Source organism: Rhizobium sp. BK098 (assembly GCF_014193155.1).
Classification (GTDB): domain Bacteria; phylum Pseudomonadota; class Alphaproteobacteria; order Rhizobiales; family Rhizobiaceae; genus Rhizobium.
The window spans coordinates 910,679-998,366 of sequence record NZ_JACHYY010000001.1; the positions used below are offsets into that span (position 1 = coordinate 910,679).

93 protein-coding genes, 2 tRNA genes and 2 riboswitches (1 of these 97 only partly in view) are annotated in these 87,688 nt (G+C 59.1%); of the genes, 53 read left to right on the forward strand and 42 right to left on the reverse strand.

Features of this window, described 5'->3' with window-relative positions; all coding sequences use genetic code 11:
• Nucleotides 1–276 carry the beginning of a glycine cleavage system aminomethyltransferase GcvT gene (gene gcvT, locus FHT73_RS04365; protein ID WP_183710032.1) on the reverse strand. The gene continues 861 nt to the left of window position 1, outside the view, so only the first 276 of its 1,137 coding nucleotides appear in the window; its start codon is at nucleotides 274–276; its stop codon lies off the left edge, out of view.
• Between the two features lie 71 nt (nucleotides 277–347).
• A riboswitch (glycine riboswitch) is annotated at nucleotides 348–425 on the reverse strand.
• A 3-nt stretch (nucleotides 426–428) separates the two neighbouring features.
• Nucleotides 429–512: riboswitch (glycine riboswitch) on the reverse strand.
• A 168-nt stretch (nucleotides 513–680) separates the two neighbouring features.
• Here gcvT and FHT73_RS04370 point away from each other — a divergent pair.
• The 8 genes from FHT73_RS04370 (at nucleotide 681) to FHT73_RS04405 (ending at nucleotide 7,047) form a co-directional block, all read left to right on the forward strand.
• A complete protein-coding gene (locus FHT73_RS04370) occupies nucleotides 681–1,214 on the forward strand; it encodes a copper chaperone PCu(A)C (RefSeq protein ID WP_183710034.1) in 534 nt (177 codons plus the stop codon).
• Between the two features lie 184 nt (nucleotides 1,215–1,398).
• Nucleotides 1,399–2,397, forward strand: a complete 999-nt coding sequence (locus FHT73_RS04375; protein WP_112334778.1) for an RluA family pseudouridine synthase — start codon at nucleotides 1,399–1,401, stop codon at nucleotides 2,395–2,397.
• The gene (locus FHT73_RS04380; protein ID WP_112606475.1) at nucleotides 2,394–3,047 is read left to right on the forward strand and encodes an HAD-IA family hydrolase; all 654 of its coding nucleotides are present in this window, start codon (nucleotides 2,394–2,396) and stop codon (nucleotides 3,045–3,047) included. The genes FHT73_RS04375 and FHT73_RS04380 overlap by 4 nt, the downstream gene beginning before the upstream one ends.
• A gap of 9 nt (nucleotides 3,048–3,056) precedes the next feature.
• Nucleotides 3,057–3,842, forward strand: coding sequence for an ATP12 family chaperone protein (locus FHT73_RS04385; protein WP_112606477.1), 786 nt, complete (start codon nucleotides 3,057–3,059; stop codon nucleotides 3,840–3,842).
• Between the two features lie 144 nt (nucleotides 3,843–3,986).
• The gene (locus FHT73_RS04390; protein ID WP_310232425.1) at nucleotides 3,987–4,382 is read left to right on the forward strand and encodes a hypothetical protein; all 396 of its coding nucleotides are present in this window, start codon (nucleotides 3,987–3,989) and stop codon (nucleotides 4,380–4,382) included.
• Nucleotides 4,383–4,445: 63 nt separating this feature from the next.
• The gene (locus FHT73_RS04395) at nucleotides 4,446–5,978 is read left to right on the forward strand and encodes an acyl-CoA carboxylase subunit beta (RefSeq protein ID WP_112334782.1); all 1,533 of its coding nucleotides are present in this window, start codon (nucleotides 4,446–4,448) and stop codon (nucleotides 5,976–5,978) included.
• A gap of 123 nt (nucleotides 5,979–6,101) precedes the next feature.
• The gene (locus FHT73_RS04400) at nucleotides 6,102–6,494 is read left to right on the forward strand and encodes a DoxX family protein (RefSeq protein ID WP_112334783.1); all 393 of its coding nucleotides are present in this window, start codon (nucleotides 6,102–6,104) and stop codon (nucleotides 6,492–6,494) included.
• Nucleotides 6,495–6,636: 142 nt separating this feature from the next.
• Complete coding sequence (locus FHT73_RS04405) at nucleotides 6,637–7,047, forward strand: DoxX family protein (protein WP_112413746.1); 411 nt, start codon at nucleotides 6,637–6,639, stop codon at nucleotides 7,045–7,047.
• On the opposite strand, the gene sugE is transcribed toward FHT73_RS04405, so the two are convergent.
• The 6 genes from sugE to FHT73_RS04435 all read right to left on the reverse strand — a co-directional run bounded on the left by sugE (nucleotide 7,031) and on the right by FHT73_RS04435 (nucleotide 13,184).
• Nucleotides 7,031–7,345: a quaternary ammonium compound efflux SMR transporter SugE gene (sugE, locus tag FHT73_RS04410; protein ID WP_112334785.1), complete on the reverse strand. Its 315-nt coding sequence runs from the start codon at nucleotides 7,343–7,345 to the stop codon at nucleotides 7,031–7,033. The two genes, FHT73_RS04405 and sugE, sit on opposite strands and share 17 nt — an antisense overlap.
• A 153-nt stretch (nucleotides 7,346–7,498) precedes the next feature.
• On the reverse strand, nucleotides 7,499–8,332 hold the full coding sequence (fghA, locus tag FHT73_RS04415; RefSeq protein WP_112420489.1) for an S-formylglutathione hydrolase: 834 nt from the start codon (nucleotides 8,330–8,332) through the stop codon (nucleotides 7,499–7,501).
• Nucleotides 8,329–8,793, reverse strand: coding sequence for a YaiI/YqxD family protein (locus FHT73_RS04420; protein WP_183710036.1), 465 nt, complete (start codon nucleotides 8,791–8,793; stop codon nucleotides 8,329–8,331). The genes fghA and FHT73_RS04420 overlap by 4 nt, the downstream gene beginning before the upstream one ends.
• 74 nt (nucleotides 8,794–8,867) lie before the next feature.
• On the reverse strand, nucleotides 8,868–9,995 hold the full coding sequence (locus FHT73_RS04425; RefSeq protein ID WP_183710038.1) for an S-(hydroxymethyl)glutathione dehydrogenase/class III alcohol dehydrogenase: 1,128 nt from the start codon (nucleotides 9,993–9,995) through the stop codon (nucleotides 8,868–8,870).
• Between the two features lie 162 nt (nucleotides 9,996–10,157).
• On the reverse strand, nucleotides 10,158–12,167 hold the full coding sequence (locus tag FHT73_RS04430; protein ID WP_183710040.1) for an acetyl/propionyl/methylcrotonyl-CoA carboxylase subunit alpha: 2,010 nt from the start codon (nucleotides 12,165–12,167) through the stop codon (nucleotides 10,158–10,160).
• 81 nt (nucleotides 12,168–12,248) lie between these two features.
• Nucleotides 12,249–13,184 carry a DMT family transporter gene (locus FHT73_RS04435; protein ID WP_246712031.1) on the reverse strand — a complete coding sequence of 312 codons (936 nt, stop codon included), beginning with the start codon at nucleotides 13,182–13,184 and terminating at the stop codon, nucleotides 12,249–12,251.
• 218 nt (nucleotides 13,185–13,402) lie between these two features.
• On the opposite strand from FHT73_RS04435, the gene FHT73_RS04440 reads away from it, so the two are divergent.
• Nucleotides 13,403–13,825 carry a helix-turn-helix transcriptional regulator gene (locus FHT73_RS04440; RefSeq protein WP_112339000.1) on the forward strand — a complete coding sequence of 141 codons (423 nt, stop codon included), beginning with the start codon at nucleotides 13,403–13,405 and terminating at the stop codon, nucleotides 13,823–13,825.
• Between the two features lie 38 nt (nucleotides 13,826–13,863).
• Here the strand turns inward: FHT73_RS04440 and FHT73_RS04445 are convergent, their stop codons facing one another.
• From FHT73_RS04445 to FHT73_RS04455, 3 genes are all read right to left on the reverse strand, one after another.
• Nucleotides 13,864–14,058, reverse strand: coding sequence for a hypothetical protein (locus tag FHT73_RS04445; protein WP_112338999.1), 195 nt, complete (start codon nucleotides 14,056–14,058; stop codon nucleotides 13,864–13,866).
• Between the two features lie 80 nt (nucleotides 14,059–14,138).
• Complete coding sequence (locus FHT73_RS04450; protein WP_183710042.1) at nucleotides 14,139–14,354, reverse strand: hypothetical protein; 216 nt, start codon at nucleotides 14,352–14,354, stop codon at nucleotides 14,139–14,141.
• A gap of 292 nt (nucleotides 14,355–14,646) precedes the next feature.
• Nucleotides 14,647–14,731 (reverse strand) — tRNA-Leu (locus FHT73_RS04455).
• Between the two features lie 237 nt (nucleotides 14,732–14,968).
• Between FHT73_RS04455 and lipB the strand changes: the two genes are divergently transcribed.
• Entirely contained in the window at nucleotides 14,969–15,691 is a 723-nt protein-coding gene (gene lipB, locus FHT73_RS04460) for a lipoyl(octanoyl) transferase LipB (RefSeq protein WP_183710044.1), read from the forward strand.
• 96 nt (nucleotides 15,692–15,787) lie between these two features.
• On the opposite strand, the gene FHT73_RS04465 is transcribed toward lipB, so the two are convergent.
• Nucleotides 15,788–15,955 carry a hypothetical protein gene (locus FHT73_RS04465; protein ID WP_162700929.1) on the reverse strand — a complete coding sequence of 56 codons (168 nt, stop codon included), beginning with the start codon at nucleotides 15,953–15,955 and terminating at the stop codon, nucleotides 15,788–15,790.
• Between the two features lie 584 nt (nucleotides 15,956–16,539).
• Here FHT73_RS04465 and FHT73_RS04470 point away from each other — a divergent pair.
• Entirely contained in the window at nucleotides 16,540–17,076 is a 537-nt protein-coding gene (locus FHT73_RS04470; protein WP_183710046.1) for a hypothetical protein, read from the forward strand.
• A 60-nt stretch (nucleotides 17,077–17,136) separates the two neighbouring features.
• On the opposite strand, the gene FHT73_RS04475 is transcribed toward FHT73_RS04470, so the two are convergent.
• Entirely contained in the window at nucleotides 17,137–17,631 is a 495-nt protein-coding gene (locus FHT73_RS04475; protein WP_112338996.1) for a peptide deformylase, read from the reverse strand.
• 305 nt (nucleotides 17,632–17,936) lie between these two features.
• Here FHT73_RS04475 and FHT73_RS04480 point away from each other — a divergent pair, with 305 nt between their 5' ends.
• Nucleotides 17,937–18,326: a MerR family DNA-binding transcriptional regulator gene (locus FHT73_RS04480; protein WP_069612249.1), complete on the forward strand. Its 390-nt coding sequence runs from the start codon at nucleotides 17,937–17,939 to the stop codon at nucleotides 18,324–18,326.
• Nucleotides 18,327–18,349: 23 nt separating this feature from the next.
• Here FHT73_RS04480 and FHT73_RS04485 read toward each other — a convergent pair whose 3' ends face one another.
• From FHT73_RS04485 to FHT73_RS04495, 3 genes are all read right to left on the reverse strand, one after another.
• Nucleotides 18,350–18,823 carry an isoprenylcysteine carboxylmethyltransferase family protein gene (locus FHT73_RS04485; protein WP_183710048.1) on the reverse strand — a complete coding sequence of 158 codons (474 nt, stop codon included), beginning with the start codon at nucleotides 18,821–18,823 and terminating at the stop codon, nucleotides 18,350–18,352.
• Between the two features lie 12 nt (nucleotides 18,824–18,835).
• On the reverse strand, nucleotides 18,836–19,825 hold the full coding sequence (locus FHT73_RS04490; RefSeq protein WP_183710049.1) for a DUF1624 domain-containing protein: 990 nt from the start codon (nucleotides 19,823–19,825) through the stop codon (nucleotides 18,836–18,838).
• Nucleotides 19,826–19,887: 62 nt separating this feature from the next.
• Nucleotides 19,888–20,580: a DUF599 family protein gene (locus tag FHT73_RS04495; protein ID WP_183710050.1), complete on the reverse strand. Its 693-nt coding sequence runs from the start codon at nucleotides 20,578–20,580 to the stop codon at nucleotides 19,888–19,890.
• A gap of 197 nt (nucleotides 20,581–20,777) precedes the next feature.
• On the opposite strand from FHT73_RS04495, the gene FHT73_RS04500 reads away from it, so the two are divergent.
• Nucleotides 20,778–22,187, forward strand: coding sequence for an L-serine ammonia-lyase (locus FHT73_RS04500; protein WP_183710051.1), 1,410 nt, complete (start codon nucleotides 20,778–20,780; stop codon nucleotides 22,185–22,187).
• Between the two features lie 58 nt (nucleotides 22,188–22,245).
• Nucleotides 22,246–22,680 carry a DUF1489 family protein gene (locus FHT73_RS04505; RefSeq protein WP_183710052.1) on the forward strand — a complete coding sequence of 145 codons (435 nt, stop codon included), beginning with the start codon at nucleotides 22,246–22,248 and terminating at the stop codon, nucleotides 22,678–22,680.
• Here FHT73_RS04505 and FHT73_RS04510 read toward each other — a convergent pair.
• The 7 genes from FHT73_RS04510 to FHT73_RS04540 form a co-directional block, all read right to left on the reverse strand.
• Nucleotides 22,677–22,952, reverse strand: a complete 276-nt coding sequence (locus tag FHT73_RS04510; RefSeq protein WP_112338990.1) for a hypothetical protein — start codon at nucleotides 22,950–22,952, stop codon at nucleotides 22,677–22,679. The two genes, FHT73_RS04505 and FHT73_RS04510, sit on opposite strands and share 4 nt — an antisense overlap.
• 125 nt (nucleotides 22,953–23,077) lie before the next feature.
• Nucleotides 23,078–24,583: a D-alanyl-D-alanine carboxypeptidase gene (locus FHT73_RS04515; protein WP_183710053.1), complete on the reverse strand. Its 1,506-nt coding sequence runs from the start codon at nucleotides 24,581–24,583 to the stop codon at nucleotides 23,078–23,080.
• A gap of 117 nt (nucleotides 24,584–24,700) precedes the next feature.
• Complete coding sequence (locus FHT73_RS04520) at nucleotides 24,701–25,468, reverse strand: hypothetical protein (protein WP_246712032.1); 768 nt, start codon at nucleotides 25,466–25,468, stop codon at nucleotides 24,701–24,703.
• A 324-nt stretch (nucleotides 25,469–25,792) separates the two neighbouring features.
• Nucleotides 25,793–26,398 carry a transglutaminase-like cysteine peptidase gene (locus FHT73_RS04525; RefSeq protein WP_112338987.1) on the reverse strand — a complete coding sequence of 202 codons (606 nt, stop codon included), beginning with the start codon at nucleotides 26,396–26,398 and terminating at the stop codon, nucleotides 25,793–25,795.
• 390 nt (nucleotides 26,399–26,788) lie between these two features.
• Nucleotides 26,789–27,751, reverse strand: a complete 963-nt coding sequence (gene pip / locus FHT73_RS04530) for a prolyl aminopeptidase (protein WP_183710054.1) — start codon at nucleotides 27,749–27,751, stop codon at nucleotides 26,789–26,791.
• Nucleotides 27,752–27,823: 72 nt separating this feature from the next.
• Complete coding sequence (locus FHT73_RS04535) at nucleotides 27,824–28,453, reverse strand: PilZ domain-containing protein (RefSeq protein ID WP_112411795.1); 630 nt, start codon at nucleotides 28,451–28,453, stop codon at nucleotides 27,824–27,826.
• A 123-nt stretch (nucleotides 28,454–28,576) separates the two neighbouring features.
• Nucleotides 28,577–29,200 carry a PAS domain-containing protein gene (locus FHT73_RS04540; protein WP_246712033.1) on the reverse strand — a complete coding sequence of 208 codons (624 nt, stop codon included), beginning with the start codon at nucleotides 29,198–29,200 and terminating at the stop codon, nucleotides 28,577–28,579.
• Between the two features lie 317 nt (nucleotides 29,201–29,517).
• Here FHT73_RS04540 and FHT73_RS04545 point away from each other — a divergent pair, with 317 nt between their 5' ends.
• Together FHT73_RS04545 and FHT73_RS04550 are read left to right on the forward strand one after the other, a co-directional pair.
• Nucleotides 29,518–30,288: a rhomboid family intramembrane serine protease gene (locus FHT73_RS04545; RefSeq protein ID WP_112338984.1), complete on the forward strand. Its 771-nt coding sequence runs from the start codon at nucleotides 29,518–29,520 to the stop codon at nucleotides 30,286–30,288.
• A 165-nt stretch (nucleotides 30,289–30,453) separates the two neighbouring features.
• Nucleotides 30,454–30,888, forward strand: a complete 435-nt coding sequence (locus tag FHT73_RS04550; protein WP_112411793.1) for a CBS domain-containing protein — start codon at nucleotides 30,454–30,456, stop codon at nucleotides 30,886–30,888.
• Between the two features lie 111 nt (nucleotides 30,889–30,999).
• On the opposite strand, the gene FHT73_RS04555 is transcribed toward FHT73_RS04550, so the two are convergent.
• From FHT73_RS04555 to folE, 3 genes are all read right to left on the reverse strand, one after another.
• Nucleotides 31,000–31,959, reverse strand: coding sequence for a patatin-like phospholipase family protein (locus FHT73_RS04555; protein ID WP_015339965.1), 960 nt, complete (start codon nucleotides 31,957–31,959; stop codon nucleotides 31,000–31,002).
• Between the two features lie 108 nt (nucleotides 31,960–32,067).
• Nucleotides 32,068–32,517, reverse strand: coding sequence for a phosphoribosyl-AMP cyclohydrolase (gene hisI, locus FHT73_RS04560; RefSeq protein WP_112338982.1), 450 nt, complete (start codon nucleotides 32,515–32,517; stop codon nucleotides 32,068–32,070).
• 25 nt (nucleotides 32,518–32,542) lie between these two features.
• Nucleotides 32,543–33,154 carry a GTP cyclohydrolase I FolE gene (gene folE / locus FHT73_RS04565; RefSeq protein WP_112398297.1) on the reverse strand — a complete coding sequence of 204 codons (612 nt, stop codon included), beginning with the start codon at nucleotides 33,152–33,154 and terminating at the stop codon, nucleotides 32,543–32,545.
• 290 nt (nucleotides 33,155–33,444) lie between these two features.
• Between folE and FHT73_RS04570 the strand changes: the two genes are divergently transcribed.
• The 5 genes from FHT73_RS04570 (at nucleotide 33,445) to FHT73_RS04590 (ending at nucleotide 37,973) form a co-directional block, all read left to right on the forward strand.
• Entirely contained in the window at nucleotides 33,445–33,909 is a 465-nt protein-coding gene (locus FHT73_RS04570) for an iron-sulfur cluster assembly scaffold protein (protein WP_112338980.1), read from the forward strand.
• Nucleotides 33,910–33,920: 11 nt separating this feature from the next.
• On the forward strand, nucleotides 33,921–34,343 hold the full coding sequence (gene yidD, locus FHT73_RS04575; protein ID WP_112420438.1) for a membrane protein insertion efficiency factor YidD: 423 nt from the start codon (nucleotides 33,921–33,923) through the stop codon (nucleotides 34,341–34,343).
• Nucleotides 34,344–34,346: 3 nt separating this feature from the next.
• Nucleotides 34,347–34,874, forward strand: a complete 528-nt coding sequence (locus FHT73_RS04580) for a DUF1697 domain-containing protein (protein WP_183710055.1) — start codon at nucleotides 34,347–34,349, stop codon at nucleotides 34,872–34,874.
• A gap of 128 nt (nucleotides 34,875–35,002) precedes the next feature.
• A complete protein-coding gene (thrS, locus tag FHT73_RS04585; RefSeq protein ID WP_183710056.1) occupies nucleotides 35,003–36,991 on the forward strand; it encodes a threonine--tRNA ligase in 1,989 nt (662 codons plus the stop codon).
• 142 nt (nucleotides 36,992–37,133) lie between these two features.
• Nucleotides 37,134–37,973, forward strand: coding sequence for a lysophospholipid acyltransferase family protein (locus FHT73_RS04590; RefSeq protein ID WP_112338976.1), 840 nt, complete (start codon nucleotides 37,134–37,136; stop codon nucleotides 37,971–37,973).
• A 73-nt stretch (nucleotides 37,974–38,046) separates the two neighbouring features.
• Here the strand turns inward: FHT73_RS04590 and FHT73_RS04595 are convergent, their stop codons facing one another.
• On the reverse strand, nucleotides 38,047–39,117 hold the full coding sequence (locus tag FHT73_RS04595; protein WP_246698830.1) for a hypothetical protein: 1,071 nt from the start codon (nucleotides 39,115–39,117) through the stop codon (nucleotides 38,047–38,049).
• A gap of 153 nt (nucleotides 39,118–39,270) precedes the next feature.
• On the opposite strand from FHT73_RS04595, the gene FHT73_RS04600 reads away from it, so the two are divergent.
• The 4 genes from FHT73_RS04600 to FHT73_RS04615 all read left to right on the forward strand — a co-directional run bounded on the left by FHT73_RS04600 (nucleotide 39,271) and on the right by FHT73_RS04615 (nucleotide 42,328).
• Nucleotides 39,271–39,858 carry a nitroreductase gene (locus FHT73_RS04600; protein ID WP_112602681.1) on the forward strand — a complete coding sequence of 196 codons (588 nt, stop codon included), beginning with the start codon at nucleotides 39,271–39,273 and terminating at the stop codon, nucleotides 39,856–39,858.
• Nucleotides 39,858–40,463 (forward strand): flavin reductase family protein, encoded by a 606-nt coding sequence (locus FHT73_RS04605; RefSeq protein ID WP_112602679.1) that lies wholly within the window; start codon nucleotides 39,858–39,860, stop codon nucleotides 40,461–40,463. The genes FHT73_RS04600 and FHT73_RS04605 overlap by 1 nt, the downstream gene beginning before the upstream one ends.
• A gap of 112 nt (nucleotides 40,464–40,575) precedes the next feature.
• Nucleotides 40,576–41,730 (forward strand): DUF2336 domain-containing protein, encoded by a 1,155-nt coding sequence (locus FHT73_RS04610; protein ID WP_112602677.1) that lies wholly within the window; start codon nucleotides 40,576–40,578, stop codon nucleotides 41,728–41,730.
• Between the two features lie 130 nt (nucleotides 41,731–41,860).
• On the forward strand, nucleotides 41,861–42,328 hold the full coding sequence (locus FHT73_RS04615) for a GNAT family N-acetyltransferase (protein WP_183710057.1): 468 nt from the start codon (nucleotides 41,861–41,863) through the stop codon (nucleotides 42,326–42,328).
• 4 nt (nucleotides 42,329–42,332) lie between these two features.
• On the opposite strand, the gene FHT73_RS04620 is transcribed toward FHT73_RS04615, so the two are convergent.
• Entirely contained in the window at nucleotides 42,333–43,511 is a 1,179-nt protein-coding gene (locus tag FHT73_RS04620; RefSeq protein ID WP_112411785.1) for an AI-2E family transporter, read from the reverse strand.
• 236 nt (nucleotides 43,512–43,747) lie between these two features.
• Nucleotides 43,748–45,808: a DNA topoisomerase IV subunit B gene (gene parE / locus FHT73_RS04625; RefSeq protein ID WP_183710059.1), complete on the reverse strand. Its 2,061-nt coding sequence runs from the start codon at nucleotides 45,806–45,808 to the stop codon at nucleotides 43,748–43,750.
• A gap of 206 nt (nucleotides 45,809–46,014) precedes the next feature.
• Here parE and FHT73_RS04630 point away from each other — a divergent pair, with 206 nt between their 5' ends.
• The 4 genes from FHT73_RS04630 (at nucleotide 46,015) to FHT73_RS04645 (ending at nucleotide 50,224) form a co-directional block, all read left to right on the forward strand.
• Entirely contained in the window at nucleotides 46,015–46,911 is an 897-nt protein-coding gene (locus FHT73_RS04630; protein ID WP_183710061.1) for an alpha/beta fold hydrolase, read from the forward strand.
• A gap of 138 nt (nucleotides 46,912–47,049) precedes the next feature.
• Complete coding sequence (gene tpiA / locus FHT73_RS04635) at nucleotides 47,050–47,820, forward strand: triose-phosphate isomerase (RefSeq protein WP_183710063.1); 771 nt, start codon at nucleotides 47,050–47,052, stop codon at nucleotides 47,818–47,820.
• Between the two features lie 113 nt (nucleotides 47,821–47,933).
• Entirely contained in the window at nucleotides 47,934–48,452 is a 519-nt protein-coding gene (secG, locus tag FHT73_RS04640) for a preprotein translocase subunit SecG (protein WP_015339948.1), read from the forward strand.
• A gap of 134 nt (nucleotides 48,453–48,586) precedes the next feature.
• Nucleotides 48,587–50,224 (forward strand): CTP synthase, encoded by a 1,638-nt coding sequence (locus FHT73_RS04645; protein WP_015339947.1) that lies wholly within the window; start codon nucleotides 48,587–48,589, stop codon nucleotides 50,222–50,224.
• Between the two features lie 33 nt (nucleotides 50,225–50,257).
• Here FHT73_RS04645 and ftrA read toward each other — a convergent pair whose 3' ends face one another.
• Nucleotides 50,258–51,310: a transcriptional regulator FtrA gene (gene ftrA / locus FHT73_RS04650; RefSeq protein ID WP_183710065.1), complete on the reverse strand. Its 1,053-nt coding sequence runs from the start codon at nucleotides 51,308–51,310 to the stop codon at nucleotides 50,258–50,260.
• Between the two features lie 65 nt (nucleotides 51,311–51,375).
• Here ftrA and FHT73_RS04655 point away from each other — a divergent pair, with 65 nt between their 5' ends.
• From FHT73_RS04655 to FHT73_RS04670, 4 genes are all read left to right on the forward strand, one after another.
• Entirely contained in the window at nucleotides 51,376–51,768 is a 393-nt protein-coding gene (locus tag FHT73_RS04655; RefSeq protein WP_112398305.1) for a rhodanese-like domain-containing protein, read from the forward strand.
• A gap of 139 nt (nucleotides 51,769–51,907) precedes the next feature.
• Nucleotides 51,908–52,957, forward strand: coding sequence for a HoxN/HupN/NixA family nickel/cobalt transporter (locus FHT73_RS04660; protein ID WP_183710067.1), 1,050 nt, complete (start codon nucleotides 51,908–51,910; stop codon nucleotides 52,955–52,957).
• Nucleotides 52,958–53,043: 86 nt separating this feature from the next.
• Nucleotides 53,044–53,577, forward strand: a complete 534-nt coding sequence (locus FHT73_RS04665; RefSeq protein WP_183710069.1) for a FecR domain-containing protein — start codon at nucleotides 53,044–53,046, stop codon at nucleotides 53,575–53,577.
• A 12-nt stretch (nucleotides 53,578–53,589) separates the two neighbouring features.
• A complete protein-coding gene (locus FHT73_RS04670) occupies nucleotides 53,590–55,449 on the forward strand; it encodes an adenylate/guanylate cyclase domain-containing protein (protein WP_183710071.1) in 1,860 nt (619 codons plus the stop codon).
• A 26-nt stretch (nucleotides 55,450–55,475) separates the two neighbouring features.
• Here the strand turns inward: FHT73_RS04670 and FHT73_RS04675 are convergent, their stop codons facing one another.
• Nucleotides 55,476–56,075: a LysE family translocator gene (locus tag FHT73_RS04675; RefSeq protein WP_183710073.1), complete on the reverse strand. Its 600-nt coding sequence runs from the start codon at nucleotides 56,073–56,075 to the stop codon at nucleotides 55,476–55,478.
• Nucleotides 56,076–56,172: 97 nt separating this feature from the next.
• On the opposite strand from FHT73_RS04675, the gene FHT73_RS04680 reads away from it, so the two are divergent.
• On the forward strand, nucleotides 56,173–57,048 hold the full coding sequence (locus FHT73_RS04680; protein ID WP_183710075.1) for a LysR family transcriptional regulator: 876 nt from the start codon (nucleotides 56,173–56,175) through the stop codon (nucleotides 57,046–57,048).
• Between the two features lie 23 nt (nucleotides 57,049–57,071).
• Here the strand turns inward: FHT73_RS04680 and FHT73_RS04685 are convergent, their stop codons facing one another.
• Nucleotides 57,072–58,160, reverse strand: coding sequence for a citrate synthase/methylcitrate synthase (locus FHT73_RS04685; protein WP_183710077.1), 1,089 nt, complete (start codon nucleotides 58,158–58,160; stop codon nucleotides 57,072–57,074).
• Between the two features lie 84 nt (nucleotides 58,161–58,244).
• Here FHT73_RS04685 and FHT73_RS04690 point away from each other — a divergent pair, with 84 nt between their 5' ends.
• Nucleotides 58,245–59,378, forward strand: coding sequence for a citrate synthase (locus tag FHT73_RS04690; RefSeq protein WP_183710079.1), 1,134 nt, complete (start codon nucleotides 58,245–58,247; stop codon nucleotides 59,376–59,378).
• Between the two features lie 55 nt (nucleotides 59,379–59,433).
• On the opposite strand, the gene FHT73_RS04695 is transcribed toward FHT73_RS04690, so the two are convergent.
• The 3 genes from FHT73_RS04695 to tehA are packed head-to-tail and all read right to left on the reverse strand — an operon-like array spanning nucleotide 59,434 to nucleotide 61,494.
• Nucleotides 59,434–60,090 carry an alpha/beta hydrolase gene (locus FHT73_RS04695; RefSeq protein ID WP_348648118.1) on the reverse strand — a complete coding sequence of 219 codons (657 nt, stop codon included), beginning with the start codon at nucleotides 60,088–60,090 and terminating at the stop codon, nucleotides 59,434–59,436.
• On the reverse strand, nucleotides 60,091–60,462 hold the full coding sequence (locus FHT73_RS04700) for a VOC family protein (protein WP_112338956.1): 372 nt from the start codon (nucleotides 60,460–60,462) through the stop codon (nucleotides 60,091–60,093). It abuts the gene before it with no gap.
• A gap of 30 nt (nucleotides 60,463–60,492) precedes the next feature.
• Nucleotides 60,493–61,494: a dicarboxylate transporter/tellurite-resistance protein TehA gene (gene tehA, locus FHT73_RS04705; RefSeq protein ID WP_112602653.1), complete on the reverse strand. Its 1,002-nt coding sequence runs from the start codon at nucleotides 61,492–61,494 to the stop codon at nucleotides 60,493–60,495.
• Between the two features lie 304 nt (nucleotides 61,495–61,798).
• On the opposite strand from tehA, the gene gnd reads away from it, so the two are divergent.
• The gene (gnd, locus tag FHT73_RS04710) at nucleotides 61,799–62,824 is read left to right on the forward strand and encodes a phosphogluconate dehydrogenase (NAD(+)-dependent, decarboxylating) (protein ID WP_112338954.1); all 1,026 of its coding nucleotides are present in this window, start codon (nucleotides 61,799–61,801) and stop codon (nucleotides 62,822–62,824) included.
• Between the two features lie 128 nt (nucleotides 62,825–62,952).
• Here the strand turns inward: gnd and glp are convergent, their stop codons facing one another.
• Genes glp through FHT73_RS04735 form a run of 5 tightly spaced genes read right to left on the reverse strand, consistent with a single transcriptional unit; the run spans nucleotide 62,953 to nucleotide 68,441 of the window.
• The gene (gene glp / locus FHT73_RS04715; RefSeq protein ID WP_183710081.1) at nucleotides 62,953–64,179 is read right to left on the reverse strand and encodes a gephyrin-like molybdotransferase Glp; all 1,227 of its coding nucleotides are present in this window, start codon (nucleotides 64,177–64,179) and stop codon (nucleotides 62,953–62,955) included.
• Between the two features lie 3 nt (nucleotides 64,180–64,182).
• The gene (moaC, locus tag FHT73_RS04720; protein ID WP_183710083.1) at nucleotides 64,183–64,677 is read right to left on the reverse strand and encodes a cyclic pyranopterin monophosphate synthase MoaC; all 495 of its coding nucleotides are present in this window, start codon (nucleotides 64,675–64,677) and stop codon (nucleotides 64,183–64,185) included.
• A 1-nt stretch (nucleotide 64,678) separates the two neighbouring features.
• Entirely contained in the window at nucleotides 64,679–65,494 is an 816-nt protein-coding gene (gene trpC / locus FHT73_RS04725) for an indole-3-glycerol phosphate synthase TrpC (protein ID WP_183710085.1), read from the reverse strand.
• A 6-nt stretch (nucleotides 65,495–65,500) separates the two neighbouring features.
• Nucleotides 65,501–66,523 (reverse strand): anthranilate phosphoribosyltransferase, encoded by a 1,023-nt coding sequence (gene trpD, locus FHT73_RS04730; protein ID WP_183710087.1) that lies wholly within the window; start codon nucleotides 66,521–66,523, stop codon nucleotides 65,501–65,503.
• A gap of 25 nt (nucleotides 66,524–66,548) precedes the next feature.
• Nucleotides 66,549–68,441, reverse strand: coding sequence for a peptidylprolyl isomerase (locus FHT73_RS04735; protein WP_112602644.1), 1,893 nt, complete (start codon nucleotides 68,439–68,441; stop codon nucleotides 66,549–66,551).
• 179 nt (nucleotides 68,442–68,620) lie between these two features.
• Here FHT73_RS04735 and FHT73_RS04740 point away from each other — a divergent pair, with 179 nt between their 5' ends.
• The 4 genes from FHT73_RS04740 to FHT73_RS04755 all read left to right on the forward strand — a co-directional run bounded on the left by FHT73_RS04740 (nucleotide 68,621) and on the right by FHT73_RS04755 (nucleotide 72,363).
• Nucleotides 68,621–68,902, forward strand: a complete 282-nt coding sequence (locus FHT73_RS04740; RefSeq protein WP_112339004.1) for a hypothetical protein — start codon at nucleotides 68,621–68,623, stop codon at nucleotides 68,900–68,902.
• A 240-nt stretch (nucleotides 68,903–69,142) separates the two neighbouring features.
• Complete coding sequence (locus FHT73_RS04745) at nucleotides 69,143–69,607, forward strand: MarR family transcriptional regulator (protein ID WP_015339927.1); 465 nt, start codon at nucleotides 69,143–69,145, stop codon at nucleotides 69,605–69,607.
• On the forward strand, nucleotides 69,600–70,826 hold the full coding sequence (locus FHT73_RS04750) for an HlyD family secretion protein (RefSeq protein ID WP_183710089.1): 1,227 nt from the start codon (nucleotides 69,600–69,602) through the stop codon (nucleotides 70,824–70,826). The genes FHT73_RS04745 and FHT73_RS04750 overlap by 8 nt, the downstream gene beginning before the upstream one ends.
• Complete coding sequence (locus FHT73_RS04755; protein ID WP_183710090.1) at nucleotides 70,819–72,363, forward strand: DHA2 family efflux MFS transporter permease subunit; 1,545 nt, start codon at nucleotides 70,819–70,821, stop codon at nucleotides 72,361–72,363. The genes FHT73_RS04750 and FHT73_RS04755 overlap by 8 nt, the downstream gene beginning before the upstream one ends.
• A gap of 174 nt (nucleotides 72,364–72,537) precedes the next feature.
• On the opposite strand, the gene FHT73_RS04760 is transcribed toward FHT73_RS04755, so the two are convergent.
• Nucleotides 72,538–73,134: a DNA-3-methyladenine glycosylase gene (locus FHT73_RS04760; protein WP_183710091.1), complete on the reverse strand. Its 597-nt coding sequence runs from the start codon at nucleotides 73,132–73,134 to the stop codon at nucleotides 72,538–72,540.
• A gap of 415 nt (nucleotides 73,135–73,549) precedes the next feature.
• On the opposite strand from FHT73_RS04760, the gene FHT73_RS04765 reads away from it, so the two are divergent.
• The 8 genes from FHT73_RS04765 to FHT73_RS04800 all read left to right on the forward strand — a co-directional run bounded on the left by FHT73_RS04765 (nucleotide 73,550) and on the right by FHT73_RS04800 (nucleotide 81,120).
• Nucleotides 73,550–73,639: transfer RNA gene (locus FHT73_RS04765), tRNA-Ser, on the forward strand.
• 104 nt (nucleotides 73,640–73,743) lie between these two features.
• A complete protein-coding gene (locus tag FHT73_RS04770) occupies nucleotides 73,744–74,367 on the forward strand; it encodes a flavodoxin family protein (RefSeq protein WP_183710092.1) in 624 nt (207 codons plus the stop codon).
• On the forward strand, nucleotides 74,360–75,256 hold the full coding sequence (locus FHT73_RS04775) for a sigma-70 family RNA polymerase sigma factor (protein WP_183710093.1): 897 nt from the start codon (nucleotides 74,360–74,362) through the stop codon (nucleotides 75,254–75,256). Before FHT73_RS04770 ends, FHT73_RS04775 begins: the two co-directional genes overlap by 8 nt.
• 333 nt (nucleotides 75,257–75,589) lie before the next feature.
• A complete protein-coding gene (locus FHT73_RS04780) occupies nucleotides 75,590–76,783 on the forward strand; it encodes a septal ring lytic transglycosylase RlpA family protein (protein ID WP_183710094.1) in 1,194 nt (397 codons plus the stop codon).
• Nucleotides 76,784–76,853: 70 nt separating this feature from the next.
• A complete protein-coding gene (locus tag FHT73_RS04785; protein WP_183710095.1) occupies nucleotides 76,854–78,065 on the forward strand; it encodes a D-alanyl-D-alanine carboxypeptidase family protein in 1,212 nt (403 codons plus the stop codon).
• A gap of 153 nt (nucleotides 78,066–78,218) precedes the next feature.
• A complete protein-coding gene (gene tmk, locus FHT73_RS04790) occupies nucleotides 78,219–78,896 on the forward strand; it encodes a dTMP kinase (RefSeq protein ID WP_112602628.1) in 678 nt (225 codons plus the stop codon).
• Nucleotides 78,893–79,924, forward strand: coding sequence for a DNA polymerase III subunit delta' (locus FHT73_RS04795; RefSeq protein WP_112602626.1), 1,032 nt, complete (start codon nucleotides 78,893–78,895; stop codon nucleotides 79,922–79,924). Before tmk ends, FHT73_RS04795 begins: the two co-directional genes overlap by 4 nt.
• Nucleotides 79,925–80,166: 242 nt before the next feature.
• A complete protein-coding gene (locus tag FHT73_RS04800; RefSeq protein WP_112602624.1) occupies nucleotides 80,167–81,120 on the forward strand; it encodes an NmrA/HSCARG family protein in 954 nt (317 codons plus the stop codon).
• 17 nt (nucleotides 81,121–81,137) lie between these two features.
• Here the strand turns inward: FHT73_RS04800 and FHT73_RS04805 are convergent, their stop codons facing one another.
• Both FHT73_RS04805 and FHT73_RS04810 read right to left on the reverse strand, forming a co-directional pair.
• Complete coding sequence (locus FHT73_RS04805) at nucleotides 81,138–82,058, reverse strand: LysR family transcriptional regulator (RefSeq protein WP_112602623.1); 921 nt, start codon at nucleotides 82,056–82,058, stop codon at nucleotides 81,138–81,140.
• Nucleotides 82,059–82,181: 123 nt separating this feature from the next.
• On the reverse strand, nucleotides 82,182–82,982 hold the full coding sequence (locus FHT73_RS04810; protein ID WP_112602714.1) for a sulfite exporter TauE/SafE family protein: 801 nt from the start codon (nucleotides 82,980–82,982) through the stop codon (nucleotides 82,182–82,184).
• Nucleotides 82,983–83,229: 247 nt separating this feature from the next.
• Here FHT73_RS04810 and metG point away from each other — a divergent pair, with 247 nt between their 5' ends.
• From metG to FHT73_RS04835, 5 genes are all read left to right on the forward strand, one after another.
• Nucleotides 83,230–84,783, forward strand: coding sequence for a methionine--tRNA ligase (gene metG / locus FHT73_RS04815; protein WP_183710098.1), 1,554 nt, complete (start codon nucleotides 83,230–83,232; stop codon nucleotides 84,781–84,783).
• An 8-nt stretch (nucleotides 84,784–84,791) separates the two neighbouring features.
• Nucleotides 84,792–85,574, forward strand: coding sequence for a TatD family hydrolase (locus FHT73_RS04820; protein ID WP_112602622.1), 783 nt, complete (start codon nucleotides 84,792–84,794; stop codon nucleotides 85,572–85,574).
• A gap of 4 nt (nucleotides 85,575–85,578) precedes the next feature.
• The gene (locus FHT73_RS04825; RefSeq protein ID WP_112413779.1) at nucleotides 85,579–86,406 is read left to right on the forward strand and encodes an MBL fold metallo-hydrolase; all 828 of its coding nucleotides are present in this window, start codon (nucleotides 85,579–85,581) and stop codon (nucleotides 86,404–86,406) included.
• Nucleotides 86,403–86,894, forward strand: a complete 492-nt coding sequence (locus FHT73_RS04830) for a YbaK/EbsC family protein (protein ID WP_112602621.1) — start codon at nucleotides 86,403–86,405, stop codon at nucleotides 86,892–86,894. Before FHT73_RS04825 ends, FHT73_RS04830 begins: the two co-directional genes overlap by 4 nt.
• Before the next feature lie 146 nt (nucleotides 86,895–87,040).
• A complete protein-coding gene (locus FHT73_RS04835) occupies nucleotides 87,041–87,520 on the forward strand; it encodes an SRPBCC family protein (RefSeq protein ID WP_112602620.1) in 480 nt (159 codons plus the stop codon).
• The last annotated feature ends 168 nt before the right edge of the window (nucleotides 87,521–87,688 follow it).

The following is an 87,688-nucleotide window of genomic DNA, read 5'->3' on the forward strand; positions in this document are numbered from 1 at the left end:
GCGATTTTCAGCAAGGCCGACAATATCGACGGGCACCAGGCTCTCCAGTGCCAGCGCGGCATCCTCATATTTGCCGGAGCGGGCGCGGATCGTCACCTGACCCATATGCGACACGTCGAACAGGCCGGCGGAGGATCGAGTCCAAAGGTGTTCCTTCAGAACGCCCGGCGCATATTGAACCGGCATATCGTAGCCCGCGAACGGCACCATGCGGGCGCCGAGGGACACATGCAGGGCATGAAGGGGGGTGGTCTTGAGGGCAGCGGTCTCGTCCAAATGACGCCTCCGGGTTTTGCGCTCGTTTCGAAGCGCAGAGCTCACAATTTCGGCGCGGTTGCGCCTGACGATGAGCCCCCTCTGTCTGTTTGCCTGAGATTGTTATCCCTTCGGCGAACGCTTGCGCGCTTCTCTCCAGAGTTCCGTCTGCCCCTTGCTGGTCCTTTGGCCTGAGAGTTTCCGGGGCGGTTGCTCCTTCGGCACCGGCTTGCGCCGGATTCTCCCAACAAGGTTGACAGCCATTATCCGGTCTCGGCGAAAGATGGCAAGGGGCAAATGTCGTCGCTGAACAAATTTTTGTCGCGCCGATCAATCCTGCGTTTCCTAATGAATACGGGCCTTTGCAACAGAGATGGGAGAGGCTATCCCTTCTGCTCGATTGAGGAGCCGGGCAGGAGACAAAGATGAACCGCAACTACGCAGCCGCATTGCTGATGTCCATTGGCGCATTTTCGCTTTCCGTTGTCGGAGCGATGGCTGAGGACAGTGGCGCGATGAAATCCATGCCCGGCATGCACACGGATACAGGTGCGGCGCCTTCCGGCTCGGCGACTGCCAAGCTTGGCGATCTCGATATCAGCGGTGGCTACGTTCGCGCCATGCTTCCCGGCCAACCGGTGGGCGGCGGCTATATCACCATTCACAACACCGGCAAGACAGACGACAAGCTGACCTCCGTGACCTCCGCAGCCGCCGGCAAGGTGGAATTGCACGAGATGAAGATGGAAGGCGAGATCATGAAGATGCGCGAGGTGAAGGGCGGCATCGCGATTCCCGCCGGCGCGACCGTGACACTCGCGCCGAATACGATGCACATGATGTTCAAGCAGGTGAAGATGCCCTTCAAGCAGGGTGGCACGGTGCCCGTGATGCTGATGTTCGACAAGGCTGGTATGGTCGACATTAATCTTCCCGTCGTCTCGGCCAAGGGAAACTGAGCCAGAAAATCATTCGACGTTACAATTCCGGTTTCCACTTTTCCTCGAAATGCTCTAAAGCCACGTCAAAAGGCTGGGAAATATCCGGCCGCGGGGCCGATGCCCTGTCGTTTGAATTTGCATGATCCGCCGAACGCAGGTTTGGCAACGCTTGGGACATGCCGCGGTATTTGAAAGAAGAAGAATGGCCGGGATTGAGCATATTAAGGTCGAGCCTGACGAGGCCGGCATGCGCCTGGACCGCTGGTTCAAGGTGCATTTTCCGGGTCTCGGCTTTGGGCAATTGCAGAAGCTGATGCGCTCCGGACAGGTACGTGTCGATGGCGGCCGCGTGAAGACGGATGCGCGCGTGCAGCCTGGGCAGATGGTGCGCGTGCCGCCGCTCGATGTCGATGCAAAGGCACTGAAGAGCGGCCCGATCGCGGGCAATGACCTCAAACATTCCGGCGACGCCGAGCTTCTTGCGCGCATGCTGCTGCATGAAGACGACAAGGTCTATGTGCTGAACAAGCCGGCAGGCCTTGCGGTGCAGGGCGGTTCCGGCCTTACGCGCCATATCGACAAGATGCTGGAGGCGTGGACGAGCAAGAAGGGCGAGAAGCCGCGCCTGGTGCACCGTCTCGACCGAGACACGTCCGGCGTGCTCGTCGTTGCCCGCACCCGCGGCGCGGCGCAAAAGTTGACGGCCGCCTTTCGCGAGCGCGACACCAAGAAGACCTATTGGTCGCTGGTCAAGGGCGTGCCGCGCAAGCATGAGGACAAGATTTCCACCTGGCTGGTGAAGGAAGCAACGCCGGATGGCGACCGCATGCGCATCGCCAAGCATGGAGAGGAGGGCGCGGATCACGCCATCTCCTACTACCGCGTGCTCGAAACGGCTGCTCAGAGCCTCGCCTGGCTGGAAATGGAGCCCTATACCGGCCGAACCCACCAGCTGCGCGTCCATGCGCTGCATATGGGCCATCCGATCATCGGCGACCCCAAATATTTCGATGACGATCCGAACTGGGATTTTCCGGGCGGTGTCCAGAAACGCCTGCATCTGCATGCGCGCCATATCGATATCCCGCATCCGAGCGGCGGACGCCTGCGCGTCACCGCGCCTTTGCCGCCGCATATGGTTCAGACTTGGAACCTTCTCGGTTTCGATATGGAATCGGCAGGGGAGCCGGACGACGAATGAAGCTGGTCCTATTCGATTGTGACGGCACGCTGGTCGACAGCGCGCGGCTGATCCATGAGGTTATGGCGCGAACCTTCGTGGCCTTCGGCTATAAGCGTCCCGATGTTTCTGCGACGAAATCGATCATCGGCCTGACGCTCGATATCGCCATTGCCCGCCTGCAGGGCAAGCCGCATGTCGACGACGAAGCGATCGCGATGACGGCGCACTACAAGTCGATTTTTCCGGAGGTGCGAGACGAGGCCGACATGCAGACGCCGCTCTTCGACGGCATCAAGCCGCTGATCGAGACGCTTGCGGCCCGCGATGAACTGCTGATCGGCGCAGTGACGGGTAAATCCCGCCGCGGCTTGACCCATATCCTTGAGGTCAACGACTTCGCGCCCTATTTCATTGTCTCGCGCACCGCCGACGACTGCCCGTCCAAGCCGCATCCGGCGATGGTCACGGAATGCTGCGACGAGACCGGCATGGATCCGCACGACACGATCGTGATCGGCGATGCCATCTATGACATGCAGATGGCAAAAGCGGCCGGTGCGACTGCCATCGGCGTTGCCTGGGGTTATGCTTCGGTCGAGGAGTTGCTGGCAGCAGGCGCCGATGCCATCGCCCACCATCCGAACGATATATTGAGCCATATTCTCTGAGGTGACGCCATGCGCGACCTGTTGAACGATCTTTCCGAAGGTCTCAGCCATCCCGATCCGATCCGCCGCGCGCAGATCCAGATGAAGAAGCCGCTGCCCAAGCGCTTCTACAAGGATGTGACGATTAGCGCTGACGAGGGCAGTCACGCCATCGCTCTGGATGGCAAGGTGGTGAAGACGCCGGCGCGGCACTCCCTGGCCCTGCCGACAGAAGCACTTGCCAGACTGGTGGCCGGAGAATGGGCGCGTCAGGTTGACGTGATCGATCCCGCGACCATGCCGATAACACGCCTCGTCAATACCGCCATCGATGGCGTTGCGACGGAGAGCCAGGCCGTATTCGACGAAATCGTCCGCTTCTCCGGCAGCGATCTGCTTTGCTACCGCGCCGACGGTCCCGAGCGGCTCGTCGAGCGGCAGTCGGAGCGCTGGAATCCGGTGATCGAATGGGCAGCGCGCGACCTAGGCGCCCGCTTCATCCTGGCCGAAGGCGTCATGCACCAGGAACAGCCTAAAGAGGCTATCGCGGCCTTCGCCGCTGCTTTGCGCGAGTTTGACACACCGATGGAGTTCGCGAGCTTGCACACGATCACGACGCTGACTGGTTCGGCGATCCTGGCGCTGGCCTTTGCGAAAGGTTTCCTGCCGCTTGCCGAGGTTTGGTCGCTCGCTCATCTCGACGAGGATTGGACGATTGAGCATTGGGGCAGCGACGAAGAAGCCGAGCAGCGTCGTGCACAACGTTTTGAGGAGTTTCAGGCCGCAGCCGCGGTTTTTTCCGCGCTTCGCAGTTGAATATTGTTGATTTCCAGTCCTTTATATCGATCTGCATATCTTGCAAATTCGAAAGTCGGGGCAGGGATCATGTTGTTGTGGAGGCCGAGAGCCATACCGGCGCTCGTGGGAAGTCTGGCATTGGCCGCTTGCTCGAGCTGGTCCGTGGATCCTCCGCCTCCAACCTATGCCGTGCGCAGCGCAACCGTCATAGCCGATCAGGCACTGCCGCCGGTGTCGCCGGCATTGGTTGCAGCCGTCAATGATCGCGTCAACGCCGCGATCGCCGCCACGAGCTTCGGTCCGCAATTGCCACAGGTTGCCATCACAGTCCGACTGAGCGACGTCCGCAAGGCGCGCGGCTTCAATCGCGACCGCAGCAGCGCCAAGATCAATATCGATGCTGCGGCAGCCGATGGCGGCGCTGTGATTGCCATGGCATCGTTCGAGACCAGAACTGTCGCTCCTGATCCTGCCACCGCAGATGAGCTGATGGCGGAAGACATCGCCGCGCGGGTTCGTTCCATCTTTTCGCTGAACACACCGCGGCTCGCAAACTAAGCCAACAGCTTCAAACAGGGCTCGCGCCATGCTAAGCCCGAGCGATGATGGAGAGAGGGCCGCATGAAGGAAATCCTGCAGGAACTGGAACGCCGTCGCGAGATTGCAAGGCTCGGCGGCGGGCAGGTGCGCATCGACGCGCAGCACGCCCGAGGCAAGCTGACGGCGCGTGAGCGCATCGATATCTTCCTCGATGAGGGCTCTTTCGAAGAGTTCGATATGTTCGTCGAGCATCGCTCGACCGATTTCGGCATGGACAAGAGCAAGATTGCCGGCGACGGCGTCGTGACCGGCTGGGGCACGGTCAACGGACGAACCGTGTTCATTTTTGCCAAGGATTTCACAGTCTTCGGCGGGTCTCTTTCGGAAGCACATGCGGAAAAGATCACCAAGGTGCAGGATATGGCGCTGAAGAACCGGGCACCGATCATCGGAATCTACGATGCCGGCGGCGCCCGCATTCAGGAAGGCGTGGCCGCACTCGGCGGTTATGCTGAGGTATTCCAGCGCAATGTACTGGCCTCCGGCGTCATTCCGCAGATTTCCGTCATCATGGGCCCCTGCGCCGGCGGTGACGTCTATTCTCCGGCCATGACCGACTTCATCTTCATGGTTCGCGACACATCCTACATGTTCGTCACCGGGCCGGATGTGGTGAAGACCGTTACCAACGAGACCGTGACATCCGAGCAGCTCGGCGGTGCCTCCGTGCATACGACGAAATCCTCGATTGCGGATGCCGCCTACGACAATGATGTCGACACGCTCCTGCAGGTACGCCGTCTCATCGATTTCCTGCCGCAGTCGAACACGGCAGCGGTGCCGGAGATCGAGTGCTATCAGTCGGTAGCGCAACCGGATAATTCGCTCGATACGCTGATCCCGGCGAATGCCAACAAGCCCTACGACATCAAGGAGCTGATCCTGAAGGTGGCGGACGAGGGCGATTTCTTCGAGATCCAGGAAAGCTTTGCCAAGAACATCGTCTGTGGCTTCGGCCGCATCGAGGGCGCCACGGTCGGCTTCGTCGCTAATCAGCCGATGGTGCTAGCCGGCGTACTCGACAGCGACGCGTCGCGGAAGGCGGCTCGTTTCGTGCGTTTCTGCGATTGCTTCAATATCCCGATCGTCACCTTCGTCGACGTGCCGGGCTTCCTACCGGGAACGGCACAGGAATACGGCGGCCTGATCAAGCACGGCGCCAAGCTGCTCTTTGCCTATGCCGAAGCGACCGTACCGAAACTGACGGTCATCACCCGCAAGGCCTTCGGCGGCGCCTATGACGTCATGGCCTCGAAACATCTGCGCGGTGACCTAAACTACGCCTGGCCGACGGCGCAGATCGCCGTCATGGGCGCCAAGGGCGCCGTCGAGATCATCTTCCGCAAGGATATTGCCGATCCGGAGAAGATCGCGGCCCACACCAAGATGTACGAAGACCGTTTCCTGTCGCCCTTCGTTGCCGCGGAGCGCGGTTACATCGACGAGGTGATCATGCCGCGCTCGACCCGGCGCCGGCTGGCCCAGGGTCTCAGAATGTTGCGCAACAAGGATCTGACCAATCCCTGGAAGAAGCACGACAACATCCCGCTTTGAGTCCGTGACAACACGTCACGGATATCACACGGAAAATTGATCCGACGTCAGAAGCCGTGTTTTCACGTTCCCAGTCGTGCGCTCTATTGCTTCCTCGTGGGGGAGTTAAAACTGGAGTTTAACATGGCGCTTTCCGATCGGCTGAATCAATATCAGCCCTATGCTCTTACTGTCTTGCGCGTCGTCACCGGCGTACTCTTCATCGAACACGGCTTGCAGAAGCTGTTTGGCTTTCCGCTCGGCGGTCAGTTCCCAAGCCCGCTGCCGACCTTGCTTCTGGTTCAGGGTATCCTTGAAGTTGTCGGTGGATTGGCAACGATCGTGGGCTTCTTTACCCGTCCGGTCGCGTTCATTTTGTGCGGCAACATGGCTGTCGCCTATTTCATGGCGCATTATCCGAAGAATTTCTTCCCGGCCAACAACGGCGGTGACGCGGCGATCCTCTATTGCTTCGTCTTCCTGTTCCTGATCTTCGCCGGCCCGGGCCTGCTGGCGATCGACAACAACAAGAAGTAAATAACCGGACTCTTCGTCGGGCTCGGTTGAATTGCCGGGTCCGGCGAATAAATTCGTCTCTCGCGTGTTTACTCCGTTATCAGCGAAGCGAGAGCACTTTTGACAGGATCTCCTTCGCATCCCCTATCGAACGGAGATCCTCATGTCATTTCCCGAGCGCTTGTCGCCTTATCAGCCCGCCGCCCTCGCCATTTTGCGAATCATAACTGCACTGCTGTTCATCGAGCACGGTACGCAAAAGGTCTTCGGCTTTCCGCCGGCGCCTTACGCAATCACGACGCTGTTCTTCGTGGCGGGAATTATTGAACTTGTCGGCGGCATCCTTGTCCTGCTTGGGCTTTTCACCCGACCGATCGCCTTCCTCCTGAGCGGTGAAATGGCGATAGCCTACTTCATGGTGCATATGCAGATCGACTTCTTCCCGGCCAACAATCAGGGAGACGGAGCCATCCTGTTCTGCTTCATCTTCCTGTTTCTGGTGTTCGCCGGTCCGGGAAGCTGGGCGCTGGGCAATCGCCAGCGCCAGTCGCAGCCTATCAGGCCGCAAGCTTGAGGCCGGCAATGCCGGCCACGATCAGGCCGATGCAGGCGAGGCGTACCAGCGTCGCGGGGTCGCCGAGCAGCCATATGCCCAGCAGCACAGTGCCGACCGTGCCTATGCCAGTCCACACGGCGTAGGCCGTGCCCATGGGCAGGGTTTTTACCGCAAGGCCAAGTAGCGCGATGCTGATGACCATGGAAATGACGGTGAGAATCGTCGGCGTCAGCCGCGTGAAGCCATCGGTATATTTCAGGCCGACTGCCCAGCCGATTTCAAACAGACCTGCAAGGAAAAGCAGGAACCAAGCCATTTTACGCTCCTTTGTTAAGAGCGAGGCCGTCCCCGCGGATTCTTACGGCCGGTCAATCGGGAGCGGCCGCCGCAGTCGTCTGCGCGTTTTCTATATGCCGCTATTACCGGAGTCTTTCAAGCGTTTGAGTGCATGGCTGCCATGCCACCCGTTTCACGCTAGCCGTTCGGCGTGCCATTTGAGGTGATCGTCCATGAAGCTGGAAATGAAGTAATAAGAGTGGTCGTAGCGCTCGTGCATGCGCAGCGTCAGGCTGATATCGGTGCCTTTAATGGCTTCCTCGAACAGCCAGGGGCGCAGTCCGCTTTCAAGGAAGCTGTCCGCCTTGCCCTGATCGATCAGGAATTCGGGGAAGCGGGCGCCGTCTTCGACAAGCGCACAGGCGTCGTAGCGGCGCCATGCAGCCTTGTCGCTGCCCAAATATTTCTCCAGCGCAGGGGCGGACCAATCGGCTGTCGACGGCTGTACGATGGGAGCAAAAGCGGAGCAGCTCTTGAAGCGGTCCGGGTTCTTCAACGCAATCGTCATGGCGCCATGGCCGCCCATAGAATGGCCGAAGATGCCTTGGCGGCTCATGTCGGCGCGGAATTGCCTGGCAATGAGAGCGGGCAGTTCCTCGGTGATGTAGCTGTACATCTGATAATTTTCGGCCCAGGGCGTCTCGGTGGCATCGAGATAGAAGCCGGCGCCTTTGCCCATCTGCCAATTGGTCAGCTCATCCGGCACGTCATTGCCGCGCGGGCTGGTGTCCGGGCAGACGATGATGAGGCCAAGCTCGGCGGCCATGCGGCGGTATTCGCCCTTTTCCATGACATTGGCGTGGGTGCAGGTGAGGCCGGAGAGATACCAGAGAACCGGTCGGGGCTCCTTGACCGCCTGCGGCGGTACGAAGACGGCGAAGGTCATCTCGCTTTTGCAGGCGTCGGACTGATGCGAGAAGACACCCTGCATGCCGCCGAAGGCGGTGTTCTGGGAAATGATATTCACGGCTGGCCTCCAGGCGTTTGATTGGTTTTTGAACGCCGGCAGAGCCGGTCGAAAGTTTCGAGAAAGGCGGAGCGGTCGCGCGGCGAGAAGGCGGCGTTATAGCCCTTGCTCTCACCGGTTTCGCGAAGATGTGCGCCGAGGTCTCGCATGGCCGTTGCCATGCCGATATTGGTCTTGTCGAAGATGCGGCCGGTCGGTCCTGTCACGAGCGCTCCGGTCGCAACGCAACGGCCGGCAAGCGGTACGTCTGCGGTGACGACGATATCGCCGTTGCCGGCATGCTCGGCGATCCAGTTGTCGGCGGCATCGAAGGCGTTGGAGACGATGACGTTGTGCACCATCGGGTCCCGCGACGGGCGCAATCCCGAATTGGCGACGAAGGTCACCTCGATGCCGTGGCGTTCGGCAACCTTCAGGATTTCCGGCTTGACCGGGCAGGCGTCGGCATCGACATAAATCATGATATCAAATCTTTTCAACTGTATGCGGCGCTTTTCTCATGCGCCGCATACATCTTGCCGAGTGGCTTTTACCGTCAATACAGCACGACGCTACGGATGCTTTCACCCGAATGCATGAGCTCGAAACCCTTGTTGATGTCGTCGAGCGGCATGGTGTGGGTGATCATCGGATCGATCTGGATCTTACCCTCCATGTACCAGTCGACGATCTTCGGGACATCGGTGCGGCCACGCGCGCCGCCGAAGGCCGTCCCCATCCACGAGCGGCCCGTCACCAGCTGGAACGGACGCGTCGAGATCTCCTGGCCGGCGCCGGCAACGCCGATGACCACCGACTTGCCCCAGCCGCGATGGCTGGCTTCCAGCGCCTGGCGCATCACCTTGGTGTTGCCGGTGCAGTCGAAGGTATAGTCGGCGCCGCCGATCTGGTCGGCCCCGCGCTTCGTCATGTTGACGAGATAAGGGACGATGTCGTCACCGACCTCCTTCGGATTGACGAAATGCGTCATGCCGAAGCGCTCGCCCCAGGCCTTCTTGTCATTGTTGAGATCGACGCCGATGATCATGTCGGCACCGGCAAGCCTCAAGCCCTGGATGACATTGAGGCCGATGCCGCCGAGACCGAAGACGATGGCGGTTGCGCCCATCTCCACCTTGGCAGTGTTGATGACCGCACCGATGCCTGTGGTCACGCCGCAGCCGATATAGCAAATCTTGTCGAAGGGAGCGTCGGGATTGACCTTGGCAACGGCAATCTCCGGCAGCACGGTATAATTGGCGAAGGTCGAGCAGCCCATATAGTGATGGATCTTGTCCTTGCCGATCGAGAAGCGCGAGGTGCCGTCCGGCATCAGACCCTGGCCCTGGGTCGAGCGGATCGCCGTGCACAGATTGGTCTTGCGGGAAAGGCACGATGGGCATTCGCGGCATTCGGGCGTGTAGAGCGGAATGACGTGATCGCCCTTCCTGACCGAGGTGACGCCAGGTCCGACATCGACGACGATGCCGGCGCCCTCATGGCCGAGGATGGCCGGAAACAGGCCTTCCGGATCGGCACCCGACAGCGTGAAATCATCGGTATGGCAGATGCCGGTCGCCTTGACTTCGATCAGCACTTCGCCGGCCTTCGGCCCCTCAAGCTGAACCGTCATCACCTCAAGCGGCTTACCAGCCGCAACCGCGACCGCTGCTCTTACGTCCATGATCTCGTCCCTTCCTGCAATGATTTGGTCCGCGCGACATTGGCATGGGCACACGGGGCGGCTCAAGCCAAAATCAGACACTTAGCGTCGCAATTATCATGTTTTAGCCGAGCAATCGCCACGCAGCTTTTTCAACATGGCTGCGATGGCGAAGCTTCTCGATCAGGTGAATTCCATGATCACGGCGTCGACGGCGAGGCTTTCGCCCGGCTTGGCGTTGATCTTGCCGATGACCAGATCGCGTTCGGCTCGCAGGACATTTTCCATCTTCATCGCTTCGACGATAGCCAGCGTTTCGCCTGCCTTGACTTCCTGTCCCTCGGCGACGGCAATAGCGACGACCAAGCCCGGCATGGGGCAGAGCAGGAGCTTCGACGTATCCGGCGGCAATTTGACGGGCATCAGCTTGTCGAGTTCAGCCTGACGCGGTGTAAACACCCTGGTCCGGACGGAAATACCCTGCCAGTCGATGCGCAGACCATTGAGCACGGTGCGGATCTGGGCTGTCAGCTTGCGGCCGCCGACGGTGCCGGCCCATACCGAATCGCCGGGACGCCAGTCGGTTGCGACGGTTACGGTTTGGGTGCCGATCTGCATGTCCATCTCGAAGGGAATGGTCGCCACGCCTTCAAGCAACGTCACAGGCAGATAGTCGGCACCAAGCTTGACAACCCAGCTCTCCCGCAGCGGCGCGGCGGCTGGACGCAAGCGGTCGGCATAGCGCTCGCGGCGGTTGGATTCGATCAGGCTGCAGGAAAGGGCGATTGCCGACAGCAAAGCGGTTTGGTCTTCGTCCGGCGTCACCGGCGCGAAGCCATCAGGGTATTCCTCGGCAATGAAGCCCGTGGAGAGGCGGCCTTCGCGCCAGCGCGGATGCTTCATTAGCGCGGAGAGGAATGGCATATTGTGCTCGATGCCGTCGACGACAAAACCATCCAGGGCTTCGCCCATCGCTTCGATCGCTTCCAATCTTGTCGGAGCCCAGGTGCAGAGCTTGGCGATCATCGGATCGTAATACATGGAGATTTCGGCGCCTTCGAAGACGCCGGTATCGTTGCGCACGACCGATGTCTCCGTCTTACCCTCGCGCGGCGGACGATAGCGCGTCAGACGGCCGATCGAGGGCAGGAAGTTGCGATAGGGATCTTCCGCATACAAGCGGCTTTCGATGGCCCAGCCGTTGAGCCCGATATCCGCCTGCTTGAACGGCAGTTTCTCGCCGGCGGCGACGCGGATCATCTGTTCGACAAGATCGATGCCGGTTACCAGCTCCGTGACCGGATGTTCGACCTGCAGGCGGGTGTTCATTTCGAGGAAATAGAAGTTCCGGTCGCGATCGACGATGAATTCGACCGTGCCGGCGCTTTGATAATCGACGGCCTTGGCGAGCGCCACGGACTGCTCGCCCATGGCCTTGCGCGTTGCCTCATCAAGGAACGGCGAGGGTGCCTCTTCGACGACCTTCTGGTTTCGGCGCTGGATCGAGCATTCGCGCTCGCCGAGATAGACCACATTTCCGTGAGCGTCGGCCAATACCTGGATTTCAATATGTCGGGGGTCGACGACGAATTTTTCTATAAAGACGCGGTCGTCGCCGAACGAGCTTTTCGCTTCCGAGCGGGCGCGTTCAAAGCCGTCGCGAACCTCGTCCTTGCTCCAGGCGATGCGCATGCCCTTGCCGCCCCCACCGGCGGACGCCTTGATCATGACAGGATAGCCGATCTCAGCGGCGATTCTTTCGGCATGATCGGCATCATCGATGATGCCGAGATGGCCCGGAACGGTGGAAACCTTGGCCGCATTGGCGAATTTCTTCGATTCGATCTTGTCGCCCATGGCTTCAATCGCCTTCGGCTTCGGGCCGATGAAGACGATGCCTTCCTTCTCCAGTGCCGCACAGAAGGAGGCGCGCTCTGAGAGGAAGCCGTAGCCTGGATGGACTGCTTCCGCGCCGGTCTGCGTGCAGGCAGCGATGATCTTGTCGGGGACAAGATAGCTTTCGGCAGCGGGAGCGGGGCCGATATGGACTGATTCATCCGCCATTTCGACATGAAGAGCATCCCGATCAGCATCGGAATAGACGGCGACCGTGAGAATGCCCATGCGGCGCGCAGTCTTGATCACGCGGCAGGCAATCTCGCCGCGATTGGCGATCAGGATTTTCTTGAACATGCAATCTCCGCCCAAATACCCTATTCAGTCAGTGTTTTAGCCACAAATTGCACTGCGGGTCCATGTGCAAGATATCTGCACTCACGCGGTTTTTTCCAATCTCGACTGAACGCGCTCCCGCCAGATGATGAAGAGGCCGGAGCTGACGATGATCGATATGCCGATCCACTTGGAAAGATTAGGAAAATCGCCGAAGATCGCGTAGCCGAGAACGGTGGCGGAAATGATCTCGAAATACTGGAATGGAGCAAGCAGCGAAAGCGGCGCCAGCCGGAAGGCTCTAACGACGAGCATATGGGCGTAGCCTGAAATCGAACCGAGAATCAGCAGAAGCACCAGTCCGAGCACCGAGGCGGGCAGGGACGGCTCGAAATCCGTAATGCCGGCTGACGAGCCGGCAAGCAGAGCCAAGGCCATGAATATGGTGCCGCCGAGACCCGCCATGATCTGCATCGTCAACGGCGAATCCGCCTCACCGACGGCACGGTTCATGAAGAGATAGAGCGCATAAAGGAAGGCGCATGCGACCGGCAGCAGCGCCTTCAGTCCGAAGATCGCGAAACTCGGCTGAATGACGATCATTGCGCCGCCGAAGCCGATAACGATTGCCAGCCATCGCCGCCAACCGACCCTATCGCCAAGGAACAAGGCGGAAAGTGCCGTCAGCATAAAGGGTTCGACGAAATAGATCGCGAAAACATCGGCAAGCGGCATGTATTTGACCGCGGCGAAAAAGAGTAGGCTCGCAGCGCCATGCAGTGCACCGCGTAAAAGGTTCATCCATGGGCGCTTCGCCGAAAAGGCTGACCGCCCGGCTGCGGTCGCAAGAAGCGGCAGCATGCACACAAGCTGAAAGAAGAAGCGATAGAATGTCACCTGGCCCGGCGACATGCCTTCAAAACTCGCCATGTACTTGGCGATCGCATCCATCGTCGGCAGCAGGATCATGGCGCTTGCCATGATCGTCATGCCTCTAAGCGGATTTTGCTGCGTGGAAACGGGGGAAGAGACGAGCATGCGTCAACTTCAAACATAGGACAAACATGCAATCAAGACGCGCTTGAAAGCAGGTAGCAAGATGCGGTGGCAACCATCCGCAAATGCCGTACTTTTCCAAATGGGACAGATCTCCCTGGCGAGATGACGCCCTTAGACCTATCTGGAGCTTTGGAACCGGCTAAAACATGACTGCGCGGCGAAAAATTGCCGGCGCGACCAGGAAAGGGATCGCACCGATGTTCAAACCAGAACAAGAGACGACCGTTTTTTCGGATGAAGGCGGCGATACGCTTGGCGGACGCCTGTCCATGGCTCGCGATGCCGCGGGAATCAGCCTCGAAACGCTGGCCGGACAGCTTGGCGTCAGCGAGGAGACGATGCTCGCGTGGGAATCCGATCGCGCCGAACCCAACCCCTCCGCGCTGGCCAAGATGTCAGCTCTTTTCGATGTTTCACCGGCATGGTTGATGACCGGATCGGGTGACGGACCCGGAGAGGACAGCGATGAGCGCGCCCTGGAAGCAGTCAAGAACGAGCTATCGCGGCTGCGCACCGCCTATCAGGAGGTCGGTCGGCTGATAGAGACGACAACAAAGCAGCTCGAACGTCTCGACCATCAGATCAGGCTGCGCAATCTGAGCAAGGATGTGGCGCATTGAGCGCGGCTTCCCTCGACGTGGCGCGGGCCTAAGTACTTTTAGCTTAATCGGGCAATCGTATCGTCGAGGGTGTCGATCGCGAGCTGCTCGCGGGCGATCATGTCGTCAAGATCGATGACTTCTCCGATCTGTTTCGCGTCAATGCCCTGCGTCTTCATCGCCAGCAGTTCGTTGCGATGGGCGATCTTCTCGCCTCTGATTTTGATAAGCTTCAAGCGAAAATCATCATTCATCTCCAATTCCTCCGTTTGGAATGAAGTGTCGCCATTTCCGGACTGTCATCGTTCCCCAGCTCGTCTCGTCTCCCTCAATCTCAGTCGTGCCCACGGCCGCGATAGGTCGTAGGAACGCCGGCTTTCTCATGGCATTGCGCTAAGGTTTCCAGCCATTCCGCCAACCCTTCCGGCACTTTGGTATTTCCAGCTTCCAGCGCCTCCACCCATGACAGGTCACATTGCAGAGCGCTCGCCAGATTGATGGGCGTCCAGCGTATATGCAAAAGGCATTCTGAAAAGCGCTCCGGTGTCATGCATCTTCCCCCTGTCTAAAGAGTTTCACGGTGCCAGAGAGGGGCGCGAAGTCAAGTGACCAGGGAAATACGACGGCTGTTCCGGCCCATCAGGGTAGGTGAACTACCTCTCGGCATGAATTTCGCGAATAACTTGTGTGGGAAACGGGGCAGCATCGCAATATTCCCGACGCTTTGATCGGTTCGCGTGTCGTCAGCGGGCGGACGATGGCGTGAAAGATAATGTGGTACTGAAGAAAGCGTTAGCTACGCATTGTTTTAAAAACAAAAAACCCGGCCAAAGCCGGGTTCTTGGTGCGGTCGAGAAGACTCGAACTTCCACGGGTTGCCCCACAGCGACCTCAACGCTGCGCGTCTACCAATTCCGCCACGACCGCATCGTGGTAGGCCGGATTGCTCCGGCGCGGCTGCATGTAGCAAAAGCATTCGGGGGGCACAAGAGCGATATGTCAGTTTTTTTAAATTCCTTCACAGCTCCTCCGATCTGACATGTGCGAATGCTGCCGAAACGCCTTACATGTTTGAATTCCCGCCCGAATGGCGCCATATGTGGACAACCCGTCGGCGCGCAGGATTTCCACACATGCGGCCTGCGGCGCGCAAAGGACTGCCATATGCTTCGCACCGAACTTTCTCACCAGATGTTTCCCGTTCAAGGTACGCCGCCCGTCCGCTGGCGGATCAGCGACGGTCTCGTGCCTTATGAGGAGGCGGTTGCCACCATGGAGGCGGAGGTAGCCGCGATTGCCGAAGGGCAGGCGCCTGAACTCGTCTGGCTGGTCGAACATCCTCCGCTCTATACGGCGGGCACCAGCGCCGATGCCGCCGATCTGATCGAACCGGATCGATTCCCGGTCTTTGCGACAGGACGCGGGGGCGAATATACCTATCACGGGCCAGGTCAGCGCGTCGCCTATGTCATGCTGGACCTCAAGTGTCGGCGGCAGGATATCCGTGCCTTCGTCGGCGCGCTCGAGGAGGTCATCATTCGCACGCTTGATTCGATGAATGTGCGTGGCGAGCGGCGAGAGGATCGAGTTGGCGTTTGGGTCAGGCGCCCGGAGAAGCCCACTCTGGCTGACGGCACCGTGGCTGAGGACAAGATTGCGGCGCTCGGCATCCGCGTGCGCAAATGGGTAACGTTTCACGGCCTTTCGCTGAACGTCGACCCCGATCTCGGGCATTTCACCGGCATCATTCCTTGCGGAATTTCGGCCTATGGCGTTACCAGCCTCGTCGATCTCGGCTTGCCGGTCATGATGGCGGATGTCGACATTCGCCTGCGTGAGGCGTTCGAAAAGGTCTTCGGCGAAACCGTCAATGACGCGCGAAGGTGATCGGCGATCGTCCGAAGACGATGCCGGATGTTGCGATGAATTTTAGTGCTAAGCAGGACGGGTCAAACGACCTGTCCGATTTGATGGCGAAAACTGCTATAGCTCGCAGGAGCGCTCTTCGGCGTCCTCTACCATCGGTACTTCCGACTCATTCGGAATGAACCGTTTCGATCTTTCCAAAAGATCGATCCTGTCTTCTGCCTTGAGAAGATCATGCAGTTTCTGATCGCTTAGGATATTGTCGCCAGTATCATGCGAGGTCATGCGGGTAACTCCTTGACCTCTGCAGGCGAGAGTAATCATCTCTCTCAGCCGCTAGCGCCTACGGGTTCGGTAGCCAACGGTGATATAAGCCTATACTCATTTGAATGCTGTGGCGAGTCTTTTGGCGCGTTGTCTCTCGATGGCCTTATCTGCCAGAAAAACGTCTGAAAGAAAAATGCCCTGGAAGGGAGAGCATCCAGAGCATAGAGAGGGGAACTGCATGACGTGAAGTAGGGCGAGGTGCCCACACTTCAAGACCGAAGCTCACGATAGGTTGTATTTGGTCTGGGATCACCCTTGCCCAAGCGTATCGCTGGTCGCGAATGACGGAAGTAAAATTGCAATGTGAATTGGCACCATCGATTCTTCCATCTCCGGCTGAACTCAACACAGCGATGAACCGCCATCCAGGATTGCTGCTTCAGTCAAGTCACTCTTTTCGATAGCTATTTTTGTACAGTTTGCGTTCATGTTCGTCCGCATATGGTGTCTTCCGTCGCCCCCAGATCGCGTGTCGATTGACAATCGATGGGGACGATACGATTAATAGTTTCGACATTCGTCATAGAGCGGAGGAAATGCCAATGACAAGTCGTGCCATTCTGTTGATGTCTTTTGCGTCTCTCACAGTTGTAGGCTCGATGGGCCTCGCTTCTTCGGCTTCTGCGCTAACCATGAAAGAGTGCAGCGCCAAATATCAGGCTGCCAAAACTGCTGGTACCTTGAACGGCCAGAAGTGGAATGACTTCCGCACAACGCAGTGCAGCGCGGACGCCAGCGCCACCACGACCACCGCTCCCGCAACCACTGCACCAGCAGCTACGACGCCTGCCAAGTCAGCGAAGACCACTGCGGCAGCCAAGGTCGACGCCAACGAGCCCGACGCTACCAAGCCGCCGGCAGCAGAACCGGCAAAGCCGACCACGGCTGCCCCGGCCGGCGTAACCTTCCCCGCAAAGGTCGACCCGAAATATGCTACCGAGACGCCCGGCAAGGGCCGCTTCCACACCTGCGTCGACGCCTATAACGCCGCCAAGGCCAGCAATTCGCTCGGCGGCCTGAAGTGGATCCAGAAGGGCGGCGGCTATTACAGCCTCTGCAATACCAAGCTCAAGGGCTGATTGCGGATCCAACCTCTTGCAGAACGGGCGCCTTTGGGCGCCCGTTTCTGTTTGCTTATATCAATCCCGCATCTTCTCCCATTTTTTCACCAATCGGTCGCGCTTGAGCTTGGAAAGCCGCTGCAGCCAGAAAATGCCGTCAAGCTGGTCAATCTCGTGCTGGATGCAGATGGCCAGAAAGTCATACGCCTCGGCTTCATGGGTTTCGCCGGCGATATCCAGATAGCGAAAGCGGATCGATTTCGGTCTGACGATCTCCTCCGTCGCTCCGGGCATGGAAACGCTACCCTCCGTATGCCGTGTGGTCTCTGCCGACGACCACAGAATTTCCGGATTGATATAGATGCGCACGCCATCCTCGCGGCTGAGTTCGATCACGACGACCCGCTTGAGAACGCCGATATGCGGGCCGGTGATGCCGACGCCAGGCGCGGCCCGCATGGTGTCCAACAGATCATCGACAAGCATCCGCAGATTGTCGTCGAAGGCCGTGACGGCCGTGGAGGGGCTTCGCAATAGCGGATCGGGGAAGCGGATGATGGGGCGGACAGACACGGCACTCTCTAGCGGAACTGGAGGACATGGGTAGGAGGCCTGCCAGGATAAAGGGAAGATGATAGCAATGCCACCGCCTTGGTGGCCGCGCTTCCCATCGCATTGATTCGTGCATTCGAATCGCTGAGGCGTCTGCTGCCTCTATGACCGTTCCCATCGCATTTACGGGAAATTTCGCCCTCTCAGGCCCTGTTGGCCTATGATTTAGCGCTGCACTGGCGGGTTGAGAACTGACTGCAACCCGTCAAAATTGACTATTACGTAAAAGTCAATATTATGATGGTCAGCAGATTAGGGGCGGATTCTTGGTCGACGGATACTATAGCATAACGGAGCTCACTCGGGAATTCGGGGTTTCGACCCGGACGTTGAGGTTCTATGAGGACGAGGGCCTCATTCATCCTGAGCGCAGGGGCCGAACGCGCCTATTTCGCCCGGCCGACCGGCGTCTGATCATGGAAATTCTGCGCGGCCGCCGCATCGGCTTCACCATTGCCGAAATTCGCGAGATCATACAGGTCTACAAGGAGCCTCCAGGCGAGATCGGGCAGCTGAAGCTGCTGATGAAACGCGTCGACGAAAAGCGCGACGAGCTGCGTCAGAAGCGCAAGGATATCGACGATACGCTGAGCGAACTCGACAATGTCGAGGAAGCCTGCCTCGGACGCCTGGCCGAAATCGGCGTTGGGACCTGATCCGCTATTAAGCGCTCAGCTTTTCAAAACCAGCGGCGCGTCCGTTTGCAATAAAACTCGAATTCGCAGCCGAATCGCGAGAGGAGATGCATCTCCTCGCAGCGGATGACGAGCAACGTCGTCAAGGCGGCCGCCGCTGCCGCCATGGCCAGGAACCAGAGATTGCCGATCAGTAGGCCGAGGCCTGCGGTCAGCAGGGTATAGCCGAGATAGGTTGGGTTGCGGGTGAAGCGAAAGGGGCCTGACGTCACCAAATGCGCTGTGCAGCGCTGCGTCAGAACGGTTGTGCGGCGTTCCAGCAATGTCTTGACGGCCCAGACATTCAATGTAACCGCGATGGCGGTCAGGAGCGCGCCAACCACCCATGCAACCAGCGCCCAGATGAAGGGCAAAGGCAAGGGATAACATCGCTGCAGGGACAGCCCCGCTATGACGGCGAGGCTATAGAGCAGCGGCGGCCACGGAAAACTCAGCGACTTCGAACGATAGGCATTCATAGAATAACCCTGTCATTGCGCTTCATCCGTGCATTGTATCGCGATTCGGCTTACGCGTTCATCGCTATCTGCTTTGATCGCCCCTGATTCCAGCGATTTGAAGAGGTTCTGAGCCTGCAACTTGTCGAGCGTGCATTGGCAGAAGCTGCGGCACATGGCTTCGCTGCCCGATCGCGTGCATGAAGCCACGCATTGCCTGATATAGCCGACCGTCGGGTCCTGCGGTGGAGCGGGAGCGACAAGGGACAACAGATAGACGAGGCCGAAAAGAACCGGCTGGTGAACCAGATAGAAGATCAGGCTGTGACGGCCTGCACGCGCGACGAGATTGCGGCCAGCACCGAATTTCGCAAGCTGTTTCGTCCATCCAAGAGAGAGTGCCAATTGCGCAATGCCGAGGCCGAACAGAAATGGTGTCAGCCACGGGAAGAGCGGTACATAGTCATTCGAGCGCTGAATATTTTCCGAAAGCCCTACCCACCATAGCCACGGCGTGTCGAAGAACGTTGAATGCAGCGACAGAGGCGCGATGACGTTGTCGATCACGATGCCGACGGTGAGCAATGCCGCGACCAAAAGCGTCAAGAATGCGGGCAGGCGCAGGAACAGGAGGCCGATAAGGCTCGCCGCCGCAATGCTGTGGAGGATGCCGAAGAAGATCCATTCGTCTTGCATACCAATGAAGGTGACGAGTGAGATTGCGGCAGCTGCAGCGACAATCATGCCCAGCCGTCGCCAGTAGGACCGCCAGCGAATTTCCGGCGTATTGGCAAGCACGAGACTGAAGCCAGCCAGGAACAGGAAGGTACTGGCAATGGCGCGGGCATAGAGCTTCAGCCAGCCGGTTTCCGCCGTACCAGAATCAAGATAGCCGAAGAATTCGAAATCCCAGGTGCCATGATAGCTCGCCATGGCGAGCAGGGCAGCACCGCGTGCCGTATCCAGAATGCCGATGCGAGGCGTCTTTTGCGCAACGTCGGCGCTCGCGGCGATGGCGGCCATTACGGAAGTCCTTCCAGGCATGAATTCAAGTCTTTGCAGCGGCATGGGCCGACGCGGCCTTGTCATGGCATATCGCTATCCATGATGGCCAGACGGGCGTCGGAAAAAAACTGACGGCGGATCAGCACCACGATGATGAAAATCGTCGTCGCCGTGAAGACATAGGGGCTCAGGAACCAGCCGAGATAACCGATGGACAGGAAGATTGCCCTGAGGCCGGCATTGAAATTGCGCGCGGCAATTATGTTCATGCGCACTACGCGCTCGGCGGCTCTCTCCGCAGCCAGCGGATCAAGGATGGCATCTTCGCGCATCGGCAGTGAGCCGAAGAGAATGGTGCAATAGTTGAACAGGCGGTATGCCCAGCCGAACTTGAAAAAGGCATAGCCGAAGAGGCAGGCAAGTCCGGCCACCTTGATTTCGAAGGCCGTGCGACCACCGTTGAGAATGAAGGGCATGTCCGAGAAGAAGGCGTTGATCTTGTCGGTGGCGCCGAGAAGCGCAAAACAGCTGCCGATGGCGAAGATTGATGTGGAGGCAAAGAAGCCGGTGCCGTTCTGCAGGCCGGAGAGGATCTGCGTGTCGATCATCTTCAGATCGCGGCGCAGCGAGTTGTATATCCATTCGCGGCGACGCTCGTTCATCGCCAGCGTCAGGCTGGTGCGATTGAAGAAGCTGGCGCTGCTGGTGATCCAGTTCAGCGCGACCCAGAGAAAGATGAAAAGGGCGAGGGCGACATAGTCGGCAGTCGTCATTAAGGCAGGTTCTCCAGATCAATCCCATGTGGACTGTAGCTCAGCGCGAGCCGCGCGCAATGGCCTTCCGTTTGCTTCTCGAATGCCTATATGTAATGTCGCTGCCATGAAATCCGATGTCGGCCAATCGCCGTGCAAGCTTGCCGCGATAGCGTAGCCTTGCCGGAAATCGATTTGCCTGGAGGCACCAAAGGTCCATGTTTCTCTCAGTTTTTGATGTGTTCAAGATCGGTGTGGGACCGTCCAGCTCGCACACGATGGGGCCAATGTCGGCCGCGAATCGCTTCCTGGACCTCTTGCTGTCGAACGAGTGGCCGCGGCCGTCTTCGAATGTACATGTCGAATCGATCAGGGTCAGCCTGCATGGTTCGCTGGCGCATACGGGTATTGGCCACGGCACGGGCAGGGCTGTCATCCTCGGCCTGATGGGCGAAAAGCCTGACAGCGTCGATCCCGATCATATGGATGCCATTATCGACGAAGTGGAGCGCAGCGGACGCATCACGCCGCCAGGTCATCCGACCTATCAATTCCAGCCCAAGACCGATCTGATCTTCGACAAGAAGGTGCCGCTGCCTGGCCATGCCAACGGCATGAGTTTTTCTGCTTTCGACCGGGATGACCGCCTACTCCTGAAGCGCATCTATTATTCCGTCGGCGGTGGATTCGTTGTCACCGATACCGAATTGGAGCAGATGAAGGCCGATCGGAAGAAGCCCGCTGCGGCGGGCGAACGCGTTCCTTTCCCCTTTGCCACCGCCAAGCAGATGCTCGAAATGTCTGAGCGCTCCGGCCTTTCCATCGCACAGATGAAGCGTGCCAATGAAGAAACGCGTATGAGCGCCGAGGAGCTGGATGCTGGCCTTGACCGCATCTGGGCGGCCATGAGCAGCTGTATCGATCGTGGCCTCAAGGTCGACGGCATCATGCCGGGTGGCCTGAAGGTCCGCCGGCGTGCGCGCGCCATTCACGACAAGCTGCAGCAGGAGTGGCGCAGCAACCGCATCAATCCGCTGCTCGCCAATGACTGGCTGAGTGTTTACGCCATGGCCGTCAATGAAGAGAATGCTGCCGGCGGCCGCGTTGTCACCGCGCCGACCAATGGTGCGGCCGGCGTCATTCCTGCTACGATCCGCTATTATCAGCATTTTCACGAGGATTGGGATCAGGACGGCATTCGCAACTATCTTCTGACGGCTGCCGCCGTCGGTGGCATCATCAAGCATAATGCCTCGATTTCCGGCGCCGAAGTCGGCTGTCAGGGCGAAGTCGGTTCGGCGGCTGCGATGGCGGCGGCCGGGCTTGCCGCCGTGATGGGTGCGACGCCGGAACAGATCGAAAATGCCGCAGAAATCGCGCTGGAACACCATCTTGGCATGACCTGCGATCCGGTCGCCGGACTGGTACAGGTGCCGTGCATCGAACGAAACGCTCTTGGCGCGGTCAAGGCAGTCACTGCTGCCTCGCTCGCCATCAAGGGCGACGGCCAGCATTTCGTGCCGCTCGACGCCTGCATCGAAACCATGCGTCAGACCGGTCACGACATGAGCGAGAAATATAAGGAAACGTCCACCGGCGGTCTGGCGGTCAACGTCGTGGAATGCTGAGTGTGGACGCCTGATCTAAAAGCTTGACGCTGCCGGTCAAAAGGACTTCAACGGCACTATGGCTTTGCATCTCATCAAATTGTGCGTCGGCGCGGATTCGCTTGATGATCTGCGCGAATGGGTTTCCGAGCGGGCAATGAACGCCATTGCTGCTGGGCTCGAGCCGCATACAACCCACACGACGCGCATGGTGCCGAAACGGGTGGACGAACTGCTGGACGGCGGTTCGCTTTATTGGGTGATCAAGGGGCAGGTGCAGGCGCGGCAAAAATTGCTTGGTATCGAGACCTTCACCGATGCTGATGGTATTCAGCGTTGCCGGCTTATTCTCGACCCGCGTGTTGTCGAGACAACAGGGCAGCCGAAGCGTCCATTTCAGGGCTGGCGGTATCTGCCGCAGGACGACGTGCCGCGCGATCTCGATAGTCTCGGCGCGGCAGCCGAATTGCCCGCAGATCTGCGCCGGGAACTTTCCGAACTTGGTTTGCTTTAGCGCAGTCGCATCATGATCGGCGTGCGGCCGGTCGGGGCGGTGATGTGCAGATGAATATGCGCTTCCGGCTGTGAGTAGCGCCAGGCGCGTGCGCCATGGCAAAGCAGGATGCCGATCAGGTCTTTCGTCTTGTTGCGCGAGCGCGAACGGCTGAGACCGAGGTCCGCCAGTCGCATCGCCGCTTCATGCAGCGGATGAAGAGCAAAGCTCTTCTGTTTCATCTTGCCCCCGCTATCGAGCGAGAAACCGGGAAAGTTCTCGTTCATTGCCATTTCAAAACCCCGTACACGTTACAAACTCAGGGCCGGCCCGCTTGACGTTCGGAACCGGAAGATCAGAGCCATAGAAGGCCCAACCAATTTTCAAATCATGCGGCGCGAAAACACCCGCCACATGCTTATTCCATACTCGCCCAGCACTTGACACCGGCACGCTTGAGCGCCTTGCAGGCATTCACTGCTTCGCTCTGATCTTCAAAGCCGCCGAAGCGGGCGCGGTAACCGCCGTCAAAGGCGACCGCATAGGGCTTGGCCGAACGCAATGCCTTGCCGGCTTTGTTCTTTGCCGTATCTAGGAGATCGGTCGCGCCATCCTTACTGGAGGAAACGCCAATCTGAACGATCCAGCCGGTAGGCCCGCGTTCAGCTTTGGTTGTCTTTGCAACCTTCTCGGTCTTTTCGGTGCGCTGCAGCTTTACCAGCTTCGTATCACTTCTGGAGGTCGATGCCGTCGTTACGGTATCGATTTCATCCTCATCAGCATCGTCCGAAGATCCGGTGGAGGCTGTTTCGTCATAGGCGGGCCGCTTCACGGGCTCGGGCTTTGCCGAAAGCAGTGGATTGGAGGAGGAAGATTGTGGCGTTACCGCTGCGAAAGCTGCCGCGCTGGAAGGACTGGAATCGGCGACTTCGGTCGCCCCGTTGTTCTTGATCTTTGCGCGGCTGATATCCGCCATGCGTGCGCTGGCTGCCTGCACGTTGGGGGATGCGGCTGGCACCTGCGCGATCACATTGGAATCAATATGCTTTGTCGATGCTTTTGGCAGATAGTCAGCTATCAGCTTGCGCATCTGATTGTCGCGAGCCGGCGTCGAAGCGCCGCCAAGGACCACACCGACTATGGAACGACCGTCGACTTTGACAGAGGTCGCCAGGTTATAGCCGGCGGCACGCGTGTAACCGGTCTTAATGCCGTCAACACCGCGCACGGAGCCGATAAGGCGATTGTGGCCAAGGATCGTGCGATTGCCGAGCCGGAAGCTCGTTTCTGAGAAGAAGCCGTAATATTCCGGAAAATGTTCGCGCAAAGCGATACCGAGGCGAGCCTGATCACGAGCCGTCGTCATCTGCGCTGTGTTCGGTAGGCCGTTTGGGTTACGATAGGTCGTGCGCGTCATGCCAAGCGCTCGCGCCTTATCGTTCATCATCCGGGCAAAACCTTCCTCCGAACCGCCGAGCATCTCGCCAAGCGCCATTGCGGCGTCGTTGGCGGACTTCGTGACGATGCCGAGGATCGCCTCGCGCACGGTCACGGAGCGACCGGGGCCGATACCGAGCTTGGTCGGCGCCTGAGCGGCGGCATTCTTTGAAAATACGACGGGAGTATCCAGGGTGATGCGTCCGGCCTCAAGCGCTTCGAAGGTCAGGTAGACCGTCATCATCTTGGTCAGCGAGGCAGGATAGTGGAGCGTATCGGCATTTTCGCTATAGAGAACATTGCCTGTATTGGCGTCGATGACGATACCGGCATATTTCGGACCGGCCGCGCTTGCGTCAACGACAGTCACAGTGATCGTCGCTGTCGCGATCGAAAAACCAAGAAGCGCTCTCGCCAGAATTTTACCGGTTTGAGACGACGAAACGGGTAGAATGGATCTGGACACTAAATCACTCTCTGCTTGCATTTACATTCTCGATTATCCGGCCGCCGCCTCCATGAACGGCCGATCCGCTCGACAGTAGAGGCTTAGCGTTACCAATCGGTTTATGATGAACAGTTGGTTTCAGGTTTTTGCGCCATTTTAGCGGCCATCAACAGCCATTGCCGCGGGCGCGGCGTCATCCACAAGGCGCGTCTTGACGAAGTCCTGGACGGCGGCATCCATCGTGCGCCAATCCCCGAGCTGATTGCTGGAAAAGCGGTAGAGAACACTCAGATCCTTGCCAACCTTGACATCCCTCTGGCAATCACCGCTCGTTGCCAAGGCTGGCGAAGAGGGCAGGAGGCAGCGTACGACATAGTCGGTTTCACCGGATCGCGAAGCGGTTAAAAGGATTTCGCCATTGTAGCCGGCATCGGCGCGAAGCCGATGTGCCGTCAGGCCAAAGGGGCCGGCATAGGAAGCACCGTCCATCAATTGCGAATAGATCGGACCAAGCCGGCCGGACATATCACGAGACATCGTGCTCTGACTGATCTGGAGAAAGATCAGCGAGGACGCTTGCGAGATATCGTCGAAGCGCAACCGGTCGGCTTCACTATAGCCCTGCATCTGCGGCCAGGTCAGATAGAGATCGACGCGCTCGGCCGGGCCATTGAGGCGCTCGCTCGGAAAGCGGATGGTGTTCGCGGCGAGGCGTATCGTGTCATCGCCGATCGTGATGGAGATAGGTTTGGTATCGGTCGTATGACCCGCGAGCGAAATTTTCTCGCCGAGCCAGTTTCCACCGACGGATATGGCTACAGTCAGCGCAGCCAGGACGGCAACACCTGCCATGAGCCGATAGACAAAGCCGCTCGATATTAGCGGGCTTTCTTCGACCATTGCGGCGGATGACAGAGGAGCCATGTTCTTGCCTTCATCTCCCTGCGCCCGCCATCTTCGATGACGAGTACCGAGGGCGTCCTACTTTCGAGTCTCATTGAAGATATGATTGGCGCGGTGATGGTTAATTGACGGTTAAATATAGGTCGCAACCCGTGCTAACGGGAAAGTTAATTCGCCGGAATCTTTAGTGCTTATCTCTCGAGCCGCCGCGAAATGAAAAGAGCCGTTCCCGGGGACAGCGGGAACGGCTCGGAAGCACCGGCCTGGACAGAAATCAGGGGACGAGACCGGGCCTCTGACTTTACCGCCGACGCTAGGCCGCCGGCGATCTGGTATGAAGGGGGCTTATTTCAAGCTGCCGACCGCAACAGCGCGACCGTCTTGGATCTTGACCCAGCGAGCCGGATGATCTGCGGACTGGCGCTTCAGGAAGGTGTATTCGGTCTCCGACCAGAGCTTCACCTTGTTGCGCATATTATCGAGAATGAAGTCGCCACGATCCGTGCGGACGGTCAGAACGGCATGGCCTTCGCCGTTCGGCTGCAGCACGACGGTCATGAGCAGATCGGAAGGCGAGACGCCGGCATCGATGAGTTGCTTGCGCTTCAACAGCGCGAAATCCTCGCAGTCGCCGGCGGTGGTCGGGATCGCCCACTTCTCCTCAACACCGTAGAGTTCCATATCCGTCATCGGCTTGATGGTCGTATTGACCGTATAGTTGACCTTCAGGATCGTCTTCCAGCTATCCTCATTGAGGATCATCGGCCCTGCATCGCCACCGGAATAAGCGCATTCACGCGGGTTTTCCTTGCAGAATTCGTAATGACCGATCGGGGGAGCAGCGTCGCCTGTTATCGTCATGTTGGCGGGTGCTGCCTGAGCAGCACCGAACAAGCCAAGAGTTGAAAGCGCCAGAGCGGCAAGGCCGCGAAGTGCGATTTGAAAGTTCATGTCCCTGTCCCTGTTTTATTGGGATCAGAATGACACGCGTGATTTTATCTGACGCAAAATTGCACAGTCAAATTAATGGCTTAGTTAAATCAAATCTGGCGAAAATTCTCATAAAATACGCAGAAAACTTGATTCAAGTTCGCGGCAAATTCGATTAAAATTTGAGGGATTTCGGTATGGATTGCAGCAATGCAAGAGTCTGACATCCGCTGTCTCCAAGCGGCTTTCGGCAATGGGGATCGTTAACGCCCGCGTGCCGATTAAGGCAGTAGACGTGTGTATTGATACAGAGCTCGCGTGGCGACAGGTCGGATTTGGTGTTGGAAATGGCTGCAAGAGCCTGAACTTGTCCCATTTTGGGAAAACCGGCTCAAAAAATATTTTTGATTTTTATTGCCGAGTGTGCCGGCGAAGCCCATCGGTCGCGCGGGTGATTGCAGTCGCCATCTCCGAGACCGCCGGCGAGTGTGCCGCGTTCGCGACGACCACCAGTTCCGCCTCTGGCCATGCCTGTGACAATTCCCAGGCGGTGACGAGCGGTGCTTCGAGGTCCATACGACCATGGATCATCGTGCAGGGGATACCGGCGAGCCGATGGATGTCGCGCAGGATCTGCCGCTCCTCGAGCCAAGCCAGATGGTGGAAGTAGTGGGTGATGATCCGGGCGCGCGCCGTCAGATAACGTGGATCGGACCATCGCGGCGACAGGGCCGCGCGGGAATCGACCAGGATCGACGCTGCCTCCCATTCATGCCAATCCCTGGCCGCTTTCAGGTGGATCGCTGGATCGGGATTGCGCAAGAGGCGATAATAGGCGGCGACTAGGTCACCATCGCGATCAGTCTTAGGTACAGCGGCCCGAAAGCGTGCCCATTCCACAGGAAAGAAACGGCCGAGACCTTGATAGAGCCAATCGATTTCCGATCGTCTCGTCATGGTGACACCGACGAGGAGCAAGCTTTCCACCCGCTGCGGATGGGTTTCGGCATAGGCAAGCGCAAGCGTGCAGCCCCAGGAATTGCCGAATATGATCCAGCGTTCGATTCCGAGGCGCAACCGCAATCGCTCGATATCGGCAATCGTGTGCCATGTCGTATTTGCCGAGAGATCGATCAGCGGTTCCGACGCATGCGGAAGACTGCCGCCGCAGCCGCGCTGATCGAATTGAATGATCCGATAATATTGCGGGTCGAAATAGCGCCGCGTTCCAGCCGAACTACCTGATCCAGGGCCCCCGTGCAGGATGAGGACGGGTGTACCCTCGGGATTGCCCGATTGCACCCAGTAAATCCGCTGGCCGTCGCCGACCTCAAGCAGGCCCTCGTCAAAAGGAATTATGTCCGGGTAGGGCATGTCGCGGTCACGCATTGAGGAGAAGACAGAGATCGCTATTTCGCGACGCTGCGTGACGGGAAGATGACGGTATCAGAGAAATTCGCGCAAGGTTTCGCGAGACTGTAGCGAAAGGAATTCGATCGCAACGCCCTCTATGAAATGACGCACGACGCGGCCGCGCATATTGCCGAGACGCACAGGCGTTCCGATGGCGGGGCGTATTTCGACGTCGACCGCTGCGCCGGAGAGCGAGAGGTCCATGATGCGGCAGACATATTGCGTACCGTCGTCAAGCGTGAGTTCGCTGCGGGTATTGCGCGGCGTCAAACGATCGTGGCGGCGATCTTCCGGCAGACCGAGTTCGTGCTTATTGGCAAGCCAGGTCAGTTGCGCCGCAAGCTTTTCACGCTTACGCTCGGTTGCATTGATCGACATGGTGAAACCGCGGCCGTCGACCGCAACGACATAGCCCTCGACTCGGCCGAGGTGGTCGATGTAGGCCACGACCCGCTCATCGGCGCGCGGCCGTCCCAAACAGGTCACATGAAGGTCACCCGGCGACATTTCCGTGACAACGCATTCGAATTCCTCATAATTTGCCAGCATCAGACGACCCTGCATATTGATCGGGACCCGCTGAAAGGTCCGCTGATCATTACGAGCAGCATTGCCTGTCATTTGATTGGGCCGCGTCGCCTGGGCTGGCTGAAACGAGTGCATGGAGGCGTCTTGAATCCTATTGCGTCTCATCCAACTAATAGCCGCAACTCCTTAAAGTAAGGTTGTCTTTTCAGAGGCATAAATAAGAGACGATCACCTATCTTGTTCCGCACTGGGTCAGTTCTAACCCTGTCGCGCCTCATTTTTTGCTTGAATCAATTTTCGGCGGACCCATTCACCAAGGCTCGTGCTTCCCCGATGCGGCAGAAGATTTGCGGGGTCTGGATGGGGAGGTGCATCCACGAGCCGCACGCGGCGCTCGCGAAGCAGCCGGCTGCGATCCAGTGCCAGAAATTCAAGGCGTTCGTTGCCGAGCCAAGGCGCATAAACGGTTGGCGTCAGACAACCAAGCAGTCTGTCGCAAGTGTCGCTCGATGTGCGAACCGGCAGCAATATCATCTCGAAGGTCATGCTGCGGCCGCTGATACAGTAGCCCGTCGCGTGAACCAACGCGGGAACCACGTGTTTCATCACGCCGGCGGCTATGCGTACCGGGTCATCCTGCTGACTGCCAGCCCAGAGCGCTGCGAAATTCTCGCCGCGGAGTTCGCGCCCCATGAGGTTGCAGATCGCCGTACCGGCCAGGCGGAAGCGGGGATTATCGTCCACCGTATTTTCCAGGATAAACAGCTCGGGAAGAATGTGGCCGATTGCCGATGGCTGTATCAAGTTGCGCAGGGGAGCGTCCGCGTTGCCGCGTATACGCTCCCAATAGGTAAATATATCGATGCTCGTCTTATGGCGCATAATGCGTCCGTGTCCCATTTCACTTCAACTACAAGGGCATTCATCGCCCTCGAAACTGATGTTGCGAATTCCATGCCAGAACCGGCCCGTTAGGGTTAACAAAGGGTTTCGGTTGCCTTGTCGAGCGGTCGATGTAAATCTTTGTTCATCACTTCACCAAGTGACCTTCAGCACGAATTTCCCGGGCGCCGGACGAACCATTGAGGTCAGATCCGGAGAGGAGCGCCCCGGTATGCCGCCCGACACTACGGGCGGCTTTTTTTTTGATTTTCGCTGCGTTATGTGTCGATGACTTCTATCGACAAGCAGAGCAAGACATGGATGACGAACAGCTGCCGCGCCCAGAGCCGGAAAATCCGCGGCCGCAGCAGCGAGCCCCGGCCTTCAACTTGCCTCCTGCCATTCTGGCGAGCCTTGCCGTCCTAATCGTCATTTTTGCGGTCATGAACCTTCCCTGGTGGTCGGACGATACGCTGAACTGGATTTATTTCGCCTTCAGCTTCATCCCGGCCCGCTATGCCTTTCCCTTGTCACAGCAGGGACTGGAATGGCTTTGGACGCCTGTCACCTATTCGCTGCTGCATGGCGGGATCGAGCATATCGTGTTCAACAGCCTTTGGCTGATGGTCTTTGCGGCACCCGTGGCGCGACGCATCGGCGCCCTGCGCTATGTGATTTTCTGGATCTTCTCATCAGCCGCCTCCGCCTTCCTGCATGCGGCACTCTACTGGGGCGACCAGACGCTGTTGATCGGTGCGTCCGGTGTCGTCTCGGCGCTCATGGGAGCAGCTTGCCGTTTTGCCTTTCCGGCCATGGACAGTCGCAGAGTGTCCATGCGGCAGGCGCATCTCAACCCGCGCCTCGGCATTTTGCAGTCGCTTCGAAGCCGGACAGTTGTCGCCTATATCGTCATGTGGGTTGCCGGCAATGCGCTCGTTGCTTTCGGCATCAATCTTGCGGGCGACAGCTCACAGCCGGTGGCCTGGGATGCTCATATCGGCGGCTTCCTGTTCGGATTCCTGCTTTTCGCCCCCTTCGACCGGCAGCCGCCTGAGGAAGTTCGGGAACCTTTACCACTCGATGAATGAGCTGTTGCTTTCTTACTGACACAGGCGCACCATTGGCATCCGTCGATCATGGGATGAGGAGATCGATCGACCGACGGGCAAAGCGCCGGTTTGAGCTCCGGGGGTAATTTCGGAACATATCGGACGCTTCAGGTGTTCATCATGCTTTCGAGATGGGAGGATCGAATGTCAGTTTCCGTAAAGGCCATACTTGAAGCCAAGGGCCGCGACGTCGTGACGACGGGCGGCAATACGACCGTTGCAGAGGCCGCGAAAATCCTGAACGAGAATCGGATCGGCGCTATCGTCGTTGTCGGACCGGGCGGCAAGATTTCCGGCATCTTCACCGAGCGGGATGTGGTCAATGCCGTTGCCAAGCATGGGCAGGAATGCCTCGACAAACCGATCGCATCGATGATGACGGCCAAAGTGCACCGCTGCAAGGAAGACACGACAACCGACGAATTGATGGAACTGATGACGATGCGCCGCTTCCGTCATGTTCCCGTCGAGGAGAAAGGCAAGCTTTCCGGCATCATCTCCATCGGCGACGTCGTCAAATGGCGTATCCGCGAGATCGAACTCGAGGCCGAACAGATCAAGGCCTATATCGCCGGGTGAGGCGAAGTTCGAGGCTGCCCATGCAATCGACCCGCGGGTCGATTGCAGCGATTAGCTTCATAACCCTCAAGCGAAGGGCGGGTTGCTTTTCACAGCTTTTCGGATGACACGCTAGCGCGCGTAGGTTTCCTGCATGCGGCGGATTTCCGGCAACCTCGTCAGAGCCTCCTCATAGCCGCGTTCAATAGCTTCGCCGGCGCGATGGAATTCCGACAGACCGATATCGCTAAGGCGGGGATGCATCGCAAGATCCGGCGGGTCTCCGGCCAGACGGGCACGAGCAATCCTATCCTGGATGATATTGAAAGCCTGCACCATAACGCCGGTCATGCCGAGTTTCATGGGCGGCGTCTCATCCCGCCGCAGCAAATCTCCGTTTGGCTGGCCCACATTGTGTTTGACGACAGCCGAGCGGCCGAAAAGGTCATAGTTCAGATTGACCGCCGCCACGAGCGGCTGCTCATACGAACGGCATACCGAAACCGGAACCGGATTGACGAGCGCGCCGTCGACCAAGGTACGGCCATTGCTTCGTACCGGCTCGAAAATGCCGGGCAGGGCATAAGAAGCCCTTAGCGCCGTGATCAACGAGCCGTTGGCAATCCAGACTTCATGCCCGGTATTCAATTCCGATGCGACAGCGACAAAGGGGCGGTCCAGATCCTCGATCGAAAAGCCTTCCAGGTGCTCCTGCATGCGCTTGGTCAACCGCATGCCGCCGAACAGGCCGCTGCCACCGATGGTCAAGTCAAGAAGACTGGCGATGCGGCGCATCGTCAAAGAACGGGCAAAGGCCTCGAGTTCGTCTAGCTTGCCGGCAAGATAGCAGCCGCCAACCAGGGCGCCGATTGATGTGCCGGCGATCATGCCGACTTCAATGCCTGCCTCGTCGAGCGCGCGCAGAACGCCGATATGCGCCCAGCCGCGCGCTGCCCCGCCGCCGAGCGCCAGAGCGATTTTGACTTTTCTGGGGGGAGACGGAGGAAGAAGTGGATTGGAGGTATCCTGCGAGAGGCCTGAACCCGTCAAGTTCTGTCCGCCGTTATGACGATTCAAGCCCCAATTCAGCATTTAAACGCCTCCTCCAAGGCTCCGTGTGCCTCGGCTAAAATACTGTCCCTTTTTCGTTTCGAAATCGTATACTGGTTGTGGCTGGTTGAAACACCATCCCCGATAGGTCTACTGCTTGTAAACTTCTTCCGGATTGAAATGCAGGTGATCGTCGGTCACGCTCAGTACCGGCTTGCCATCTTCAAGCTCGACCGTTCGGTAGAAGCAGGAACGACGGCCAGTATGGCATGTTGCGTCATGTCCGGCCACCTCCACTTTCAGCCAGATTGCATCCTGATCGCAATCCGTGCGGATCTCCTTGACCGATTGCAGGTTTCCGGAGGTTTCGCCCTTTTTCCAGATCTTTCCGCGCGAGCGGCTGAAATAATGCGCCGTGCCTGTCTTGATCGTCAGGGCGAGCGCTTCGGCATTCATGTGCGCAACCATCAGCAGCTCGCCATCCTGCGCATCGGTCACGATCGCGGTGATCAGGCCGCGGTCGTCGAAGCGAGGGGTGAAATCGCCGGCATCCTCGAGTTCGGATTTATCTTCGGAAGGCGCATTGAAAATCAGATTCATCTCCGGCTCTTTCGTTGAAGCCCGGTCAGCGACCTCGGACCAAAGACATGAAGCGGGCCTGCTCAGCCGGATCGGCCTTGAAGGCACCCGTGAAGGTCATCGTCAGCGTGGAGGAACCCTGTTTCTGCACGCCGCGCATGGCCATGCACATATGCTCGGCGTCGATCATGACCGCGACACCGCGCGGACGCAGCGTATCGTCGATCGCATTGGCGATCTGCGCCGTCATGGCTTCCTGCGTCTGCAGGCGACGACCGAAGATCTCGACGACGCGAGCGATCTTGGAGAGGCCAAGCACGCGGCCGTTCGGCAAATAGGCGACATGCGCCTTGCCGATGATCGGCACCATATGGTGTTCGCAATGGGAGAAAAACGGAATATCGCGGACGAGGACGATGTCGTCGTAACCCGAAACCTCTTCGAAGGTCCGGCCGAGCACGTCTTCGGGATTCATGTCGTATCCGGCGAAAAGCTCGCGGTACGCCTTGGCAACACGTGCAGGTGTATCGAGCAGGCCTTCGCGTTGCGGATCATCGCCAGCCCAGCGAAGCAGAACGCGAACTGCGTCTTCGGCTTCCTTCTGCGACGGGCGTTCGGAATCAACGGCTTGCGGAAAGTTCTTTACAATGGCGTCCATTACCTGTGATTCTCCTGATCCGCCAAGCGGATCTCATCTTGTCGGACTCGCCACTGGCATTCCCCGAGGTACGGAGATTGTGTACCTTTGGCGGGCTCCGGGGCGTTCTGGCTGGCGGACAAGCCTGCCGTCCTGCACGGTTTCCCATCAAACTTACAGAAGACCATTGCATTTCGATGGTCTTCGAACGACATACATATAGTATGGCATTGTCCCTGTGAAAGTGTCCTAAGCGGACACGCTGTGTTTTTTGTTTTGAAACGCAAAACAGGTGCATCGGAGCGAAATCTGTGATGGACGACATCTACAACAGCAAAATCCTGGAGTTTGCCGGCAATATCGGCCGCATCGGCAGCCTTCCCGACGCCGATGCCAGCGCCCAGGCCCATTCCAGACTGTGCGGTTCTCGCGTCAAAATCTGGCTGAAAATGGACGGCGATGTGGTGACCGATTTTGCCCATGACGTCAAGGCCTGCGCGCTCGGCCAGGCATCGTCGTCGATCATGGCCCGCCATGTTGTCGGTGCTTCGGCGGAAGAAGTCCGCAAGGCCAGGGAAGACATGCTTGCCATGCTCAAGGCTGACGGTGAGGGGCCGGATGGCCGTTTTGAGGATATGCGTTACCTGAAGCCCGTCAGGGATTACAAGGCGCGTCATGCCTCGACGATGCTGACATTCGATGCGGTCGTGGATGCCATCGGGCAGATTGAAGTAGCGCGTCAAGGCGGAAATGCCAAAACGGCTGAAGCCGTCTGAGCGGGCTGATCATGTGCCAATTCTGTCTTATGCAGGACGAGGATGAAGACGAAGGTGGTGCTGCTCCCTCCAGGCGAGCACGGCGGGATGCATCACTGGCCGGCGACAGGGCAATAAAGTCGCGCAATTATGCTGGGCCTTTCCGCAAGACGCCCGACCGGCTTTTCGGAATGGGCCTCATTCGCCTCTATCAACTGACGCTTTCCGGCTTCATCGGCAATTCCTGCCGCCATATCCCGACCTGCTCGGAATATGGCTATGAGGCAGTTGCCCGCCATGGGCTTTGGGCTGGCGGCTGGATGACACTGTTTCGTGTGGCGCGCTGTGGCCCGGGAGGGACAAGCGGGCTCGATCCTGTGCCTGGAGAACTGGAGCTGCGCTATCACTGGTGGACTCCCTGGCGCTATTTCCGCCTTGGGCAAAAGGCTGCCTGACCGTTGGCGGTCTACGTCGCGCTGCTCTACAGCATTGGCCTCAACTCGGGCCGCAGAGTTGTTATGACCGATCTCAAGGCCATGGCGGAGAGTTTGGGCTTTCGCAATGCCCGAACGCTTGTCGCAACCGGCAATCTCGTTTTCGAAGCCGAGCCGCAGCCGATTGCGTCGATCGAGGCACAACTCGAAGCGGGTTTTGCCTCGGCTTTCGGCAAGCATGTCGACATCATCGCGCGTGATGCCGACGCATGGCTGAAACTTGTCGAGGGCAATCCTTTCCTCGACGGAATCGCTAGCGAGGTCATCGTGCGAGTGATGCGCCAGCCGCTCGAACCGGACGTTCTTGATATGCTCGCGAGATACAGGCGAGATGAGCGCATGGCCGTTGTCAACGGCGATCTCTGGATCGATTTCGGTCTCAAAGCCAGCGAGTCGAAAATGCTGCCGGCTTTGACGACAAAGCGGCTCGGCATTGGAACGATGCGAAACTGGAACACCGTGCGCGGTTTAGCCGAGATGGTCCGAGCCTAGCGCCGCTTTTCCTTTACTCGAATAGGAAATACCGCTATCAGGCGCGCGGACTTAAGTACGCATTTACTTGGTCCGCATCTTTCGAAACCACCCGCATTCGTTGGCGGGACTGGACAAGGAGAATATAAATGTCCCAATCCGTTTCCCTGACATTTCCCGATGGTTCCGTGCGCAGCTTCGCTGCCGGCACGACCGGTCGCGATGTCGCCGAATCCATTTCCAAGTCACTTGCCAAGAAAGCTGTCGCCATTGCCGTCGACGGCACCGTGCGCGATCTTTCCGATCCCGTGACCGACGGCAAGATCGAGATCATCACCCGGTCGGACGACCGTGCGCTGGAACTGATCCGCCACGACACCGCGCACGTGCTTGCCGAAGCCGTACAGGAGCTTTGGCCGGGAACGCAGGTGACGATCGGCCCGGTCATCGAAAACGGCTTCTATTACGATTTCGCCAAGAACGAGCCGTTTACTCCCGATGATCTGCCTGTGATCGAGAAGCGGATGCGCGAGATCATCCAGCGCAACAAGCCGTTCACCAAGGAAATCTGGTCGCGCGAGAAGGCGAGGGAAGTCTTTGCCGCCAAGGGCGAAAACTACAAGGTGGAGCTGGTCGATGCGATCCCGGAAGGTCAGGATCTGAAGATCTATTACCAGGGCGACTGGTTCGATCTCTGCCGTGGTCCGCACATGGCTTCGACCGGCCAGATCGGCAACGCCTTCAAGCTGATGAAGGTCGCCGGCGCCTATTGGCGTGGGGACAGCAACAATCCGATGCTGACCCGCATCTATGGCACGGCGTTTGCCGAGCAGGCCGACCTGGATAACTATCTGCACATTCTTGCCGAGGCCGAAAAGCGCGATCATCGCCGTCTCGGCCGCGAAATGGACCTGTTCCATTTCCAGGAAGAAGGCCCCGGCGTCGTTTTCTGGCACGGCAATGGCTGGCGCATGTTCCAGACGCTGGTGTCCTATATGCGCCGGCGGCTGCAGGGCGACTATCAGGAAGTCAACGCACCGCAGGTGCTCGACAAGTCGCTTTGGGAGACCTCGGGTCACTGGGGCTGGTACCGTGACAACATGTTCAAGGTCACCGTCGCCGGCGACGATACCGACGACGATCGCGTCTTCGCGCTGAAGCCGATGAACTGCCCGGGCCATATCCAGATCTTCAAGCATGGCTTGAAGTCTTACCGCGAACTGCCGATTCGCCTTGCGGAATTCGGTGCCGTGCATCGCTATGAGCCTTCGGGTGCGTTGCATGGCCTGATGCGCGTGCGCGGCTTTACGCAGGACGATGCTCACATCTTCTGCACCGACGAGCAGATGGCGGCCGAGTGCCTGAAGATCAATGATCTCATTCTCTCAGTCTATGAGGACTTCGGCTTCAAGGAGATCGTCGTTAAGCTCTCGACCCGCCCCGACAAGCGCGTCGGTTCGGACGAACTCTGGGACCGTGCCGAAAGCGTGATGATGGACGTGCTGAAAACGATCGAGGCGCAGTCCGAAGGGCGCATCAAGACCGGTATTCTGCCGGGCGAGGGCGCTTTCTACGGTCCGAAGTTCGAATATACGCTCAAGGATGCCATCGGCCGTGAATGGCAGTGTGGTACGACCCAGGTCGATTTCAACCTGCCGGAGCGCTTCGGTGCCTTCTACATCGACCAGCACTCGGAAAAGACGCAGCCTGTCATGATCCATCGCGCCATTTGCGGTTCGATGGAACGCTTCCTCGGCATCCTGATCGAGAACTTCGCCGGCCACATGCCGCTGTGGGTCTCGCCGCTGCAGGTCGTCGTCGCGACGATCACCTCGGAAGCCGATGCCTATGGCGAAGAGGTGGCGGAAGCGCTGCGCGATGCCGGTCTCGATGTCGAGACCGACTTCCGCAACGAGAAGATCAACTACAAGATCCGCGAGCACTCGGTAACAAAGGTTCCGGTGATCATCGTTTGCGGCAAGAAGGAAGCCGAAGAGCGTTCGGTCAATATCCGCCGCCTCGGCAGCCAGTCGCAGACATCCATGTCGCTCGACGAGGCGATCGCCTCGCTTGCTCTCGAAGCGACGCCGCCGGACATTCTGCGCAAGCGCGAAGCACGGCGCGTCAAAGCCGCTTGACGCCCTCATACCTGGCGGCACCTTCAGGGTGCCGTCAGAGAACTGACATACAGCTTTCATATAGTTGATGAATCAACGCGTTGCTGTGGCTGCAGCATGTGACGCAACTGAGACCATAGGAGCGGGGCAGCCCGTCGCGCACTTGGAATTCAAAGAATTATCCTACGCCAACGAACGGGACACGCGGATCAAGCGCTGGTTCATCCGCTCCATCGAAGGTCTTTCCGGCAGGGACCGTTACGCCCGGCTCTACGATATCTGGCGCACCGATATCGTCGGCAAGAGCGAGCGGGTCTTCGGCAAGATGCTCGATCTCATCGATGTGCGCCTGCTCATCAAGGGCGAGTGGCCGCCGAACCAAATTCCAGAAGCGCCGATCGTCATCGTCGCCAATCACCCCTACGGCATCGGCGACGGCATCGCGGTGCTGGCGCTTGCCGAGCAACTGGGGCGCCCCTTCAAGGTCCTAATCAACAACGAATTGTTGAAAGTGCCTGAAATGAACGACTATTCGCTGCCGGTTTCCTTCGAGGAAACCAAGGAAGCGATGGCAATCAACATGAAGACCCGGCATGAGGCTGTTCGCCTGCTCAAGGAAGGCACGACGATCATCGTCTTTCCAGCCGGCGGTGTGGCAACCGCTAAGAAGGGTTTCGGCCGGGCAGAAGATCTGCCCTGGAAAATATTCCCGGCAAAACTCATTCAGGCGGCCCGCGCCAGCGTCATTCCCATCTATTTCGAGGGGCAGAACGGCCGGCTGTTCCATTTGGCAAGCCGGATTTCGATGACCCTGCGCATCTCACTGCTAATCCGCGAATTCCGGCGTCTCTCCGGCAGCACCATCACTGCCCATATCGGCGCTCTTCGCAGCTGGGAGGCCCTTAGCGAGGGCAGTGACCGCAAGGATCTGCTAGCGAAGCTCTATGGCGCAGTCTTCTCCATGGCCCCGCCGAGAAAGGTGCTGCGGCGCCGGGCGGGATGAATCGCGAGACTTTTGTCGCCGAGTGACAACTGTCTGGATGGTTCGCGCCAGCGACCAAATGGCGCCGCAGTCGTCAATCCATGCTATCGCCGTCGTCGCCGCCAGCGGCCGGCGCCAATTGTTCATAGGTGGGCAGCGGCTGCTGGTTGGTCGTGGCCGGCGGTGTCTGGCTCTGGCGCATTGGCGGCATCTGGATCGGTAGCTGTCGGGCCGATTGTTCGGTATCGACCTCCTGCGGCTGTTGCTGTTTCATCAGCACTTCCACATCCGTATTCATGCCGGCGGCGACGGTAAAGTCGCGCTGATAGATCTTGTCCTTGTTTCGGGCGACGGCCGTGTAGCGGCCTTCCGCAAGCACCATGGTCGGGAACGCGCTGACGCTTTCGCCAACGATATCGCCCGCAGCTGTCAGGATCGACCAGGCAGTATCGGCGATTGCCTCACCGCCGGCATCCGAAACCAGCTTGAAGGTGATCTTTGCCGCCCTGTGCTGAATGGTCGCTTCCGTCACCTTGCCGGCTTCCACCTGGATATCGGCGCGGATGACGGCATTGACCTCGCCGTATTCGGAAACGACATGATAGGTGCCGGCACTCAGGCCGACCAGCGTGTTCGGCTTGACATCGTCCATGACAAGACCACGCTCGCCGTCCTCCTTGGTTTCGCTCGAATAGATCGAGAAGCTCAGCTCGTTCGGAGGGATACGGACATCGGGCCCGGATACGGCGTTCAGGACCATGCCACCGGCATCGAGAACCATCGTCTGCTTCTGGGTGTCGCCGCTTTCAGGCACGCTCAGCCGCTTGGTGACGCCGGCGCGGCCGAAAGAGACATTGACGAAATAATCGCCCGGCAAAAGGTGAAAGGAGGCCGAGCCTCCGCGCGAACTGGCGACCAGCGGCAGTTTGCCATCAGCGCCCGCAATCGGGCTGAAGACGTACCAGGCGAGGCCCTGCTGCTGCGGGCCGCTCTGGGGCGTGAGCTTGGCTTCGAGGGAAACGTCGCGCAATGTGCGCGCAGGCGAATTCTCGCCATTCGGTGCCACGAAAGCATTGAGCTTCGGCATCTTGACGCTGCCGTCGAGCTGCTTGAATTCCTTAAAGGCATCCTGTGCCGGAACGGCAGTGTTCATGCTCACAAGCATCGCGAAAGCCGCGCTCAATCGGCGAGCGGATGAAATGCCTGACATGAATACCCAACCGATTGACTTCCGATAAAACACACGCCACTTCAAAACCAATGCGGTGGCAAATTCAAGACCTACATCCCATAAAGCCCAAATGAAGGCAGTTCCTTAATGAAAACCGATATCAAGCTGGTCGACTATCTCGCGGTGCGCCGATCTATTCCTGCGTTTCAAATGTCGGAACCAGGCCCGGACAAGGCTGAAATCGAGGAGATTCTTCGGTTGGCCTCCCGTGTGCCGGATCATGGCAAGCTCGCGCCATGGCGCTTCATCGTCTATCGCGGCGGGGAACGCGCCCGCATCAGTGAAGAGCTGCTGAAGCTCGCGCTGGAAGCCAAGCCCGATCTGTCGGAAGAAATGATTCAGGTCGAGCGCACCCGCTTCACTCGTGCACCCGTGGTCGTCGCAGTCGTCAGCAAGGCGGCACCGCATTTCAAGATCCCGGAATGGGAGCAGTTGATGTCGGCGGGCGCGCTGTGCTTGAACTTGCTAATGGCGGCCAATGCCCATGGCTGGGTCTCCAACTGGCTGACGGAATGGTTCGCCTTCGACGAACGTGCCTATCCGCTGCTCGGCGTAAAGCCGGGCGAGAAGGTTGCCGGCTTCATCCATATCGGCTCGACAAGCTTCCCGCCCGTCGAACGCCCGCGCCCGGAGCTGTCGGAAACGGTGACCTGGATCGGCGGCGAGGACGCGTGATGTTCTATACGACAGACACCAATCGCCACGGTCTGGCGCATGATCCTTTCAAGGCAATCGTCGCGCCGCGGCCGATCGGCTGGATCGGCAGCAAGGGCAGGGATGGTTCGCTGAATCTCTCGCCCTATTCCTTTTTTAACGCCGTCAGCGATCGGCCGAAGCTGGTGATGTTTTCTTCCGCCGGTCGAAAGGATAGCGTGCGCAATGTCGAGGAAACAGGCGTCTTTACTGCCAACCTCGTCAGCCGCCATATCGTTGAGAAGATGAACCATTCTTCCGTTGCCGTTCCCTATGGCGTCAACGAATTCGAGCTTGCCGGACTGACGGCGAAGCCGGGAGAGCTGGTCGACGCGCCCTATGTCGCCGAGGCCTTTGCCGTGCTCGAATGCAGGGTGACTGAAATTCTGCAACCCAAAGGTCTCGATGGGGAGGTATCGGAAAATATCATGGTGATCGGCCAGGTCGTCGGTATCCATATCGACGAGACGATCATTCGCGGAGGCCGGCTGGACATGGCGTTAGCGCGCCCCATCGCACGCATGGGCTATATGGATTATAGCGAGGGCAGCGAGGTCTTCGAGATGATGAGGCCAAAGGCGCCCTGAAGGCGCCACTCATGCCTGCAGGCGAAAGGTTAACAAGCAAGGTAAACGTCCCGTAAACCTTTGCCCGATAAGGTGAAGTATAGGAATTTGCGGGGCAAGAATCGCCCCGCCGATATCGGGGCGTTACGTGATTATAGAAGCATTCCTTCGCTGGGCTGAAACCGCCAAGGCAGAAAGCAGAACCCGGGCGGCCAATGCGCTCGGCAGGGCCTATCTGCAGTCGGAGATGCCTAGGGAAGAGCGTGCGGCCGCCGAGATGGCGATGACCTATCTGCTCGACGATCCGTCTCCTCGCGTGCGGCTGGCGCTCGCAGAAGCGGTCGCGCATTCGGCCGGCGCCCCGCGGAACGTCATTCTATCTCTAGCCGAGGATCAGCCTGAAATCGCCGGGCAGATCATCCTGTTTTCGCCCGTGTTCACCGATGCCGATCTCGTCGATCTCGCATTGCGGGGTAGTGACGTGACGCGGGTACTGATCGCGTCACGCGGGGAGGTGCCGTGTGCCGTCTGTGCTGCGCTTGCCGAGATGGGCGGAGAGGTCGAAATTCTGTGTCTGCTCGAGAACGACGGTGCCTTGCTTTCACAGGCCTCCCTCAAGCGCATCGCCGAGCGCATGGGTGACTCCGCTGACATACGCGGACTGCTTCTTTCCCGGGACATTTTGTCCGCAGATATCAGGCACTTGCTAATGCGGCACGTCAGCGAAGCGCTTTCGGAATCGCCTCTCGTCCAGAGTTTTGTCGGCAGCTCCAGGCTGCAACAGGTCACGCGTGAGGCGACGGAATCCGCAACCGTTGCCATTGCAGGAACGGCGCAGCACGAGCAATTGCCTGATCTGGTCGAGCATCTAAGGCGCAGCGGCTGGCTGACACCGGCATTCCTCATGCATGCGCTATGCTCCGGCAAGGTCGATTTCTTTGCCTGCGCGATCACCAATCTTTCCGGATGCGACGAACGACGTGTGCGCTCGATCGTTTCCAGAGGACGTGTCCATGCCCTGCGGGCTCTCTACGAGAGCGCAGGGCTACGCCGAGATATCAGCACGATCTTCGTCGAGGCGACGGTGATCTGGCGCGAATCCTCCCGTAAGAACGGTACGGCGATGCTGGAAGATGTTTCTTCGCGGCTGATGCGAAAGTTCCGCCTTGCGGAGCAAAGCCCGGTTGCTGCAACGCAGCTCCTCGACATGGTCGAGAAGCTTGCCAATGCCGAAAAGCGGCAAACTGCGCGCAGCTTTGCCGCACTGGCAACGCTCGCCGCCGCGTGATATCCAGCCGGCGTTCTAAAGCGCGTCGCGATCTTTCAGATTCGCTTCCCGCGCTTTAGGTCCTTGATTTTGCGCATCGCAAAACCGCCGCACACTTTTGCGCGACATGCTCCAGGTTCCGAGGTTCATCTTGTCACTGACGATCGCTATCGAATCCCCGCGTCAGGAAGGCGTCATTCGCCTTCTCGACATGTCCAGCGCCTATGCGGAATCGCTCTATCCGGCGGAAAGCAACCATATGCTAGATCTGTCTTCGCTGGAGAAGGCGGAGGTGACCTTCTGGGTTGCCAGGGCAGAGGGGATGATCGTTGGATGTTGCGCGCTGGTGGAAGCCGGTGACGGCACGGCCGAGATCAAGCGCATGTTCGTCGATCCGGCCGCCAGGGGCCGAAGCGTCGCCCGCAGGCTCATGGAAACGCTCGAAGCGGCGGCGCTCGAAAAAGGTCTTTCCGCAGTGCGGCTTGAAACCGGCATATATCAACCGGAAGCGATCGGACTCTACCGGAAATTCGGTTATCTCGAAATTCCGCCTTTCGGCAGCTATCAGCCGGATCCACTGAGCCTTTTCATGGAAAAACGGCTGAAACAAACCAGCTGAGCAATCAACCCTCGGCAGCGTCCCGGACATGCAACTGCAGTTCGGGCTCCTGTGCGTGCTGCTCCTCGGTCAATTCGGCTTCGCGAATCCATTCGCGCCAAATGGCAACGATGATGGCCATCAGCACCGGGCCGATGAAGAGCCCGAGGAAGCCCATGGTCTTCACGCCGCCCACCAGGCCGAAAAAGGTTGGCAGGAAGGGCAGCTTGATCGGCCCACCGACGAGTTTGGGGCGAAGCGTCTTGTCGACAATGAAAAGCTCGATCGTGCCCCAGAGGAAGAGGCCAATACCGGCCCAAAGCGAGCCGCTGGCGACGAGATAGATCGAAACGAGCGACATCGAGAGCGGGGCGCCACCCGGCACAAGAGCCATGACGCCCGTGAGAACGCCGAGCGTAATGGCCGATGGAGCGCCGGCAATCCAATAGGCCACACCGAGAACGATGCCTTCACCGATAGCGATCAGCGTCATGCCCATGACGGTAGAGCTGATCGTCGCCGGCACGACGCGGGAAATCCGTTCCCAGCGATTGGGAAGGATACGTTCGCCGAGCAGATCGACCTGGCGAACGAAGGTCGAGCCATCGCGATAGATGAAAAACAGCGCGATCAGCATGAAGAGCAGGGTCAAGACGACGTGGAAGGCGCCACCGCCTGCCGCGAGTACTGCCCTGTAGATATTGCCGATATGGGCGCCGCTTACGAGCTGCGCCAACTCACCGAGTGAGCCAGGGCTGCCGACATATTGTGTCCACTGCTCGCCGAGCCAGGAGCCGACGACCGGCAAAGCCAGAATCCATTGCGGCGGCGGCGCCCCCTCACGATTCACATGGATTGCCCAGCCGAACCAGTCGCGTACTTCTCCGGCCATGTAGAGGGCTGAAAGAACGATCGGCAGAACCAGAAAGGTCACGATGAATGCGATGGCGATGGTGGCGGCAATTGTCGTATTCCCGCCCGTTCGCCGGACGATATCGCTGTAAAGCGGCCAGGTGGCAAAGCCGATCACCGCGGCGGCCAGAACCGGAACGAGAAAGCCGTAGAAGAAATAAATGCCGGCAATGGCAATCAGAATCAGCAGCCAGCGTGCCGCGGAAATGGATGGGATCAAAGGCATGCGCGCATGCGCGCTCGGCCCCAGCCACCGGTGTTCCTTTGGCTTATGACGTTCAAATACACCCACCGGTCTTACTTCGCCCCAATTTACTAGATCATCCGGTTATGGGGTATGATCTAGGCCGTTTCAAGAGCAACGGCTTCAAGCTTCTTATTCAGCCGTCATGACAATAGCACGACTGCCCTGCGCGCCATAATCAAGGCCACAAAGCATCTTGAATGCAAAAGACTGAGTTTTTTGCATCGAATTGAAACTGTTTTGGTGAGCAGGATCAGCAAATCCGTTCGGCGGTTGGTGCGCCGTCAGATATCCAGATCCTCCGCAAAGGCAGCACGCTCCTGAATGAAGCGGAAGCGTGCGTCGGCCTTGGTGCCCATCAGATTGTCGACCGCGTCGCGCGTGCCTTCGAAATCCACTTCGTCGATCTCGACGCGCAGCAATGTGCGCTTGGCCGGGTCCATCGTCGTTTCCTTGAGCTGGGCCGGCAGCATTTCGCCCAGACCTTTGAAGCGGCTGATCTCGACCTTGCCTTTGCCCTTGAATTCCGTCTGCATGAGTTCCAGGCGGTGGGCGTCGTCGCGGGCATAGATAGATTTCGAGCCCTGCGTGATCTTGTAGAGCGGCGGTACGGCCAGGAAGAGATGGCCCTGGCGGATCAGCTCAGGCATCTCCTGATAGAAGAAGGTGATGAGCAGCGAGGCGATGTGAGCGCCATCGACGTCGGCATCGGTCATGACGACGATGCGCTGATAGCGAAGATCTTCCTCGCGGTATTTGGAGCGCGTGCCGCAACCGAGCGCCTGGACCAGATCGGCAATCTGCTGGTTGGCGGAAAGCTTCTCGCGACCGGCGCTGGCGACGTTGAGGATCTTGCCGCGCAGCGGCAGGATCGCCTGATTCAAGCGGTTGCGCGCTTGCTTGGCAGAGCCACCGGCCGAGTCACCTTCGACCAGGAAAAGTTCCGCGCCAGCGGCGGAGTTCTGCGAGCAGTCGGCCAGCTTGCCGGGCAGGCGCAGCTTGCGCACAGCCGTCTTGCGATTGACTTCCTTCTCCTTGCGGCGGCGCATGCGCTCTTCGGAGCGCTCGATCACCCATTCCAGCAGCTTCTCGGCTTCGGCCGGATTATCGGTGAGATAATGGTCGAAAGGGTCACGCAGGGCGTTTTCGACGATGCGCTGTGCTTCGACCGTCGCGAGCCTGTCCTTGGTCTGGCCGACAAATTCCGGTTCGCGGATGAAGATCGACAGCATGCCGACGCCGGATATCATCACGTCATCCGTGGTGATATTGGCCGCACGCTTGTTCTGGGTGAGATCGGCGTAGTTTTTCAGGCCCTTGGTCAATGCGATGCGGAGGCCCGCCTCATGCGTGCCGCCTTCCGGGGTCGGAATCGTATTGCAATAGGAATGGATCTGCGGGTCGCCGCCATACCAGGTGATGGCCCATTCGAGCGAGCCGTGGCCGCTTTCCTTCTCAGACTTGCCTGCAAAGATTTCACGGGTGACGGTGAATTCGTTGCCCATCGTCGCCTTGAGATAGTCTTTCAGGCCGCCCGGGAAGTGAAAGACCGCCTTTTCCGGAACATCGGCACCTTCCGGCGCCAGCTCGGGATCATAGCCCCAGCGGATCTCGACGCCGCCGAACAGATAGGCCTTGGAACGGGCCATGCGGAAAACGCGGGCCGGATCGAAACGGGCGTGATCGCCGAAGATCTGTGGATCGGGATGGAAGCGGACGCGGGTGCCGCGCCGGTTATGCACATCGCCCAACTCTTCCAGGCCGCCCACCGGCAGACCCCGCGAGAAGCGCTGGCGATAGAGCTTGCGGTTACGGGCAACTTCGACTTCGAGGTCGTCCGACAACGCATTGACGACGGACACGCCGACACCGTGCAGACCGCCCGAGGTCTCATAGGCCTTGCCGTCGAACTTACCGCCGGCATGCAGCTTGGTCATGATGACTTCGAGCGTCGATTTGCCGGGCACCTGCGGATGGTTTTCCACCGGAATGCCACGGCCGTTATCCGTGACGGTGAGATAACCTTCCCGATCGAGATAGACTTCGATGAAATTGGCGTGACCGGCCACAGCCTCGTCCATCGAGTTGTCGATCACTTCGGCGAAAAGGTGGTGCAGCGCCTTCTCGTCCGTGCCGCCGATATACATGCCGGGGCGCATGCGGACCGGCTCGAGCCCTTCGAGAACACGAATCGAACTCGCGCCATATTCCTCCGACGACTGGGTCGGCGCCGCCGCGCGCTGTGCGGGCGCAGGGGGCTTTTCTGCCTTTACCACCGGCTTTTCCGCTGCCTCCGGCTTCGGGGAGCGGGGGAGTCCGGAGAAGAGATCGTTGCTATTGTCCATAGAATTTCAAGCTGCTCAGATTTGTTCTGGTGGGGCCAGACCCCTTCATTATCGCATTTGTCGCCGCTATTCGCGAATCACCGCGATTCTGCCAGAAACAGCGCACAAGAGCGATGGCGCCCCACGACGGGGCAGATTCATGAAAGAGATTTGCGTTGCCGGGTGAAGAATGGCAAGCCCGATGGCCGATCGGAGGAAGTATCCGCATGCCAATGTCCACAGCTCATTTGCCCGTTCTGTCCGCAATCTCGGGCATTTTGTTGCTTGCGACCACCTCGGGAACCTCTGCCGAGATGCTCAAGCCGTTCAAGGACGAACTGTTTTCCAGCCAGACGGTCATTGAGAGTCACGACAACGGCGCCTTCCAGACGATCGATTATCAGGAATTGCGTGACATTAACGGCCGCGACCAGATTCCGGAAAAGCGCGTCAAACCGGCTTATGTCGATACCGGCGTGCGCTGGAAGGCGCAGGAGGACGAAACGCTCGAGATCGGCGATCGCAGGGTCGATGTCACCCGCGTAGGCCCCGCATCGAAACAGGCCTTTACCGTGATCTTCATTCACGGCCGAGGCGGCGACCGCCGGCTTGGCTCCAACGATTATACATTCGGCGGCAATTTCAACCGGCTGAAGAACCTGGCTTACAAGAACGGCGGCACCTATTATGCGCCGAGCGTCAGAGGTTTCGACAGCAATGGCGTTGCCGATATCGCGGCGCTCATCCGCTACTCCTACGAGCAATCCGGCGGCAAGCCCGTCATACTAACCTGTGCTTCCATGGGGAGTTTCATCTGCTGGGGCATCACGCGCGATGCCGAAAGCGTCAAGCGGCTGAAGGGCATGGCGATCCTGAGTGGCGTTACCGATCCGGATTTCACGAAGAGCGCTTTCTTCAAGGCAAAGCTGCCGCTCTGGTTTACCCACGGCAGCAAGGATCCAGTCTACGCCGCGGCCGACCAGCAAGCCTTGTTCGAGAAACTTTACAAGGCGCATTATCCCACGCGTTTTACGCTTTTCGAAACCGGAAACCACGGAACGCCGGTGCGCATGACCGATTGGCGCAAGGTTCTCAACTGGCTCGTGGATCCACAGGCGTCGTGAAACACATCGCACAATTCGATTTATTTTCCGGATAAGCATTTTTTCAAACGATTTGAACAGGTTTCGGCCTTGTTCGCTAACTTTCCTTTGCTCCGCCTTTTTGTTAGTCCGATGGATGAAATAGGGGGAGAAACCGGAATGACGAAGACGATACGGCCGCTTTTGGCCGGAAACTGGAAGATGAACGGCACACGCGCGAGCCTGGATCAGATCAAGGCGATCGCGGATGGCGTCAAGACGCCACTGTCGGAGAAAATCGACACGCTGCTCTGCCCCCCGGCGACGTTGCTCTATGTGGCAACGGCGCTTTGCGACGACAGCCCGCTCGCCATCGGCGCCCAGGATTGCCATCAGCAGGTCAGTGGCGCTCATACGGGTGACATCTCGGCCGAAATGATTGCCGACTGCTTCGGCACGCATGTCATCGTCGGCCATTCCGAGCGCCGTAGAAATCACGCGGAAAGCGACATGCTTGTACGCGCCAAGGCACAGGCCGCGCACGATGCCGGCCTGATTGCCATCATCTGCATCGGCGAGACTGCCTATGAACGCAATAGCGGCCAGACGCTCGACGTTTTGAAGCGGGAGTTGATTGGCTCGGTTCCGGATGTTGCGACCGCGGCAACGACCGTAATTGCTTACGAGCCAGTCTGGGCAATCGGCACCGGCGTGGTTCCGACCAGCGAAGATGTCGAGGAAGCCCATGCCTTCATGCGCGCAGAGCTTATCGAACGCTTCGGCAAGGAGGGCGCAAACATGCGAATTCTTTACGGCGGATCCGTCAGCGGTGCGAATGCGCGCAGTCTTCTCGACATTCCGCATGTCAACGGCGTGCTTGTCGGCGGACAAAGCTTGAAAGCCGCCGACTTCCTTGCCATTTATGCCGCATTCGAACGGCAGTTCGCCTGAAGCAACAACTTGCCCGGAGTTCCGGCCTTAAAAGGGCTTGGAATAGGCGAGAGCCTCATGTAAAGAGCCGCGAGCTTTTATTTTTGATGCCCGCACCGGGCAGGACTGGATCTATGCAAACCGTACTGCTTGTCATCTATCTCATGATCGTCGTCGCCCTTATCGGCGTGGTGCTGATTCAGCGCTCCGAAGGTGGCGGCCTTGGCATCGGCGGCGGATCGGGCTTCATGTCTGCGCGCGGTACGGCCAATGCGCTGACGCGCACCACGGCCATTCTTGCGGCGCTGTTCTTCGCACTTGCGCTCGGCATGAACGTGCTATCCCGCTTCGAGGCGCGTCCGACCGACGTTCTCAATCGTATTCCGAGCACGGCGGGTCAGGGCAACGGTATCCTCGATTCGCTTGGTGGCCAGAAGGGTGCTGCTCCGGCAACCACCCAGCCGAAGCCGGCCGACAACAGCGGCGTGCCGAACAGTGGGGCCGTTGCTCCGCAATCGCAGGCGACCCCGCCGGCCGCGACGAATCAGGCAGCACCTGCACAGCAGGCTCCGGCCGCGACCGGTCAACAGACCGCGCCGGCGACGACCACTCCCGCGCCAGCCGACAACGGCGGCGTCCCGACCGGCAAGTAATTCCGGTCGCCAAAGATCATCCCCGGCAGGTCCTCGGATCTGCCGGTTTTGTTTTGTCCATATTCCGCGTTCTGTAGCCAAAATTCCGGAAACGAATTTTAGGGCTAGCGGAATCATTTGTGAAAAGGTATCCGGTGACTCCCATGGCGCGATATGTATTCATCACTGGCGGCGTGGTTTCTTCCCTCGGAAAAGGAATTGCGGCTGCGGCTCTCGGAGCGTTGTTGCAGGCTCGTGGTTATCGAGTCCGCCTGCGCAAACTCGACCCCTATCTGAACGTGGATCCGGGCACCATGAGCCCGACCCAGCACGGCGAGGTCTTCGTCACCGACGACGGAGCGGAAACCGACCTCGATCTCGGCCACTACGAGCGCTTCACTGGCCGCTCGGCCACCAAGACCGATAACATCACCACCGGTCGCATCTATAAGAACATCATCGACAAGGAACGCCGTGGCGACTATCTCGGCGCGACCGTTCAGGTTATTCCGCACGTTACCAACGAGATCAAGGATTTCGTCACCGAAGGCAATGACGAGTATGATTTCGTCATCTGCGAGATCGGCGGTACGGTCGGCGATATCGAAGCCATGCCTTTCATGGAAGCGATCCGCCAACTCGGCAACGACCTGCCACGCGGCACGGCTGTCTACGTTCATCTGACGCTGATGCCCTATATTCCGGCCGCCGGCGAATTGAAGACCAAGCCGACGCAGCATTCCGTCAAAGAACTGCAGGCCCTCGGCATCCATCCCGATATCTTGCTCGTGCGTGCCGACCGGGAAATCCCCGAAGCCGAACGCCGCAAACTCTCGCTGTTCTGCAACGTGCGGGAATCTGCCGTCATTCAAGCGCTCGATGTTGCGAACATCTATGACGTGCCGATGGCTTACCACAGGGAAGGCCTCGATAACGAGGTGCTAGCCGCCTTCGGCATCGAGCCGGCTCCGAAGCCGCGTCTGGAACAGTGGGAAGAGGTCTGCAATCGCATCCGCACGCCGGAAGGCGAGGTGACCATCGCCATCGTCGGCAAATATACCGGTCTCAAGGATGCCTATAAGTCGCTGATCGAAGCGCTGCATCACGGCGGCATTGCCAACCGGGTCAAGGTCAAGCTGGAATGGATCGAGTCCGAGGTCTTCGAAAAGGAAGATCCAGCACCTTATCTCGAGAAGGTGCACGGCATTCTCGTGCCTGGCGGTTTCGGCGAGCGCGGTTCCGAAGGGAAGATCCTGGCTGCCCGTTTCGCGCGCGAACGCAAGGTACCGTATTTCGGCATCTGCTTCGGCATGCAGATGGCCGTCATCGAGGCGGCCCGCAATCTGGCCGGTGTCGAACATGCTTCGTCGACCGAATTCGGGCCCACAAAGGAACCGGTCGTCGGCCTGATGACCGAATGGCTGAAGGGCAACGAACTGCAGAAGCGCACCGCATCGGGCGATCTCGGCGGCACCATGCGTCTCGGTGCCTATAAGGCGGCCCTGAAGAAGGGCACGAAGATTTCGGAAATCTACGGCTCCACCGATATTTCGGAGCGCCATCGCCACCGCTATGAAGTCAACATCGACTACAAGGATAAGCTGGAAGATTGCGGCCTGACCTTCTCCGGCATGTCACCGGATGGCGTGCTGCCTGAGACGATCGAATATGCGGATCATCCGTGGTTTATCGGCGTCCAGTACCATCCGGAACTGAAATCCCGTCCGCTGGAACCGCATCCGCTGTTCTCCAGCTTCATCGAAGCGGCGACGGAACAGAGCCGGCTGGTATAGAGCGCTTCACCGAAGCGCTCTACATCTTTGCTTTTACGCAGTTCCGGACGGAAAACCGCTACGCACTTTTCCTGGAACTGCTTTGAGGACTGCAAATCGCTTGCGGTAGTCGCTTGGGCTTACCGCAAGCCTCTCCCGAAAATGATGGCGCATGGTGGCGAGCGATCCAAATCCACTTGCCACCGCCACATCGTCAAGCGAAGTAGCCGTCTGTTTCTCCAGGAGATCGCGGGCACGCCGCAGCCGCTCGCTGAGCAGCCATTCGCCCGGCGCCATGCCGGTGGTCGCCTCGAAACGGCGCTGAAAAGTCCGCACGCTCATGCCGGCCCGCGCTGCAAGCGTCACAATGGGCTGATCTTCCTGCAGACGCTCTCGCATCCATTCTAGCAGGGGGCCTAAACGCGCGCCCTCGCGCTGCCTTAAAACCGGCGTCTCGATATATTGAGCCTGGCCGCCCTCGCGATGCGGGGGCACCACGAGACGGCGGGCGACGCTATTGGCGGCGTCAGGTCCGAAGTCCCGACGCACGACATGCAGGCAGAGATCGATCGCAGCGGCACTGCCGGCGGCCGTGAGCACCTTATCCTCATCGACATAGAGAACATCGGCATCCACGGATATATCCGGATAGCGCGCCGCGATAGACTCGACATAGCGCCAATGCGTGGTTGCCTTGCGGCCCGCCAGCAATCCTGCGGCGGCGAGGACCGCGACACCAGAGCAGAGAGACATGATGCGGACGCCGCGGCGGCTCGCCGCCTGGAGCTGGGCAACCAGCGGGGCAGGGACTGCCGTGCCTATACCACGCCAACCGGGCACGACGATCAGGTCAGCATCGGCAAGGACCTCGAGGCCATGATCGACCTGCACCGTCAGCCCACCCGCGGCGCGCAGTAGGCCTTCCTCGATCGCGCAGGCGGAAAAGCGATACCAATCCTCACCCATCTCCGGTCGCGGCAGGCCGAAAATTTCGTAGGCGACACCAAATTCGAAGGTGCAGAGCCCGTCATAGACGAGGGTGACGACATGTGGGCCGTGAAGATTGGGGTTATCTGAGTTTGACATGATATTGACGTTATATGGCATTTCGGCCAATTTCAACCACGGGATCGCTCAGGCATGAATGCACCGAAACAAAGAAGGAGCGTTCCATGTCGCTAGTCAGTGAAATCCCCACCGCAGATCCCAGTCTCGTCGCCGAGCACTATGCCAAGAGGCTTGGCTTCGAAACCGATTGCTCCGACGTCTACCAGTCCATGACATCAGGCAATGTCGATTTCGTTCTGCTCGATGTCCGCGGTCCTGCAATGTACCAAGAGAAGCATATCCCGGCTGCGATCAACCTGCCGCATGGCAAGATGACCGCAAGGAAGATGGCGGAATGGCCTGACGATACCCTGTTCGTCGTCTATTGCGCCGGGCCGCATTGCAATGGCACCGACAAGGCGGCTTGGCGCCTGGGCACGCTCGGCAAGCGCGTGAAGGTCATGATCGGCGGCATGACCGGCTGGGCCGATGAGGGTTATCCGTTCGAGAAGGGCTGAGCGCGAGGGCAGAGCTGGCGTATGCAGGGTCTGCCCATTTTTACGACACTGCGAAAAACTTCGGCATCTACGTCATTTGACTGTCGCGTCGCTTTCGTTTCCGTGACACTATGCGAGTAAGCATAATGGGAACAAAAGTATGATCCTTAATCCATTTGACGATGGCGTCGAGCGGCCGAGGGCCAAGATTGCCGTCACCTTCACTCTGTTGGTCGCTTTCAATATTGCCGCGTGGGCTTGGGCCTGGGTCGCTTTTGCAGACCGCCCGTCTTTGCTTGGCATTGCGCTTCTTGCCTATATGTTCGGACTACGCCACGCTTTCGATGCCGATCACATCGCCGCCATCGACAATGTCGTACGCAAGCTCATTCAGGAAAAGAAGCAGCCCTATGCGGTCGGCTTTTTCTTCTCGCTCGGTCATTCCTCCATCGTGGTGATCGCCTCCATCCTGATTGCCGCAACGGCAGCTGCCATGCAGAGCCAGCTCGATTCCTTCCACGATATCGGCGGCGTCATCGGTACGACGGTTTCGGCTGTTTTTCTGCTGCTGATCGGTATGGCCAATCTCCTCGTCCTGAAGGGCGTCTGGTCGGCCTTCAGACGAGCGCAGAGGGGCGAGCGGATCGCAGAGGAAGATCTCGACACGCTGCTTGCCGGCGGCGGCTTGCTGGCGCGCATCTTCCGGCCCATGTTCAAGGTCGTAACTCGCTCCTGGCATATGTATCCGATCGGCTTCCTTTTCGGCCTCGGCTTCGATACCGCAACAGAGATCGGGCTTCTCGGCATTTCCGCCGCTCAAGCCGCGCAGGGCATGTCCTTCTGGACCATACTCGTCTTTCCGGCGCTATTTACCGCCGGCATGTCGTTGATGGATACTCTCGACAGCACGCTGATGACGGGCGCCTATGGCTGGGCCTTCGTCAAGCCGGTGCGCAAGCTTTGGTATAATCTAACCATTACCGCGGCGTCGGTCGTCGTCGCCGTCTTCATCGGCGGCATCGAGGCTTTGGGGCTCATCGCCGACAAACTCGGCCTCGAAGGAGGTTTCTGGAGCTTCGTGGGCGAACTCAACGACAATCTTGCCAACTTCGGCTTCGCCGTCGTCGGCATTTTCCTTTTGAGCTGGCTGGTTTCGACGGTGCTCTATAAAGCCGGAGGCTACGACAACTTGCAGATCAATCGCTCATGACGCATCATTGCGCCCGGGGATCGAGCATGTTTTGACTGGACATCGTCGTCCGCGGCTCCAGTTATATGCGATGAGGGGCCACCACCATGATCCATGCAAGCAGTATTCGCGGCCTAGGACTGACGGCAGGCATCCTGTTCGTCATCGGCGCCGGCACAGCTTTTGCGCAAATTGTCTCGAATTGCCCGCTGCAGCCGACCGTCAGCACCGAACGCCGGACTTTGAATTGCCAGCCTGGGCTTAGCATCACCGTCGAGCGCGGCGCGAATTTCCACCTTGCTGACCGAAATCGGGATGGCCGGGTGGACGCTATCGTGCTCGACAGCAAGGCGGCCTTGGTCGATGTGGATAGTAGCCGTGTTCAGGGTGGGTTCGAAGTGGTAACGCCGCAGGCGATCGCTGCCGTCCGCGGCACGCGATGGGCTGTAGACGCGCAACGTGGCAAGACATCCGTGCTCGTGTTGCGCGGCCGTGTTGCGGTTAACAAGGTATCGACCGGGCAAGGGGTGACGCTCGGGCAAGGGCAAGGTGTCGATGTGGATCGCACTCGCTCTGCCTTGCGTGTCAATCCGTGGGGACAGCCGCGCATAAACGCCTTGATGGCACGCCTCGGCCAGTGAGATCCCGACGCCATGCGCAGACCATCGCTGCAAACGTTGATTGCGCTTCTCTTGACTGTCGCCTGGAGCCTGGGTCTTGGCATTGCGCACCTGCGCGGTGACATTCCCTTCATCGACGGCGCGGAAGCAACACTTACAAATCTCCGCAATACGCTCGGCGGCCACAGCCAACCGCCCGATCTCGTCACGATCGTCGCCATCGACGATGAGACCTCGCGAGTGGCGGGGCGCTATCCCTTGCCGCGCGCCACGCTTGCCAGGATCGTCGACGCCATCTCCGCCCTGGGACCTGGAGCCATCGCCCTCGACGTGCTTCTGGTCGATCCCGGTGACGAAGCCGGCGATGCGGCGTTGGAGCAATCACTCAAGCGGACCAAGGTCGTGCTGGCCGCAGCCGGCATCTTTCCCGAAAGCCGCCAGCGCGTTGTCGACAACAGCAACGAGCCTCTCGCCCGCGTGCCCAGCGCGCTGCAATTCCTCGAACCGCAGCAGCGGTTCGCCGATGCCGCAAGCTATGGCATCGTCAATCTGCAGACCGACAAGGCGGGCACGCCGCGTTTCGTTCCGATGCTGTTTCGCAGCGGCGAACGGATCGAGCCATCCTTTTCGCTACGCGTCGTTTCCGCCGCAAGCGGCGAGCAGACGACTGTTCTTTCCGACCATATCAAGATCGGCGACCGTTCCATCCATACCGACACCGGCTATCTCATGCCGCTCTCGTTCTACGGTCCGCGTGGAACAATCCGCACCGTCAGCGCCAGCGCGGCGCTGAGCGGCCAGTTGCCGGAAGCCGCGATCAGGGACCATGTCGTCGTTATCGGCGCGACCGTTACAGGGGGAGGAGATGTCTTTCCGACGCCGTTCGATCCCGTTCTGCCCGGTGTCGAGGTGATCTCCACTTCCATTACGCATCTGATCTCAGGAGATGGCCTGGTACGCGACCGCAACGTTCGTTTCATCGACCTTTATTTCGCCGTCGGGCTGCCGATTGCCGTTGTCAGCCTTCTTTCATGGCGACGCAGCACCCTAGGTCTGATCATGGTGCTGGGCGTCGTCCTGCTTTGGTTTGCCATCAACGTCAGCGCCTTCAAGCATGGAATTTGGCTAAGCGCCGCCCTTCCGATTGCGGCAACTGTCCCGCCGGCGCTGCTGTTTGGCGCGATCCAGCTTTGGCTCGACCGCAGACGCGCCACCCGCTTCGCCGAACAAAGCCAGCTGTTGCAGCGCATCCAGGCGCCTGGTCTGGCCGAGCATCTTGCGCGCGATCCCGGCCTTCTCGCAGAGCCGGTACACCAGGAGGCGGCCGTCGTCTTCATCGATATCAATGGCTTCACCGGTCTTAGCGAATCGATCGGCCCGACCGCCGTGCGTGAACTGCTGAACGGCTTCTACAATCTCGTCGACGAAGAAGTGAGTGCATCCGGCGGTGCCATTACCAGCTTCATGGGTGACGGCGCCATGATCCTTTTCGGCCTGCCGCATCCAAAGCCTGCCGATCCTGCCAATGCAGCGCATTGTTGCATTCGCCTGGCTCACCGGATGAGAGATTGGCTCTCGGCATTGCCGCAGGGAATAACCTCGCGAATCGGTTTCAAAATCGGCGCTCATTTCGGCACCATCGTCGCCTCCAGGCTCGGCGGCGGCGATCGTCAACAGATCACTGCGACGGGTGATACGGTCAACGTTGCCAGTCGCTTGATGGAGGTTGCCGCAGGTCACCATGCGGAGGCTGCCATCAGCGCCGACCTCTTGCTTGCGGCGGGTCGCGACAGCACTCCCTTCAAAGAGGGGCACCTTAACGGCCCGATCGAAACAAGCCTGCGTGGCCGAGCCGGTTCTTTGACCATATGGCTTTGGCGCGATCGGCCGTGACCCGAGAGATCCCAGCGCGTCGAATCTTATGCGTACCACATGGGAGCGATTGAAATCACGAGGAGACAAGCGAGAGAAATGTTGAGTGCTCGCCATTGCCAGGCCGTTTTCAAGAGGTGTCCGAGCATTAGCCCCAGAGCGCACCAAACCGCCAAAGAGAAAGCGGCGATAAGGCAGAAGGTCACGCCAAGTAGGCATGCAAGTCTGGCCGGACTATCCGCCAGCGCGGCAAAGGCGGCGGCGGCGCCCATCGTCATCGCCCAGCCCTTGGGATTGTGCCAGAGCATCCAGACGCCGGCAAGGAAGCCTGTCGGCCTCACCATCTGCCCGGCCTCGCGCGGCTGGCCGCTTCTGCCGATTCGAATAGCGAGCCAGAGCAAATAGAGGGAGCCCAGCGTCTTCATGGCGATTTGCAACATTGGCAAGGCCATCAAAACGCCACCCAGCCCAGCCGCCGCCGCACCGGCCATGGAGCCCAGGCCGAAGGCAAAGCCGCCCATGACAGGTATCGAGCGGCGGAAACCGAAATGCGCGCCGGACGCAGTCGCGAGCGTGGTCGCACCGCCCGGCGTTATGGTGGAAACCAATGCGAAGAATATCAGCGGCAGCAAGGGTTCGATCGTCATATCCAGCCTTTCTCTAATTGAAAAAGGCATAGGCGCCGCTCCAGCATCATGAAATCGAATATTGAAGGATCGATGCATTAGCAATTATAATGCCTGCATGATCCGAAACTTTGATATTGCCCTCATCAGAACCTTCGCCACGGTTGCCGACCAGGGGAGCATGACGATTGCAGCTAATATGCTGCATATGACGCAAGGCGCCGTCAGCCAGCAGATCAAGCGACTGGAGGACATGCTCGGCTGCGCCCTGTTCGAGCGTGATAGGCGTGGATTGCGGTTGACAGAAGCGGGCGAACGGCTGCGCGGTAATGCCCGTCGCCTATTGACGTTGAATGACGAGATCTGGGACGACATGACGGAAAGCACGGTTCGCGGCGGCGTCCGACTCGGCGTTCCCTATGATCTTGTCGGAGCAACGCTGGCGCCTGTGCTGAAATCCTATGCCGAGCGCCATCCGCAGGTGGAGATTTCGCTGGTTTGCGCATCATCACCGGAACTGCTGGAAGAGCTGGGGAAGGGAGCCATCGACCTCTGCGTGGCTGAGGAACCATACGGCACGTCGCAGGGGGAATGCCTTGCTGTGGAGCGGCTCGTCTGGGTCGGAGCGAAGGCCGGCAATGCCCATCGCAAGGTGCCGCTGCCGATCTCGATGGTCGCCGATACCTGTGCCTTCCGATCATCCGTCTTTGCGGCGCTCAGCAAGGATGGTCTGCGCTGGCGGACGGTCTTTGAGAACGGCAATATCGAGGCGACCACGGCGACCGTGCGTACAGACCTGGCCGTCACCGCCTGGCTCGCTTCGACCGTTCCGGCTGATCTCGATATTCTCACCGTCGAGCAGGGTCTGCCCGAATTGCCGGTTTTTTCGATCAACTTGCATTTGCCGAAAAGTGGCGCGACGCCGCAGGCGCTGGAGCTTGCCCGCCATATCCGCGAGGGCATGACGCGGCCGCGCCAATCCGCGGCCGCCTGAGTGCCGCATCCCGATGGACCGGCCTATGCCGCCTTCGGCAGCGGACCGACATAGCGGGACTGCGGACGGATCAGACGTCCGTCAAGTGTCTGCTCGCGGGCATGGGCGATCCAGCCGACCGCGCGGCCGATCGCGAAGACGCCGGTGAAGGAGCTGCGGGGGAAGCCGAGGGCATCGAGCAGCAGGGCAGTGTAATATTCAACATTGACGTCCAAGGGCCGATCCGGTTTGCGCTCTTTCAACAGCGCCAGTGCTGCCGTCTCGATCGCTTCCGCCAGGGCGATACGTCCAGCATCTGCCTGGCCGCTAGCAAAGATCGGTTTCAACGCTGTCTTCAGGGCATCGGCGCGCGGGTCACGCACGCGATAGATGCGATGGCCGAAGCCCATCAGCCGCTCGCCACGATCAAGCGCGTCAGACAACCATGCACGTGCATTTTCGGGCTTTCCGACACCATCAAACATATCGAGAACCGGGCCGGGGGCGCCGCCGTGCAGCGGTCCCTTGAGGGCGCTGATTGCTGCAAGCACGGAGGAGGTCAGACCGGCATGGGTCGAGGCGATGACGCGGGAGGCGAAGGTCGACGCATTCAAGCCGTGATCGGAAATCGTCACCAGATAGGCATCGAGTCCCGCCGTTTGCTCGGCGGTTGGTAACCGGCCCGTCAGCATGCGCAGGATATCATCGGATTGGGACAAGGATGCATCCGGCTTGATCGGTGCTTGCCCCTTCTGCAATCGCAAGATGGCCGGCAGGAAAACGGCCGGGGCCGCCATCAGGCGGATCGCCGTTGCAAAACCTTCGCCGTCGGCAACGCGCGCCAGCAAGGCGCGCACGGCGTCCACCGGCGGCAGTGCGAGCAGAGCGGCATCGGCAGCCTCAACATGCGGGAAAAGCGCAACGCGAGCCGCGCCGAGTTGAGTTCGGATGGAAGCTGCATCGATATGTTCGTCAAACAGGCCATCGAGCAGCAGCGCAGCAACATCCTCGAAGCGGCTGGTCGCCACCAGATCATCGAGCGACACGCCGCGGATGATCAGGCGACCGGCAGCGCCGTCGACGTCGGACAGCTTGGTTTCTGCGGCAATGACATCTTCAAGACCACTTTTCATTACGGTTCTCCTTTGACTATCCGATTAGATCGGATCTATTTCTATTGACGTCAATCTTGATACAATTGATCAATATGAGGACCGATGAGCTGGCTGACGGCGGAGCAGGCGCTGAACCTGCTGGGAACGAAATCACAGACGCTCTACGCCAATGTCAGCCGCGGGCGCATTCGTGCGAAAGCCGATCCCGCAGATACGCGGCGCAGCCTTTATTTCGCCGATGACGTCAAGCGATTGGCCGCCCGCCATGCCGGAAGGCGCAAGACCGAGGCGGTGGCCGCCGAAGCTATTCAATGGGGCGATCCGGTATTGCCATCGGCGCTGTCGACGGTTTCGAACGGCAGGCTTTTCTATCGTGGCAGGGACGTGGCGATGCTTGCCGAAAGCGCAAGCCTCGAAGATATCGCGCTGCTGCTTTGGGACATGAAGCGGCCGTTGCGATTCGAGCCAAGCGAGGCGCGGCGGAAGCCGCCCTCATTGGATAGCGCTTTCTCCATGCTTGCCGAGCGCATAACACGCGACCTACCGTCGCTCGGACGTTCACTTCCGGCCCTCCAAAACGAAGCTGAAAGCGTATTCGGTACGGTGGCCGAAGCATTGGCTCCCGGCCCATGGGATCAGCCGCTGCATCGACGTCTCGCCACCGCCTGGAACCGTCCGGATGCCGAGGATGTGATCCGCCGCAGCTTCGTCTTGCTCGCAGATCATGAGCTGAATGCGTCGACCTTCACTGCGCGGATCACGGCATCCGCAGGCGCGACATTATCTGCTGCCACTCTATCCGGCCTTTCGACGCTGACCGGTCCGCTGCATGGCGGCGCGTGGCAGAGCGCGCGCACGCTGATCGCGCGGGCGGCCACGACGGGAGTGGACGAAGCGGTGCGCAGCTATCTGGCGGAAGGACGGCCATTGCCTGCTTTCGGCCATCAGCTTTATCCTGACGTCGATATTCGTGGCGAGGCGCTGCTTGGCTGCTTCACACTGCCTCCGCTCTTCGCCAGGGTTCGCGATGTCAGCGAGCAATTGGTCGGTGAGCGCGTCAATATTGACTTCGCACTGACGGCGATGACTCACGCCTATCATCTCCGGGAGGATGCACCGCTGATCATTTTCGCGCTGGCACGGACGGTCGGCTGGCTTGCGCATGCCATGGAGCAGGCCACCAGCGGCAGGCTCATTCGCCCGCGTGCGCGCTATGTCGGCCCGCCGGTAGAGTAATTTGGCCGCTGGCTGCGGTGAAGGCTATATGTCCCCAAAGGAGCACAGATACGCGCTATGGAAAGAGGCTTTCGATGAAGGCTGCAATATCCGTGCGCAAAGGAGAGTTCGCCGTAACGGCGTCAATCCGATAAAAATCGTGCTGCTTTCCTGCGTAGGCTTTCCAATAACTCGGAAGAGTGTTGTTCCAACTTTCGGTTGGCCGATATGGGTCGGCCTCTCCCCAGAGTACCATAGTCGGTATATTCAAAGGGGAGGTTTCCAAGCGCAGTCTCGTTGATGATACGCAGATCAAAGCCTTGAGCTCCAGCCCCTCCTTGACCGCATTCCATAGAGCAGTTCCACCTGCGCTGAAGCCAATGCCGACGCACATGCGTCCATCAAGTTCGAGAAGTCCTCGAAACGCTTGTTGCAAACCACCTTTATTGAAAAGGTGGTCGTGAAGATTGTCTCCACTTAGGTCAGGGCGCCCGCTGAGGCTGGCAAGCTGTAAACCGCGGTGCCTAAAGCCTCCGGCATCCAATAGTTCGACAAAAGTTTCCGGAAAGCCATGGATATCGCTAACGACCAACAAGTCTTGCGTTCTTGAACGGCACATAATCAGACCATTTTTTATCGTTTCGATAGCCGCATTGCCTTCGCGCCGGTTTGGCGTATGCGCTATGTACGGCCACCCGTACCGCGATTTCACAGGAAATGCAGCGCCCGCCACTCAAGTCACCGGCAAGTGACAAACCGCTTCGATGTTGTGGCCGTCCGGATCGAGAACGAAAGCGCCATAGTAGTTCGCGTGATAGTGAGGACGAAGCCCGGGAGGGCCGTTGTCGATGCCGCGGGCTGCAAGCGCCGCCCGGTGAAATTCGTCGACGATTTTCCTGCTTTCGGCAGTGAAGGCTATATGTGCACTTGTCTGCGGTGCATCACGCTGACCGATCCAGAAGAAAGCCTTCTTTCCAATGCCGTAACCCGCAAATCTTTCGCCTTCAGCATAAAGACGCTCTATGCCGATAGAGCGCAGTATCGTGTCATAAAAGATCTTCGATCGCTCGAGATCGCGAACCCCGATCGTCACATGATCAAGCACATCACCCTCCAAAAGTGAGATTGAGCTCTACTACCGCTGGCCAACGGTGCCAGCGTCGCGGTCGGCAAGCGCGACCCAGCCGATGACGAGTTTGCGGTTGGCAATCAGCCAGATCGTCGCCAGCGCGATCAAACCCACGACGATATTGGCGGCGGCGAAGAGAATGGGGGCAAGTTGCGTGACTGCGCCGACATCGCCGCGTTCGACAAGGCGCATCGGTGCAGTCGCCAGTGCTGTTGCACCGAAGGTGAAGGCCCAATAGGTTGGGCTGAAGCCTTCCTTCATGATCCAGGGCAGGAGGCGCAACATGATCAGAGCCTGCAGCAAGCCATAGCCGATCATTGCATGGACGAGCATATCGGGAGGGCCTTGTGTGACGCCGATATAAGCTAGCGCACCGACGGCCGGGGGAGCCAGCTGAATTCCAAGGGTCGGCCGCAGCGGCGCAGCCAACGCCGGTCCGGTCAGCAGGCGATGCAGCAGGGCGGATTCGATGGCAAGCCAGGCGAAGAAGCCGGCGCCGAAGAAAAGCTGCGCCCATTGCGGAAAGCCGAGCGCGGCGCCGACGATGGCGGTCACGAAACTGCCGGCGACGCTTGGCAGGTAGAGCACGGCAGTAGTCGTCGCAATATCGCGTTCGCCCTGCCAGAGCCCTCCCGTGCGCCAAACGGAGAATGCCAGCGTGTAGACGGCGCCGATCAGGAATATGGTTTCGGCGCCGATGCGCGAATAGGGCAGCAGGCCACCGGCCACCAGCATGGTTGCTACGCCGATGAGGCCGATGAAGCAGCACTGAACTGGGTGCGCCGCTTCCTTGAAGGCCTCCTCGCGCGCCATCATCCACTTCAACGCATAGAGCACGATCAGCAGCAGCCAGACGGCTAGCGCAATAAAGGTCAGCACTTCACCGATAAGGGCCGGCAGGCGCCAGATGCGAGCACCCACGCGCCACGCATTGGCGAGACCAGAAAGGCCAAGAACCATACCGAAAAACGAAGCTGGCACCAGCGGCAGTTTCAAAGACGCAGTCATATGCCCCCTTTTTCGCCCTATATGAGGCCCACCTGAAAGAGAATTGTGCAAGGAATTCGAGATCGATGCTAAATCTATCAATGCGAACGGGAAGTAAAATACAGCTTTCCTCCAAGCCGGCAAAGCGCGATCATGGAGAAAAGCGGGAGGCTTCGGCATGCGACATCACGGATGCGTGAACGCGCGTATTTTTCTCCGCTCCATGGCTCCTGCATAGCTCTCCCGTCATTTGTTCATTGGAAAATATTGCGAAATATCTCTATGCAGTATTCAAACGATTGAAACCGTCCTAGGAGACTGAAACATGCAAATCGGAATGATTGGCCTTGGCCGTATGGGCAACAACATGGTGCAGCGCCTGATGCGAGGCGGTCACAGCGCCGTTGTTTTCGATGCGCGCCCGGAAAGCATCGCCGGGCTTGAACAGCTCGGCGCCACCGGCAGCAAGTCTCTTGCGGATTTCGTATCAAAACTTGCAAAGCCACGGGTCGTCTGGCTGATGTTGCCGGCGGCAATCGTCGATCAGGAACTGGCGGCGATCGTCCCGCTGCTGGAAGAGGGCGACATCGTCATCGATGGCGGCAATTCCTACTATCACGACGATATCCGCCGTGCCGAAGAGCTGAAGCCGAAGGGCATCCACTATGTCGACGTCGGCACCAGCGGCGGTGTTTTCGGTCTGGAGCGCGGTTACTGCCTGATGATCGGCGGCGAGAAGGAAACCGTCCAGCATCTGTCACCGATCTTCGCGACGCTCGCGCCGGGCGTCGGTGACGTCGCTCCGTCGGCTATGCGGTCCGAAGAAGCCGCCAAGAAGAGCACGGCAGAGCAGGGCTATCTGCATTGCGGCCCGTCCGGCGCCGGCCACTTCGTTAAGATGGTCCATAACGGCATCGAATATGGCCTGATGGCCGCCTATGCCGAAGGCTTCAACGTTCTGCGCCATGCCAATATCGGCAAGCAGGACGCCGAGAAGGACGCTGAAACCGCGCCGCTCTCGCATCCGCAGTATTATCAGTATGATCTCGATATCGCCGAAATCTCCGAAGTCTGGCGCCGCGGCAGCGTGATCACCTCGTGGCTGCTCGACCTCACGGCCGACGCGCTGCATGGCGACGCAGCCCTTTCGCAATATGCCGGCCGCGTGTCCGATTCGGGCGAAGGCCGCTGGACGATCTCGGCTGCGATCGACGAAGGCGTTCCGACGCCGGTGCTGAGCGCTGCGCTTTACGGCCGTTTTGCTTCGCGTGGCAATGACGATTACGCCAACAAGGTTCTCTCCGCCATGCGCGCCGGCTTCGGCGGCCACCATGAGAAGCCGGTAAAGTAATTGATTGGCCTATCGATCTGATGATTGCGAGCCGGGTGGGTCAAACCTCCCGGCTTTTTCTTGCCCGCTTCTATTGTCTTAATGCTTCCAGCAGGAAAGCCGCGCTGAGCACTTTCCCCAGGGTAACTTCAGCCCAGCAGATCAGGTCGCAAGACCATGACTGGAGTGGGTGAGCCTATATCAAGCTGCGGCGCATGCGGCGGGCGGACGACCAGGCAGTCGGCGCGCGAAAAGACCTTCATCATAGACGAATCCTGCTTCGAGAAGGGCTCGGCGAGCCAGCCGCCATCGGCGGCTTTCGTCAGCGTCGCGCGGACATAGTCCTGTCGCTGATCGTTGGCGGCAAAGGGCACGGCGGCGCGCGCAATACCTTCACGCTTTATCACGGGCAGAGATGCGAGCTTTCTTATCAACGGCTCGAGAAAGAGCAGGCCACAGACAAGGCTGGAAACGGGATTGCCGGGAAGGCCGAGGACATGCATGTCGCCGAGGCTGCCGACCATCAGCGGCTTGCCAGGGCGCATGGCGATGCGCCAGAAATCCAGCTTCATGCCGGCTGATATCATCGTTGCCTGTACCAGATCGTGATCACCGACAGAGGCGCCGCCGAGCGTGACGATGATGTCGGCCTTGGCCACTTGCGCCCGACCGATAGCGGCGGTGATCTCGTCGGTGTCGTCGGCGACGATGCCGAGATCGAGCACATGCGCGCCGGCATTGCGCGCGAGTGCAGCAATGCCGAAGGTGTTCGAGGCAATGATTTGCGATGGCCCTGGTTCATTGCCCGGCGCGACGAGTTCGTCGCCGGTTGCGAGAATCGCCACAAGCGGCCGGCGATAGACATCCAATGCCGGATGATTCATGGCCGCGGCGACCGTAAGGCGCGAAAAATCCATAACCGTGCCGGTGGAAAGCACGGCTTCGCCTTCCAGGAAATCCTGTCCGCGCGGGCGTATGTGCTGCCCTTTGCGCAAGGGGTAGCTGGTTTTGATGCGATCGCCATCCAGCCGTACGGCGTCTTCCTGCAGGAGAACCGAATCGGCGCCCGTGGGAACGGGAGCACCGGTGAAGATGCGAACCGCTTCGCCTTTGCCGACGCTACCGTCGAAGGCGTGGCCAGCGGCAGAGGCACCGATGACCTGCAACTCCGAACCCGGCATTGCCGCATCCTCGAAGCGCAGCGCGTAACCATCCATCGCCGAAGCGTCGAAAGGCGGCTGTGTCAGGCGGGCCGTCAGATCTTTAGCCAGAACCCGACCTTCGGCCATATCGAGTGGAACGCTTTCAACACGATGGATCGGCGCTGCACTGTCCAATAGGCGCGCCTGCGCTTCGGCAACGGGCAATAGGCTCATGTGTCAGGCCCCCGGATGGCGGAAATCCCCCGATTTGCCGCCGGATTTCTCCAATAGAACGATACCGCCGATTTCCATGCTGCGGTCGGCGGCCTTGGCCATGTCGTAGATCGTCAGGCAGGCGACGGAAACCGCCGTCAGTGCTTCCATCTCGACGCCGGTGCGGCCGGTCAGTTTTGCCGTCGCGGTGACACGCAGGCCGGGCAGGGCGGCATCCTCTACGATGTCGACGGCAACCTTCGTCAACATGAGGGGATGGCAGAGCGGAATGAGATTGCTGGTCTGCTTCGCTGCCATGATGCCGGCAAGCCGCGCCGTGCCGATGACATCACCCTTCTTGGCGTTGCCCTCGCGGATCAGCATCAGGGTCTCCGGCTTCATCCTGACGTAGCCGGTCGCGGTGGCGCTGCGTGCCGTCTCGGCCTTGTCGCCAACATCGACCATAGAAGCTTCGCCCGAAGCGTCGATATGAGTAAGACCGGCCTTCTCGGTGCTCATTTCACTCAGCCGCCAGAATGCCGGTTTCGCCGTTCAGCAGCAGTTTCGTTGCCGCCGTCACATCGTCCTTACGCATGAGGCTTTCGCCGACGAGGAAGGTGCTGATGCCGACGGCCTCGAGGCGCTTGCAGTCGGCATGGGTAAAGACGCCGCTTTCGCCGACCAGCAGCCGATCCTCCGGCACCACGGGTGCCAGGTTCTCGCTAACCGTCAAGCTGACTTCGAAAGTGCGCAGATTACGGTTGTTGATGCCGATCAGCGGGGAGGAGAGTTTTAGCGCACGCTCCATCTCTTCGGCGTCGTGCACCTCGACCAGCACGTCCATGCCGAGGCTGAATGCCTCGTCCTGAAGACGCTCGGCATCATCATCCGAAAGCGAAGCCATGATGAGGAGGATGCAATCGGCACCCCAGGCACGAGCTTCCTGTACCTGATAGGTGTCGAACATGAAGTCCTTGCGCAGCGCCGGCAGCGAGCAGGCCGCGCGGGCAGCCGTCAGGAATTCCGGAGCGCCCTGGAAGCTCGGCGTATCGGTCAACACCGAAAGGCAGGCGGCACCGCCGGCTTCATAGGCCTTGGCGAGGGCAGGCGGGTCAAAATCGGGGCGGATGAGCCCCTTTGAAGGGCTCGCCTTCTTGATCTCGGCAATCAGGCCGAAAGCGCCGGCATCCTTTTTGGCGAGCAGCGCCTTATGGAAACCGCGCGGCGCGGACTGTCCGGCCTGCATCGCCTTCAGGTCGGCAAGGGAAAGCCTGGCCTTGGCAGCGGCGATTTCCTCGCGCTTGTAGGCCTCGATCTTTTGAAGGATATCGGTCATGACGTCCTAGTCCTGTTCTTCCTCGTTGGAAACGGCGATAAGCTTTTCCAACGCAACGGCGGTGGCGCCGCTATCGAGCGAATGGGCCGCGAGCTTCATGCCATCATGCAGCCTTTCCGCCTTGCCGGCAATGACTAGCGAGGCCGCCGCATTGGCAAGCGCGATGTCGCGATAGGCGTTCTTTTCGCCTGCGAGCACGGCACGAAGGGCTGCAGCATTGGCAACGCCATCGCCACCCTTGAGATCGGCAAGGTCGGCATGCTGCAGGCCGAAGTCGGCCGGTGTTAGCTCAAAAGTGCGGATCTTGCCATTCTCAAGTGCTGCGACGGAGGTCTTGCCGGTCGTGGTGATTTCGTCCAGACCGTCGCCGTGCACGACCCAGACGCTTTCCGCATCGAGATCCTTCAGCACCTCGGCCAACGGCAGCACCCATTGCGGCGCGAAGACGCCCAGCAGCTGGCGACGGGCGCCAGCAGGGTTGGACAAAGGCCCAAGCAGATTGAAGATCGTCCGCGTGCCGAGTTCGACGCGCGAGGGACCGACATGGCGCATGGAGGAATGATGCAGCTGCGCGAACATGAAGCCGATGCCGGCTTCCCGAATGCAGCGGGCGATCGTCTCCGGTCCGATATCGAGCTTGATGCCCAATACGGATTGCGTGTCGGCGGTGCCGGCCTTGGAGCTCTGGGCGCGGTTGCCGTGCTTGGCGACCGGTACGCCGGCGCCGGCGACGATGAACGCGGCCAGCGTCGAGATATTATAGGTTCCGACACCGTCGCCGCCTGTTCCAACGATATCGATGGCATCGGCCGGGGCTTTCACCGGCAGCATCTTGGCACGCATCGTGGTCACGGCGCCGACGATTTCGTCGACGGTTTCGCCGCGCACCCGCAGAGCCATCAGGAATGCGCCGATCTGAGACGGCGTGGCCTCACCCGACATCAGTATTTCGAATGCCTGCCGGGCTTCATCCCGCGTCAATGCCTCGCGATTGGCGACCTTGGCGAGAAAAGGCTTCAATTCGCTCATCGACTATCCATCCTCCCGACCGGGTCTAGCGGGACATCGCCTGTTCGGCGAGGCTCTGGTTGACCGTGACGGTATATTTGCCCTGCAGCTGGCTGACCATCTGATCGAGAATGTCGTCGCCGGCGGCGTTGGCAATCTGGGCAACCTGCTGATCGTCGTTGCTCAGCGCATCGGTCGTCGGATTGTCGTTGACATCGGTGACCTTGAGCAGGATCTGCGTGGTGTCATCGGCGCCGATGGCGCTTCCGGCCGTATCGACGGGACCGGAGAAAGCTGCAGCGATACCGCCGCGACCCAAAACCGGATCGTCCGTCGAGCGGGTGATGCCGCTCTTGCTTTCAACAGCGATACCAAGCGGCGCGGCGATATCGGCAAGCGACTTGCCCTTCTGCGCTTCCTGCTTCAGCTCGACCGCCTTGGCAGCGAGCGCAATCTTCTGCTGTTCGGCAGTCCAGTCGGCAACGGCCTTTTCGCGCACTTCCGCAAGCGGACGATCGTGATCGGGCGTGATGTTCGTCACATCGTACCAGATATAGCCGTCATTGCCGACCGTCAGAGGAGCGGGGTTGCCGCCCTGATCGGCCTTGAAGACTTCCGAAAGCAGCTGCTGGCGGGCCGGAAGATCCTTTATCTCGTTGCCATTCTGATCAAGGCCAGTCTGATCGATCGAATCGACGGTGACGAGTTTAAGCTTAAGCTGCGATGCCGCATCCTGCAGCGATGCGCCGGAGCCGCGCAGGTCTTCGAACTTGTCGTGGACGCTGGTGATCTCGTTTGCGGCGTTGCTGAGCGCAATCTGCTTGCGAATATCTTCCTTGACGTCGTCGAAATTCTTCGCCGTTTCGTTCTTCACATTGGTCACGCGCAGGATCACCGGACCGAACGAACCTTCGACAACGGGAGTGGTGCCGCCTTCCTTGGAAACGGCGAAGGCTGCTTCGGCAACGGTCTTATCCGGAACCTGATCCTTGGTGAAGGTGCCGAGCAGCACGTCGGAAGGCTTCTTGCCCTGGTCGGACACGAGCTGATCGAAGGTGGTCCCCGTCTTCAGCGCATCGGCTGCAGCATTGGCGAGATCCTTGTTGGCGAAGGTCAGCTGCTCGATCGTGCGGGTTGCGGGCGTGGTGAAGCTGTCCTTGCGCTTATCGAACTGCGCACGCACTTCGTCATCCGTAACACTCGCGGTGTCGGCGATATCCTCAGCCTGCAATTTCACAAAGGCGAACTTGCGATATTCGGGCGCACGATATTTCGATTTCACGCCATCGAACCACTTCTGCAGGACATCGTCGGCAGGGGCCTTGACGGGATCGATGTTGGCGTTGGTCAGCAACAGGTAATCGATGCTGCGGGTCTCGTTGTGATATTGCTTGACGGCGTCGACAAGGACTGTCGGTGCGGTAAAACCGTTTGATACGGCCTCGACAATCTGGCCACGGATCGCGACCTTGCTGCGCTCCTTGATGTAATCATCGGGCGATATGTTGCTGTTGCGCAGCAGCAGGTCGAATTTCTGGCGGTCGAAAGCGCCATTCGTCGCCTTGAAAGCAGGATCGTCGCCGATCAGCTTGGCCAGCCGATCCTGCGAAAGACCGAGACCCATATCGGCGGCAAGTTGATCGAGGGAAGCGCCGGCGACCAGCTGTGATACCGTCTGCTGCCCGATACCGAAGGCGCGCGCCTGTTCCGGCGTGATTTGCATGCGCAACTGCTGGCTGATCGCCTGCATCTGTCGACGATAGGCGAGACGGAATTCATTGGTATCGATATGCTGATCGCCAACCGTGACAACCGTATTGCTGCTGCCGCCGGTGATGAGGGACCGCTCGACGCCCCATACACCAAAGGCTGCCGCAAGAAGAAGCAACAGGCCCTTGGCAAGCCAGGTTTGGGCGATTTTTCTCAGCACGTCGAACATCGGAAAGCAAACCTCGTCATCATCAAGTCTTCGCACACGGCGAAACAATCGGAGTTCCTTAGAACAATCCGAACCGGAATTGAAGAGCCAGTGGGGAAATCGCCCGATGAGGCGCAGCTATGCCGGAACCTTTGATAGGCAGCGGCGTTTTAGCAACGAGAAAACATGAGGAGCACATGATGGCAGACACGAAATCAGCTTCCACTCCCTCATCTTCGGCGCGGGCGCAGACGGAAACGGCAATGGAAGATCTTGCCGCCCAGGTCGCAGCATTGCGGGAAGATTTGGCAAAGCTTTCGCAGAGCGTGGCAGCCGTCGGGCAGGGAGCCAAGTCTGTCGTCACGGAAGAAGCCCAGGAACTTACTGAGCAACTGCGCGAGCGCGTTCGCGAGGAGCCGATTTTCATGGTCGTCGCGGCAGCCGGGCTCGGCTATCTCATCGGCCTGCTGAATCGCCGCTAGCCAGGCTGCTCTCTCCATTTGCAAAACTGCAGAAGGCGCAGCCGAGTGAGCTGCGCCTTTTTGATTGAGCGTTAAAGGCCTTTATTGGCGCTTCGCTCTTACCTGGCCCAAAGCGCCACCGACGGCTGCGACATCTTGTGCCATCGCCATTTGTTGATCACATAACCCTTGTATCGCATGCGCGCTTACTATACGTAGCAATCATTATAAGGTTGCTTATGAATAGCAGGCTTCTTATAGATGAGTTCGACACCTACTCTCGGCTTTCTTCTCCATGACGTTGCCCGGCTTCTTCGGAAGCGATTCGAGCAGCGCGCAAAAGATCTGGGCCTGACGCGTTCGCAATGGCAGACGCTCGCCTACCTCGCAAACAACGAGGGCATTCACCAGGCTGGCCTGGCCGAAATGCTGGAAATCGAGCCGATTACCTTGGTTCGCATCCTCGATAAGCTCAGCGAACGCGGTCTGGTGGAGCGTCGGCAGCATCCAAACGATCGAAGAAGCTGGCTGCTCTACATGCGCGACGAAGCCCGACCATTGATGGACACGATGCGCGGTATGGGCGACCTGACACGCAGGGAAGCGCTCGAAGGAGCCTCACAGGAGGATCAAGAGCGCCTCTACGAATTGCTTATCCTTATGAAATCGAACCTGATTAGCGCCTGCCGTTCAAAGGCAGTCGACAAAGAGTTACAACATGGCTGAAGCTTCTTCCTCAATCCGCATACCCGCGAACGCAAATTCCGCTGAACAGACTGGGGCCCCGGTAGCCGAGGCCCCGTCCTCCAATCCCGCACCACAGCCAGCTGCGGCTGCAGCGGCGGCGCCGGTTTCGCCCCCAGAAATGCCTCGCAAGCGCCGCAAGCTGACGCGACCAGTGCTGTTTGCACTGCTGCCTGTCGCGCTCGTCATCGGCGGCTATTACTACGTCACCGGCGGGCAGATCATGTCCACGGACAATGCCTATATCCAGGCCGATATGGTTGGTGTTTCCACCGACGTTTCCGGCACGGTGATATCGGTCGACGTGCATGAAAACGAAGTGGTGAAGAAAGGGCAGGTGCTCTTCCGCCTGAAGCCCGATTCGTTCCGGATCGCACTGGACGGCGCGAAGGCGCAGCTCGGCAATGCCAGGAACCAGATCCTGAACCTGCAGGCGAGCTACAAGCAATCCCTGGCGGAAATCGCCCAGGCGCAGGCCGATATTCCGTATTATCAGACGGAACTCGACCGCCAGCAGAACCTGATCACCAATTCGGTCGCTTCAAAGGCAGCTCTCGATCAAGCCAGACACAATCTCGAAGCGGCACAGCAGAAGGTATTGGTCGCAAAGGCCACGGCCGCCGCGACCCTTGCACAGTTGGGCGGTGAAGGCGCTGCCGATCTGCCTGCGGAACAGAACCCGCTTTATCTGCAGGCCAAGGCCGCAGTCGACAATGCGCAGCGCGAACTTGACGATACCATGGTGAGGGCCCCCTTTGACGGAGTGACCGCCAATGTTCCCTCCCTGCAGGTCGGCGCTTATCTAACCGCGTCCCAGCCTGGTTTTTCGCTGGTTTCCACCACGCATCTATGGATCAACGCCAGCCCGAAGGAAACCGAACTCACCTATGTCCGCCCCGGCCAGAAGGTCGATATCTCCGTCGATGCTTATCCGGGTGTGACGTGGAAGGGTACGGTCGCCAGTATTGCGCCGGCATCCGGTTCCAGCTTCTCGCTTCTGCCGGCGCAGAACACGACCGGCAACTGGGTGAAGGTCGTGCAGCGCATACCGATGATCATCAATATCGACGACACGGCGGGCAAGCCTCCGTTGCGCGTCGGAATGAGCGTCGTCGCCGATGTCGACACGGGCCACGCCCGCGGCTTGCCTGATTTCATCACCAACCTGCTGGGCCGCTCACGCGGTCAGGATCATGAGTAACGCCACCACCGCCTCGTCGTCGGCGCCAGTCGCCAATCGCGGTGCGATCACCGCCTGCGTCATCCTGTCTGTCATCATGCAGGCGTTGGACACCACCATCGCCAACGTCGCCCTGCCGCATATCCAGGGCGACGTTTCGGCCAGCGCCGACCAGATCAACTGGGTCCTGACGTCCTATATCGTCGCAGCGGCGATCATGACACCGCCCTCCGGCTTCCTTTCGGCAAAATTCGGTCGCAAGCGGGTCTTGCTGGTCGCTATCGCCGGCTTCGTCGTCGCCTCCGTTTTGTGCGGCCTGTCTGAATCGCTGATCCAGATCGTTGGTTTTCGCCTGTTGCAGGGCCTGTTCGGCGCCTCGCTCGTACCGCTGTCGCAAGGGATTCTTCTCGATATCTACAATGTCGAGGAGCGCGGCCGCGCCATGGCGTTGTTCGGCGTCTCGGTCATGGTCGGGCCGGTACTAGGTCCAGTCATCGGCGGCTGGTTGACCGACAATATCAGCTGGCGCTGGGTATTCTATATCAACGTACCGATCGGCGCGCTCGCCTTCTTCGGCATCGTCGTCTACGTAACGGAAACCAAGCTCGATGCACTCGCCAAGCTCGATTGGTTCGGCTTCGGCATGCTCTCTATCGCGATTGCCGGCCTGCAGCTTTTCCTCGATCGCGGCGAGCAGCTCGACTGGTTTTACTCGAGCGAGATCATCATCGAGGCACTCGTCTGCGTCAGCGCCTTCTATCTCTTCCTCGTGCACATGTTCACGGCCGAGCGAAGCTTCGTCAATCCGCGGCTTTTCATGGACCAAAACTTTGCCGTCAGCATCCTGTTCATCTTCATCGTCGGCGTGACCTATCTGGCATCGCTGGCGCTGATGACGCCCTATCTGCAGACATTGATGGGCTATCCGGTCGTCACTGCCGGCATCGTCATGGGACCGCGCGGCCTCGGCACCATGTTCTGCATGTTCCTCGTGGGGCGCCTGATCGGCAGGGTCGACACGCGCTGGCTATTGTTCATCGGCCTCGCGCTGACGGCCTGGGCCATGTACGACATGACGGGCTGGACGCCGGATGTTTCACAATGGACGCTGATATCGGTCGGCTTCGTTCAGGGTGCCGGCCTCGGCTTCCTCTTCGTGCCCCTGACCACGATCGCCTTTGCGACGCTGCCGGCGCAGATGCGCGGCGAGGGGACGGGCCTCTACAATCTCTCGCGCAACATCGGCTCCAGCGTTGGAATCTCGGTCGTCTCGATGCTGATTACCGAGAACACACAGGTCAACCATGCCAACATCGCCGCCTATGTTACACCGTTTAACCGGTATTTTGGGGAGACGGCTGCGCAAGGGGTGAGCCCGATGACGGCAGTCGGCCGGGCGACGCTCGATGGCATGATCACGACGCAAGCGACAATCATTGCCTACATGGATGACTTCAAGCTCCTGATGCTTATGTCGATCTTTGCCATGCCGTTGCTGATGCTTTTGCGCAAACCGAAGGCGCCGCCGGCGGTCGACCATAGCGTCGCGATGGAATAGAGCATTTCCAGGAAAAGTGCGAAGCGGTTTTCCGTCCGGAATGCGTTGAGAAATCATAGGACAAGCGTTTCGCGATTCGATGGAGAGCGGAAATGCTTGCCACGCAGTCTTTCCAGTTTCACTGCGTGGCCAGACGGCCGCCGGGCACCACCCCGGCGGTCTTTTTTAACATGATTACGGGAAACGGCGGCTGACGAAGCGCGAGCCAGCAGCACCGAAGCGCCAGAGCGGATCGATATTCTTCGTGATGCCGATGCGCTTGCCTGAGACGATCGGCACCGGTTCCGCCCGAGACAACGAAAATGGTGCCGCATCCAGCGAGCGACCGTCGAGGCTTATATCGATAGCAAGCGCCTGCGAAAGCTTTCCCGGCCCGTTGCAAAGCGAGACGATGTCGGCCAATCCCCGCCGCCGGATCATGTCTTCGATGCCGTTTTCCGGCTCGATCGCCCGGATGAGCACGGCGCTCCCTTTAGTGCAAACGAAATTCAAACACCAGTGAATGCCGTAGGAGCGGTAGACATAGACATGGCCGGCCGGTCCGAACATGGCCGCATTGCGCGGTGTCGGCCCGCGATATGCATGGGACGCCTCGTCATCGGGCCTATAGGCTTCCGTCTCGACGATACGACCGCCTATCCCCGCAACCATGAAACGCATGCCAATCAGATCGGACGCGACCACGACGGCATCTCGGCTGAAAAACGTGGTGAGGACAGGGCCGGAGAGGGGTTTAATACCGACAGCGAGGGAATGATCGTCAGAAGTCATCAAGGGAGACTATCTCCGATAGCCGAAGCCATCAACACGGCGCCGAGCATCAAGTGCTTGGTCCGGCGTACTGATAATTGACAAAAGCTAAGCATAACTTATTAATAGCCTGCTTCAGTCAGATTTGACCCCTGACCTGGCGGGGTGGCCCGGCCCTTTTCCAGCGGCAGGGCCACCTTATTTTTAGCGCGCTGACGACATGAATTCCCCACGGCGCCACCTGAACCGACCGACATTCCTCAATTGCCATTCCAGCCGACCTCGAGAATGCGATGGAGCTAGGCGGAACAAGTTGACGCGGCGACCAAAGCTGCTAAAAAGCCAGCCGTCGAGTGATTGGGCAGAAAAACCGGTAGCCACACCCGGTTTCGAAAAATCAGCACTGCTTAGATTTTTCAGGCCTTTTCAGTTGCTTGGAAGAGTGTCCGAGTGGTTTAAGGAACCGGTCTTGAAAACCGGCGTGCGGGAAACCGTACCGTGGGTTCGAATCCCACCTCTTCCGCCAAAGGGCTTTTCCAATTTTTACGTTCTCGTAAAATCCAGGCATGTCACAATCCGCGCCCATGCCTTGTCATGTCCTTCGCAACGCTAGATTCGAAGGAGATGACAATGATCCGGCAGGGCATCGCAATCGTGTATCATAGCGGCTACGGACATACCGGCCGGCAAGCCGAGGCCGTCAGGGCAGGGGTCGAAGAGATTGATGGCGCGGAGGCGATAGTCGTAACTGTAGATAGGGTGGAGCACCATTGGGATGATCTCAATGCGGCGCATGCGATCATCTTTGGCTCGCCGACCTATATGGGCGCAGTTTCTGCACCATTCAAAGCATTTCAGGAGGCGACGTCGAAGACCGTTCTTGCGAGGGGTTATTTGTGGAGGGACAAGATCGCGGCTGGTTTCACCACCTCGGGGTCACAGTCCGGTGACAAGCTTTCGACGCTGATGCAGATGGTAATCTTCGCAGTCCAGCATGGAATGCATTGGGTCGGTCTCGATCTGCCGCCGGCCAATTGCTCTTCGACCGGCTCGGAAGAAGATATGAACCGTCTCGGTTTCTGGCTCGGCGCGGCGGCGCAGGCGAACACGGATGAAGGCCCTGAGACCGCCCCGCCGGCATCCGATCTCGCGACCGCTCGCCATCTCGGCCGGCGGGTGGCGCTGACGGCGCTGCAGTTCGCCCGTGGCCGCGAGGCCAATCCATTCGCACGCGAGTTTGCGGCCAATGAATGAGACGCCATCCGACCCGATCTTCTCCGAGCTGCGTCCACGCCTTGTCAGGCTTGCCTATAGAATGCTCGGATCGATCGCGGATGCCGAGGATATCGTGCAGGATAGCTGGCTGCGCTGGCTGGCAACCGATCGCGCCTCGGTCCGCGAACCGGCGGCGTTCCTGCGGACTATCGTCACCCGGCTTTGCCTGAACGAGTTGAAATCGGCCCGCCGCCGCCGAGAATCCTATGTGGGTTCCTGGTTGCCGGAGCCGATCTTCGATCCGGAGGACGCCGATGCCGCTGACGATATAACCATGCCGCTGATGCTGGCGCTGGAGCGTCTTTCGCCTTTGGAGCGAGCCGCCTTTCTTCTGCATGACGTGTTCGGCATGAATTTCGATGAGATCTCCTCGGCAATTGGTCGTGAGGCGGCCGCCTGTCGCAAGCTTGCAAGCCGGGCGCGGGCGCATGTCACCGAGGCCCGGCCGCGCTTCGCCATTGGCAAAGAAGAGGGGCTCAAGCTTGCCACGGCCTTCTTCACTGCGTCGAGAACGGGTGACATGGCCTCTCTTCAGGCCTTGCTTTCAGAGGATGTCATTGTCTATGCCGACGGCGGCGGCAAGGTGCCGACATCGCAGCGACCACACATCGGGCTTCCTGCCACCCTACGGCTTCATGAGCAGCTGGCCCAAATCTTCAGGGCACAGCCCTCGCAACTGATCCGCTATGCGATCATCGACGGCTTGCCAGGCTTCGTGACGATAGAGGGCGGAAACATCGTGCAGACCACCGCGCTGCAGATCGAGCGGGAAAAAGTCGTTGCCATTTATTGCACCCGCAACCCGGACAAGCTGAAGCACGTTATCGGGGCGGTAGAGTCGGCGGCATCTATCGCGGCGAACTACTGATGCGACTTGATACAAGCACTGAAAAGAACTGCTCCAAATCTGCCCATCAAGATCCCAACGCAATCACAAACCGAGTGCATCTGTTGCAATCCGGACAGGCGGGTGGCGATCAGAAAGCAGTCCATTACCGGTGCGAAACGATTTTGATTGAGACTACTTGAAGCTGGCAGCGCTTTACTGGGCATTAACCATGATCTTCGGAATTTCTTCGGTGCGCTCAATTTGCATCGCAAAATGGACAAACTGCAATCATGATTAAAGCACCGTTAGGTGATTGGAGCGTAGCAGGATACCGGAACGAGGGACTACCGGTAGCAGACCTCCGTCAAAGTAATGAGTAGCGGCTTGGGACAGATGACATTCGAAAATCGGGCGGTGACATACACAACGGCCATGCGTTGGTTTGCTCTCTCACTGATGTGCGCAACCATCACGGCCTGCGGAACGACGCAGAAAGCGCCCAGCAAGCGCCAGCACGGCAAGGAATATTTCTCCGAGAAGGAATATGGCGTGAAGGCGAGCCCACGCGTCGTCAATAACGGTCCGGTGCCGAAGGGCGGCGGCCGCTTCATGGTTGGCAATCCCTATCAGGTGAAGGGCAAGTGGTATTACCCCAAGGAAGATTTCGGCTATAACAAGGTCGGCGTCGCCTCCTGGTACGGTTCGGCCTTTCACGGCCGCCTAACCGCCAATGGCGAAGTCTACGACCAGCAGTCGCTGACCGCCGCCCATCCGACTTTCCCGCTGCCGAGCTATGCCCGCGTCACCAACGTCGAGACCGGCTCCTCCATCATCGTTCGCGTCAACGATCGTGGCCCATACCATCCCGGCCGCATCATCGACCTTTCGAACAAGACGGCACAGCTGCTCGACCTTCAGCACAGCGGCACCGGCGACGTGCGCGTGCAATATGTCGGCCGCGCCCGCATGGACGGTCACGACGAGCCTTATCTGATGGCCTCCTACATCCCGAAGGGTTCGCGTCTGCCTGGCATCAACCCGGGTGGCCAGATCGCAACAGGCGTTATGGTGGCCTCTGCCGGTCGGATGACTGCTGATCAGCTGCCGGATTCGTATACCCCAACACCGACGCGCCCCAGCCGCCAGGTGCGCAGCTTTGATGCCGCGCCGGCGATCGCACCCGTCCCACGCCAGGCGCCCTATTCGGCAACAGCCTTCGCTGATGCGCCGAAGCCTGCCTACAATGGCGACAAGCGCAACAATCTGCCGCCGATGACCTGGAACGGAGGCGCAATGCCTGCCGCCGATGGCGCCGAGCCGGTCATGATCGTTCTGCCGCAAATCGGGCCGATTCCCCGTGAACGACCTGATTTCACGCCTCGACTGGCAAGCCTTGACGATCAATCGATCGGTTCGGCTGTCGCCGCCTATCAGAATGCGCCGGTCAAAACAGTTTATGTCGACCTCGCTTTCGATGCGGTCATGGTTCGTAACGACGGCCTCACGCAGGAATCGATTCTCTCGTCCTATCGCCGCCAGCATCAGGGTGCGACGCAGGTCGATTGATCGGCGTCATTGCCTGAATCTTAACCCGTCACTAAAATAATCGTGCCGGTGGTCGGATGAAGGGGACGATATGCCAAAGCGCTTGATTCTTTTGTTCCTTCTTCTCCTCGGGTTCGCGAATGTCACGGCCTTCGCGCAGCAGGCCGCGCCAGGTGCTTTCGACACGAAAGCCGCGCAGGCATTCATGATCGAGGCGTCGACCGGTACTATCCTGCTTGCCAAAAACGAGGATCAGCTGATTTCGCCTGCGTCGCTTGCGAAACTGATGACACTGGATGTCGTTTTCGATGCGATCGGGCGAGGGGAGATCAATCTCGATACCGAATATCCCGTCTCGGAGAATGCCTGGCGGACGGGCGGCGCTCCCTCACGCGCATCGACAATGTTCGCAGCTCTGAAATCGCGCATCCGCGTCGGCGATCTGATCCAGGGTATTGCCGTACAGCAGGCAAACGACGCCTGTATCGTTCTGGCGGAAGGCATGTCTGTCAGCGAACGCGAATTCGCCCGTCGCATGACGGCGCGCGCAAGAGAGATCGGGATGTCCCGGTCCACCTTCACCAATTCCACCGGCCTGCCGGATGCCGACGATCCCAATGCCGGCGGCAAGGTTTCCGCGCGAGAGATGGTCATGCTGGCGCAGGACCTGCAGGAGAAGCACCCGGATCTCTACAAATATTTCGGGCAGGCCGACTTTACCTGGAACAAGATCTATCAGCGCAACAAGAACCCGATGCTTCTGCTCAATATCGGCGTGGATGGTCTGGGGCTTGGCTTTGCGGAAGGGGAAGGCTTTTCGATCGTAGCGTCCATTCAGCGCGATGGCCGCCGGCTGTTCCTGGCACTCGGAGGGTTGAAGAGCGACAAGGAACGCATCGAGGAGACGCGCCGTGTCCTCGAATGGGGCCTCAGCAATTTCAAGAGCCAGCGTATCTTCGCCGATGGCGAAGTGATCGGCGACGCCAGCGTCTATGGCGGCGCTGCTTCTACCGTCGGCCTGCAGGCGAAAATACCCGTCGACGTCTATGTTCCGATTGAGACGCCGGATCGGCTTTCGGCGCGCATCGTCTATCGCTGGCCTTTGACGGCACCGGTGGCTGCGGGTTACGAAGCCGGCACCCTTCGCGTGTTCCTGGGCGCGCGTTTGGTGCGGGAGCTGCCACTCTATACGAAGGAATCGGTCGAGCGGGGCACATTGGGTCGCCGCGCTTTCGATGCCTTCATGGAACTGACGGAATCGCTGCTGTTCTCCTGGCTGTGGGACAAGCCTTTGCCGACGTGAGTGGGTTGTAAGGCTCGCGAAATCTCTGTTCACACCCCATATAGAGTGGCGGAGACCGGGACATGCACGGTTCCACCTGAACATGTCTTGGGTTAAACAGGATGCGTATCGCACGCCGCACGAATGGCACGCGAAAAGTGCAGGACATGATCATTGGCTGATGCAGACGGATTATTCGTAAGCTTTGAAGGCGGCGAGGGGGCTGGCAAATCCACCCAGATTCGCCGGCTGGCTGAGCGGTTGCGCGAGCGTGGTCACGAGGTTCTGGTAACGCGTGAACCCGGGGGCTCGCCAGGAGCGGAAGCGGTACGGCACGTCCTGCTTTCAGGTGCTGCGGAAACCTTCGGCACGCGCATGGAGGCGATCCTCTTCGCTGCTGCCCGCAACGATCATGTCGAGGACGTCATTCGTCCGGCACTTTCGCGCGGCACCATCGTCCTTTGCGATCGGTTCATGGATTCCTCGCGCGTCTATCAGGGTGTGACGGGCAATCTCGAGCCTGACTATATCGAGGCTCTGCAGAGGGTTGCCGTCAACGGCGTCATTCCGCATTGCACGCTGATTCTCGACATTCCCGCCGAAGTCGGTCTGGAGCGCGCACGCAAGCGCGCCTCCGCCGTAACCGCACCCGATCGCTTCGAAAAGGAAGAGATGCAGACCCACGAGAAGCGCCGCGAGGCGTTCCTCGATATCGCCGCCCGCGAGCCCGAGCGTTGCCACGTCATCGACGCCCTGAAGCCGGAAGATGAGATCGCCGCCGAAATTGCCGGGATCGTCGACAAGAGGCTCGGCGCTGCCAATATCGTCGCCAGATCGGAAGCCGCGCAATGAGCGACGAGCGACCGGGTGTCCTCGACGGCGCCATTCCTCCGCAGGACAATACGAAGCTGTTCGGCCATCAAGAAGCCGAAGCCTTCCTCGCCCAATCCTATCGCTCCGGCAAGGGGCATCATGCCATGCTGATCGAAGGCCCCGAAGGCATCGGTAAGGCGACCCTTGCCTTCCGTTTCGCCAATCACGTCCTCTCCCATCCCGATCCGGCATCTGCGCCTAAGACGATCGGCGATCCCGACCCGGCATCCGTCGTCAGCCGGCAGATTTCCGGCGGAGCATCGCATAATCTGCTGCATTTGAGCCGGCCGGTCGACGACAAGACCGGCAAGATGAAATCCGCGATCACCGTCGACGAAGTGCGCCGCGCCGGAAAATTCTTCTCGCAGACATCAGGCACGGGCAACTGGCGCATCGTCATCATCGATCCCGCCGACGATCTCAACCGAAGCGCGGCCAACGCCATCCTGAAAATCCTCGAGGAGCCGCCGAAGCGCGCTTTGTTCCTGGTGCTGTCGCATGCGCCAGGCCGGCTTTTGCCGACGATACGCTCGCGCTGTCTGCCTCTGAAGCTCGCGCCGCTCGAAAACGAGCCTCTGCGCTGGGCGCTCGAAAATCTTGGCGTGCCGCCAGGGCAGGGGAACGACGTGCTTTCAGCAGCCAAAGGCAGCGTCAGCGAGGCGCTCAAGCTCCTGAACTATGGTGGCGGCGAGATCATCGAAGCTTACCGCCAGGTGCTTTCGGCAGACGGACCTGCGGCACGCAAGGCAATGCATCGACTCGCTGACGCGCTTTCCGGCAAGGACAGCGACACGATCTTCGGCTTCTTCCTGTCGCATATCGGCGACGATATCATCGAGCGAGCCCGCGCCGCCGCGCTTGACGGCTCGATTTCGACGGCCGAAAGGCTGGCACGGCTGCATTCCGAGACCACAGAGCGGCTGAACGTGTCGCAGGCCTATAATCTCGATCGTAAGCAGACGCTGATTACCATCCTCGGCGAGCTCAAACAGCAGCTTTCAGCCTAGCTTCCCTATGCGATTTCCGGGAATGAAAACTCGCTGCATTCCTTAGTTTTGCGGCGAGAGATGCATGCGGATCATCACAGCGATATATCCAAAAAACGGCATGATGTAATCCATTACCAGCGTGTAGTGCAGCGCGATGCGGCCCCCTACCTTCATGGTCAGACCGTATCCCAGCTGAAGTGATCGGTCTCATTTGAAGGTGCCGCAGCTTTTCGGCTGTGGAATTGGATTGGAGACTAACCGTGACACTACATGACAAACCGTTGATCGCGATTGTCGGTGCGACGAGCAAGCAAGGGCGAAGCGTGGCGACGACGCTGCTTCAAAGTCAACGCTTCCGCGTCCGTGCGCTTACTCGGAGCAAGGATTCACCCTCAGCGCGCGCGCTGCAGGCGTTAGGGGCGGAAATCGTGACGGTGCCGCTCGAACTCGGCCGGACAAAGGAACTCGTGGGTGCCTTCGAGGGCGCTGCCGGCGCCTTCCTGATGACGCCTCCTATCGCGCCGCCAGACACGAGTGAGGCGCCGCTTGGCCGGCAATTGGCCGATGCTGCCGTGGAGGCCGGGGTCGGCCATGTGGTCTTCAGCACGCTGGAGAATGTCGAAAAGATCTCAGGCCGGACGAAATATGCGCCACACTTCACCGACAAGGCAAAGGTTGCCGATTATATACGCGGACTTCCGGTCTCGCACTCCTTCGTCATGCTCGCGTTCTTCTACACCAACCTGCTCGAATATTATGTTCCTCGGTATGATGGCGACACGCTCCTATTGCCGATCTATCTGCCGGAAGACGTCGCCGCACCTTTCGTCGATCCGTTGACGGCCAACGGTCCTGTCGTCCTGGAGATCTTCTCCCACCCTGAACGCTACAACGGAAAGACGCTTCCGATCGTGGGCGATATCATTTCACCGCGTGAAATGGTCGATACCTTCCGGCGCGTAACGGGCCTGAAAGCCGAATATCGGAACGCCTTTTCCAGGGACGGCCTCCTGCAGTATTTTCCGGAATTCGCCGCCAACGAGCTGCTCGTCCGCGAAATTTTGGGGATGGTCGAATATGCCGTCGAATATGGCTATTTCAGTGGAGAACATGATCTCGGCTGGAGTCGCCGCTTGGATCCGGACACATTGAGCTGGGAGCAATTTTTGCGAACCACCGGCTGGCGCGGTGAAAAGCGAGCGTTCGGACTTTGAGGCCGATTGCCTGTCTCTCAGTTCACAGCGATGCCCGGCAGCTTCTTTAACTCGGTGACGAGAAAATCGACCAATAACCGCACGCGAGCGACGCCTGCTCGTTCGGGCACGACGAGCAGGCTGATGGGAACCGCCTCAAGGTCGTACTCGTCAAACAGGACTTTGAGCGTACCGGCATCGAGCAGATCCTGAACCAGCCAGAGGTGAGCGGGACCGATGCCGCGGCCGGCCGCCAGAGCAGCGCGAGCAGCGAGGCCGTGATCGACCCGCAGCATTCCGCTCACCGGAACCACCAGACGCATCCCATCCGGATCAAACAGAATAAGCTGATCGCTTCCGGCAATGTTGGACATTACCACGCTATCGTGCTGCGCGAGGTCGGCGGGACGTGTGGGCCGCCCTTTGCGGCGAAAATAATCGGGCGAACCCACGAGCCTTCGATGGCTTTTTCCGATGGAAACGAGCTTCATGGCGTCATCGGCAATCGGCCCCAGACGCAAAGCGATATCAATCCCCTCACGAGCGAGATCGATGCGCTCATCCGTAAGATTAAGATCTATCCTGATCTCCGGATATCGATCTTGAAAATCGAAAATCATCCGCGTGACGTGCATGACGCCGAGAGCAGCAGTGCAGGACAGACGAACGGCACCTGCCGGCGACCGCCGCGCATTTCTTGCTTCTTCGGTGGCCTGCTCGACAAGCCGCAGAATCTGCAGGCAGTTTGCATAGTAGCGGCTCCCTTCCTCGGTGAGCGTGACGCGGCGTGTGGTTCTGCCGAGAAGAGGGACCCCCACGGCCGCCTCCAACTCATTGATATGGCGGGTTACCGTCGATTGACCAAGGCCAAGCTCTCGCGCAGCAGCCGACAAACTACCACGTTCTACAACCCGGACGAACGTCCGCATCCGATCCAGGGAAAGGCCTTGATCATCCATTTTTTGGCGAAATCAGGTTCATTACCTCTTATAAATTGATCAATCGCCTTTGGCTACGGCAACCCTTCCAAGGCGGCTGCATGATCGTACCGGCTGTCAATCCGGCATTATGTTCAGGGCGACCTAGGGTAAGATCAGCTTCCAGGCAACGATCGCGAGCGTCACGGCAAGAATGATGCGCACGGACCGCTCATGCAGGCGCGGCGCGAGCAGACTACCGGCGACGATACCTGGAATCGACCCCACCAACAGGGCGAACAGCATCGTCCAGTTGATCTCGCCGATGAACCAATAGCCCATGCCGCCGATCAAAGTCAGCGGCACGGCATGGACGATGTCGGAGCCGACGATTTCGCGGACATCCGTCTGCGGATAGAGCACCAGCAGGACGGTGACACCGAGCGCGCCGGCGCCGACCGAGGTCATCGTGACGAGAATACCGAGCATAAGGCCGAGGATGACTGTGAGCAGAGCAATGTTGCGCGGCGATATCGTTCCGCGTTCGCCGCGCCATTTGCGGATGGCCTTGAGGATCTGGCCACGGAAAATCAGCATCAGCGCCGTCAAAAGCAAAAGACAGCCCAATGACAGGGTGATGGAATGAGCAACGGCGGGGCTCTCGCGATTGACGCCGGCCATGATCCAGAGCATGGCGAGCGCCGCCGGAACGCTGCCTGACGCCAAAAGGCTCACAACCTTCCAATTGACGCGTCCGTGCATGCCGTGCACGGCCGTTCCTGCGGTCTTGGTGATTGCGGCATAGAGCAGATCCGTGCCAACGGCCGTTGCCGGATGGACACCGAAGAGAAGTACGAGCAGGGGGGTCATCAGCGAGCCGCCGCCGACCCCTGTAATGCCCACAAGCATGCCAACGAAAAAGCCGGAAAAGGAATAAAGCGGCTGAAAGGAATCGATCAAACTCAAATTCACGGCCTCTTGAAGCCGTTTGGCAGACCAATACATAAAACGATGAAATCCACGGCTACGTCTGTCCTGCGTTCCACTCTCCCGAAGGGGTAAAGGCGAGGGGGAGTCGAGTCAAGCAAAGCGCCAACCTGAAGTTCCGAATGCTGCGCGCGAAACTTGGTGTTTCGCTCATGGCAAACATGCGCTAAAGCGAGCGGAGCAAGAATAACAGCGACGTAACAGTAAAAGCGGGCCACTGCCTCACATGACCGAAAAAACTCCGTTCTACATCACCACCGCGATCGCCTATCCCAACGGCAAGCCGCATATCGGCCATGCCTATGAGTTGATCGCCACTGATGCGCTGGCACGTTTCCAGCGCCTCGATGGCCGCGATGTCTTCTTTCTGACGGGTACGGACGAGCATGGCCAGAAGATGCAGCAGACGGCGCGGGCCGAAGGCATGGAACCGCAGCAGCTCGCCAATCGCAATTCCGATGAATTCCAGGCGATGGGCAAGTTGCTGAACGCGTCGAATGACGATTTCATCCGCACGACGCAGCCGCGCCACCACGAGACCTCGCAGAACATCTGGAACCTGATGGCCGATGCCGGCGACATCTACAAGGATTCCTATGCCGGCTGGTATTCCGTGCGTGACGAAGCCTATTACCAGGAAAACGAAACCGAGCTGCGCGCCGATGGCGTGCGCTACGGGCCGCAAGGCACGCCGGTCGAGTGGGTGGAGGAGGCAAGCTACTTCTTCAAGCTCTCCGAATACCAGGACCGGCTGCTGAAGCTTTACGAAGAGAACCCGGATTTCATCGGTCCGGCCGAACGCCGCAACGAAGTCATTTCCTTCGTCAAGTCCGGCCTGAAGGATCTATCGATTTCCCGCACGACTTTCGATTGGGGTATCAAGGTGCCCAACGATCCCTCGCACGTCATGTATGTCTGGGTCGACGCTCTGACGAACTATATCACGGCGACCGGCTACATCGAGGATAGGAACAATCCGAGGGCGAAATACTGGCCTGCCGATCTTCATATCATCGGCAAGGACATCATTCGCTTCCACGCCGTCTACTGGCCAGCCTTTCTGATATCAGCGAAGCTGCCGCTGCCGAAGCGTGTCTATGCCCACGGCTTCCTGCTCAACAAGGGCGAGAAGATGTCGAAGTCGCTCGGTAACGTCGTCGATCCGGTCAATCTGGTGAACCATTTCGGCCTCGACCAGGTGCGCTACTTCTTTCTGCGCGAAGTCTCCTTCGGCCAGGACGGCAGCTACAGCGAAGAAGCGATCGGCACGCGCATCAATTCCGACCTCGCCAATGGCATTGGCAATCTCGCCAGCCGCTCGCTGTCGATGATCGTGAAGAACTGCGACGGACAGATTCCTGAATGCGGTCCGCTGACGGATGAAGACAAGGCGCTTTTGGCTCAGGCCGACGCGTTGCTTGCCTCGACCCGCGAAGACATGGGCAAGCAGCTGATCCATCGCGCTCTCGCTTCCATCATCGCGGTGGTTTCCGAAACCGACCGCTATTTCGCGAGCCAGGAGCCCTGGGCGCTGAAGAAGACCGATCCGGCGCGCATGGCAACCGTGCTGTATGTCACGGCCGATGTCGTGCGTCAGATCGGCATTCTCCTGCAGCCCTTCATGCCGGAATCCTCGGGTAAGCTCTTGGATCTCATCGCCATCCCAGCCGACAAGCGCGATTTCGCAGCCCTCGGCGAGGCCGGCCGCCTCGTTGCCGGAACGCCGCTGGAGGCACCAAAGCCGGTCTTCCCGCGCTATGTCGCGCCGACTGCCGAATAAGGTTTTCCATGCTGATCGACACGCACTGCCATCTGGATTTTGCCGACTTCGAAGAGGAGCGCGACGCGATCGTCGCTCGCGCTCACGAGATGGGCGTCAAGCAGATGGTCACCATTTCGACAAAGGTCAGGAAGCTCGACGGATTGCTTGCTCTTACCGAGCGTTATCCGTCAGTTTTCTGCTCGGTCGGCACTCATCCGAACAGCGCCGATCAGGAGCTTGATATCCATACGGAAGATCTCGTGCGGTTGGCAAACCAGCATGAGAAGATCGTCGCGATCGGTGAAGCCGGTCTCGATTACTTCTACGACACCGTCAAACCGGAAGACCAGAAGACCGGCTTCCTGCGCCATATCGCTGCTGCGCGCGAAACGCAGCTGCCGCTCGTCATCCACAGCCGCAGCGCCGACGAGGACATGGCCGCGATCCTGACGGAGGAAACAGGGAAGGGGGCTTTCCCCTTTATCCTCCACTGCTTCTCCGCCGGCCCTGCCCTTGCGCAGACTGGCGTCGAGCTCGGCGGCTATATTTCCTTTTCCGGCATCCTGACCTTTCCGAAATCGGAAGAGCTGCGCGAGATCGCCAAGACTGTCCCACACGATCGTCTGCTGGTCGAAACGGATGCGCCATATCTCGCGCCGAAGCGCTGGCGGGGAAAACGCAATGAGCCATCCTATGTCATCAACACTGCCGAAGTGCTGGCCGATACGATCGGTGTCAGCATGGACGAGATCGCCGACATCACGACCGAAAACGCCTTCCGCTGCTTCTCCAAAATGACGAGGGTCTGACGTCGTGACATACCGGCGACGCTTCACCATTTTGGGCTGTTCATCGTCGCCGGGTGTTCCGCGTATTACCGGCGATTGGGGGGCCTGCGATCCGAAAAACGCAAAAAACCGCCGCACGCGCGCTGCCTTTCTCATCGAGCAGATCGCACCCGATGGCGGCATTACCACCGTCGTCATCGATACCGGTCCGGATTTTCGCGAACAGATGATCCATGCCGGCGTCAGCTTCATCGACGCAGTTCTCTATACCCATGCCCATGCCGACCATATTCACGGCATCGATGATCTGCGCGGCTATTTCCATATCTCGAACGAGCGCATCCCGATCTATGCCGATCCGCCGACGATGGACCGCATTCGCGAAGGCTTTCGCTACTGCCTGGAAACGCCTGCCGGCAGCAGCTATCCACCGATCGTGCGGCCTGTGCTGATCGAAAATCTCGAGAAAAGTTTCGTGATCGATGGGGCAGGCGGTCCGATTCGCTTCTGGCCGCACAAGCAGGTACATGGCGATATCCATTCGTTGGGCTTCCGTATCGGCAAACTCGCTTATTGCAGCGATATCAGCGACTTCCCGCCGGAATCGATAGAAAGAGTTCAGAACCTCGACATTCTGATCATCGACGCGTTGCAGTATCGGCCGCATCCAAGCCATCTGTCGTTGGAGCAATCGCTCGAATGGATCGAACGCTTGGCGCCGAAACACGCCATCTTGACCCACATGCATACGCCGCTCGATTATGAAACCGTACTGGCTGAAACGCCCGATCATGTCGAGCCGGCCTACGATCAGATGCAGATCGAACTCGACGTGGAGGATGATGAGCTATGAGCGAAGATATCAGGAAGCTTTCCAGCCTGGAGCGCGTCGAACTTGCAGCGCGCGCGCTGGGGCTCGACATCTCGATCAAGCGCATGGAGCAATCGACGCGGACCGCCGAAGAAGCTGCCAAGGCCGTAGGATGCGCCGTCGGCCAGATCGTGAAATCTCTGGTCTTCGTCAATGCCGATACGCAGGCACTGACGCTGCTTCTTGTTTCTGGCGCCCATAATGCCGACACCGCTTATATTGCAATGGCTTATGGCGTTCGGCTGAAGCGCGCGGATATCGATCGCGTTCGCGACGAAACCGGCTTTGCCATCGGCGGCGTCGCACCCATCGGCCATTTGGTCGATCTGCCTGTCTTTATGGACGAGAGCCTTTTGGCTTATGATCAGGCCTGGTGCGCGGCCGGGCGTCCGGACAGCATTTTCTCCTGCAACCCAACGACGCTGACCGAGAAGATTGCGGCTAGGGTGATCCGCATCAAAGCGAACTAGAGCAGTTCCAGCAAAAGTGCGAAGCGGTTTTGCGTCTGGAACTGCGTAAAAACAAGAAGATAGAGCGCTTTCGCGATTCGAAGAAAAGCGGAAATGCTCTAAGAATAACGAATGCAGCCGGGCGGTGGTGCCACAGGGAGGATCCGATGGGCGAGGCTTCGGACGGCAAAAGGACCGATACGGCTTCCCGGATAATTCGTGCGACGCCACACGCGATCTTCAGAGCTTTCCTCGATCCCGAAGCACTGGCCTCATGGCTTCCGCCGAAAGGCATGACGTGCCGCATCCAGGTCTTCGAACCGCATAAAGGCGGCAGTTATCGAATGGTGCTATTCTATGATGCACCGGATCATTCGACATCTGGAAAATCCTCCGAGCATACCGACATTATCTCTGGTCAGTTCATCGAGATCGTGGCGTATGAACGCATCGTTCAGGCGGTGGATTTCGAATCCGAGGACGCCGCATTCGGCGGGACGATGACCATAAGCTGGTCCTTGACAGAAGTTCAGACCGGCACAAGGGTCACCGTAGTTTGCGAGAACGTGCCTTACGGCATCAGCAGAGAAGATCATGACGAGGGACTGAAATCGACTCTCGAAAATCTGGCCAACCATCTGGAATAAAATCGAAAAATGTCGAACTCATTGTGGTATTGATATCAGCTTTAGTTCCATAATCTATCTTATCTGATAAGTATGTGTAGCGGCATTTTAGAGATGCGACACATAGGCCAGTTAGAGATGCGACACTCGTCGCCTCTCGGGATGCTGGTCGAACGTCAGGATTGGGGA

Bases quoted from the DNA above. Each gene is read 5' to 3' on its own strand.
- FHT73_RS04740 (WP_112339004.1), top strand. From the start codon at position 68,621: ATGGCAGACACGAAATCAGCTTCCACTCCCTCATCTTCGGCGCGGGCG.
- FHT73_RS04525 (WP_112338987.1), bottom strand. From the start codon at position 26,398: ATGAACTTTCAAATCGCACTTCGCGGCCTTGCCGCTCTGGCGCTTTCA.
- FHT73_RS04450 (WP_183710042.1), bottom strand. From the start codon at position 14,354: ATGACACCGGAGCGCTTTTCAGAATGCCTTTTGCATATACGCTGGACG.
- FHT73_RS04510 (WP_112338990.1), bottom strand. From the start codon at position 22,952: ATGGCAATGAACGAGAACTTTCCCGGTTTCTCGCTCGATAGCGGGGGC.
- FHT73_RS04555 (WP_015339965.1), bottom strand. From the start codon at position 31,959: ATGCTGAATTGGGGCTTGAATCGTCATAACGGCGGACAGAACTTGACG.
- hisI (WP_112338982.1), bottom strand. From the start codon at position 32,517: ATGAATCTGATTTTCAATGCGCCTTCCGAAGATAAATCCGAACTCGAG.
- FHT73_RS04505 (WP_183710052.1), top strand. From the start codon at position 22,246: ATGGCTTTGCATCTCATCAAATTGTGCGTCGGCGCGGATTCGCTTGAT.
- FHT73_RS04445 (WP_112338999.1), bottom strand. From the start codon at position 14,058: ATGAATGATGATTTTCGCTTGAAGCTTATCAAAATCAGAGGCGAGAAG.
- FHT73_RS04830 (WP_112602621.1), top strand. From the start codon at position 86,403: ATGAGCGAAGATATCAGGAAGCTTTCCAGCCTGGAGCGCGTCGAACTT.
- folE (WP_112398297.1), bottom strand. From the start codon at position 33,154: ATGGACGCCATTGTAAAGAACTTTCCGCAAGCCGTTGATTCCGAACGC.
- gnd (WP_112338954.1), top strand. From the start codon at position 61,799: ATGCAAATCGGAATGATTGGCCTTGGCCGTATGGGCAACAACATGGTG.
- yidD (WP_112420438.1), top strand. From the start codon at position 33,921: ATGTGCCAATTCTGTCTTATGCAGGACGAGGATGAAGACGAAGGTGGT.
- FHT73_RS04670 (WP_183710071.1), top strand. From the start codon at position 53,590: ATGCGCAGACCATCGCTGCAAACGTTGATTGCGCTTCTCTTGACTGTC.
- FHT73_RS04755 (WP_183710090.1), top strand. From the start codon at position 70,819: ATGAGTAACGCCACCACCGCCTCGTCGTCGGCGCCAGTCGCCAATCGC.
- FHT73_RS04550 (WP_112411793.1), top strand. From the start codon at position 30,454: ATGTCAGTTTCCGTAAAGGCCATACTTGAAGCCAAGGGCCGCGACGTC.
- FHT73_RS04785 (WP_183710095.1), top strand. From the start codon at position 76,854: ATGCCAAAGCGCTTGATTCTTTTGTTCCTTCTTCTCCTCGGGTTCGCG.
- FHT73_RS04425 (WP_183710038.1), bottom strand. From the start codon at position 9,995: ATGGACGTAAGAGCAGCGGTCGCGGTTGCGGCTGGTAAGCCGCTTGAG.
- FHT73_RS04490 (WP_183710049.1), bottom strand. From the start codon at position 19,825: ATGGCCGCCATCGCCGCGAGCGCCGACGTTGCGCAAAAGACGCCTCGC.
- secG (WP_015339948.1), top strand. From the start codon at position 47,934: ATGCAAACCGTACTGCTTGTCATCTATCTCATGATCGTCGTCGCCCTT.
- sugE (WP_112334785.1), bottom strand. From the start codon at position 7,345: ATGGCTTGGTTCCTGCTTTTCCTTGCAGGTCTGTTTGAAATCGGCTGG.
- FHT73_RS04665 (WP_183710069.1), top strand. From the start codon at position 53,044: ATGATCCATGCAAGCAGTATTCGCGGCCTAGGACTGACGGCAGGCATC.
- FHT73_RS04655 (WP_112398305.1), top strand. From the start codon at position 51,376: ATGTCGCTAGTCAGTGAAATCCCCACCGCAGATCCCAGTCTCGTCGCC.
- FHT73_RS04440 (WP_112339000.1), top strand. From the start codon at position 13,403: ATGTTCAAACCAGAACAAGAGACGACCGTTTTTTCGGATGAAGGCGGC.
- FHT73_RS04370 (WP_183710034.1), top strand. From the start codon at position 681: ATGAACCGCAACTACGCAGCCGCATTGCTGATGTCCATTGGCGCATTT.
- FHT73_RS04540 (WP_246712033.1), bottom strand. From the start codon at position 29,200: ATGCGCCATAAGACGAGCATCGATATATTTACCTATTGGGAGCGTATA.
- FHT73_RS04495 (WP_183710050.1), bottom strand. From the start codon at position 20,580: ATGACGACTGCCGACTATGTCGCCCTCGCCCTTTTCATCTTTCTCTGG.
- FHT73_RS04435 (WP_246712031.1), bottom strand. From the start codon at position 13,184: ATGCTCGTCTCTTCCCCCGTTTCCACGCAGCAAAATCCGCTTAGAGGC.
- FHT73_RS04395 (WP_112334782.1), top strand. From the start codon at position 4,446: ATGAAGGAAATCCTGCAGGAACTGGAACGCCGTCGCGAGATTGCAAGG.
- FHT73_RS04535 (WP_112411795.1), bottom strand. From the start codon at position 28,453: ATGCACTCGTTTCAGCCAGCCCAGGCGACGCGGCCCAATCAAATGACA.
- FHT73_RS04805 (WP_112602623.1), bottom strand. From the start codon at position 82,058: ATGGATGATCAAGGCCTTTCCCTGGATCGGATGCGGACGTTCGTCCGG.
- FHT73_RS04770 (WP_183710092.1), top strand. From the start codon at position 73,744: ATGATCCGGCAGGGCATCGCAATCGTGTATCATAGCGGCTACGGACAT.
- FHT73_RS04375 (WP_112334778.1), top strand. From the start codon at position 1,399: ATGGCCGGGATTGAGCATATTAAGGTCGAGCCTGACGAGGCCGGCATG.
- FHT73_RS04820 (WP_112602622.1), top strand. From the start codon at position 84,792: ATGCTGATCGACACGCACTGCCATCTGGATTTTGCCGACTTCGAAGAG.
- FHT73_RS04690 (WP_183710079.1), top strand. From the start codon at position 58,245: ATGAGCTGGCTGACGGCGGAGCAGGCGCTGAACCTGCTGGGAACGAAA.
- FHT73_RS04430 (WP_183710040.1), bottom strand. From the start codon at position 12,167: ATGTTCAAGAAAATCCTGATCGCCAATCGCGGCGAGATTGCCTGCCGC.
- FHT73_RS04545 (WP_112338984.1), top strand. From the start codon at position 29,518: ATGGATGACGAACAGCTGCCGCGCCCAGAGCCGGAAAATCCGCGGCCG.
- FHT73_RS04735 (WP_112602644.1), bottom strand. From the start codon at position 68,441: ATGTTCGACGTGCTGAGAAAAATCGCCCAAACCTGGCTTGCCAAGGGC.
- trpC (WP_183710085.1), bottom strand. From the start codon at position 65,494: ATGACCGATATCCTTCAAAAGATCGAGGCCTACAAGCGCGAGGAAATC.
- FHT73_RS04380 (WP_112606475.1), top strand. From the start codon at position 2,394: ATGAAGCTGGTCCTATTCGATTGTGACGGCACGCTGGTCGACAGCGCG.
- tpiA (WP_183710063.1), top strand. From the start codon at position 47,050: ATGACGAAGACGATACGGCCGCTTTTGGCCGGAAACTGGAAGATGAAC.
- FHT73_RS04605 (WP_112602679.1), top strand. From the start codon at position 39,858: ATGTTCTATACGACAGACACCAATCGCCACGGTCTGGCGCATGATCCT.
- FHT73_RS04520 (WP_246712032.1), bottom strand. From the start codon at position 25,468: ATGGCTCCTCTGTCATCCGCCGCAATGGTCGAAGAAAGCCCGCTAATA.
- FHT73_RS04685 (WP_183710077.1), bottom strand. From the start codon at position 58,160: ATGAAAAGTGGTCTTGAAGATGTCATTGCCGCAGAAACCAAGCTGTCC.
- FHT73_RS04600 (WP_112602681.1), top strand. From the start codon at position 39,271: ATGAAAACCGATATCAAGCTGGTCGACTATCTCGCGGTGCGCCGATCT.
- pip (WP_183710054.1), bottom strand. From the start codon at position 27,751: ATGCCCTACCCGGACATAATTCCTTTTGACGAGGGCCTGCTTGAGGTC.
- FHT73_RS04420 (WP_183710036.1), bottom strand. From the start codon at position 8,793: ATGATTTATGTCGATGCCGACGCCTGCCCGGTCAAGCCGGAAATCCTG.
- ftrA (WP_183710065.1), bottom strand. From the start codon at position 51,310: ATGCCATATAACGTCAATATCATGTCAAACTCAGATAACCCCAATCTT.
- FHT73_RS04680 (WP_183710075.1), top strand. From the start codon at position 56,173: ATGATCCGAAACTTTGATATTGCCCTCATCAGAACCTTCGCCACGGTT.
- FHT73_RS04470 (WP_183710046.1), top strand. From the start codon at position 16,540: ATGACAAGTCGTGCCATTCTGTTGATGTCTTTTGCGTCTCTCACAGTT.
- FHT73_RS04675 (WP_183710073.1), bottom strand. From the start codon at position 56,075: ATGACGATCGAACCCTTGCTGCCGCTGATATTCTTCGCATTGGTTTCC.
- FHT73_RS04385 (WP_112606477.1), top strand. From the start codon at position 3,057: ATGCGCGACCTGTTGAACGATCTTTCCGAAGGTCTCAGCCATCCCGAT.
- FHT73_RS04400 (WP_112334783.1), top strand. From the start codon at position 6,102: ATGGCGCTTTCCGATCGGCTGAATCAATATCAGCCCTATGCTCTTACT.
- FHT73_RS04775 (WP_183710093.1), top strand. From the start codon at position 74,360: ATGAATGAGACGCCATCCGACCCGATCTTCTCCGAGCTGCGTCCACGC.
- FHT73_RS04595 (WP_246698830.1), bottom strand. From the start codon at position 39,117: ATGCTTGTGAGCATGAACACTGCCGTTCCGGCACAGGATGCCTTTAAG.
- thrS (WP_183710056.1), top strand. From the start codon at position 35,003: ATGTCCCAATCCGTTTCCCTGACATTTCCCGATGGTTCCGTGCGCAGC.
- moaC (WP_183710083.1), bottom strand. From the start codon at position 64,677: ATGAGCACCGAGAAGGCCGGTCTTACTCATATCGACGCTTCGGGCGAA.
- FHT73_RS04500 (WP_183710051.1), top strand. From the start codon at position 20,778: ATGTTTCTCTCAGTTTTTGATGTGTTCAAGATCGGTGTGGGACCGTCC.
- FHT73_RS04760 (WP_183710091.1), bottom strand. From the start codon at position 73,134: ATGACTTCTGACGATCATTCCCTCGCTGTCGGTATTAAACCCCTCTCC.
- FHT73_RS04780 (WP_183710094.1), top strand. From the start codon at position 75,590: ATGAGTAGCGGCTTGGGACAGATGACATTCGAAAATCGGGCGGTGACA.
- lipB (WP_183710044.1), top strand. From the start codon at position 14,969: ATGCTTCGCACCGAACTTTCTCACCAGATGTTTCCCGTTCAAGGTACG.
- FHT73_RS04795 (WP_112602626.1), top strand. From the start codon at position 78,893: ATGAGCGACGAGCGACCGGGTGTCCTCGACGGCGCCATTCCTCCGCAG.
- FHT73_RS04485 (WP_183710048.1), bottom strand. From the start codon at position 18,823: ATGAATGCCTATCGTTCGAAGTCGCTGAGTTTTCCGTGGCCGCCGCTG.
- FHT73_RS04405 (WP_112413746.1), top strand. From the start codon at position 6,637: ATGTCATTTCCCGAGCGCTTGTCGCCTTATCAGCCCGCCGCCCTCGCC.
- tehA (WP_112602653.1), bottom strand. From the start codon at position 61,494: ATGACTGCGTCTTTGAAACTGCCGCTGGTGCCAGCTTCGTTTTTCGGT.
- FHT73_RS04630 (WP_183710061.1), top strand. From the start codon at position 46,015: ATGCCAATGTCCACAGCTCATTTGCCCGTTCTGTCCGCAATCTCGGGC.
- trpD (WP_183710087.1), bottom strand. From the start codon at position 66,523: ATGAGCGAATTGAAGCCTTTTCTCGCCAAGGTCGCCAATCGCGAGGCA.
- glp (WP_183710081.1), bottom strand. From the start codon at position 64,179: ATGAGCCTATTGCCCGTTGCCGAAGCGCAGGCGCGCCTATTGGACAGT.
- FHT73_RS04465 (WP_162700929.1), bottom strand. From the start codon at position 15,955: ATGACCTCGCATGATACTGGCGACAATATCCTAAGCGATCAGAAACTG.
- FHT73_RS04745 (WP_015339927.1), top strand. From the start codon at position 69,143: ATGAGTTCGACACCTACTCTCGGCTTTCTTCTCCATGACGTTGCCCGG.
- parE (WP_183710059.1), bottom strand. From the start codon at position 45,808: ATGGACAATAGCAACGATCTCTTCTCCGGACTCCCCCGCTCCCCGAAG.
- metG (WP_183710098.1), top strand. From the start codon at position 83,230: ATGACCGAAAAAACTCCGTTCTACATCACCACCGCGATCGCCTATCCC.
- FHT73_RS04835 (WP_112602620.1), top strand. From the start codon at position 87,041: ATGGGCGAGGCTTCGGACGGCAAAAGGACCGATACGGCTTCCCGGATA.
- FHT73_RS04750 (WP_183710089.1), top strand. From the start codon at position 69,600: ATGGCTGAAGCTTCTTCCTCAATCCGCATACCCGCGAACGCAAATTCC.
- FHT73_RS04515 (WP_183710053.1), bottom strand. From the start codon at position 24,583: ATGCAAGCAGAGAGTGATTTAGTGTCCAGATCCATTCTACCCGTTTCG.
- FHT73_RS04660 (WP_183710067.1), top strand. From the start codon at position 51,908: ATGATCCTTAATCCATTTGACGATGGCGTCGAGCGGCCGAGGGCCAAG.